A 108982-nucleotide genomic window follows, 5' to 3' on the forward strand; every position below is an offset into this window, starting at 1 on the left:
GGCGCGCCCCCGTGGCCGACGCTCGGCATCAACGTCGCGGGTTGCCTGCTCATGGGGCTGCTGCTGGGAGTGCTGTCCAGGCGGCGCACGCATCCCCTGCTACGCCCGTTCGCCGGCACCGGCGTGCTGGGCGGGTTCACCACGTTCTCCGGCTACGCCGTGGACGGGCTCGGGCTCCCCCTCGGCCCGGCCGCCGGGTACCTGGCCGGCACGCTCGCCGGCGCGCTCGTCGCGACCTCGGTCGGGTCGTGGGCGGGCCGGCGCGCCGCGGGCCCGCTGTGACCGGCCTGCTGGTGGTGCTCGGAGCGGCGCTCGGGGCGCCGCTGCGCTACCTCACCGACCGCGCGATGCGGGTGCGGTTCGGCGCGACGTCTCCGTGGGGCACGTTCGCGGTCAACGTCGTGGGTTCGGCACTGCTCGGGTTGCTCGTGGGCGCCGCGGCCCCGCCCGCGCTGCTCGCGCTGGCCGGCACCGGCTTCTGCGGTGCGCTCACCACCTACTCCACGTTCGGTGCCGAGACCATCGCGCTGGCCGAGGACCGCCGGTGGGCCGCGGCAGTGGCCAACGTCGTCGGATCGGTGCTCGCCTGCCTGGCCGCGGCCGGACTGGGTTCGGCGGCGGGAGCGGCGGTGCTGGGCTGAACCGGTGCGCGCCCCGCGCCCTCAGCCGCCGAAGGCGAGCTGGCCCACCGCGTAGATGACCAGACCGGCGAGCGAGCCCACGATCGTGCCGTTGATGCGGATGAACTGCAGGTCGCGGCCCACCTGCAGTTCCACCTTGCGGGAGGTCTCCTCGGCGTCCCAGCGCTCGACGGTGTCGGTGATCAGCGTGGTGATCTCGCCGCGGTAGTGCCGCACGACGTAACCGGCGGCGTCGGCGAGCCAGCCGTCGAGCTTCGCGCGCAGCTCCGGGTCGCCTTCCAACCGCCTGCCGAACGACACCAGCCCGTCGCGCACGCGCGTGCGCAGGGCGCTGGACGGGTCGGCCGCGGCGTCCAGGATCAGGCCCTTCACGGTGCCCCAGGCCCGGCCGATGAACCGCTGCACCTCGGGGTGGCCCACGATCTGGTGCTTGATCCGCTCTGCGCGCTCGATCGTGTCGGGATCGCGCTGCAGGTCGGCGGCGAACTCGACGAGGAACGTGTCGATGGCCTTGCGCAGCGGGTGCTCCGGATCGGTCTTCACCGCGAAGGCGAAGTTCTGCACCTCGAGGAAGACGCGGTCGGCGATCAGGTCGTCCACGAAGCGGGGCGACCACGTCGGCGCGCGGTCGTGCACGATCCGCAGCACGGTGTCGTGGTTGGCGCTGACCCAGTCGTAGGCGCGGTCGCAGACGAGGTCGACGAGCCGGTGGTGGGCGCCGTCGGCGAGCACCCCCTCCAGCACGGTGCCCAGGGGCGGCCCGACCGGGCGCTCCATCAGCTTCCGGACCAGGACCTGCTCGATGACCTCCTGCACGTCTTCGTCGCGCAGCACGGTGACGACGCCGCGGGCGGCGGTGGCGAGCTCCGCGGTGATGCGGTCGGCGTTGGCCTCCTGCCCGATCCACGAGCCGACGCGGGAGGAGACCTCCACGCGCGCGAGCTTGTCGCGGACGACGTCCTCGGACAGGAAGTTCTCGCCGACGAAATCGCCGAGGCTGTCGCCGAGCACGTCCTTCTTCGTCGGGATGATCGCCGTGTGCGGGATCGGCAGCCCGAGCGGCCGCCGGAACAGGGCGGTGACGGCGAACCAGTCGGCGAGCGCACCGACCATGCCCGCCTCGGCCATCGCGCGGACGTACGCGACCCACACCGGCCCGTCGTTCACCTCCCACCAGCGGGTCAGCAGGAAGATGACGGTGGCGACGAGGAGAAGCCCGGTGGCCAGCATCTTCATCCGGCGCAGGTCCCGCCCCCGGGCGGCGTCCATCCGGCCGAGTCCGAGACCGACCTCCACCACCGGCCGCTTCCGCGGAGCGCCGGGTGGCACGGACGGAGCAGTCGTGGGCGCCGACGCGTCCGTTCGGGGGGACTGCGAGGTCTGCACGAACCCATAGTGCCTGCCCGCTCGTAGACATGGTGTCCGGAACGCGCACCGACCGCCCGCCGGGTGGCGGCGGCCGGCCTTGCTGACGGACCGCGGCGCCCGCTGCCGGTGGACCTGCGAAGGTCCTCCCGGCCGGGAGCAGCGCCTCCCGGGGGACGTGTTGCCCCCACGGCACCCGGGAGGCGCTCGGCTTCCCGTAGCGCCGTCGAGTGGGTCTGGCCGGGGTCGATGGTTTTCCACCGACCCCGGCCACGTTCGTGGTGCGGCCGCACTGCGAGGGAGGAGTGCCCCCTCGGGCGCCGCACCACCGGCGGCTCCGGTGCCCTCCGGCGCGGCGCGACGAGCCGCGGCAACGAGGAGGGCGAGCCGGTCGCCGGCTGCGCGGCCCCTTAGGACCGCATCCCGACCGCAGCCAATGCACCGGCGGGCCGCTGGGCGCCCGGGTGCGGTGTCCGGTCGGAGTGCCACCGCACGGCGTCGGCGGCGGCGGCGAGGATCATGTCGGCCGCGGGCACGCGGTAGCCGACGAGGCCGGGCGCGACCCGCCAGTGCACCCAGCCGTCGGGCACCTCGGACGGCGGGGCGAGCACGGCGGCACCCGCGGTGTGCAGGACGACGCCGGCGAGCTCACGCAGCTCGGCGGGCAGCGCCGCGCCCGGGGTGACGGGGAACCACCAGGCGCCGGTGGGCGTGGCGGCGATCGGCACGACCGACCCGGTGTCGCGCAGGTGCGCGCAGACCTGGCGACCGATGGCCGCCGGCACCTCGACGACGTCCAGGGCACTGCCGGTGACCAGCAGGAGCGTCGTGGGCGACGCCGCGACGACCGGCCATCCGTGGTCGTCGAACTCGCGCGCTGCCGCGCGCAGCTCCGCACCGTAGACCGCGCGGTAGCTGTTCCAGCCCGACATCTGATGACCTCCGTGCCGATCGTCCCGGTGTTGCTCTGTGTGTGGCTCGCGCCGTTCCTGTGTGAGCCTCAACACCGAGCATGCCCCGTCCGGGACGGGTAATGGAGCCCATAGCGACGACCGACCCGGGTGCCGAGACGAGCGGGTGACGCCTCTGCGCTTGCGGTCCTTCACCCGCGGTGAACGGGGGTGACCGGTTGGGGATCGGGGATCGACGGCCACACCCGCCGACACCAGGTGGCGCGGTCACCGGTCGTCGTCGACCAACGGCGTCCCCGACCGGTGTGGAGGAAGGCCTCGCCCGCACCGCTGCCTGGCTGCACCGCTGAACGGAAGCACCACTGCACCACTGCACCACTGGAACGGAGCCGGAAACACCGGTGCCGGCGACCCCCGAGGGGTCGCCGGCACCGTGACGTGCTGAGTGGGGCTGGCTCAGATGGGGCGCACCGTGTCGGCCTGCGGACCCTTGGCGCCCTGGCTCGACTCGAAGTCGACGCGCTGGTTCTCCTCCAGGGTGCGGAAGCCGTCCGACTGGATGGCCGAGTAGTGGACGAAGACGTCCGGACCGTTGTCGTCGGTGGCGATGAAGCCGAAGCCCTTTTCGGCGTTGAACCACTTGACGGTGCCCTGCGGCATACCTGTTCTCCATACGTGTAGCGGGCCCTGCCGACTGTGTGCCGACCGGGGGCTGCACGGGACCACCGCGGGACGGGAAGAGGATGCCCTCGACCGCCTGCGAAGCCCACCGTCACTCTCCACGGACGCTTCACAACGATCGAGGAAGACACGACTGCAACCGCGGCCGAACCTATCACGAGAGCGCTGGTCCGAAAGTACGAATCGCCGCCTCGGAGTGCTGGCGGGACGCCCGGAGTGACCCGTCGTTGCCGTACCGTTATCCGACGCCGCGGCTCCGGTCCGGCCGTGGCGCGCCCGCCTTGCCGACGAGGAGCCACATGACCGCCGACGCCCCGCACCGGCCCGCCGCCGCACCGCTCATCGACGGCCGCAAGAGCGTCACCGAACAGGCGCTGGTCGTCGCCTTCATGATCGTCCCCCTGCTCGCGCTCGCGGCCGCGGTACCGCTGGCTTGGGGCTGGGGCCTCACGTGGCTCGACGTCGGCCTGACCCTCACCTTCTACTTCCTCACCGGGCTGGGTGTGACGGTCGGCTTCCACCGCTACTTCACCCACGGCTCCTTCAAGGCGAAGCGGCCGCTGCGCGTCGCGCTCGCGGTGCTCGGCAGCGTCGCATTCCAGGGCGGCGTGATCGGCTGGGTGGCCGACCACCGGCGACACCACGCCTTTTCCGACAAGGAGGGCGACCCGCACTCCCCCTGGCTGTTCGGCACCGGTCCGGCAGCCATGATCCGCGGATTCTGGCATTCGCACATGGGCTGGATCCTCGGGCGCGACCGCACCAACGCCCGCCGCTTCGCACCCGACCTGCTCGCCGACCGCGACATCGCGGCCGTCGACCGGCTCTTCATCCCGCTGACGCTCGCCAGCCTCGCGGTGCCCGCCCTGCTCGGCGGCCTCGTCTCGGGAACCTGGTGGGGCGCTCTCACCGCACTTTTCTGGGCCGGGCTGGTGCGCGTGGCCGTCCTCCACCACGTCACCTGGTCGATCAACTCGATCTGCCACATGGTCGGCGATCGCCCGTTCGCGGCCCGCGACCGCTCGGCCAACGTCTGGTGGCTGGCGGTGCTGTCCTTCGGGGAGTCCTGGCACAACCTGCACCACGCCGACCCGACCTGCGCACGCCATGGTGTGCGACGCGGTCAGGTGGACATCTCCGCACGCGTCATCTGGGCCTTCGAACGGCTCGGCTGGGCGCATTCCGTCCGGTGGCCGACCAGCCGTCGCCTCCAGAAGCTGACGCACTGACCCTGCGTGACGGGTCGGACGATCCGATGCACGCGGCGTGATATCTGACGAGGACCGAGAGCGCGCGCGCAACTCCCACCCCATCGTGACCGCTCGGCCCGGCGCGCCGGACCCCACCGGCGTGGCGCACGGCGCGTCCGGGTGGCCACCTCCACGGGCCCCCCGTATCGGGCGACGCCCGTTCTGATGCCATCGCCGACTGTTGATCACCAGCCGTGACGTCGACACGGCCTTTCCCGTGCCCGTCCGTGTCCTTTCCCTGGCGTCACACCAGCCCCACACGCATCATTTCGGACGTCTCGTCCATCCGATGTGGGGAGGGCTCCGATGCGGAGTCGGAACAGAGTGACCCTGTCGATCGCCGCGCTGACCGTCGGGATGCTCGCCAGCGGCCTCGGCACCTCGGCGGCGATGGCGGCGGAACCGCAGACCGCGCCGGCCACCCTCGACGCCGTCGCGCAGGTGCCACCGCTCCCACCGGCCCCGGTGCCCGTGCCGAGCGTCCCGCAGGTGCCCACGCCGGCCCTACCGGACCCCGGGGCGCTGCCGAGCGTCCCGGACCCGGGTGCGGCCCTGCCGGCTCCCGCGCTGCCTGCCACGCCGGCGCTCCCGGCGGCACCGGCGCTCCCCGCCGACGTGCCCGCGGTGCCGGCGGCCCCGCCCGCACTCCCAGCCGCCCCGGCGCTCCCCGCCGACGCCCCTGCGCTACCGGCGGCGCCCGCACTCGGCGCCGCACAGCTCCCGGGCGCACCGGCGCTTCCCGCCGGTACCGACGCGGCCGGCCAGGGCGACGACCCGGCCGACGAACCGAGCGACGAACCCGCCGACGAACCCGCGGAGGAGCCGGCCGACGAACCGAGCGACGAGCCGAGCGACGACGGCGCCGCCGCACCGGTCACGGGCGCCACGGACCCGCAGCCTGCCGACGGGTTCCCGGCCGCCACGAGCCCGTCCACCGACACGCCGATGGGCACCGACGAGCCGATCGGCACCGACCCCGCCGCGGGCACGGCTGTTCCCGGCGCGACCCTGCCCGGCACGACCCTGCCCAGCACGGCCCTGCCCGGCACGACCCTGCCCAGCACGGCCCTGCCCGGCACGGCCCTGCCCGGCACGGCCCTGCCCGCCGACCCGAACGCCCTGCCCGCGCCCGGCGCAGCGCTGCCGACGACCCCCTGATCCCTGGTCGCCCTCGCTCTGCCGCCGGAGGGTCGCCTCGAGGCCGGCGGCAGTCCTGACGTCGACCTGATCACGGAACAGGCGGAACGCGGGCGGGCTCGATCAGCGAAAGTGGTGCCACAGCGACAGATCTGTCGCCCTCACACCACTCCTGGCGATCATGACCGTGAGCCGGCGCGCCAGGCGCCCGGGGCGGCGGGGCCGGTCGTGGCTCGCGGTCAACCCGCGGACGTGCCGAACGTCCCGGCGCCGGCGTGGGCTGCGTCAGGAGTGCTCGACCGCACGCCGTGTTCGAGGGCCGCGAAGGCGGCGTCCAGGAGTTGCCTGAGCTCACCGGCGTCCTCGCGCAGCCACCGCTCGTAGGCCGCGAGCGCCACGCCGAGGCTGGCGTGGCCGATGGTCTGCGGCACCAGGTGCTCGGCCGGGTACCCGAGCCGTCGCGCCGCGTACTCGGCCACGACGCGCCGCCAGGCGGTGTAGCGGAGGGTGGAGTGCGCCTGCAGCGCGGGGGTGTCGAGGATCAGGCGCAGGCGTCGCCGGTGCCACGGCTGCTCGTCGGGGTGCACTTCGTTGAACTCCAGCACCGCCGCCCGAACGCCCGCGAGCACCGGCAGCTCCGAGGGGAGCGCGGCGAAGGTGTCGCGCATCCGGTCGAGCTCCTCGTCGAAGGCACCCCAGGGGATGTCGTTCTTCGAGGGGTAGTAGCGGAAGACCGTGCGCCGGCCGATCCCGGCTGCGGTCGCGATGTCGTCCACGGTGGTGGTGTCGAACCCGCGCTCGGTGAACAGGTCGAGCGCGATGTGCTCGATCTCCGCCCGGGACGTGACCGGGCGCCGGCCCGGTCTGCGGCCGGACGAGCCGGTCGATGTGATCGTCGTGGCGGGCATCGGTGTGTTCCTCGGCGGGCGCGGTCCGGAGGGTCCCGGGCTGCCGACGATCGTGCCACGCACCCCCCGGCGGTGTCCCGGCCGGCTGGGGTCAGGAACGGCGGTACGGGGTGGGTCGTGCCGCCGCGCCGGACACGGCGTGCAGCCCCATCCGCACCGTGTTGCGTCCGGCGCGCTTCGCGGCGTACATCGCGGTGTCGGCCACCTCGAGCAGGTGGGCCAGGTCGGTGCCCTCTGCGGGGAAGGTGGCCCCACCGATCGACACGGTGAGGGTGTCGACCACCAGGCCGCCACGCGTCTCCGCCACTTCGACGCTCAGGGCGGCCACCCGCTTGCGGATGCGCTCCGCGACCGTCGCCGCGGCGAGCCGGGCGTCCTCGTCCCCTTCGGCGCCGGGGAGCAGGACGACGAACTCCTCGCCCCCGAACCGGCCGACGATGTCGTCGTCGCGCACCTCGGCCCGCACGGCCGCGGCCACGGCGGCGAGCACGTGGTCGCCGACCAGGTGCCCGTGGCGGTCGTTGATGAGCTTGAAGTGGTCGAGGTCGAGCACCAGCAGGCCGACCCGACCGTCGACGCGCTCGGCGCGGCGCAGGGCCCGCGCTGCGCGCACGTGCCACGCAGCGGCGTTGAGCAGCCCGGTCTTGCCGTCGACGCTGGCGGCCTCCTCCAGCTGCCGGACGAGCACGGTGCGGTGGAGGACGATCAGCGGAGGGAGCACCAACACGGCGTACGCCGGCCCCAGCGCGGCCATCGCCCCCGCGGCGAGCGCGCCCATCGACAGCGTGGCGAACTCGAGGACGGCCTCGTCGCCCTGGGTGAGGACGTGCAGGAACGTGGGGAGGTCGCGGTTCGGGCCGCTCAGCACGATGACGGCGACGACCAGCACCATGTTGACGGCCGCGTAGGCCAGCAGCGCCAGCAGGACGGCGCCGAGGCCCGCCACCGTGTGGAACAGCGCATCGCGCTCCACCAGGCTGGTGACGGCCGAGGCCGCCTGCACGGCGAGCACGACGGTGGCCGTGCTGAACAGGGCTCGGTGCGGGGGGACGCCGGACCGTCGCCACACGCGTGCGTAGAGGTGGCAGTAGATGCCGACCACCACCGCGCTCGCGAGCGCGCCGGGCAGCAGGGCTGCCGCCGCGAACGCCCACACCGAGCTGAGATCGATGTGCGGGCTCTCGTCGGAGCGGTGGCGTACGCGCTCGACCCCGAGCGAGGCCTCGGTGCTCACGATCCCGGCCGCGACGAGGACGGCCAGCAGGACGCCCCAGTTCTCCGGAAGGGCCGGGAGGTCACGCGGGACCGCGGTGGCCAGGGTGCCCAGCGCCAGCAGCTCGACCACGAGGAGGACCGCGAGCACGGGGAACGGGAGCGCCCAGACGGACCATCGAGTTACCCCGATTGGCGCACGCCGTGGCACTGACATCCCCCTGAAACCTTTCAGCCTCGCCGTAGTTCTGGTTCTGCGTCGCTCATCCGGGCGGATGGTAGCCGGACGGCGACCCTACGTCATCGGTCACTGTGCCCCGCCTGTCGTGCGGAACGCCGAGCGGCTCCGACGAGGCGGGCAGCGGCCGGAGTGCTCTCGGGCGGACGGGGGCTCGACGTGCGCCCGCAGCACCCAGGCGAGCCTAACCGAGGATGGCGGAGGCGGCTGAACGGCTGTGACGGCGGTCATGTATGCACGAGAAAGCACACCCGAACAGCTGTTTCCCAGCGTCCCTGCCCCGACCGCGGCACGCACCCCGACGTTCAGCGGTCATCTCGGGATCCGGAACTCGAAGGCGCTGAGCGCAGCACGCGCCTGCCGCGGCTCGTGGCCTTCGTTCACCGCCGCTATCGCGGCACGCCATGCCGCGGCGAGCACCGTACCGAGGACAGGGGTGGCCGGGGCCGTACTCGCACTCAGCATCTCGGCCAGCCGGTCGTACTCGGCTCCGGCCGGCGGTGCCCCCAGGAGGTGGAGGAAGCCGTCCCGTACGGCGAAGTCGAATCCGACCAGCAGCGCGGTCACCACGGCAGTGGAGCGGTCCGCCTCACCCCCTGCCGCCGCGACCGCACCTTCCATCCGGTCCAGCAGCCGCTGCTCGACGTCCTCCCGCACGAAGGTGTACAGCCCGAGCTTGTTGCCGAAGTGGTGGTAGAGCGCGCCGGTGGTGACCTCGGCCGCCGCCGCCAGCTCGCCGACCGTGACCTCGTCGAACGGGCGTGCCCCGAACTCCTTGACCGCGGCGAGCGCGAGCCTCCCCTTCGGGGAGCTCGACACCGGGATCCACTCGCGCACCGCGCCATAATGCCGTTACGCTGTCCGAGAATCCAGTTACGGCTCGGAACGCACGACCTGGAAGGACCGCGGCATGAAGCTCGAGTTCCTGTTCGTCCCGACCTCCGACCTCAAGGCCTCGCTCACCCTCTACCGCGACAGCCTCGGCTTCACCGAGATGTGGCGCGAAGGCGACGCGACCGTTGCCCTGGCCGTGCCCGGCAGCGACGTGCAGCTCATGCTCGACGCCAACGACCCCACCGCCCCGGTCGGGCCACTGTTCGTGGTCGACAGCGTCGAGGCCTTCCACGCCGCCCGCGCGGACGCGCTCACCGTGGTCGAAGAGCCCGCGGAGATCCCTGGCGGTTTCCTGGCCACCTACCAGGACCCGGGCGGAGCCACCATCTACGTCATGGACCAGTCGACGGATGCTGCGACACGGTGAGCGCCGGCGGCCTTCAGCGACAGACCTACGAACGGACCTGAGGCGACCGCTGCATCCTGCAGGCTCGGGCGACGGGACCTGAAGCCGGCCACCCAGCGTTCCCGCCGGTCGAACGTGGTGGCCAGGGGCGGGGTCGAACCGCCGACCTACCGCTTTTCAGGCGGTCGCTCGTACCAACTGAGCTACCTGGCCGGGTACCCGGCACTGCATTGCTCCGGGGGTGTTGCGACCCAGACGGGACTCGAACCCGCGACCTTCGCCGTGACAGGGCGACGCGCTAACCAACTGCGCCACTGGGCCTTGCTCTTGCACTGATCCTACTGTCGTACTGTGGAACGTACCCCCAACGGGATTCGAACCCGCGCTGCCGCCTTGAAAGGGCGGAGTCCTAGGCCGCTAGACGATGGGGGCTTGGATCCTGGGATCCCCGCCCTCCAACGGCTGTCCGTTGGGAGCACGATAAGCATAGGGCAAGCCGTCCGCACCCCTCGAACCCGGGGGGTGCAAGCGTCCGCCTCACCGGTTCGGGCGCTGGTCAGAGGGGGTGCGGGAGGCCGTGATCGGCCACCCTCGGACCGCCCGCCGGGCGTGCCCCGGTGGGACCGGACGACTGCGGGTAAGAAGCGGGTATGACGACCGAGCCGCCGTTGCTGCTCGCGCTGGACCTGGCCGGCACCTTCGCGTTCGCGCTCAACGGGGCGTTGACGGCGGTGCGGGCGGTCCGCCTCGACATCATCGGCGTCCTCACCCTCGGCATGATCACGGCACTCGGCGGGGGCGTCATCCGCGACGTCCTCATCGGCGCGGTGCCGCCCGCCACCTTCCGCGACTGGCGCTACCTCGCGCTGGCACTGGGAGGTGGCCTGGTCGCGTTCGCCCTCAGCCGGTGGCTGGGCCGGCTGGAGACGCCCATCATCGTGTTCGACGCCATCGGGTTGAGCACGTTCGCGGTGATCGGAGCGAGCAAGGCGCTCGGCTTCGGGCTCGGCATCGGCCCGGCGGTCATGTTGGGCGCGGTGACCGCCGTGGGTGGCGGCACGATCCGCGACACGCTGCTGGGCCGGGTCCCGACGGTCCTGCGCAGCGAGCTCTACGCCATTCCCGCCCTGATCGGTGCCGGGCTCACGGTCGCGGCGCTCCGCTTCGAGGTCTACGGCCTGGCCGCGGCGTTGGGAGCGGCGGCGGCCTGCTTCGTCGTGCGGATGCTCGGGGTCCGGTTCAACCTCAACGCGCCGTACCCGCCGGGCACGACCGGCACCTGAGGTCGCTGCTCACGGGGCGAGCCAGGCGAGCGCGGCCACGACCAGCGCCTGGGTCCCGGTGTCGAGGGTCGGTTGGATCACCGGCGCGAAGTACGGCGAGTGGTTGACCGGTACGTCCTCGGCCACCCGTCCCGCCGCCACCGCCGCCTGGTAGGTCGCCGGGTCGATGCCGCCGATCCCCCAGTACGTGTACGGCACGCCGAGGACGTCCGGGATGTCGCTGAAGTCCTCGCTGGCCGTCTGCCGGCCCAGCGGGCCTGCGCGGTCACCGGAGAACTCGTCGAACGCGGCCGCCACACGCGCCGTGACGGTCGGATCGTTGTCGGTGAGCGGGAAGCGGTCGAGCATCTCGAACTCCGGCGCCTTCGGGCTGGCCGACGCCTCGCACTCGGCGGTGACGATCCGGCGGATCGCGGCCAGCACCGTGTCCCGCGTCCGCTCGCTATAGGTGCGGATGTTGAGCTGCAGGACAGCGCGGTCGGGGATGACGTTGCTCGTCGAACCGGCCTGGATGCTGCCGACCGTCAGCACCGTCGTCTCACCGGGCGGGGTCTCGCGCGAGACGATCCCCTGCAACCGGACCACGATCATGGCCGCGAGCACCACCGGGTCCACGGCCGACTGCGGCATCGAGCCGTGCCCGCCTCGCCCGTGGACCGTCACCCGCATGCTGTCGGCGGCCGACAGGACCGGGCCGGCCTGCGTGCCGACCCGCCCGGCCGGCGCTGCCGGCACGTGCTGGGCGAGCGCCACGTCCGGGGCAGCGCGTCCATGTCGGCCTGCAGCAACACCGGCGGGCCCCCCGTGCCCCGGGTCAGGACGCCGACGACTCCCGTGCCGCCGACACCCCGGTGCACGCGGAAACCGGCCTCGTCCAGGCGCTCGGCGACGGTGCGACGACCTCGGTGGCCTCCCGGCGCGCGGTCAGCGCGTGACGGGCGGCGGCAGGTCGGGGTTCGCCGAGATCAGCCCGAGCATGTCGAGGAGCTGGCGCAGGTCCTCGGAGTCGCCGGAGTTGCGGGCCACCACCATGCGCGCGCGCTGCAGTTGCTCCTCGGACACGCGGTAGGCATCGGCGGCTGTGCGCTGGCTGGGGATCGCACCGCTCGACGTGAGCCGTTCCCCCCCGAGTTCCTGACGTGCGCTACCGATACTCATCGACGCCTCCCCGTGCGGTCGCCACCCTGTTGTCGACCATGGAGGGGGCACGAATCCCGCGGACTGCGCCGTCCGCCGGACACCGGTCGTCTCACCCGTCCCGGGCAACCCCGACCCCGGTCCGGAACGCACCGCAGCCACCCCCGTGGCCGTGACCGGCACGTTACCTAACGGGTGGCCCCGGATACACCCCTCTTCCGGGGTGACCGTCTCGGCGGGGGATCACGCAGCGCGAGCGAGGGCCCTCGGACCGGCGTTCCCGTCGGAGCGACGCGGAGGCGACCGGGCCCGAGCCGTACCCTCGTGGCATGCCGCCGCCTCCCGAACGGCCCCGCTCCCGACACCGTGCTCCCGCGCCTCCACCACGCCGGGAGCAGCAGACCGAGGAGCCCGTGGCGGACACGGAGCTGGATTCCTACCTGGCGGCGCTCTCCGGGAGCGGTGAGGAGCACCCCACGGAGCTCACCGGACGGTTCGGGTCGGCCCAGGTCTTCCAGCTGCGCCTGCCGGCGCTGCGGATCGAGCAGCTGCGCCGGATCGCGTCGGACCGGGGCGTCTCCCCCGGCGCGCTCGCGGTGGACTGGGTGGTCGAGCGGCTGGACCGCGAGGACACGCCCACGGGCCCGCTGCCGGTGGTCGAGGAGGAAGAGGAGCAGCCCAAGCGCCGGGGCTTGCGCCGTCTCGGACGCAAGGCCTCGTCCTGGCCCTTCGGGTGACGACCGGCCCGGGCCGTCACACCCTGTTGCGCCGCGCGGCACGGGTCACCGGCCGGCCACGACCACCCGCGCCGCGGGGTCCCCGCTGAGGCAGGGGCTGCCGGTGAGCAGCGCCGGGTCGACCGCCGCGGCGAGCGCGCGGTAGCCGGCGGCCGAGAGGTGCAGCCCGTCCCCCGCGTCGTAGGCCGGGGCGAGCCGGGAGGGGTGCGCCGGGTCCGCCACGGCCGAGGCGAAGTCGAAGACGCCGTCGGCGTGCTCCCGGCCGTGGGTGCGGATCCACGCGTTGAGCTCCTCGCGGGCGGCGAGTCCCGCCGGCGTGCCGCGCGGTCCGGTGGTCGAGGGCGTCACGGTGGTGAGGAAGACGCGCTTTCCGGCCGCGCGGGCGCGCTCGGCCACGAGCCGCACGCCGGCGACGAGTTCCTCGGCCCCACGTCCGGTGGCGATGTCGTTGGTGCCGATGTGCAACACCACGTCGGTGGCGCCCGCCACGGCGAGGACGTCGCGGTCGAACCGGTCCAGCACCGGCTCACCGTGCCGCGGCCCGTCGCCGGGGAGAAGCCGGTTCCCGGAGATGCCCGCGTTGAGCACCGCCATCGTCGCCGCGCCGCCGGTATCGGTGATCCGTCCGGACAGCACGTCGGTCCATCGCTGCCCGGACGCGGCACCCACGCCGTCGGTGATCGAGTCGCCGACGGCGACGACCCCGTTCACCGCCCGCGGCACCCGCACCTCCACACCGCTGAGCACCGGCCAGGACGGCAGCACCGAGGGGAAGGCCGAGGCGTCGGCGAACGTGGCGTCCCCCCGGGCCGAGAGGTAGGTGTCGCGCAGCGCCACCGAATGCTGGGTGAGGGCCTCGGGCACGACCGGCAGGAACAGGCTCACGGCCAGCGGCCTGCCCACCTCCGCGACGAGCGGCACGGCGTCGCTCACGACGTGCCCGCCGGGCGGGATCACCACCGACTGCTGCCCGGCGAACGCCACCGGCCGGACGCTGCCCGCCACCGTGCCGGCGGTCCCGTCCGAGCGGGCCGCAGTGGCGGCACCGACGGCGAGCGGCGTGGCACCGTAGGCGTTGGACAGGCGCAGCCGCACTTCCGAGCCCGTGACCTGCGGGTCCACGACCATCCGGACCGTGGCACCGCCCAGTCCCTCGGGACGCGGGCCCATTTCCGCCGCGGCCTGCCAACCGGCGACCCAGCGCGGACCGCAGGCGTCGGCGCGCGGTGCGGCCGTCGGCGGGCGGGGTGCGCCGCCGGTGGCGACGGCGAGCCCCACGGCGCAGGCGAGCGCCACCAGGACGGCCAGCCCGGACGGGATCCACCCCGCGGCCTGCACGTGTCCGTGTCGAGACGCCCTGCCCACTGCGCACCCCTCCGGTCGGCCGGCTCACCGCAACGGCGACCAGCTGTAGGCGATTCGCTACGCACTGTGGAACGAGGCGGACACTCGACAGGTAGTCGGCCGAACGGGTGGTGACGCTACGTTGCGCTCATCTCGGTGCGGTCCGGGTTCTCGATGGAGGGACGGCGGACCACTCGGGCAGGTGGGTGACAAACCCGCCGCGCGCGGGCCTGCGCTCCGCTGTGCACACGGCTTACTGTCACGACGGGAGATCCCGGCGGACCGGGCACGCACGAGGGCGAGGAGGCCAGCGGATGGGTGGGTACGAGGACGTCTTCCGCGCCAGCACGGAGGACCCCGAGGGTTTCTGGCTCGGGGCGGCGCAGGCGATCGACTGGCACGTCGCGCCCACCCGCGCGCTCGACGCGTCGCACCCGCCGTTCTACCGGTGGTTCCCGGACGGCGAGCTGAACGTCTGCCACAACGCGGTGGACCGCCACGTGGACGCCGGCCGCGGCGACCAGGCGGCGCTGATCTACGACTCGCCGGTCACCGGCACCCAGCGCACCTACACCTACGCGCAGCTGCGCGACGAGGTGGCGCGGTTCGCGGGCGTGCTCGCCGGTCTCGGTGTGGGTCGCGGCGACCGCGTGGTGATCTACCTGCCGATGGTGCCGGAGGCCGCGATCGCGATGCTCGCGTGCGCGCGGATCGGCGCCGTGCACTCGGTGGTCTTCGGCGGGTTCGCGCCGAAGGAGCTCGCGGTCCGGATCGATGACGCCGCGCCCACGGTCGTCGTGTCCGCGTCGTGCGGCATCGAGGGCAAGCGGGTGATCGAGTACAAGCCGCTGCTGGACGCCGCGATCGCGCAGGCGGCGCACAAGCCCGCGAAGCGGGTGATCCTGCAGCGCCCGCAGGCCGAGGCCGCCATGGGGCCCGACGACGTCGACTGGGCCGAGGCGGCGGCAACGGCCGCGCCCGCCGAGTGCGTGCCGGTGCGGGCCACCGACCCGCTCTACGTCCTCTACACCTCCGGCACCACCGGGAAGCCGAAGGGCGTGGTGCGCGACAGCGGCGGCCACGCGGTGGCGCTGCGCTGGTCGATGCCGAACGTCTACGACGTCGACACCGGCGAGACGATCTTCACCGCGTCCGACGTCGGATGGGTCGTCGGGCACTCCTACATCGTCTACGCGCCGCTGCTCGCCGGGGCCACCACGGTGCTCTACGAGGGCAAGCCGGTCGGCACGCCGGACGCCGGGCAGTTCTGGCGCGTGGTCGCCGAGCACGGCGTGAAGAGCCTCTTCACCGCGCCCACCGCCTTCCGGGCGATCAAGAAGGAGGACCCGGACGGCGAGTACACCCGCAAGTACGACCTCTCCGGGCTGCGCTACCTCTTCCTCGCGGGCGAGCGGCTGGACCCGGAGACCTACCGCTGGGCCGCGGACCTGCTCGGCATCCCCGTGATCGACCACTGGTGGCAGACCGAGACGGGCTGGCCGATCGTGGCCAACCCCGCGGGCATCGAGCTGCTCCCGACCAAGCCGGGCTCCCCGACGAAGCCGCTGCCCGGCTGGGACGTGCAGGTGCTCGACACCTCGGGGAAGCCGGTCGAGCCGGGCACCGACGGCGCGATCGTCGTCAAGCTGCCGATGCCGCCCGGGGCGCTGCCCACCCTGTGGAACGACGACGAGCGGTTCGTGCAGTCCTACCTGGCCGCGTTCGACGGCTACTACCTCACCGGCGACGGCGGCCGGATCGACTCCGACGGCTACGTCTACGTGATGGGCCGCACCGACGACGTGATCAACGTGGCCGGCCACCGGCTCTCGACCGGCGGCATGGAGGAGGTCCTCGCCTCCCACCCGGACGTCGCGGAGTGCGCGGTGATCGGCGTGGCCGACGCGATGAAGGGCCAGGTCCCCCGCGGGCTCGTCGTGCTCAAGGCGGGGGTCGAGCGCGACGAGGAGCAGCTGCGCGGCGAGCTCGTGCAGCTGGTGCGCGACCAGGTCGGAGCGGTGGCGAGCCTCAAGGACGTCGCGGTCGTGCCCGCCCTGCCCAAGACCCGCTCGGGCAAGATCCTGCGCAAGACGATGCGCGGCATCGCCGACGGGGTGGACGAGCCGGTGCCCAGCACCATCGACGACGCGACGGTCCTGGACGCCCTCCGCCCGGTGCTGCGCCGCAGCTGATCGACCGGACGAACGGCACTTTCGTCGGCCAGGTGCCGACGAGAGTGCCGTTCGTCGGTTCGGGGCGCCGCCGGATGGCGCAATTCGTGACGGCTCGGTAACACCTCGTGGTCCTGCGGAGACATCTCGCGTGCAGGCCGGCGCTCCCCCACGACGGCCGCTCCCCGTTGCACCGAGAGGACCGCGCTCTCATGGCTCCCGTCCCCGCACCCGGTCGTCCGCGGGTGGCCGCGTTCGCCGCCACCCTCACCGTCGCCTTCGTCGTCGCCATGGCCGGCACCGCGCTGGCCGCCGAGGGCTTCGACTGCACCGACTTCGACCTCCAGGAGGAGGCCCAGGCCGTCCTCGACGAGGACCGGTCCGACCCGCACCGGCTCGACGTCGGCCCGGACGGCCCCGGCGACGGTGTGGCCTGCGAGTGGCTGCCCCATCGCGGCGCCGCGGACGACGCGGGTGACGAGGACGAGGGTGCGCCGGCCACCACGCCGGCCACCGCGTCGGAGGATGACGACGACCGCGAGCCGCACTCCGGAACCGAGGGCCACCGGGCCGCGGCGTTCCCACAACGTGGCGTGGCCACCGGCGGGGTGCCCCACCCGTGACCGGCTGGTGAGGGTCGCCTGAGTACCGGCCGCTGCGCGGGAGGGGCACGATGAGGGCATGAAGGTCGTCGTCGACTTCGATCTGTGTGAGTCCAACGCCGTCTGCATGGGCATCGCCCCGGAGGTGTTCGAGGTGCGGGAGGACGATTTCCTCTACATCCTCGACGAGAACCCGCCGGAGGAGCTGCGCCCGAAGATGGAGCAGGCCGTCGCCGGGTGCCCGCGGGCGGCCATCAGCCTCGTGGAGGGCTGATCGCGCCGCGCACCGGAGCCCGCCTTCGCACACCCAGCAGTCACTTCGCACAGGGCGGGCCTTGTGCCAAGTGACTGCTCGGTGTGCGGAGTGACGGTCGGGCGCGTTGCGCTTCCCACCGGCCTCGGCGAATGATCGGGCGCATGACCGCCGTTTGGGACACACCGCTCACCCCGCTGGCGTTCCTCGGTCGCTCCGCCGACGTGTTCGGCGACCGCACCGCGATCGTGTACGGCGGCCGGCGGATCACCTACACCGAGTTCGCCGCCGAGACCACGCGGGTGGCGCACGCCCTGCGCGGCTCGGGCGTGGGGCCCGGCGACCGCGTGGCGTACCTGCTGCCCAACGTGCCCGAGATGCTGGTGGCGCACTTCGCCGTGCCGCTCGCGGGCGCGGTGCTCGTGGCGATCAACACCCGGCTGGCCACCGAGGAGGTGCGCTACATCCTCGACCACTCGGGGGCGAAGCTGCTGGTCGTCGACGCGGCGCTGTACCCGACCGTGGCGCCGCTGGCCGGCGAGCTGGAGTCCGTCGAGGAGATCGTCACCGTCGTCGACCCGGCGCAGCCCGGCGACGGCACCGGCAGCGGCGTGACCTACGCCGACCTGCTCGCGCGGGGCAGCGACGAGCCGCTGGCGTGGGAGGTCGCCGACGAGACGAGCTGCGTCTCCCTCAACTACACCTCCGGCACCACCGGCAGGCCCAAGGGCGTGCAGTACTCCCACCGCGGCGCGTACCTGAACTCCTTCGGCGAGATCGTGCACTCCGGGCACACGTTCGACAGCGTCTACCTCTGGACGCTGCCGATGTTCCACTGCAACGGCTGGTGCACGCCGTGGGCGATCACCGCGATCGGTGGCACCCACGTCTGCCTGCGCGAGGTGCGCGGCGACGTCGTCTGGGGGTTGATCCGCGAGCACGGTGTCACGCACCTCAACGGCGCGCCCACCGTGGTCACGACGATCCTGCGCGCGCCCGAGGCGGCGGCGTTGGAGCAGCCGATCACGATCACCACGGCGGGCGCCCCGCCCAGCCCCACCACCATCGGGCACGCGGAGCGGATGGGCTTCCGGATCGTGCACGTCTACGGGCTCACCGAGACCTACGGCCCGTACTCGGTGAACCAGTACCAGCGCGACTGGGACGCCCTCACGCCCGAGGAGCGCGCCGCGCGGCAGGCCCGACAGGGCGTCGGGATGGTGTGCGCCGACCGCGTGCGGGTGGTGGACGAGCGGATGAACGACGTGCCGGCCGACGGCGCCACGATGGGCGAGGTCGTGATGCGCGGCAACAACGTCATGCTCGGCTACTACGACGACGAGGCCGCCACCGAGAAGGCGTTCGCCGGTGGCTGGTTCCACTCCGGTGACCTGGGCGTCCTGCACGCGGACGGCTACATCGAGCTGCGCGACCGCGCGAAGGACGTGATCGTCTCCGGCGGGGAGAACATCTCGACGATCGAGGTCGAGCAGGCCGTCGTGTCCCACCCGGCCGTGCTCGAGGCGGCCGTCATCGGCGTGCCCGACGAGCAGTGGGGCGAGCGGCCCAAGGCGTTCGTCGTGCTGGCCGACGGCCAGAGCGCCACCCCGGACGAGCTGATCGAGCACGTGAAGACCCGGATCGCCCGCTACAAGGCACCCAAGACCGTCGAGCTGGTGGAGCAGCTGCCGAAGACCTCCACCGGCAAGGTGCAGAAGTTCGAGCTGCGAGAGAAGGAGTGGTCGGGCGAGGCCTCCCGCATCCGCGGCTGACCAACCCGGCCCGACTCGCGCGACTGAGCCCCCGACTCGCGGAGGGTGGGCGCCCACCTCCCGCGAGTCGCGGCCCCACACCCGCGAGTCGCGGCCCCACACCCGCGAGTCGCGGCCTCACACCCGCGAGTCGGGGTGTGCGCGTGGACGTGTCGCGGGCCGCCAGGGTCGTGCTGCTCACACGCCTCGCCGGCGCCACGGCGCTTAGCATTGCTCACATGCCAGGTGCGCGACGGGTGGCGATCGGCGCCGTCTCGGTCACCACCGCCTCCGTGCTGCCGGTGTTCCTGACCGGTGCCCTCGCCGTGCAGATCTCCGCCGAGCTGGGGTTCGACCCGGCGGGCCTCGGCCTCGTCGTCGCCTTCTACTTCGGCATCAGCGCGCTGGCGTCGCTGCCGTGCGGCTGGCTCGTGGAACGGTTCGGCGCGGCGGTGACCAGCCGCATCGCCGTGGTCGGCGTCGCCGCGGCACTGGGCGCGATCGCCGCGATCGCCACCTCGTACACGGTGCTGGTCGCCCTGCTGCTGTGCTGCGCGTGGTGCAACGTGCTGGGCCAGCTCGCCTCCAACCTGACGCTCGCGCAGCACGTGCCGGCCACGCGGCTGGGGCTGTCGTTCGGCCTCAAGCAGGCAGCGATCCCGATCGCCACGCTGCTGTCCGGGGTGGCGGTGCCCGGGATCGCGCTCACGATCGGTTGGCGCTGGGCCTACGTCATCGCCGCCTGCCTCGCCCTCGGCGCGCTGCCGCTCACACCGCGGAGCGCGAGCAACCGGGCGCGCAGCACCGCCACCCCGGGCGAACGGGCCACGGGCGCGCTCAGCGTGATCGGGATCGCCGCCGGCCTCGGCGCCGCAGCGGCGAACGCCCTCGGGATCTTCCTCGTGGCCGCCGCCGTGGACCGGGGCATCAGCCCCGGCCTCGCGGGCCTCACCCTGACGATGGGCAGCGTGGTGGGCCTGACCCTGCGGCTGCTCAACGGCTGGCTGGCCGACCGGCGTTCGGGCGGGCACATCGCCGTGGTCGCCGGGAGCCTCGTCTGCGGCGCCGTCGGGCTGGCGCTGCTGGCGGTGCCGGGCACGCCCGCGCTCGTGATCGGCACCGTGCTCGGGTTCGGCCTCGGCTGGTCGTGGCCGGGGCTGCTGCAGTTCGCCGTGGTGCGGCTGCACCCCTCGGCTCCCGCGGCGGCCACGTCGATCGTGCAGACCGGCGTGTACGGCGGCGGCTTCGTCGGGCCGATCGCGTTCGGGTTCATCGCCGCGCACGGGTCGTTCCCGGCGGCGTGGCTGGTCGGCGCGGTCACGATGCTGGTGGCGGGCCTCCTGATGGTGCTGGGCCGGCGGATGCTGGTGGCCCACCGCACCGCGGCCGCGCGGCTCGCCACGTCCTGACCTCGCCGGTCCTGACCCCTCAGCCCCGCTCCTCCAGGCACTGCACCAGCAGGGCGAGCGTCTCGCCGGCCGCCGCCACCAGCACCTCCTGCGGGTCGCCGTGCAGGTCGAACCGCCGCACGTGCGGCCGGACGCCGTCGTCCACGGCGACGAACACGGTGCCGGGTTCCTGCCCGTCCTGGGGCTCCGGGCCGCCCGCCCCGGTCACGCCGACGGCCACGTCGGCTCGGAGCAGCCGGCGCACCCCGCGCGCCATCGCCTCGGCCGCCTCGGCGCACACGACCGGTCCCTCGGGCACATCGAGCACCCCGTGCTTGACCTCGCTGGAGTAGGCCACCAGCGAACCCCGGAACCACTCGCTCGCCGCCTGCGCCGCCGCCAGCGCGACGGCGATGTTGCCGCCGGTCAACGACTCCGCCACCGCCACGCTCCGGCCGTGCCGGCGGGCGAGCTCGGACACGCGGGCGGCGAGCTCCTCGTGGCGCTCGTCGGCCGGGCGGGCCCGTTCCTGGTCGATGGTCGTCTCGACGGCGGTCGGCTCTGGCTGCACCACGCCCTCGTACCCGATCGGCCGAGCCGTCACGCGGACAGCCGCTCGGCGAGCGCGACGGCGTCGAACGGTGCGCGCACCTTCGCGTCGTTGTCGAAGTAGACGAACACGTCACGCCCCGATGCCGCACGGGGCGCGGCGGGCGCCACCGTGAACTCCCCGGTGGGCGCCTCCCCCGCCCGCCAGGCCCGCACCTTCACCGCCCACGCGTCGAGCGCGTCGGGGGTGTAGCCGCTGGTGTAGAGCTCGGTGTCGCCGTGCAGCCGGACGTAGACGAAATCGGAGGTGACGTCCTCGAGGTGCGGCCAGGTGCCCGCCGTGTCCGCCACCACCAGCGCGACGTCCCGCGCCCGCAGCAGCTCCACGAGCTCCGGGCGGCAGAACGAGGGGTGGCGCACCTCGAGCGCGTGGCGCAGCGGGCGGTCCTCGTCGATCTCCAGGTGGGCCCGGCCGTCGAGGCGCTCGTCGTGGCCGGCGGCGAGCGCCGCGGCCGCCCGGGTGCTGCGTGGGAGCATGGCCAGGAAGGCGTCGAGGCGTGCCGGGTCGAAGCGCATCCTCGGCGGGAGCTGCCACAGCACCGGTCCGAGCGCGGGGCCCAGCGCCAGCACCCCGGACGCGAAGAAGTTGGCCAAGGGCGTCGCCACGTCGCGCAGCTGCTTGAGGTGGGTGATGAACCGCCCGCCCTTGACGGCGAACACGAACCCCTCGGGCGCCTGCTCCACCCATGCCCGGTAGCTCTCCGGCCGCTGCAAGGAGTAGAACGAGCCGTTGATCTCGATGCTGCTCACGCACCGGGACAGGTGCTCCAGCTCGCGGCGCTGGGGCAGCCCGGCCGGGTAGAACGTGCCGCGCCAGGGCGGGTAGCGCCACCCCGACGTCCCCACCCACGCCCGCGCCTCCACCGGTGCCACTGCGCGAGCATCGCACCGCTCGCGGGCCGGCGCCGTCCTGCGGAGGAGGCGCGCAGGGAGCGAGGGACGAGCGACCGAGCACCGGAGGAGCAGGACGGCGCCTGAAAGGCCCGCGAGCCGCCGAAGCGAAGCGAAGGCAATCAGACACCGCTCGCGCCTGGAAGGCCCGCGCGCCATCACATCAGGCAGGATGGCCTCGTGGACGCAGTGATCGTGACGGGCGCCGCGGGCGCTCTCGGGCACGCGGTGGTCGCGGAGTTCCGCGCCGCCGGCCGGCCGGTGGTGGCGCTGGGCCGGCCCGGGGAGCGGCTGGACGCGCTCGCCGCGCAGGAGGGGGTGCACGCCGTGGCCGTGGACCTCACCTCCCGCGCGTCGGTGCACGCGGCGTTCGCCGAGATCGACGTGCTGCCCGTGACACCGGACGCGCTGGTGGGGCTGGCCGGCGGGTTCACGCCGGGCTCGCTCGCCGAGGTCGACGAGGACCAGCTCGACACCCTCTGGCGCGCCAACTTCAGCTCCGCGCTGTGGACGGCGCAGGCCGCGGCGCCCCGGCTCGCGGCCCGCGGCGGCGGCGCGATCGTCACGGTCGGGGCGCGCACCGCCGTGGGTGGCGGCGCCCCGGTCGCCCACGCCACCAGCAAGGCTGCGGTCGTCCGGCTCACCACGCTGCTGGCCGAGGAGCTGCGCGGCGACCGCATCCGCGTCAACGCCGTGCTGCCCTCCACGATCGACACGCCCGCGAACCGCAGCTGGATGCCGCCCGGGCTGGCGGAGCGCGCCGTGGCCCCCGAGGCGATCGCGAAGGTGATCGCGTTCCTCTGCGGGCCCGATGCCGCGCCGATCAGCGGTGCCGTGATCCCGGTGTACGGCGATGCCTGAGCTCCGGACCGCCGTGGGTGCGGTGCTCGACTGGCCGGTGGGTCACGCGGCGGCCGCGGTCGTCGGGCCGGAGGGTGTGCGCGCCACCGCGGGCGAGACCGACCGCGTGTTCGCACTGGCCTCGGTGACCAAGCCGCTCGCCGCGTACGCGGTGCTCGTGGCGGTGGAGGAGGGCGCCGTCGAGTGGGACACCCCCGCCGGTCCCGAGGGCTCCACCGTCCGCCACCTCGCCGCGCACTGCTCGGGCCTGTCGTTCTCCGACGGGGCCGTGCAGGCCGCGCCGGGAACCCGGCGGATCTACTCCAACGTCGGGTTCGAGGTGCTCGGCGAGACGGTCGCCGACGCCGCCGGCATGCCCTTCGCCCACTACCTGCACGAGGCGGTGCTCGCCCCGCTCGGCATGACCGACACCACCCTGGAGGGCTCCCCCGCCGCGGACGGCGTCTCCACCGTGGCCGACCTCGCGCGGTTCGCCACCGAGCTGCAGGCGCCCACCCTCGTGCACCCCGACACGCTCACCGAGGCCACCACCGTGGCCTTCCCCGGCCTGGACGGGATCCTGCCCGGTTACGGGCGGCAGCGCCCGAACGACTGGGGCCTGGGCTTCGAGATCCGCAACGGCAAGAGCCCGCACTGGACGGGCGGAGGCAGCTCGCCGCGCACCTTCGGCCACTTCGGCCAGTCCGGGACGTTCCTCTGGGTCGATCCCGACGCCGGAGCAGCGTGCGTGGTACTCACAGACCGAGACTTCGCCCCCTGGGCGGTGGAGACCTGGCCGGGGTACACGGACGGCGTGCTGGCCGCGCTCTGACCCCCCGCCAGGTGTACGAACGGCACTTCCGTACCGCTCTATCGGACGAGGGTGCCGCTCGTACGAGCTGGTCGTGCGCGCGCGGCGCGCGGCTTCCGGAGGGTCTTGATCGCCCTGCGCGGGTGCAGAACCGCAACCGTGCGGGCGTGGGACCGCGGACGGCGATCATGCCCGCCTCGTTATTGATCGCGGGCCCGACGGATCGTTGATCGTTGCGAGATCCACGGATGCGCCCCGGCGAGGGCGTTCCGCTCGATCTCACAGATGGATCGATCGTTCCGAGATCCAGCTGTTCGCCCTGCCGAGGGCGATGCGATGGATGTCGGAAGGATCTTGCTCCTGCGGTCGGCGGTGACGCCATGATCGCTGTCTGCGGTGGCAGAACCGCACCGGTGCGGCTGTGTGACCGCAGCCGGCGATCACGCCGCGCCGGGTCAGCGGTCGCGCCGGTCCGGTCCTTCGTCGGGGGCCGCGGTGAGGTACGGCTGCGCACGCCGGTGTGCCGTGCTCTGCGGAATACCGGTCACGCGGGCGATGGCCGGCCACGACAGTTCGTGCGTGTCGTGCAGGGCGGCGAGCAGGCGACCGGACCACTGCAGGGTCTCGTCCCGGGTGGCCTCGACCCGCTGAGCAGCGGCGATCAGCTCCTCCTGGGAGAGCGCCGACAGGTCGCCGGCGAGCAGGCGCGCCAGGTCTCCCGCGCGTTCGCTGCTCATCAGGCGGACCCTAGATTGACATCCTTCCCATTAATGGGAAGATGTGACCGTGGTGACCACCAGCACTGTGGCCGGCAACGTCGTCTACTCCGTGCACTCCGCCCGACCGGGCGAGGCCGGGGCCGTCGAGATCGTGTTCACCGGCGAGGAGGAGGCCCGCGCCTACGCGCGGGACCGTTCCACCGACTGGCGCGTGACCTCCGTCAGCGTCACCCGCTTCACGGTCGGCGAGCTGGGATCGCGCCAACCCGTCGGCTGGTACGTCGACGGCGTGGGACGACGGCAGCAGTGGAACCGCCAGCTCTACCCGACCGACGGGACCGGCAGGGGGTGAGCCGGTGCCCGTCGGGCGGCATGATGCGAGTGCCCTCCCCTGGGCGTCACGGGTCCGTCCAGATCCGTTCACCCACCCGGGAATCATCCGCGGGGCTCGCCCGTTGTACCGGCTGTCCGGACCGGGCGACCTGTGTCCCCGGGTCTCAATTTGAAGAGCCTTCACGGAATACCGTTCGGCTGGAGCCGTGTTGTGCCACTCGCCGCGAGGCGACCAGCGCCTGGTCCGGACACCACCGCCCGCGTCGGGAACAGATCCCGGCTCCGGGAGGTTGCAGGAGGCGTCCGCGCCGGGCGATCCGTGTCCCCGGGTCCCACCCTTTCGCCGCCCCACGGGGCGTGCCACGCGCCGAGAGGCGACCGGCGCCCGGTGCGGACGCCTTCCTCCGACCCACCACCGACTTGCCGCGTCCGGCGTTCCCGCTGCCGACGACGCGGCTGCCGGGCGGCGCTGCCCCCGACAGCGCCGCCCCCCTACACCTGGCTTATCCCCGCTGAACTGGGAATTCTCGACGGGGGAGGCACGTTGTACCGGGGGAGCGACACCGACGAGCGAGGACGGCGAGCAGCATGAAGGGCGACCGCGTAGAGATCGTGATCGACGCCGGGAGCGGCACCACGCGCACCTACGACATCCGGGCCACGCGGGCCGGCCGCAAGGTCGGCATCACGCAGTCGCGCGGCGTCGTCGAGGTGAGTGAGACCACGCGCGGCGGCAGCACGATCCGCACGGCTCGCTTCCTCAGCAACCGGGTACTGGCGCTCGTGGAGCACCCGGCGAGCGACAATCCGGTCGCGGACGAGATCCTCCCCGCCCTACGCTCCGTCTGACACTCCGACCCCAGGCAGACTCCTCCCCCGATGTCCTCTCCCGCGGCCCGAGCCGCTGACGCGCGCCCCCCGCAGGCCGACCCGTCTCCGCACGCCGTCCCCTCCCGCGACGGCGACGCGAGCAGCGAGGTCGGCCGCGACGGCGACCGGCCGGGCCGCGGGAGCGCCGGTGAGGGGCGGCCGGGGCGCCGCAGGCCCCGTCGGCGCGGTGGCCGGCGCCGGGATGCCCCCGACGAGCCGCCCGTGCCCGCCGACGCCCCACCGGTCCTCGACGCCGAGCTCGACGCGCTCGCCGAGCGGATCCCCGCGCTCTCCCTGCTGGACGCGCACCGCCTCGGCCGCCGCCTCGACACCGCGCGCCGCACCCGCGACGCGCACGCGCGCTCCCGGGCGGCCGCAGGCATCGCCGCGGCGGTCGACACCTCGGAGCAGCGGATCGCCGCCCGGCGCGCCGCGGTGCCCAGCGTCGGATATCCGGAGGCGCTGCCGGTCAGCGCGCGGCGCGACGACATCGCCGCGGCCATCCGCGACCACCAGGTCGTGATCGTCGCCGGCGAGACCGGTTCCGGGAAGACCACGCAGATCCCGAAGATCTGCCTCGAGCTCGGGCGCGGCGTCAGCGGCCTGATCGGCCACACGCAGCCGCGCCGGCTGGCCGCGCGCACCGTGGCGTCGCGCATCGCGGAGGAGCTGGGCACCGAGCTGGGCGGCGCGGTCGGCTGGAAGGTGCGGTTCACCGACCACGTCGGCGACAACACGCTGGTCAAGCTGATGACCGACGGCATCCTGCTCGCCGAGCTGTCCGGCGACAAGATGCTGCGCCAGTACGACACCCTGATCATCGACGAGGCCCACGAGCGCAGCCTCAACATCGACTTCATCCTGGGCTACCTCACGCAGCTGCTGCCGCGCCGCCCCGACCTCAAGGTGATCATCACCTCGGCCACGATCGACGTCGAGCGCTTCGCGAAGCACTTCGACGCCCCCGTCGTCGAGGTGTCCGGGCGCAGCTACCCCGTCGAGATCCGCTACCGGCCCGTGGTCGACCTGGACGACCCCGACCACGACCCGGACCGCGACCAGCTCGACGCCATCGGTGACGCCGTGGCCGAGCTGCAGCGCGAGGGTGACGGCGACATCCTCGTGTTCCTGCCCGGCGAGCGCGAGATCCGCGACACCGCCGACGCGCTCACCACGCGCGGCCTTCGCAACACCGAGATCCTGCCGCTGTTCGCGCGGCTGTCCACGGCCGAGCAGCAGCGCGTGTTCGCGCCGCACCCGGGCCGTCGGGTCGTGCTCGCCACGAACGTCGCCGAGACCTCCCTGACCGTGCCGGGCGTGCGCTACGTCGTCGACACCGGCACCGCCCGCATCTCGCGCTACTCGCGCCGACTGAAGGTGCAGCGGCTGCCGATCGAGAAGATCTCGCAGGCCAGCGCCAACCAGCGCGCCGGACGCTGCGGCCGCGTGGCCGACGGCATCGCCATCCGCCTCTACAGCGAGGACGACTTCGACGCGCGCCCGGAGTTCACCGACCCGGAGATCCTGCGCACCAACCTCGCGTCGGTCATCCTGCAGATGATCTCCCTCGACCTCGGCGAGCTCACCGAGTTCCCGTTCGTCGAGCGGCCGGACGCCCGCGCCGTCGGCGACGGGCTCGCGCTCCTGCAGGAGCTCGGCGCGCTCGAGGGCCGCACGCTGACGGCCGTGGGCCGCGCGCTCGCCGCGCTGCCGGTGGACCCCCGCCTGGGACGCATGCTCGTGGAGGCCGACCGCAACGGCTGCCTGCGCGAGGTACTCGTCATCGCCGCGGCGCTGTCCGTGCAGGACCCGCGCGAGCGTCCGCAGGAGCAGCGCCAGGCCGCCGACGAGAAGCACGCCCGCTTCGCCGGGGAGTGGGCCGTCGGCGAATCGACGCTCGACGCCGCCGGCTCGGACTTCCTCGCGTTCCTCAACCTCTGGCGCTACGTGGCCGAGCGCCGCCAGGAGCTGTCGGGCAACCGGTTCCGCCGCATGCTGCGCGAGGAGTTCCTGCACTACCTGCGCATCCGCGAGTGGCAGGACCTGCACTCCCAGCTGCGCTCGGCCGCGCGCAACGCGGGCCTCACCCTCAACGACGCCGAGCCGGACTCCGACCGCATCCACATGGCCGTGTTGTCCGGTCTGCTCTCGCAGATCGGCCTGCGTGACGACGGCGAGGACAAGAGCAGCGGCAAGGACAAGGGCGGCGGGAAGGACAGGAAGGGCGATCGCCGCGGCGCGGGCCGGGAGTTCCTCGGCGCCCGCGGCGCCCGGTTCATGATCTTCCCTGGCTCGCCACTGGCGAAGAAGCCGCCGCGCTGGGTGATGGCCGCCGAGCTGGTGGAGACCTCCCGGCTGTTCGCCCGCACCGTCGCCCGGATCCAGCCGGAGTGGATCGAGCCGCTGGCCGGGCACCTGGTGAAGCGCACGTACTCGGAGCCGCACTGGTCGCGCAAGCGCGCGGCGAGCGTCGCCACCGAGCGCGTCACGCTGCACGGTGTCCCGATCGTCGTGGGCCGCACCGTCGACTACGGGCGGATCGACCCCGAGACCTCGCGCGAGCTGTTCATCCGCCACGCGCTGGTGGAGGGCGACTGGGACACCCGGCACCGCTTCTTCCACGCCAACCGGGAGTTGCTCGAGGACGTCGAGGAGCTCGAGCACCGGGCCCGGCGCCGCGACCTGGTCGTGGACGAGGACACGCTCGTCGCGTTCTACGAGGAGCACGTCCCCGCGCACGTCGTGTCCGGGCGGCACTTCGACTCGTGGTGGAAGAAGACCTCGCAGCGACAGCCCGAGCTGCTCGACTTCACCGAGGAGATGGTGCGCACCGCGCAGGCCGCGGGCGTGGACCGGGGCGCCTACCCCGACCACGTCGAGGCCGGCGGGTTGACGCTGCCGCTGTCGTACGCGTTCGAGCCCGGCGCGAACACCGACGGCGTCACCGTGGACGTGCCGGTGGCGGCGCTGCACCAGATCGACCCCACCCCGTTCACCTGGCAGGTGCCGGGGCTGCGCGAGGAGCTGGTCACGGCGCTCATCCGCACCCTGCCCAAGCAGCTGCGCCGGCTGTACTCCCCCGCTCCCGACCACGCCCGCGCCGTGCTCGCGCGGCTGAGCGCCGGGGACGAACCCCTGCTCGACGGCCTGGAGCGCGAGCTCGGCCGGATGCGCGGCATCGACATCCCGCGCGAGGCCTGGGAGCTCGACCGGCTCCCCGAGCACCTCACCGTCACCTTCCGGGTGGTGGACGAGCGCGGCCGGGAGATCGCGGCCGGCACCGATCTGGAGGCCCTGCGCCGCAAGCTCGCGCCGAAGGTGCGCGAGGAGCTGGCCGCCGCGGGCGTCGACATCGAGAAGACGGGGGCCACCGGCTGGGAGTTCGGCACGCTGCCGCCCCAGCGCCCGATCCGGCGCGGCACCCACACGGTCACCGGCTATCCCGGCCTCGTCGACCGTGGCGCGAGCGTGGACGTGCGGGTCTTCCCCACCGCGGTCGAGCGCGACCCGGCCCACCACCGCGGGGTCCGGCGGCTCCTGCTGCTGGCCACGCCGTCGCCGGTCCGGCAGGTGCAGCGCGACCTGGACAACGCCACGAAGCTCGCGCTGTCACGCAACCCGCACGGGTCGGTGGCCGCCCTGCTCGACGACTGCGTCACGGCCGCCGCCGACCACCTGATCACGGCCGCGGGCGGTCCGGCCTGGGACGAGCGGTCGTACGCGCGGCTGCGCAAGATCTTCGCCGAGCGGCTCGCGTCCACCACGCTGCAGGTGCTGCGCGCCGTGCGCGACGCCCTCACCGTGTGGCACCGGGTGCAGGGGCAGCTGGCCGACCTGCGCGCCCCCGCCCTGGCCGCGGGCGTCGCCGACATCACCGCTCAGGTGGGCGCGCTGGTCGGCCCCGGCTTCGCCACGGCCGCGGGTGCCGTCCGGCTGGCCGACGTCGGACGCTACCTGCAGGCGGTGGAGCGGCGGATCGAGAAGCTGCGCGTCGACCCCGCACGGGACGCCGAGTGGACCGCCCAGGTACGCGTGGTGGCCGACGAGTACACCGCCGAGCTGGCAGCGCTCCCGCCGGGCGTCGAAGCGGGCGCGGCGCTGCGGGAGATCCGCTGGATGATCGAGGAGCTGCGCGTCGGCCTCTACGCCCACCCGATGCGCACCCGCCGCCCGGTGTCGATCAAGCGGATCCAGAAGGCCATCGACGACCTGCACTGATCCGCCGAGGCGATCACGCCTACCAGCGCCCAAGGCCGCGGACTAGGGTCTGGAGATCATGAGCGACTCCGACCCCACCCGGCCGTCGCCGCCCGACGACAGCTACCTGCGGGCTCTCACCGCCGCCACCGAGCGGGCCGTGGCCACGGCGGAGCCGATCGGTTCGGAGCACGCCGGCGCCCCGGGCCCGGTGCGGGACGGCGTCACCGCGGCGGTGGGCGAGTACGCCTCGGAACTCGTCGCCCTGAGCCGGGACCTGCACGCCCATCCCGAGGAGGGGTTCGCCGAGCACCGGTCGGTGCGGGCGGTGGCCACGCTGCTGGAGCGGCACGGCCACCGCGCCGAGATCGGCGTGGGCGGGCTGGAGACGGCGTTCGTGGCCACCCGGGGCGAGGGCGGGCCGCACCTGGCGGTGCTCGCCGAGTACGACGCCCTGCCCGGCGTGGGGCACGCCTGCGGGCACAACATCATCTGCACCACGGGTGTCGGCGGGTTCCTCGCCGCAGCGCAGGCCCAGCGCCAGACCGGCGGGCGGGTGTCGCTGATCGGCACCCCGGCGGAGGAGGGTGGCGGGGGCAAGGAGACCCTCGCGCGCGCCGGCGTGTTCGACGACGTCGACGCGGTCGTGATGCTGCACCCGTTCACCCACGACATCGCGATGCACCCGTTCCTCGGGCGCCGCCAGGTGGAGATGGTGTTCCACGGCGTCGCCGCGCACGCCTCCGCGCAGCCGTTCATGGGGCGCAACGCGCTCGACGCCGCGGTGGCGGCGTACCAGGGGGTGGCGGCACTGCGCCAGCACCTCCCGGGCACCGACCGCGTGCACGGGATCTTCACCGACGGTGGCGCGCGGCCGAACGTCGTCCCGGAGCGGGCGGCGGTGCTGTTCTACGCCCGCTCGGCGGATCCGGTGACGCTGCGCGACCTCGCCGAGCGGCTGACGGCGATCGCCCGGGGCGCCGCCACCGCGGCGGGCTGCACCGTCGAGTTGCACTGGGACGCTCAGCCGCCGTACCTGCCGATCCGGTTCAACCACGCCCTGTCCGGGCGCTGGGCGGTGAACCAGGAGCCGGCAGGGCGGCAGCCGCTGCCACCGGGGATCGTGCCCGAGTTCCTCACCGGCTCCACCGACCTCGGCAACCTCAGCTACCGGATGCCGGCGATCCACCCCATGATCGCGGTGTCCGCACCCACGGTGGCCCTGCACACCGTGGGCTTCGCCGAGGCGGCGGGTTCCGAGGCAGGGGACCGCGCCGTCCGCGACGGGGCCCTCGGGCTCGCGCTCACGGCGGTCGACTACCTGTCCGACGCCGCGCTGCGCGAGGCCGTGCACGCCGAGTTCGCCGCGGCGGGCGGGCCGCTCGACGTACCGACGTTCTTCGACTGACCCGCCCTCCGAGGAGGCAGCCGTGACCACCGCGAGCCCGTCCGCCCCACCCGGCCGCCTCGACCGCGCCCTGGACTGGATCGAGCGCACCGGCAACCGGCTGCCCGAACCGTTCATCCTGTTCGCGTGGCTCACGCTCGTCGTGGCCGTGCTGTCGTCGGTGATGGCCGCGTTCGGCGTCACGGTCACGATCCCCGGCGAGGCCGAGAGCACGCCGGTGCGCGGGGCGTTCAGCGGCGACGGACTGGAGTTCTTCTTCACCGGGCTGGCGGAGAACTTCATCGGGTTCCCGCCGCTGCGCACCGTCGTGACGATCATGCTCGCGGTCGGGCTCGCCGAGCGCACAGGCATGCTCGCGGCCCTGATCCGCCTCGCCTTCTCCCGCGCGCCGCGCTGGATGCTGCCCTACGCGCTGGGGTTCATCGGCGTGAGCGGCAGCGTCATGGCCGACTCGGCGTTCATCATCATCCCGCCGCTGGCCGCCATCGTGTTCCGGGCGGCCGGACGCCACCCGGTCGCCGGCCTCATCGGCGGCTTCGCGGCCGCGGGAGCGGGCTACTCCACCTCCCTGTTCATCACCAGCCTCGACGCGCTGTTCGCCGGTATCACCAACAGCGTGGCCGCGACGCTGCCGATGGCCGCCACGACGGTCACGCCGATCTCGAACTACTTCTTCAACATCGTCTCGGCGATCGTGCTGAGCCTGCTGGCGGGCCTGATCATCGACCGCGTGGTGGAGCCGGGCCTCGTGCGCTCGCAGTTCCCCGACACCGAGGTCGACCGCGACGACGTAGTGGGCGACGACGTAGTGGGCGACGACGACGTGGTCAACGAGAAGCCGGCCGCCGGCGGGAAGGATGACGCCGACCCGATGGCCGAGCCCGTGTCGGCCACCGTCACCCCTGCGGAGCGGCGCGGCCTGCGCGTCGCCGGCATCACGCTGCTGCTGCTCACGGTCGCGGTGCTGGCGCTCGTGCTCGTGCCGGGCTCCCCGCTGCGCAACGACACCGGTGGCTACCTCCCGAAGTCCCCGCTGCTGGACTCCGTGGTCACGCTCGTCTTCCTCGCCTTCTTCGTGCCGGCGCTGGCGTACGGCATCGCCGCAGGCGTGATCCGGCGGGGCGCGGACGTGCCGCTGCTGATGGGCCGGGCCCTGAAGGACCTGTCCGGGTTCATCGTGCTCGCGTTCATCCTCGGGCAGTTCATCGCGCTGTTCGCCTGGACCAACATCGGCGCCTGGCTGGCCGTCTCCGGCGCGCAACTGCTGGAGGCGATCGGCCTCACCGGGTTCCCGGCGATCCTCGGGTTCGTGGTGCTCGCCTCGCTGCTCAACCTGTTCATCATCTCCGGGTCGAGCCTGTGGACGCTGATGGCGAGCGTGTTCGTGCCGCTGTTCCTGCTGCTGGGCTACGAACCCGGGTTCGTGCAGGGCGCGTTCCGCGTGGGCGACGCCGCCACCCAGGTCATGACCCCGCTCAACCCGTACATGATCGTGCTGCTGACCTTCGTGCGGCGCTACCAGCCGAACGCCGGGCTGGGCACGGTGATCGCGAAGATGGTGCCGTTCGTGGTGCCGTTCTGGCTGGCGTGGGTGCTGATCCTGACCGTGTTCTACGCGTTCGACCTCCCGCTCGGCCCGGGCGTCGACGTCCGCGTCGGCCCCTGACGCCGCCCGCCCGGCGGTCGCACACCGACTTCGGTGCTCACACAGCGACTGCAGTCGGTGCGTCAGCAGTTGGGCGGTGCCAGTACGCCGTGTGCCAGGCGCGTGAGGCCGGCCGCGATCCGCTCCGGGGTGAGCCCGCCGGCACGCTGGTGCCCGAACACCTCGGCCGCGAGCGGGGCCAGCAAGGTGTCCACCAGCGCGTCCGGATCCGGGACCGCGGCCTCGACGAGCAGGGCCCGGACGTGCGCACGCCAGAACCCATAGGACCCCACGGCGAACCGCGCCGACCCCGCGTCCAGCGCGATCACCAGGGGCAGATGGGCCTCCAGGTGCGCGACCATCGCCGCGTAGAACGCCGCGAGCCGCTCGGCGGGGGCGGCCCCGGGCCCCAGCGGCGGCTCGCCCCGCAGCAGCCGTTCCTGCAGGTCCCGCTCGTGGTCGCCGAGCAGCGCCTCGGCGATCGCGGGGACGTCCGGGTAACGCCGGTACAGCGTGGCCCGGCCCACGCCCGCGGCGCGGGCGACGTCGTCCATCGTGACCGCGCGCGGATCCCCACCACCGCGAAACAGGTCCGCGGCTGCGGCGAGGATCCGCGCCCGGTTCCGGGCGGCGTCGGCCCGCTCGGCGGGCGGGGCCCCCACGCGCGGCGGCTCGACGCTGGACATCGGCCCAGGCTAAGCAATCCCGTGGGCCAGCAGCACCCCGCCCACGATCAGCACCAGCGCGCCGATCCGCGCCGGCGTGATCGGGTCGTGGTGCACCGCCAGCCCGACCAGCACGGCCCCGGCCGCCCCCATCCCGGTGAAGACCACGTAGGCCGTGCTCACCGGCACGCCCTCGAGCGTGGCCCGTGCGAGCATCCAGATGATCGCCACGCACAGCGCGACGCACAGCAGACTCGGCCAGAGCCGCGTGAGCCCCTTCGTGGGCGGGATGCTCTGCGCCCACGCGATCTCCACGACGCCTGCCGCGAGCAGCCACATCCATCCATTCATGCGCGTCCTCGTCCCGGTTCCCGCATCCGCCGAGCTGCTCACGCCACGGCCGGCGAGTACGCCGCGACCAGCCGGTCGACCTGCGCCTCGGCGACCGCCACCGACGCCTCGTGCTCGGGACGGCGCCCCGCGAGCACCGGGTCGACGAGCGCGTTGGTCAGCTCCGGGGTCACGAACGCCACGTCGGTGACGCCGAAGTGGCCGTCGAGGAAGTCGCGCAGGTAGTCGGCCGCGTGCTCGACGGCCGCACGCGGCGTGCCCGGCAGGTAGGTGCCGCCGCGGGCGCAGACGACCACGAACCGGGTGCCGGTGAGCGCCATGCGCGGGAAGGTGACCTGGTCGATCCACGCCTTGAGCGCGGCCGGGACCGTGAAGTTGTACATGGGCGTCGCCACGAGCACGACGTCCGCCGCGAGCAGCTCGTCGAGCAGCGGGGCGACCACGTCCCACGCCGCCTGCTGGGCGGGGGTCCGCACGACCTCGGCGTAGCGGCGGGGGTCGGTGATCCGCCGCCGCATCACCTCGTCGCACAGCTCGGTCCACGCCTCGCCGATGAACGGGACGGGGTCGGCGGCGAGGTCGCGGTGGACGTAGCCGGCACCGGGGTGCGCGGCGCGCCAGCCGGTGGCGAAGCGGTCGCCGAAGCGGCGGGAGAACGAGCGGGAACGCGCGCTGGCGTCCAGGTGCAGCAGGCCGGGCACGGCAGCCTCCGAGGGCAGTAAGTGGACAGTATGACCACTTCTACCCTCATGCGGACACGCTGTCCACTTACTTGTGCGGCATCACCTGGATCTTGCGCCCGACACCCTGGCGGAACTGCTCCAGCGCGGCCGGGTACTCCTCCAACCCCATCCGGTGGCTGATCATCACGTCCGGGCGGATCGCGCCGCCGGCGAACAGCTCCGCGGCGCGCTCGAAGCTGTGCAGCACGGCCATCGAGCCGACGACGCGGATCTCCTTGTTGTAGATCCGGTACGGCGAGAACGATGCGGTGGCACCCTCGTTGGCCACACCGAACTGCTGGAACGTCCCGCCGGGCGCCACGCGGCCCAGGCCGTCCTCGATGGCGGCGACCACGCCGGTGCAGTCGACCACCACCTCCCAGCCCCGCGGGCGGTCCAGCTCGTCCGCGCTGGTGGCGGTGGCGGTGCAGCCCAGCTCGCGCGCCGTCTCCAGCCGGGCCGGGTTGAGGTCGACCACCTCGACGCCCGCCGCGCCCGCCCGCTTCGCCAGCTCCATCATCATCAGGCCCATCGTGCCGGCCCCGTAGATGAGGAAGTGGTCCCCGAGCTGCGGCGCGAGCACGTCGAAGCCGCGCACCGCGCACGACAGCGGCTCGATCAGCGCGGCATCAGCCGGCGTGACGCTGTCGGGCAGCCGCACGCAGTTGGCCACCGGGGCCACCGCGAACTCGGCGGCCCCGCCCCCCGTGCTGACGCCGATCGCGCCCCAGCGCTCGCACAGGTTGCCGCGCCCGCGCCTGCAGTAGTGGCACTCGTGGCAGTACAGCGACGGGTCCACGGCCACCTGGTCGCCCACCCGCAGCTCGGTGACGTCCGCGCCCAGCGCCACCACCTCGCCGGCGAACTCGTGCCCGGGCACGACCGGCAGCGTCGGGGCGAACTCCCCCTCGGCGATGTGCAGGTCGGTGCCGCAGATCCCGCACCCGGCGACCGACACCACGACCTCCCGCGGCCCCGGTGTCGGGTCGGGCACCGTCTCCACGGTCACGGAGTCGGCGCTGATGACCGCCGCTCTCATTACTTGATCGCTCCCAGCGAGAGCCCCTGCACGAGCTTGTCCTGCGCCGCGAACCCGGCGATCAGCACCGGCAGCGACACGACCACCGACGCCGCGCACACCGTGGCCAGGAACAGCCCCTGGCTGGTGACGAAGCCGGTGAGGAACACGGGTGCGGTCTGCGCCGTGGTGGCGGTGAGCACGCGGGCGAACAGCAGCTCGTTCCAGCTGAAGATGAAGCAGATCAGCGACGTGGCCGCGATCCCCGGCAGCACCATCGGCACGACGACGGTGCGCAGCGTGCGCGGCAGGCTGCAGCCGTCGATCGAGGCGGCCTCGAGCACCTCGACCGGCACCTCGGCGAGGAACGAGCGCATCATCCAGACCGCGATCGGCAGGTTCATCGAGGTGTACAGGATGATCAGCAGCCAGATGTTGTCGAGCATCCCGATGCTCTGCGCGATCAGGTAGACCGGCAGCAGGCCCGCCACGACCGGCAGCATCTTCGTGGACAGGAAGAAGAACAGCACGTCGGTCCACTTGCGCACCGGCCGGATCGACAGCGCGTACGCCGCCGGGATCGCGAGCACGAGCACGAGCGCCGTGGACACCACGCTCGCCGTCATCGAGTTGAGCAGCGGCGGCCACGGGCTGGCGCCGGTCTGCGCCCCGAAGAAGTTCGCGTAGCCGTCGAGGGTGAGCGGCGCGAACAGCGACGGCGGGTTGGTGGCGGCGTCGGCCTCGCTGTGGAAGGACGTGAGCGCCATCCACAGCACCGGCAGCACGAACAGCACACCGACGATCCATGCCACGACCGTCAGCACGGACCCGACCGGGTTGCGGGGTGGCGCGTTCACCCGCGGCGCGGCGGCGCGCGGTGCGTCCAGGGTCGCGGTCATCGGGCCCCCTCCTCACGGAACAGCGACGACACGGTGCGCAGGGCGAGGGTCGCGATGATGATCGTCCCGATCACGACGACGACGCCCGCGGCGGAGGCACGGCCGTAGTCCTGCGCGTTGTAGAAGGTCTGGTAGATCGTGTACGGCAGGTTGGCGGTGCCCAGGCCGCCCGAGGTGATCGTGAAGACGGCGTCGAAGTTCTGCACGATGTAGATCGAGCCGAGCAGCCCGCCCAGCTCCAGGTACTGGCGCAGGTGCGGGAACGTCATGTGCCGGAAGATCTGCCACGCCGTGCAGCCGTCGATCTTGGCGGCCTCGATCACGTCCAGCGGCTTGCTCTGCAGGCCCGCCAGCAGGATCAGCATCATGAACGGCGTCCACTGCCAGACCAGCGAGGCCACCACCGCCGTGAGCGGCATGGTGGACACCCAGTCCGGCTGCGGCGCGCCGTCGCCGAAGATCCACGTCAGCACGCCGTTGAACAGCCCGTACTCCGGGTTGTAGAGCGCGTGCTTCCACACCAGCGCCGCCGCCACCGGCACCACGAGGAACGGCGTGATCATCATCGTGCGGACGAACCCGCGTCCGCGGAACGCCCGGTCCAGCAGCAGTGCGATCAGCAGCCCGAGCACGAGGCTGACCAGCACCACCGACACCGTGAGCAGGATCGTCGTGACGATCGAGTCGCGGGTGTTGACGTCGGTGAGGACGCGCCGGAAGTTGTCGAACCCGGCGAACCCACGCTCGTCGGGGTAGTAGGCGTTCCAGTTCATGAACGAGATGATCAGCGTGCCGAGGAACGGCAACTGCGTCACGATGATCAGGAAGATCAGCGCGGGCAGCAGCGGGGCGCGCCGCGCCCAGTCACCGGCGCGCCGCATCGCCGTGTCCTGCCCCGGCCCGGGTCGCGCCTCCGACGGGGTGCGTGGTTCGAGTGCGGTGCTCATGACTCACCCTCCACCCGGGAGCGGTACCGCTCCGCGACGTCGTCGGCCAGCTGTTGGCCCCGGTCGAGGGCCTCGTCCACCGTGACCAGCCCGGCGATCGCCGAGCTCACCTCCTGCGACACCTGCGTCCCCATGTCGGGGAACTCCGGGATCCCGACGAACTGGATGCCCAGCGCGGGCCGCGGCTGCACGCCGGGGTTCGTCGGGTCGGCGGTCAGGATCGCATCGCGGGTCTGCTCGGCGAAGGCGCCGGCCTCGGCCAGGTACTCCGGGTTCTCGTACGTCGACGCCCGCTTGCCCGCCGGCACGTCCGCCCAGCCGACCTGCTCGCCGACCAGCTGCTCGTACTCCTTGCTCGACGCCCACGAGACGAACTCCCACGCGGCGTCCTTCTTCTCGCTGGCCGCCTGGATCCCCCACGCCCAGGCGTACAGCCAGCCGGCGCTGTCGGTCTCGACCACCGGTGCGGGGGCGTAACCGATCTTGCCGCGCACCGGCGAGTCGGCGGCCTCCAGCGAGCCCGCCGCGGACGTGGCGTCGTACCACATGGCGGCGTTGCCCTGGACCATGTTGTTGAGGCACTCGGTGAAGCCGGCCTGCGGGGCGCCTGCCTCGCCGTGCTCGCGCACCAGGTCCACGTAGAACTGCACGGCCTCGCGGAACTCCGGCGCGTTCACCTCGGCCTGCCAGTCCTCGGTGAACCAGGTGCCGCCGAACGTGTTGACCACGGTGGTCAGCGGCGCGAAGACCTGCCCCCAGCCCGGCTGGCCGCGCAGGCAGATCCCGGCCATCCCGGGCTGCACGCCGTCGAGGCTGGCGGCGATGTCGGCCACCTGCGGCCAGGTCGGCTGCTCGGGCATCGTGATGCCGGCCGACTCCAGCACGTCCTTGCGGTACATGAGGAACGACGACTCGCCGTAGAACGGCTGGCCGTAGATCTGCCCGTCCGGGCCGCTGAGCGACTTCACCATCGACGGGAGGATGTCGGCCTGGTCGAACTCGGGGTCCGCCTCGAGGTAGGGGTCCATCGGCGCGATCCAGCCGCTGCGGGCGTAGATCGGGATCTCGAAGTTGGAGAGCGACGCGACGTCGTACTGGCCGGCCTGGCTCGAGAACTCCTGGCTGATCTTGTCGCGGACGTCGTTCTCGGGCAGCACCGTGAAGTTCACGTTGATGCCGGTCTCCCGCGTGAAGTGCTCGGCCGTGAGCCGCTGCAGGTCCACCATCTGCGGGTTGTTGACCATCAGCACCGTGATGCTGTTCGCCCCGCCGCCGCCGACGCTGCCGCCCCACCCCGCGCAGGCCGTGCTCGTCAGCAGCAGGACCAGGGCGAGCAGCGCACCGCGCATGCCCCTTCGCCTCATCGCGACCCCTCCTGGGCGTCTCTCCTGGCCCGCTCACATGAGCGCAGCCTCGATCACACGATCGGAAGTGTGGCAACGGAATCCCGCCAGTTCAATGCCTTGTGCAAGAATGGGCGCGCTACCGCTCATATGAGCGCGGGAGGTTTCCGGTGGCCACGACCGACGAGAGCGCCCACGGGCCCGCACAGCTCGTGCTGACGGCGTCCGTCGCGCGCCGCTACTACCTCGACGGCCGCTCCAAGGTGGAGATCGCGCAGGAATTCGCGCTGAGCCGGTTCAAGGTCGCCCGCCTCCTCGACGACGCGCGCAGCAGCGGGCTCGTCCGGATCGAGATCGGCCACCCCGGCTCCGTCGACGTCGAACTCTCCGGGCGGCTCATGTCGGCGCTGGGCCTGACGCACTGCGTCGTCACCGACACCCCCGACGACCTGCCGGCCACGATGCGCGAGCACCTCGGAGCCGCGGCCGCCGAGCTGCTCACCGAGATCGTCACCCCCGACGACGTCCTCGGGCTGTCCTGGGCCCGCTCGGTGAGCGCGATGGCCACCGCCCTGCGCCGGCTCGCCGCCGTCCCGGTCGTCCAGCTCACCGGTGCGCTCGCGCGCTCGGGCGTCGACGACAGCTCCATCGAGGTGGTCCGCGACGTCGCCCGCGTGGCCGGCGGGCCCGCGTACTACTTCTACGCACCGATGTCCGTGCCCGACGCGGCCACCGCGCGGGCCCTGCGCCGGCAACCGGAGGTCGCGCAGGCGTTCACCCGCATCGACTCGGTCACGCGGGCGGTCGCCGGCGTCGGCGCGTGGGAACCCGAGCAGTCCACCCTCTACGACGCCACCGCCGAGGCGGAACGCCGCGAGCTCGCGCACCGCGGCGTGTGCGCCGAGATCTCCGGAGTGCTCGTCGACGCGGCCGGGGAGCCGGTACGGTCCGAACTGACCGAGCGGATGATCGGCATCAACGCCGAGCAGATGCGCGCGGTTCCCGAGGTGATCGCGATCGTGTACGGGCCGGCGAAGGTGCGGGCCGTGCTCGCTGCTGTGCGGGGTGGGATGGTGAACAGCCTGGTGACGCACTCGACCCTGGCCGAGTCGCTGATCGCGACGGCCGCGGAATGAGAGCGGGGGCCTGACGGTGGAGGTGCCGCTGCTCGGCGGCACGGCCAACCGGGGGCAGGTGCACCGGGTCGGCGACACGGTTCGGCGCCCGCTGCGCGCCACCAGCACCGCCACGCACGCGCTGCTGCGCCACCTCGAGGAAGTCGGGTTCGAGGGCGCGCCGCGCGTGCTGGGCGTCGACGACACCGGCCGGGAGGTGCTCAGCTACGTCCCCGGGCACGCGGTCACCGCCCCGGCTCCTGCCTGGGGCCTCACCGACGACGCGCTGCGCAGCGTCGGGCAGCTGCTGCGTCGCTTCCACGATGCCACGGCGGCGTTCGACCCGGCCCCGTACCACTGGTCGCACCCCGCGCCCGCCCCGTTCGACGGCCGGGGGATCGCGCACAACGACCCGAACCTCGACAACGTGGTCTTCCGGGCGGGCCGGGCCGTCGCGTTGATCGACTTCGACCTGGCGGCGCCCGGCTCCCCCGTGTGGGACGTGGCCGCGGCGGCCCGGTTGTGGGCGCCACTGCGCGACCCGGCCGACACCACCGACGTTCGGCACGGGCGGGAGCTGGAGCGCACCCGCATCCTGCTCGACGCCTACGGCCTCGACGCCCCCGGCCGCGCCGCCTTCGTCCAGGCACTGCGCGACTCGCACGCCTGGATGATGGGGATCGTGCGCGACGGCGCCGCCCACGGCGTGCCCGGCTTCGCCGCCTACTGGACACCGGAAGCCGTGGCGCGCCAGGAGCGGGCCCGGGCGTGGTTCGACCGCAACGCCGACGCCCTCCACGACGCCCTCCACGAGCCGCTCCGCGCCCCGTGACCGCGGGACTACGCGCGCACGCCCACCTGGCCGACGGCGCCGCGCAGGCCGACGCAGCCCACGCACCCGACGCAGTCCACGCAGCCGACGCATCCCACGCACGCGACGCAGCGGCGGCACCCGACGCAGCCCAGGCACGCGATGCACGCCAGGAGGCCCACGCTGAGCAGCGTCAGCAGCGAGCCGAGGATCCCGACACTGCCGCCGGTGGCCACGCTGCCGGCCACGCCGGCGCTGCCGGACGTCGCGACGCTCCCGGCCACCCCGGCACTGCCCGCCGTGGCCACACTCCCGGCCACCGCGACGCTGCCGCCCGTGGCCACGCTCCCCGCGACGGCGACGCTGTCGTTCGTCCCGATGCTCCCGGCCACCGCCGGCGCCTGTCCGCCCATGGGGGCGCAGGCTACCCGGGAATGATCCGCCGCTCGCGGAGATCGTCGAACAGGCCGAGCAGCATCGCCTCCGTGTCGACGTAGCGGTGGAAGCCGAACCGACGCGCCTTCGAGGTGTCGGCGAACATGTCGTAGTCCCACGACAGGACGAAGTCGCCGAACGCCCACGACGAGACGTCCGAGTACGGCGTCGGGGCGAGGCCGTGCCGCGCGACCATCGCGTCCCACACCGGCTCCTTGTCGGCCATCACGTCCTGCAGCGACATCGGCAGCGCGGGCGCCACCTCCAGCCCGAACGCGTCGGCGACCACCGGCCACATCCGGTTCCACCGGAACAGGTCGCCGTTGGCGATGTTGAACGCCTGCCCGGCCGCCCGCGGCTCGGTCGCCGCCCACACCGTCGCCTCGGCGAGCAGGCCGGCGTCGGTCAGCTCCAGCAGCGCGTCGTACGCCCCGGGCCTGCCGGGGAACCGCAGCGGCACGCCCAGCTCCTTGCTGATCGAGGCGTACACGGCGAGCACGACGCCGAGGTTCATCGGGTTTCCGAGGCCGAACCCGGCGACGACGGACGGGCGGATCGCCGACCAGGTCCAGCCGGCTGCGGCTGCCCGCTCCTCGACCAGGTGCTGTTGGTCGACGTTGAATTCGGGCGGCATGTGCGGCGGGTCGCTCTCCTTCGCCGGCGTCGAGAACGGGCCCAGGTGCGCGCCGTAGACCTTGTAGCCCTGCATGAGGCTGACGTGCTGCAGCTCGGGGAGCTCGGCGTCGAGGACGGTGCGCAACATCGCGATGTTCGGCTCCACCAGCTCCGACCAGGTCGGACGGTCCTGGTAGGCGGCGTAGAACACGTGCGTGATGCCCGGGTGGGCCCGCAGGGCGGCACGCACCGAGGCGGGGTCGAACAGGTCGGCGGCGACGTGGCGCACCGGTCCGTCGGCCGGCCCGCCGCGGCGCGACAGGCCGACGACGTCCCAGCCGGGCAGGCCGGCGAGGTGCTCGGCGAGCGTGCCGCCGATGACGCCCCGGGCGCCGACGACGAGTGCGGTCCTGGTCATGGGTTGCTCCTTCATGCGGTGACGAGCGTGGAACGGCGGTCGAGGACGAGCGCGACGACGGCGACGGCGAGACCGCCCACGGCCATGGCCGCCCCGACGGCGTTCGCCGCCGGGAAACCGAGGCCGGCGGCGATCACGAGGCCGCCGAGCCACGCGCCGACGGCGTTGCCGAGGTTGAAGACACCGATGTTGACCGCGGACGCGAGCGTGCCCGCGGTGCCTGCCGCGTCGAGCACCCTGGTCTGCAGGCCCGGCACGGTCGCGAACGCGGCGACGCCCAGCAGGAAGAGCGTGACCGCGGCGGGGACCGGCGACCGGACGGTCACCGTGAACGCCGCGAGGACGACGGCGAGCGCGGCGATGGACACCACGATCGTCGGCATGAGGGCGCGGTCGGCGGCGCGGGCACCGAGGAGGTTCCCGACGACGAGCCCGGCGCCGAACAGCAACACGAGCCACGTGAGCGCGCCCGCCGGGAAGCCTGCGACGTCGACCATGAGCGGTGCGACGTAGGTGAACGATGCGAACATCCCGCCGAAGCCGAGCGCGGTCATCCCCAGGGCCAGCCACACCTGGGGACGGCGGAAGGCCGACAGCTCCGCCCGCAGGTCCGCGGCCGGGTCGGCGGGGCGGTCGGGGACGAGCGCGAGGACGCCGACCGCCCCGGCCACGCCCAGCGCCGCCACGACCCAGAACGTGGCCCGCCAGCCGTACGCCTGGCCGACGAGCGTGCCGAGCGGCACGCCGAGGACGTTGGACAGGGTGAGCCCGGTGAACATCATCGCGATCGCGGCGGCGCGCCGGGTGGGCGCGACGAGCCCGGCGGCGACCACCGACCCGACGCCGAAGAACGCGCCGTGGCACAGCGACGCGACGATCCGGCTGGTCATCATCGTCGGGTAGTCGGGGGCGAGCGCCGAGCCGATGTTGCCGATCACGAACAGGCCCAGCAGCGCGAGCAGCACCGGCTTGCGGCGCAACCGGGTGGCCGCCGCGGTGAGCAGCGGCGCGCCGACGAAGACCCCCAGCGCGTAGCCGGAGATCAGCAGGCCCGCCGCGGGGATGTCGACGCCGAAGTCCGCGGCGATCTCGGGGAGCAGGCCGGTCGGGACGAACTCGGTGGTCCCGATGGCGAAGGCGCTGATGGCGAGGGCCAGCAGAGCGAGGGGCATTGCAGGTTCCTCCGAAGAATTTGGGCGCACGCCGTTAGCGCGCGTCCGCAACAGTTGCACACGCTGCCTATTGCGGCAAGCACGTATGCTCGTGCGCACAGGAGGAGGTGCCGCGATGTCCATCGCCGACGACGCCGTCGAGGTCCGAGCGCAGGGCTGGCGCACGCTCGCCGCGCTGCACGGCCGGCTGGAGGAGGCGCTCGAGAAGGCGCTGCAGGCCGGGTTCGACCTGTCGGTCGTGGAGTACACGGTGCTGGATGCGCTGGCCCGCCAGGATGGCTGGCACATGAGGATGCAGCAGCTCGCCCGCGCGGCCGCGCTCTCACACAGCGCCACCACCCGGCTGGTCAACCGCCTCGAGAACCGCGGTCTGCTTTCGCGCTACCTGTGCGACGACGACCGCCGCGGGATCTACAGCCAGATCACCGAACAGGGCCGGGAGCTGCTGGAACGTGCCCGCCCGGTGCACGACGCCACGCTGAAGGCCACGCTCGACGAGGCCTGCGACGCACCCGAGCTGGCCCCTCTCGTCGAGGCCCTGCACGCGCTCCCGCGCTCGTGAACGAGCGCAGCGAGCGAACCATGGGCACAGCGTGGTCCACTCACGGGCGGCCGAAGGCCGCCTTCCAGGCGCGGTAGCCGCCGTCGAGGTCTGTGGCGTTGCGCAGGCCCAGGTCCTGCAGGGACGCGGCCGCGAGGCTCGAGCTGTAGCCCTCGGAGCACACGACGATCCACATGACGTCGTGATCGACCGCCTCGGGGATGCGCGCGTCCGAGCTGGGGTCGAGGCGCCACTCGAGGTGGTTGCGCTCGATCACCAGCGCGTCGACCAGCACGCCCTCCTGCGCGCGCTGCCAGCCGGGGCGGGTGTCGACCAGTACCGCGCCGCGCGCCACCAGCTCCGCCGCCCGCTGCGGGTCCGGCCGGTCGAGGCGGGCGCGGGCCGCCGCGAGGAGATCGTCGACCGCGCTCACGGCGCGGAGTCCACGAGCACGCTGCGCGTACGCCGCAGCCGCGCACCCGGATCCACCGCGTAGTAGGACATGGCGGTCAGCGGCGGCGAGTAGGCGTGCACCGACACGGCCGGCTCCACGTCGGGGTTGCCGACGTCGTGCACATGGCCGAGCGGAAATCCGAGGCCGCGGCCGGGGCGCACCCGCCGCGACCGCAGCTCGTGCCCGGTCCAGCGCTGCTCGACCAGGCTGCCCGACACCACGGTCATCGCCCCGAGCGAGCCCGCGTGGTCGTGCAGCTCGGCGGCCTGCTCGGTGGCCCAGCTGATCAGCCAGACATCCACATACGCATCGTTGCGCAGGAGCCGGTACCAACGCCGGTCCGGGTCGACGTGCACGGGGTGGACGCCGGCGCGCACCTCGGCGGCGACGTCACGGGTCAGGGCGGTGAGGTCGCCGAGCGCGAGCGGTGTGGGGGTGTGCAGCAGCACGGGAGGACTCCAGTGGTGACGGGTGCGAGCGGACGCGAGGAGGTCAGCTCGGGCAACAGCACTGGTCGAACGCGTCCGCGCGGCGGGAGCCCCAGATCTCTCCGAGGACGGCGGCGGGCGGCATGGGCGTATGTGACCACATCGCGCCGCCGATCTCCAGCCGGTCCCACCGCCCGGGACCCGGGCGGAGGAATGTCCGGCCATCGCGACGCGGCCGACGGTTACTGTCCGGCGCATGGCGACGCCCCTCGACGACGGCAGCTGGGAGATCCAGGGCCGCCGGGTCGCGTTCCCGGTGCGCATCGGGCACGCGGTCGCCGCCTGCGCGACCTACCTGGTGCGCGCGGACCGCGCCGCGGAGCTGGTCGCCGGCACCGGGCTCGAGCTCGTCACGGTGGCCGGGCGCACCCCGCTCGTCCTCGCCCTCGTCGACTACCGGGAGAACGATCTCGGCGTCTACGACGAGGTCGGCGTCGCGCTGCTCGTCCGGCACCGCGGCATCACCGGCACATACGTCCACCAGCTCCCGGTGACACAGCCGTTCACCCTCGAGGCGGGCCGCGCGCTGTGGGGACTGCCGAAGTGGCTCGCCCGCGCCGAGCTGTCCATCTCCGGCCCCGACGCCACCTGCCACCTCGCCGACGAGGCGGGCCGGCACGTCCTCACCGCCGCGCTGCACACCCTGCCGTGGCGGCTGCCGCTGCGCGTCCCCGGCACGGTCACCGTCCTCGCGCCCGGGGACGGCGAGGTGCTCGCCAGCCCGGTGCGCGCCCGCATCGGCGGCATCCGGGTCGCCCCCGGCGGCGCGCGGGTGGTGCTGGGCAGCGGGCACCCGATGGCCGACGAGCTGCGCGCCCTGCACCTCCCGCGGCACCCGCTGATGACGGTGACCGCGGACCGCATCGCGTTCGAGATGGGCCCGGCGCAGCCCCGGCCCCGCTGATCGTTCTGTGATCCAGCTGAGCGCCCTCCCGAGGGCGGAAAGCTCGACCTCGGAACGATCGATCGATCCGAGATCCACCTGATCGCCCCGCGGAGGGCGATCAGCTCGACCTCGGATCGATCAGCCGGCCCTCGCGCTCCCCGGCGACGGTGCGGAGCCGGTCGCGGACCGTCGCGCCGATCCACCACGGCCGGCCGAGCACGACCGCCGCCCGGAAGCGCAGCACGATCCATCCGAGCCGGCCGAGGTAGGTGGCCCGGTGCAGGTCGCGCAGGGCCCGATCGGGATCCAGGTGCTCCCGGCCGTCGTACTCCACGGCAACCATGAGTTCCGGGTAAGCCATGTCCAGCCGGTAGGGCCCCACCGGGTGCTGCAGCACCGGCGGCAGCACCCCGGCGAAGTGCAGGGCGAGCCGGATCCGGGTCTCCATGGGCGACTCGGCGAGGGCGTTCGACAGCGCGACCACCTCGGGGAGCTGCGCGCTCCCCCGGGCGCCGAGGTGCCGCCGGGCGAGCAGCAGGATGTCGGCGGTGTCGAATCCGATGGCGAACGCCAGCGCATCGAGCGCGACGACGCCCTCGACGAGCGGGCGGCGCCGGGCGAGGTCGTAGGCCGTGCGCCGGGGCGTGGTGACCCGGCACCCCGACACCTCGGTGACCTCGTCCGGCGCGAGCTCGTCGTGGTGGACGAGCAGGCCGGGCCGCGGCGTCAGGAACCCCCGGGGCACGACGACCTCGGCCGGACAACCGAGTGGCCCGCAGGACGCCCCGAGCAGCTCGGCCGCGGAGAAACCCGCGACCGCGCCCACCTCCTCGACGAGAAGGTGGGCGGCACGGGAGCGGACCTCGAGCGTGACCTCGACGTCGGCACGGACGTAGATCCCGGTGAACAGGCGGCGGAAGCGCGGACCGCGCAGGGCCTTGGGCGTGACGAGCCCGGCGGCCACGGCGTCGACCCCGCGGAACGGGTGGCGCAGATCGATGAGCACGACCGGCACTGACGACGCCGGGGCGCCGGCGGTTCCACCGAGGCCCATGATCGTTGCGAGATCCAGCTCAACGCCCTCGCCGGGGCGGAAAGCCCGATCTCGGAACGATCGATCGATCCGAGATCCACCTGATCGCCCCGCGGAGGGCGATCAGCTCGACCTCGGAAGGATCATGCGTGGGCGGCGAGCCAGTCGCGCAGGTCGCGCAAGGGGAGTTCGCGCTCGGGCTCGTTGTAGATCTCGTGCCAGAGGCCGTCGTACCAGCGCACCGTGAGGTCCTCCGAGCCGCAGGTGGCGGCCAGGCGGCGCAAGCCCAGCGGGTCGACGATCGCGTCGTCGGTGCCGTGCTGCACCAGCACGGGCAGGCGCAGGTCGCGCGCGCGTTCCGGGAGCACCTCGAACTGCCCGACGATCGCCGTGGAGAGCCCGAGGGTGGGACGGCCGTGGTGCACGAGCGGGTCGGCCTCGTAGTCGGCGTACACCCGCGGGTCCTTGCTGATCTTCGAGGCGTCGATGCCGGCCGGACGCAACGTCGGAACGATCTTCCCGACGGCCCGCAGCACGCCGACCGCGGCCTTCGGCACCGTGTTGTTGGCGAGCGCGGGGGCGGAGAGGACGAGCCCGGCGAGGTCACCCTCGTGGTCGAGCGCGTAGGCCAGGGCGATCTGCCCGCCCATGCTGTGGCCGAGCAGGAACACCGGTAGGCCGGGGTGCCGCGCGGTGACCACGCGGCGGAACCCGTCGAAGTCGGCCAGCCAGTCGGCGTAACGACGCAGGTGCACGCGCCGGCCGCCGGAACGCCCGTGCCCGCGGTGGTCGAGCCCGTACACGGCCCAGCCGCCGGGTACCAGCGCGTCGACCACGTGGCCGTAGCGACCGGAGTGCTCGCCGAGGCCGTGGCAGAGCAGCACCACTGCGCGCGGGTCGGTCTGCGGGAGCCAGCCCTGCCAGAACAGCTCCACCCCGCCCGTGCCGGGCAGGCGGCCCTCGGCCCGCCCGTGCGCCATCACGACCTCCGTCAGCGGTACCCGCTCATCACGTCGCCGGTTGCCGGGTCCGCATCCGCGACGGGGCTCGCCGGGGTGAGGGCGACGTCGTTGCGCAGGTCCGCCTCCTCGACGATGTCGATCATCGTGGCGGTCGGCTGGCAACCCGGGGCCGCCACCGACAGCCCGTACTCCCCCGCGCCGATGTCGCCGATGCGGTAGCCGCCGTCGGCGTCGGTGTCGGTGGCGTCGATGACCTCGCCGTCCTGGACGAGGGTGACACGGGCACCGGCGACCGGGCCGTCCTCACCGTGCACCGCTCCCGAGACCGAGGCCGCGCGCGCCAGCAGGACGTCGGCCTCCACGGGCGACGTCGTGACCGTGATCGCCACGGCTCCCGGGAGGTGACCGGGCGCGGTGGACACGAGCACGTAGCCGCCCGGAGCGGGTGCGAGCACCTCGCCGCGACCGTCGGCGTCGGCGGTGCCTGCCGCGACGTCACCCCCGCGGTCGTCGAGCAACGTGACCGCGGCGCCGGCCACCGTGGTGGCGTCCCGGTGGACCGCGCGGTACCGGACGGGTTGCGCTTCCCCCGCCGCGGTGGCGCCCGCTTCCTCGTCAGGTCGTGCCATCGCCACGACGGGCGCCTGGTCCGGGCGCAGGCCCGGATCGGCGAAGCCGAAGGTGCGCAGCAGGGCGAGGTCGGCGGCGGCCTGTTCCGCGGCCCGCTCGTCGGGCGTGCGGACGCTCCGGCCGGATGCCTGCTGCGCGATCGCGGGCGGCGGGCCGTCGGTCGCTTCCGCCGGTGTGGTCTGCGGTGTGGCCTGTGCAGCGCTCGCCTCGGCGAACCGCTCCGGTACCGCCGCCGTCGGAACGACCTCTGGCGCCGGGTCCTCCCAGTCCTCGGCCGTCTCGTACTCGACCGGCTCCGGATCGGCCTGCGGCCGCGCCGTCGCCCAGGCGGCACCAGCGGCGGCGAGCCCGAGCGCGCCGGCCGCGGCGGCGGTGGGAAACCCGGGCTCGGCCTGCGCGTGCTCGTCGGGCCGTGCCGCGGCCTCGACCGGGTCGCGTGGCTCGGCGGAGGCGGGGACATCCTGGGACCGGGGTTCGACCGACGCCACCGGCTCGGCGGTGGTCGGCACAACCGGAGGGGGCGGCGTCCACTCCTGCGCGGGGGCGGCCGCGCTCGGCGGCGCGATCGGCGGCTCCGGTGTGCCCTCGTCACCTTCGACCCGGGCAGCGGCCTCGACCGCGGCAGGCTCCACCACCGCGGCAGACGCCTCCGCAGCGGCAGGCTCAGCGGTCGCGACCGGCATGACGGGCTGCACCGCGGCAGGTGGCTGCACCGACTCCTGCGCCACGACCGCGGGTTCCGACCCGGCAGCCTGCTCCGGCTCGACGACCTGCTCCGCGACGCCAGCGTGCTCCGACACGATCGGCTCCGACCCGGCAGCACGCTCCTCCGGGGCCACAGCCTCCGGGGCCACAGCCTCCGGGGCTACGACCTCCGGGGCCACGGCCGCCGCCGGAGGTGCAGTGGCGGACGCTGCCTCCACCGGCAGGACAGCTGCCACCGGCGCGACGTCCTCCGGCGGCGTGACCCCCTCGACCGGGACGGCGACCTCCGTCGGTCCGGCGAGTTCGGCGCTGCGCACGAGCCGCAGCGGCGCGGGTTCGGCGCGAGCGGGTTCGACCGGGGCGGGTTCCACCGGGGCGGCTTCCTGCCAGGGCCGGCCGTCGCCGAGACCGGCGGCGATCCGGGCCGCGCGCTGCCACGGGGCGTCGTCGTCGCCGTCGAGGTGCACGTGCCGCATCGACTGCGCGGGCTGGGCCTCGGGAGCGGAGGGCTCCTCGACGTTCGTGGCGACGGCCGGAGGGTGGGGCGTGGGCAGGCGCGGCTCCGCGGGGGCGGGCGCCGGCGGCGCCGCGGCGACCGGTGCAGGTGCACTCCGCTCCTGGGCTCCCCGGGCGAGATGCTGCGATCCGGCCGCGGCGACCGAGGCGGCCCGGGGAACCGGTGACGCCGTGCGCGCGGCCTGTGGGACCGGTGCGGCGGTGCGCGGCGAGGGAACGCTCGGCGTGGGGGTGGGAGCCGTGGTGGTGGGCGTGGCGCCCTCCGGCTCACCCGACTCGGAGCGGAGCCGGACGAGATCGGCGACGGTGCGGGGGCGGGCGGCGGGACGGGCACCGGGGTGCCGCAGCCGTTGCCGCAACCGTGGCCCCAGCACCACGCACAGCAGCACGATGCCGGACGCGATGAGCGCCAGCCCGATCAGTACCAGCGGACCCATCGCTCTCCCTCGTGTGCACCGCCCTGTCCTGCGGGAGCCCGGGCGATTCGCCCGCCGCCAGGAACCTAGCACTCCGAGGGGGTGTGATCAGTGACCGGATGTGAGCGTGTTGCCGCAGGTCACGGGCCATCATGAGTAAGAGGACCGGACCATGGGGAAGGAACGGTGTGGAGAGCGAGCTGATCGAACTGGCCGCGGCGCACGGCGTCGCCACGAGCTACCGCAACGGGGAACGACGCCCGGTGCAGGTCGATGTCGAGGTGGTGGTCCGCGTCCTGGGTCTGCTCGAGGTGGACGCCTCGAGCCCGGAGGCGCGTCGGGCGTCGCTGGCGGCCGCGCGGGAGCGGGCAGCGGCGAGCCGGTTGCCGGGCACGATCGCCGCGCGGACCGACCGCGCCCGGCCGCTGCCCGCGCCCGCCGTGCTGGTGGATCCCGACGGCGCACGGCGCGAGGTCACCGAGATCCCGGCGGGCCTCGAGCCGGGGTGGTACCGGCTGGAGCTCGGCGCGCAGGAGACCACCGTGGTCGTCGCCCCACCCGCGCTCCCGTCCCCCTCGCGCGGCTGGGGCTGGATGCTGCAGCTGTACGCGTTGCAGTCGGCGGCGTCGTGGGGCATCGGCGATCTCGGCGACCTGCGGGAGTTCACGACGTGGACGGGCGCCGAGCACGGCGCGGACGCGGTGCTGCTCAACCCGCTGCACGCGGTCACGCCGGTACCGCCGGTGCAGCCGTCGCCGTACACGCCCTCGAGCCGGCGCTTCGGCACGCCGCTCGCGCTGCGCGTCACCGACCTGGACGCGTTCGCACGCGCCGACGATCCCACCCGCGCCGAGATCGAGGCGCTGCGACCGGAGGTGGCGGCCGGGCGGATCGAGCACGACCGGGTCTGGGCCGCGAAGCGCGCGGCGCTCGAGCTGCTCTGGCGCTCCGAGGGCCGGCCCGAGCCCCGCGGGGCCGGCGCCGATCTGGAGGAGTTCGCCACGTACTGCGCGCTGGCCGAGCGCTACGGCGCCCGCTGGAGCCGCTGGCCGGAGACGCTGCGCCGCCCGGACGGGGCGGGCGTCGCCGCCGCCCGCGCCGAGCTCGCCCCGCGCGTCGCGTTCCACGCATGGGTGCAGCTGCAGGTCCGGGACCAGCTCGCCGCCGTCCGCGACGCGGCGCGCGACGCCGGGGTGCGCGTCGTGCACGACCTGGCCGTCGGCTGCGACCCGGAGGGCGCGGACGGGTGGGCGCTGCAGGACGTCCTCGCACAGGGCGTGCGGGTCGGCGCCCCTCCGGACGCGTTCAGCCAGCAGGGCCAGGACTGGGGGCTGCCGCCCTGGCGCCCGGACCGGCTCGACGCCACCGGCTACGCCGCCTACCGGGACCTGCTGCGCGCGTTGCTGGCCCAGGCCGACGGCCTGCGGATCGACCACGTCGCCGGGCTGTGGCGGCTGTGGTGGGTGCCGCCGGGCGACGGCCCGGACCGCGGCACCTACGTCCACTACGACGCGGACGTGATGCTGGCGGTGCTCACGCTCGAGGCGCACCGGACCGGCGCGATGGTGATCGGCGAGGACCTGGGCACGGTCGAGCCGGAGGTGACCGAGGGCCTCGCGCAGCGGCACGTGCTCGGGTCGTCGGTGCTGTGGTTCACCCGCGACCTCGACGCGCCGGGGCAACCGCTGTTGCCACCGCAGCGGTGGCCCGAGGAGTCGGTGGCCACGATCTCGACGCACGACCTGCCCACGGCCACCGGGTTCCTGCGCGGCGAGCACGTGCGGGTCCGCGCCGGGCTGGGGCTGCTCGACGACGTGGCGGCCGAGGAGGCGAAGGCCGCGCTCGACCGCCTGGAGCTGGTCGAGCTGCTGCGCGAGCAGGGCCTCGTGGACGGCGAGGACCCCGGAGAGGACCAGCTCGTGGTCGCGCTGCACGCGCTGCTGGCCCGCAGCCGGTCGCGGCTGGTGCTCGTCTCCCCGTACGACGTGGTGGGCGAGGTGCGCCAGCCCAACCTGCCCGGCACGGTGGACGAGTACCCGAACTGGCGGCTCCCGCTCCCGGTGACGCTGGAGGAGCTGCGCGACGACCCCCGGGTGCGGGTCGTGGTCGACCAACTGCGCCTGCGGCGCTCGTGAGCGGCTCCGGGGAGGATGGCCGCATGTCCGACGAAGCCCGTGCCGGAGCCGCCGCCGACGTCATCTGGAACGCCTGGAGCAGCGGCGAGCGGATCGCCGAGCTCCCCGCCCACCTGCGCCCGCGCGGCGACGCCGAGGGCATGGCCGCCCAACGGGCGCTCACCCGGCACGCCGGCGCGAGCTACGGCTGGAAGATCGCGGCCACGGCCGTGGCGGGGCAGGCCCACATCGGGGTGACCGGCCCGCTGCCGGGCCTGCTGTTCGAGCGGTTCCGGCACGAGCCGGGCGAGGTGTTGCCGAGCGGCGACATGCACATGCGCGTGGTGGAGGCGGAGTTCGCCTACCGCATGGGCGCCGACGTCGCCCCCGGAGCCGGACGCGACGACGTGCTCGCCGCCGTCGACGGGCTGCACCTGGCCGTCGAGGCGCCGGACTCGCGGTTCACGCACTTCGAGACCGTCGGGGCGGCACAGCTGCGGGCCGACTGCGCGTGTGCCGGCCGGTTCGTCCTGGGCCCCGACGTGCCCGGCTGGCGTGATCTCGACCTGCCCACATGGGGAACAGCCGTGTGGATCAACGGGACCGAGGCCGCCACCGGCAGCGGCGCCGCGGTGCTGGGCGACCCGCGCACCGCGCTCGTCTGGATCGCGGAGGACCTGCACCGCCACGGCCTGCGGCTGCGCGCCGGCGACATCGTCACGACCGGCACGACCACGGTGCCGGTGCCGGTCGGCCCCGGTGACGCGGTGCGGGCCGACTTCGGCGGGCTCGGCGAGGTGGCGTTCCGCTTCGCGGGGTGAGCGGCCATCATCGGGGGTGTGGAGTCGACGCGACTGGACCGCTGGCTGTGGGCGGTGCGGCTGACCAAGACCCGGCCGGATGCCGCCGCCGCCTGCCGGGGCGGGCACGTGCGCATCAACGACCGGCCCGCGAAACCGGCCACTCCGGTCCAGCCGGGCGACGAGGTGCGGGCGCGCGTGCAGGACCGCACGCGCATCGTCGAGGTGGTGCGGGTGATCCAGAAGCGGGTGGGCGCCGCCGACGCGGCGACCTGCTACATCGACCGCACACCGGCTCCGCCACCGGAGGCCGCCGTGCCGGTGGCCCGGCGCGAGCGCGGGGCGGGCCGCCCGACCAAGCGGGAGCGCCGTGTCCTCGACGCGTTCCGCGAGGGCATCACCTGAGGCTCAGGCGGGCGCATCCGCCTGCACCACGGGACGCGGGGAACGCTCGCGCAGACCCAGCGCGGTGACCGACGCGACCACGATGGCCAGGCCGAGCCACTGGCTGGGGGTCAGCCGGGTGCCGAGCAGGCCGACGCCGATCAGCGCCGCCGTCACCGGGAAGGCGAGCTCGGCCAGCGTGGCCCGGGCGGCGGCGGTGGAGCGCAGCCCGACGTAGTAGAGCGCGAGGCCGAGGAGCCCCGGCACCAGCGCGAGCAGCACGAGCGGGCCGAGCTGAGCCGTCGTCACCGTCACCGGAGCGCCCTGGGCGAGGAGCACGACCGCGCTGGCCGGGAGGCCGATCGCGAACCGGAGCACGGTGACGTCACGGCTGGCGATGCGCACGCTCACCATCCGCCCGAGCACGGTGCCGATCGCCCAGAGCACCGCCGCTCCGACCGCGAGCAGTGCCGCGGTGAGCGCCTGCGGCGCGGCCGAGAACGGGTCGGCGAACGCCATCAGCCAGGCCCCGGCCAGTGCGGGCACGGCGAACATCCAGTAGCCGCGGCGCATCCGCTCACCCAGCAGCAGCGCAGCCGCGACGACCGCGATGACCGGCTGCAGCTTCTGCAGGACGAGCGGGGTGACCGGGTCGCCGTACCGGAAGGCCTGGGTGAACAGCGCCGTCGCCACCGCGGACGCGCCGGCACCGATCAGCACCAGCGCGGTGCGCTCCCGCACCGACGCGGCGCGGAAGGCGCGCGCGGCGGACGGCAGGAACGGCAGCAGGAGCACGACGATCAGCAGGTGTTCCCAGAACACCACCGTCGCCGCCGGGAGCTGACCGGCGAGCGGTTGCCGCAGCAGTCCGTCGGTTCCCCACATCGCCGCTGCCACGGCGATCAGCCAGGTCCGGTCCGGGGCCACACCAGGTCGATCCACACCGGGCCCAACGCCCGCGGCCGCAGATCCATACCCACCCACAGGGGACGGGAAGCGCACTCCGGTTGGCGCCGTGTCCCCTCGGGTACGTCTGGGCCATCTGCCCCCGATGAGGAAGTCCTCCCCGACCGCGACCCGACCCCGACGATGCCAGCGATGGCGACCAGGAGTGTCCGATGTCGGCGCCCGCCCGCGGACCCGAACCGTTGCGACTGCGCCTGGCGGCGTCTTCGCTCCCCGAGCGGTTGGTCGACGTCCGGGCGCGGATCGCGGAGTGGGGGGCGGGCCTGGGCGTGGCAACGGACCTCGTCGACGACATCGTCCTCGCCACCCACGAGGCGCTGGCGAACGTGGCCGACCACGCCTACCCCGACGGCAGCGGCGACGCCCTGCTGGACGCGATGTGCACGGACGGGCTGGTGCGCATCGTCGTGCAGGACCACGGCGCCTGGCGTACACCGGCGGCCGACCCGGGTTGGCGGGGGCGCGGGCTCGTGATCATCAACGGCCTCGCGGACCGGGTGGATGTGGACCGGACTCCCGCAGGCACGTGCGTGGCGATGCAGTGGCGCCTCCCCTGCCCACCGGACGGCAGGCCGCGGTGACGGACAGCACGACGGGCGGGAGCCGATCGGCTCCCGCCCGTCGCGGACGTTCGGTGTTTCAGCGTGCGATGGTTCGGTGTTCAGGCGGTGGGCGTCAGCCCGTCACCGGGAGGGCCGCCTGCACGACGGACGGGGCCGGCGCGCTCTTGACGTCGCTGTCGCCGCCGGCGTTGTCGTCGGAGCCGTTGTCGTCGGAGCCGTCGTCGTCGCCACCGTTGCCGTTGTCGTCGCCGCTGTCGCCGCTGTCGCCGCTGCCGTTGTCGTTGTCGTCACCGTCGTTGTCGCTGACGTTGTCGGCACCGTCGGAGTCGGCCGCGCCGCCCTCCTGGCAGTTCGCCTTGCCGATGGTGATGCTCTGCGCGTCACCGTCGAGGCCGAGGCCCAGCTTGCCCACGACGTCGCCGACGGTGTTGGAACCCTGGTCCAGCGGCTTGCCCAGCAGGTTGCCGAGGCCGGGCAGGGCTGCCTTCTCCTCGCTCGACAGCTCCTCGTCGGCCTTGGCCTCCTTGCCCGGGAGCACCTTCAGCTCGAGGCCGGTGACGGTGAGGGAGCCGTCGGAGTGACGGACCTGGTCGTTCAGCGACAGCTTCAGCAGCGGCGAGACGTCGATGTCCTTGCCGGGCACCGCGGTCTCGGGGATCTTCTGGCCGAGGATCGTGCCGTTGATGATCTGCAGGCCGCCCTCGCCGTTGTCGCACCAGGTGCGGATGAGGTCGGCGCGCAGCAGGTTGAGGACGTTGACCTCCTTGACGGCGGTCTCGGCACGGTGCGACTCGGCCTCGGCGGTCAGCAGACCGAGGGAGATGTCGTCCTCGTACTCGCCGGCCACGTCACCGATCGAGAGGAGCTCGTCGCTGACCAGGCTGCCGTCGGTGGACTCCACCAGCGAGATCGGGTTGATGTCCAGGACGCCGCTGGCCTCGAGGGCGTAGGCGTAGTCCGTGGACGACTCCTGCGCGAGCGCGGGGGTCGCGCCGAGGAGCAGGGTCGTCACCGCGGAGACGGCCCCGACCGCCGCCACGCCGGCGAGCTTCTTGGTGTTCACAGTGGTGCTAACCCCTCAATCTTGGTCGATGATCACGAGAGTGCCGAGCGGGACCTCGGCGAGCTGGTCCAGCGCGTCCTGCGGGACCCGGATGCAGCCGTCGCTGATCGCCGCACCGAAAACGTCGTCGCTGGGCCACGTGTGGATCGCGACGGTCCCGGGACCGCCGCCGTAGGTGTCGTGAGTGGGACTGTGCGTGCCGAGCGGGAGGATCACCGGCGAGTAGTTCTGGTTCTCGTCGGCGAACGCCCCGAGCAGGAAGGTGCGCCCGGTGGGCGTGGGCGTCTCCTCCTTGCCGATGCCGATCGACCACTGCTCCGCGACGTCGCCGTCGCGCACCAGCTCGAGCGTCTTCGAACCCAGGTGGACCTGGATCACGTAAGGCGTCCGGGCCCGCTCGACGTCGTCGGCCCGGATCCAGCCGGTCGAGCTGGAGGGGCGCGACGGCAGCAGCACCTGCACCCATCCGGGCTGCTCGGCGAGCACGGGGAGCCAGGTGTCGCCGAACTGCGTGGTCTCCATGCGGGCGATCGCGCGCCCGTCGGGAGCGTCGTGCACGGGCGTCTCCCGCACGGGGTGCACGACGAGACCGTCGGTGCGACCCGCGGGGTCCGGGTCCGCCGGTGCTCCCTCCACGGTGGTGTACGTGCTGCTCACGGGCAGCTCGCCCGGTGCGTTCGCCTCGCCGGCGGCGACGGACGACGGGTCGGTGCCCGCGCCCCCACCGCTGAAGAAGGTGAAGCCCAGGACGACGGCGAAGATGACGACGGCCCCGACGACCGCTCCGTACAGGAGCCCGCGCCGGGACGGGCCGGGGGCGGACCCCCGGGACTGCGCCGCTTCCGGCGGCGCGGAGTGCTGTGTCATGACACCCAAACAGGCTGATCGGACAGGGACGGGCTCTGCCGATCGACCGGGGCCGACGGTCACAGTCCGCGTAATTGATCAAACGAACCGAATCCGTCCGAGTTACTCCAACTTGTCCGACTACCTTCTGTTGCACTGATCACAACAGAAGGTGACCGTCCGTCCCTCGAACGCGCCCGCCGTCCGGGTGGTGCGGCGTGATCGGGCCCTTGTGCGCCGCCCGATCATGAACGACGGTGGACGGGTCGCGTCCGCGGTACGAGGAGGTAGTGGGCCTGATGCCCCAGGTGAAGGCCGTGGTCCTGCGCGCTCCGCAGGAACCGCTGCGCGTCGAGGAAGTGACGCTCCAGCACCCGCACGCCGGCGAGGTACGGGTGCGGGTGGAGGCCGCCGGCATCTGCCACACCGAGCTGCACTACATGGACGGCGCGATCCCGTGCCCGTTGCCGATCGTGCTCGGCCACGAGGGCAGCGGTGTCGTCGAGGAGGTCGGCGAGGGCGTCGACGCCGTGGCCGTCGGTGACCGGGTGGCGTTCACCTGGCGCCCGCGCTGCGGCCACTGCGAGTACTGCGTCACCGGGCGCCCGGTGATGTGCGTGTACGGCAGGGTGCAGGCACGCAGCGGTGGGCTGATGGACGCCACCTCCCGGCTGCAGCTCGACGGGGGCCCGCTGCACCACTTCCTCGGCGTCTCCTGCTTCGCCGAGCAGGCGGTGGTGTCGCAGCGCGCGGTGGTGAAGGTCCCCGACGGCGTCCCGCCCGCGGTGGCCGCCGTGGCCGGCTGCGCCGTCATCACCGGGGTCGGTGCCGTGGTCCACGTGGCCGGGCAGGTGGCGGGCAAGCCGCTGGTCGTGGTCGGCGCGGGCGGGGTGGGCCTGTCCGCGCTGATGGGCGCGGTCCTCGTCGGAGCGTCCACCGTGGTGGTCGACATGGCTCCGGAGAAGCTCGAGCTCGCACGCCGGCTCGGCGCCACCGCCACCCTCGACGCCTCCGGGATGGCCCCGGACGAGGTCGTCGCCGCCGTCCAGGAGCTGACCGGCGGCGGCGCGGAGGTGGCCGTCGACGCCGTCGGCCTGCCCCAGACGCTGCGCCAGGCGTTCGCCGTGCTGCGCCCCGGCGGCACCGCGATCGCAGTCGGGCTCGGCGCGGTGGACGCCACCGCGGCGGTGCCGATCAACGAGCTGGTGCAGCAGCAGAAGCGCCTCGTCGGGAGCCTGTACGGCTCGGCGAACCCGCCGGTCGACCTGCCGCGGATCCTCGGGCTGTACCTGGCGGGGCGGCTGCCGCTCGACGTGCTGCTCGGCGAGCAGTACTCGCTGGACGGCGTCGACGACGCCTACCGGGCCCTGCGCGAGGGCGCCACCGGGCGGGCAGTAGTACTGCCCGCATGACAGACGAGACCCGTTACGCGACCTACCCCAGCCTGCGCGACACCGTCGTGCTGATCAGCGGCGGCGCGAGCGGCCTGGGCGCGGAGTTCGTGGCGCAGTTCGCCGCCCAGGACGCCCGCGTGGCGTTCGTCGACGTGGCAGCGGAGGCGAGCGAGGTGCTCGTCGCCGAGGTGGTGGAGCGGGGCCATCCCCGGCCGGTCTTCCGCGCGTGCGACGTGCGCGACCTCGACGCCTACCGCCGGGTGATCGCCGAGCTCGCCGCGGAGCTGGGCGGGGTGCAGGTCCTGGTGAACAACGCGGGCAGCGACACGCGCCACCCCGTCGCCGAGGTCGAGCCCCGCTACTGGGACGAGCGGATGCGGGTGAACCTCGACCACCAGTTCTTCGCCGCCCAGGCCGTCGCCCCCGCGATGCGGGCCGCCGGCCGCGGGTCGATCGTCAACATGGGATCGATCAGCGCGCACGTCGACCTGCTCGACCTGACCGCCTACATGACCGCGAAGGCGGGCATCGAAGGGCTCACCCGGTCGCTGTCGCGCGAGTACGGACCCGACGGAGTGCGCGTCAACTGCGTGCTCCCGGGATGGATCATGACCCAGCGGCAGCTGGAGAACTGGGTGACGCCCGAGGCCGACGCGCACCGCGCGGCGTCCCAGGCGCTGCCGCACCGCCTCGAGCCCGCCGACGTCGCCCGGCTCGTGCTCTGGCTGGCCGCCGACGACAGCCGCTCGTGCACGGGCCAGCACTGGGTGGTCGACGGCGGCTGGCTGCATTCCTGACCCGACACACGTACATCCACACCCCGACTCGCGGGGAAGGCACCCCACCCCGCGTGTCGGGGTCTCCCACCCGCGAGTCGGGGTCTCGCTGCGCGTGTGTCGCTGCTCGTCTAGCGACGCGGCTCCCCGCCCCGCGGGGACAGGGCCGCGGCCGGCACGAGCACGGCCAGGTGCTCGGCGACGACCGCGCCGTACGCGTCGCAGACGGCGAAGTTCACGCGTCCGAACCACCGCCCGTCGACGGCCCGGGCCCAGCGCTTGAGCAGGCCCGGCACGCGCACGTCGGCGACGAGCAACCCGCCGGGCACGGGGTCGTCGATCGCGCCCGGTGAGTCCGCCCGCCCGTAGAACCGGTCGAGGTGGACCCACACCGGCCGGTCCAGCGGCGGTGGCGGAGCACTCACGCTCGACGACCAGGGCTCATACACGGCTTCCCCTTCCAGCAACACGACGTGCCGGCCGGGGGAAGCGGCCGCATGCACCACCAGGATCGCATGCGCGCGCCGTGATCAGGTCACCAGACCCGCCATCCGGTCGGCACCGAAGTCCGCGGAGGAGCTCCACAGTTCACACGGACGGGTGAGTTGTGCGTCGAGCCGGCGGCCCCGCCGCGCGCAGGTGGCCCCCCGGTGCCGCGCGGTCGTCGGCACGGCAGCCGGCACCGCGCCGGGGGCGAACCGTCCCGGGACGACCGGTCGAGCGTGACCACCTGCTGGGCGAGCAGCGCGGTGCCCCGCAGCGGGGAGAGCGGCACCCCGGTCGGCGACCGGACGCGCGTGGCTGCGCCGACGAGCACCGACGGCGCGACGAGCGATTCGGGTTTGTGCCAGGTCAGGCGGTCGAGGGTGCGGAACGGCTCTGCATCACCGCGGACGGTCCCGTGCTGCAGCACGACCGGGTCGTCGACGGCAGGTCGAGACCGATCTTCATGGAGCCCCGGAGGGTGGGCGTCATCCTCAGCCGCCCTCCTCGCCCTGCCGGGCGGGTGGTCCGAACTGCGCCATCGTTCACCAGGAGCACCGGCAGAGTCGGCCGAGAGGCTAGCACCCGGTCCTCCCCGACCGGGGTAGTCCATGGGCATGTCGGCGTTTCCGCTCTTAGCATCGCCTTCGTGCGGCAGATGATGATCGTCCTGGGGAGCGTCCTGGCGCTGCTCGCGGTCGGCTGTGCCGCTCCCCCGCCGGACGGGCCGCAGATCATCGCCGGCCCCGACGGGGCGAGCATCGCCGAGCCCGTCCACATCGTCGTCGACGGTCTCGCGCCCGGTGACCCGGTACGGGTGTGGGCGCGTGCGAACGACCGCATGGGGCAGTGGTGGGAGTCCTCGGGGGAGTTCGTGGCGGACGGCACCGGCGACGTGGACCTCACGACGGCGGAGTCCACCGGCGGCACCTACCAGGGTGTGGACCCGACCGGCCTGTTCTGGTCCATGCGGCTGCCCGACGACCGGGCGGCACCCGACCCGCTGGTCGGCGCCGACGACGTGGTCGTCGAGCTCGGTGTCGACCGGGACGGCACGACGATCGCACGGTCGTCCCTGCGCCGGGTGGTCCGCGCGCCGGAGACCCGCTCGATCGCGGTCCTGGAGGCCGGCCTCGTCGGTGACCTGTACCTGCCACCGGGCTCCGGGCCGTGGCCCGGGGTGCTGCTGCTCGGCGGGGCGGAGGGCGGCCGGCCGGACCCGGCGTACGCCGCACTGCTCGCGTCCCAGGGCTTCGCGGTGCTGGGCCTGGCCTACTTCGGCGAGCCCCGGCTGCCGACGACGTTGACCCGCGTTCCCGTCGAGTACGGGCTGTCGGGCGCCCGGTGGCTCGCCGAGCGCCCGGAGGTGACCGGGCCGCAGGTCGGCGTGATCGGCACGTCGAGGGGCGCCGAGTACGCGCTCCTGCTCGCGTCGTCCGAACCGGCCCGCTTCGGCGCGGTCGTCGCGCACTCCCCGTCGGACGTGGTGTGGCCCGCGCCGCGCACCGTCCCACCGACGAGCCGGGTCTCCTCGTGGACCCGCGAGGGTGAGGACGTCCCGTTCCTGTACCGGTCGGCGACCGAGGAGCCGGCCCCGGCGCCGCCGGTGCGGACGGCCTCGTCCTACGCGGAGGCCGTCGAGGACGCCGGCCGCTGGGCGCGCACCACCGCCCGCATCCCGGTGGACGACATCACGGCCCCCGTGCTGCTCACCTCCGGCGGCGACGACGGGGTCTGGCCCTCGACCCAGCAGGCGGGGCGGGCGCTGGCCGTGATCGACGACGCCGGCAACCCGTTCGGATCCCGCCACCTCGACTTCCCCGCTGCCGGCCACTCCGTGGGCGGGGTGCCGAACCTGCCGACCACCCGCACCACGACCCCGTCCGGCCCGGTCGTGCTCGAGGGCGGAGGGGACCCCGCGGCCACCGCCGGTGCGGTGCGCACCACGTTCGCGGCGACGCTGGACGTGCTGCAGGCGCTCGCGACCGCCGAAGGCTAGGCGGCGTGGAGGAGCGCGGCGTACCTGCTGAGGTAGAGCGGCCAGCCGCCGTCGCTGTCGACGCCTGCGCGGACGGCGTCCCAGCCGGGACCGTGGCGGTCGATGTGGCGGTGCTCGAGCACGACCCTCGTACGGGAGGGGCCCTCCGCGACGAAGCGCACCTCGACCTCGCTCGTCCGGGCGGGGTCGGCCTCGATCTGCCAGGTGGGCCCGATGTCCCAGCTGAACACGACGCGGGTCGGGGGGTCGTAGGCGAGGACACGGGCCCACCGGCACTCGCTGCCGTCCTCGCCCCGGTCGTAGATGTGGCCGCCCACGCGGGGTTCGAAGGTCGTAGCGGTGATGGGCACGCCGAGCAGGTTGTGCTCACGCGGCTTGAAGTCCCCGAAGCGGTCGGTGAACACGCGGAAGGCGCGTTCGAGCGGGGCCGCTACGACGGTCTCCCTGCGGACCACCGTGTCTGAGGTCTGGGTCATGTCTCCTCCTCCGCGGAGTGGTCGATCGCGATCTCGTAGTTGGCGAGCGCGCGGTTCCAGAACGTGTCGAGCTGGTCCCGCAACGCCCGCACCACGGCCGGGTCGAGCCGGTAGATGCGCCGGGTTCCGACCGTCTCGTCGTGCACGAGGCCTGTCTCCTTGAGCACCTTGAGGTGCTGGGAGACCGCCGGCCGGCTGACCGGGAGCTGCTCGGCCAGCTCGCCCACGGCACAGGGCCGCTCGGCCAGGAGCTCGAGGATCGTCCTTCGAGTGCGGTCACCCAGCACGTCCCACACGCCGTCTGCGGGCCCGTAAGCTGTCACGAACGGTAAGCTACGACTTACCATCGGAGAAGTCAATCCCGTCGCTGCGGCGCACCCGTCGCTCGGCCTTGCGCGTGGCGTACGCGTGCGCATCGGCCAGCAGCTCCCGCACCGTCACAGCGGTGGCGGGTCCCGGGTTCACCACGCACACCCAGTACTGGGACGCGTAGTGCGGGTGGGGCACGACCCGGTCCTGCGTCACGTGGTCGAAGCCGGTGTCGAGCACCCCGTGCTCGTCACGGTCCCGGGGCGGGTCGCCGAACAGCGCCGTGTAGCCGGCCTTCGTCAGGCCCACGCTCACCCGGTAGGCACCCGCACTCGCCAACGACTCGGAGATCCCGTCGCCCCGGTCGCCCGTGACGACGGTGGCGAACGGCATCACGCGGTCGCCCCTCTCGTGGAAGAAGAACGAATCCCCCGCACTCTCCACGACGGCGACGTCGGTGAGCTCCCGGCTGATGTGACGGATCATCGAGTCGACATCCATACCTTCGATCATTTCATTGAACGACCCAGTGAAACTTTTCCGCGAATCTGCCGGCATCGAGCGGGTCAACCCTCAAACCCGGGCGAACGCCTCCAAGCGTTCGACGGCGGCGTGCAGCGTCTCGAGCCGCTTCGGGAAGGCGAAGCGCACCATGCTCCGTCCCTCGTCCGCGTGCTCCGGGCGCCAGAACGACACGGCGGGCACGCAGGACACCCCGGCCTCGGTGATGAGCCTCTTCGCGAACGCGGTGCCGTCGCGGGCCGCGTCGAGCGGGGCGCTGTCGCACAGCACGTAGTAGGACCCGTCCGGGCGGCGCAGCGCGAAACCGATGCGCTCCAGCGCCTCGCACAGCAGGTCGCGGCGCTCGCGGTAGCGCGTGGCCAGGCCGGTGTAGTAGGCGTCCGGCAAGGCCATCGCCGCCACCCCCGCGGCCTGCATCGGGGCCGGAGCGGCGATCGTGAGGAAGTCGTGGACCTTGCGGATGGCCGTCGTGAGCGGCGCGGGCGCCACCGTCCAGCCGACGCGCCAGCCGGTGACGGCGTAGGTCTTCGACAGCGCGTTCACCGTGATCGTGCGGTCCTCCAGCCCAGGGACGCGCGCGGGCGGGAGGTAGCCGCCCGGGCCCAGGTAGTGGATGTGCTCGTAGATCGAGTCGACGACGAGCACGACGTCCCAGCGCTGGCACAGCTCCGCCAGCAGCGCGAGCTCCTCGGCGTTGTAGACCTTCCCGGTTGGGTTGTTCGGGTGGCAGAGGAACACGGCCTTCGTCCGCGGGCCGAACGCCGCGCGCAGCTCCGCCTCGTCGAAGCCCCAGTCGGGGGCGCGCAAGCGCACGGTGCGCGGCACCGCGCCCGCGAGGATCGCGTTCGGCTGGTAGTTCTCGTACTGCCCCCTAGGGGAAGCCGACCAGCAGCTTCCCGGCCAATCTGGCCCGTGACCAGGCACTAACGGCTTTCGTCGACTCGCACTAGATCGCGGTGAATCGCGGCGCGAGTTGTGCCCGTTCTGTGCCCGGCATAGATCCACTACATGCGCCCCCCGGCGCGACGACGTCACCGCCGGCCGGGGGACTTGATCGCCCCATGGAGGCGACCCGTGAACGAACCTACTTCCAACCCCTACGTGACGCGGCCGGCCGATCTCGCCGGCGCGCCCCTGCGCGACCTCGTCGAGGGCTACCGGCTGCACGTGGCCGCGCTCGTGAACGCCCGGCACGGCGTCGGCCGGCCCGAGCCGGTCGGCCGGCTCCGCGCGTCCGCGCTCGACGCGCTCACCATCGCCGCGGCGATCGCCGCGCAGCTGGCCGGCGACCGCTGGTCGAACGTCGTCGACGCGCTGCGGCTCGACGCGTCGCTCGAGCACGTGGCTACCGCGATGGGCCTCGAGGTCGACGAGGTGGCCGCCGGGCTGCGGTCGTGGGCCGACGGGCAGCACCAGCACGCCGGGATGACCGCGGCCGCGCGGGACGAGGTGTACGCGCTCGCCGGCGGGTACCTCACGGCCGGGGAGGTCGCCGCGCTCGACGCGGAGGCTGACCGCCGGCTCGGTGCCGAGCACGCCGACGACGAGGACGGGGGCGAGCGATGACCAGCACGGTTCCGCTGCGCCGCCGTCGCGTCTACCGGCTGCTCACCTCCCGGTGCCTGCTCCGGGTCGTGGTCTGCCGGCTGTGCTGCTCGGTGGTGCTCGCCGACGGCATCGAGCAGCACGCCGCCGTGCACGCCGCCGCGAACGGGGACCGGTCGTGATCGGGCGCCGGCGGTGGGCGATCCGGCCGCGCGTCGAGCAGCCGGCGCCGCGGACGCTCGTCGTCGAGGTGCCCGCTGACGGCGACGGGGCGGTGCTCGTCGCGGTCGACGGTGCGTCGCTCATGCTCGACCCGGAGGACGTGAGCCGGGTACGGCGGGCGCTGCAGCTCGCGCAGGTTCGGGCGCTGCTCGACCGCGGGCGCTGGTAGTCGCCGAGCGAGGGACGGTGGCGCCGGGGACGTGGATCCCGGCGCCACCGCTCTTACCCGCCCTCGCCGGCGGCGAGGTCTAGGTGAGTAGCCGCGCCAGGCGCAGCAGGGGTGCGCCGCCGGCGGCCGCGGCCCGCAGTCCGGTCACCGTGGCGGCGGGGTAGGCGGGCATGCCGACGATGGAGACCTCGCCGAGCACGGCGCGGGTGCGCACCACGGCCGTGCGGTCGTGGTTCCAGCGGTCCCCGCCGGCGGCCGGCGCGAACCCGACGCTCAGCCCGAGCGGGACGCCGTCGGCGGCGAGCTCGAGAACCTCGTCGGCCTCGCGCGTCGCGGAGAGCGAGAACGTGCCGGCGAGCCGATCGGGCTCGTCGACCAGCTCGACGGCGCGCCCGATCGGCAGGCCGGCGTGGCGGTGGGCGACGAGCAGCGGCACGGCGGCCGGGTCGGTGCCGGTGAACGCGCCGCGGGCGAACTGCTCGCGGTAGCCACCGACGCGGATCTCCTGCCCGTACGGGACCACGGTGCCGACGAGGTGCCGGCCCTCGGCGCGCACCTCGAGGTCGCGCAGCTCGAACGCGCGACGCTGCAGCCCGGTCACGCGACCACCTCCGCGGCCTGGTCGTCCACGTCGGCCGGCGCGGCGGCGGGCCGGGGCAGCGGCGGCAGGTCCTCGAGGGCGCGCACCTCGTCGACGGTCAGCCAGCCGGCCCGCAATGCGGCCTCGTGCGCCGTGTACCGCTCCGACGTGGTGCCGCGCAGCAGAGCGTCAGGGTTGAACTTCGCGTGCTGCCCGCGGGGCAGCAGCCGGCCGAGCGCGGTCTCGACGCGCACCAGCCACGGGGAGAGGCAGTAGCGGACGAAGTCCAGTGCGCGCGCCTCGGTGTTGGAGTAGGTGAGCGAGCCGCCGGCGTCGCCGCCGATCATCTCGACCGGCACCCCGAACACCCGGGCGATCTGCGCGACGTTGAGCCGCTGCGTCTCGACGAACTGCGCCTCATCGGGCCGGAGCGAGATCGGCGTGATCTCCGTGGACGGGTTGAGCACCATCGGCGTCCGGGTGCGCTGCGACGTGATCACCGCGGCCTTGACCGCGTCGGCCTCGTGCTGGTCGAGGTCCGGGTTCATGCTCTTGATCAGCAGGGACGGCACCGCGCCGGAGCCGAAGAACGACGCCCCGAACCGCTCGGCGCCCAGCCCGAGCCCGATGCTCTGCCGCGCGTACTCCACCGGCGACATGCCCAGCAGCACCCCGGGCAGCACGTGCGCCCGGACGTGCCACACCTCGTCGGACCCGTAGGCGCGGCCGCCGATCCGGTAGGTGGGCACGCCGGTCGTCGGGTGGGCCGTCACGCCGACGAGGTCGGGATGCACGAGCTCGACCTGCGCGGGCCACAGAGCCGCACCGGAGCGGGCGGTGATCAGCCCGTAGGCGTTGCCGCGCAGCAGCAGCGACGTCACCACCGCGTAGAGCCACTCGTGCAGCGGCTGCCCGGCGGCCGGCTCGACGAGCAGCCGCGGCGTGCGCACCGACCGGGCGCCGGCGAACACATCGACCGGCAGCGTGGACACCGAGTCGGCGAGCAGCCGCACGCACGCCCACACCGCCGGCAGCCGCAGCGCGGCGTCGGTGTCGACGGCCTCCCCGTCGGGCAGCGCCCACGTCGCATGACCGGACCCGGCGGGATGGGTGAGCAACGCCCCCGGCGGCAGCGCGCGCACCTCCCGGCCGCCCACGCCGGCCAGCAGCGCCCCGAGACCCACGTGCCTACTCCTTCGCCCGGGCGCGGCGTCGCGGCGCGGCAGCGGCCGGCTCAGCGGCGAGCAGCTCGCGCAGCTGCTCGGGGATCACCTCGCCGGCCGGTACCGACACCCCGATGTGCGGCTCGCCGGGGTGGGTGGGGATCACCAGATCCCGGGTTGCGCGCCACTCGCCGTCGTAGAGCTCGCTCACGGCAGCAGCCCGGCGATGCGCACCACGGCGGCCGGGTTCGGCACGACCAGGTCCATACGGGCGATGGCCCGGATCTCCGACTCGTCGGAGTTGAACAGCCGGCTCCGGTCGATCTCCACGGCGACGTCCTCGCGGCGCACGACGACGACCTGGTCGGCGTCGTAGACGTAGACGGAGCTCGCGTTGTTCGCGGTGCCCTGCGTCTCGGCGGTCGAGAGCTGCGAGGACAGCAGCACCGGGAGGCCGTAGATCGAGCGGCGCACCGCCTCGCCGGGCGCGCCGGCCCCGTCGGTGAGCACCGGCTTCGCCGAGCCGGTGGTCTCCTTGACCTTGAGCAGGGTCCGCCACGTGCGCGGGTGCATCACGACGACCGACGGGTTGGCGTTGGCCTCCACCACGGTCGAGATGGCGTCGGCGAACAGGTCGAGGTTCGCCGGGGTGGCCCCGTTCGCGCCGGCCGACACCGCCCCGATGCCGGCCACGTTCGCGAGGCCGCGGATCTGCGGCGCGGTGCCGGTGCCCTGGTAGAACCCGACGTCGGCCTTGAGCGCGATCGAGCGGACCAGCCCGGCGGCGATGCGCTCGAACAGCGACGGGGACGAGTCGGTGAGCGTCTCGTTCGACACCCGCTGCAGCCCGGCCAGCTTGCGCGGCGTCGCGGTGATCGTGTCCGCGTTCGCGTCGGTCGAGGAGATCACTCCGGCCTCGGCGACCCAGTCCGCCGACGGGTCGGCCGTCCACCGCGGGATGGTCACCGTGTCGCGGGCCGTAGTGATCTGCGCGAACCCCGACGCCAGTCCGACGGACGCGGCGGCGAGCCGGTCGAAGAACGTTGCGGGGAACTCGGCCGGGGTGAACGCCGCGCCGGCCCCCGACGCCCCGGTGATCGCCCGGGTGAGCCACGTCCCGAGCGGGTGCGGGTCGACGTCGGCGCCGGCCGGGCGGGCCGCGGCGGCGCGCAGCTGGCGCACCTCGTCCTCGCGCAGTTGCTCGATCCGGTCGTCGACCTCGCGCAGCTCGCCTGTGCGGTCCTGGTAGGCGCGGAACTCATCCGGGGTCAGGTCGCGCGGCTCGTCGCCCTCCGCGGCCCTGGTGATGATCTCGTCCGCTGCGGTGCGCACCTCAGCGCGCCGGGTACGCAGATCGTCCAGCAACGTCATGGCTCCACCTTCGGGACTCGGGGCCGCCGTCCGGCCCGCACCGACCCGAGACGCGCAACGGGCCGGACAGCGAATGGGTTGATCAACCCCGACGAGGAGACCCTCACACCGACGGGCAACACGGCTCCGCGGGAGCACCCTCCACCGCGACGCTTCCGGCGATCATGCCACGCGCCCCGACTCGACCGCACGCTCTGTAATCGCCGCCAGAACGCGGGCCGATGATCCACACAGCAGACAGTCACCATGCGTAGTCGTGATCGATGTTACGCACCGTGACGGGAACGCTCGGAGTACATCGAGCGCCCCCCGCCGGCGCCCGGCCGCCGACTCCGGGGGTCCGCGCCGCCCCGGCTCCACCCCGAACGGCCGCCAGCGGGCACCACAGGGCGCCCTCAGATCGCCGCTGACCAGGCAGGAAGCGGCACCGCGGAACCGCCGGCCCTCCGGTCGGCGCGCCCCTCAGCGGCCCTGCGTCCCCGGGGGCGGGCGGGCCGGGGAGAGAGAGACAGAGGTACGTGGATGTCCGGCCCCCGGGCGGCCCGCAAAATCCGCGGGCCACGCCGTCGCGCTCCGTGACAGTGCTCTGACCTGCGGGAACGCGGCGGCGAGCACGCTGAGTTGCGTCACCCTGCGTGACGGGCGGGTGAGGGTCGCGTCTCGCGCTCTTGCCACTCTGCGTGACGCAACGGTGCGTCACCGGGGCAGCGCCCGTAGCTGCGCGACCAGCAGCGCCCGGTACCGGGCCACGGCCTCCGGGTCGAGGGCGGCCGCGGTGGCGGCGAGCCGGTGCGCCTCCTCGTGCGCCGCGCTGAGCTCGCGGTCTCCGCGGCCGCGGCAGCACGCCCTCGCCCCGTCCTCTGTGGACGTGAGGGCAGCGATCATCAGCGCGAGCGTGGTTCGGTCCGAGGGCTCGTACGCGGGTGGCAGGTCGGGGATCAGGCCGGTGATGTCGTCGGGCAGGTCGACGATCCCGAGCTCGCGTTGCAGGTGGCGCAGGGTGTCGAGGGTGTCGACAGGCCGGCCGTCCACAGTGCACAGCTCCCGCACCCGCCAGCAGCCCAGCTCGAACCGGTCGGCGCCGTCGCGGGACAGCACGTCGACAGCAACGACGAGGGAGCGTGCGGTTTCGCGGTCGCGCTTCCCGTCCGTCCACGCCCAGCGGTAGGCCAGGCGCGGGGACGGCCCACGGGGGTCGGCGTGCTCGGCGATGTGCTGCACGTCGTCGGCGATCTCGTCGCGCAGGGCACGCCCCGTCTCGTCGTCGGTGGCGAGGGCGTGAACGGAGCGGATGCCGTGCGCGGCGAGCTTGGCGAGCACGAGCTCGGATAGCCGGCGGCGTCGGGGTCGGTGGGTGCTCATGCAGGTCGCTCCTTCGTTTCACGCCCGCGCCAGGTGGCGGGCACCGTAGGCGTCGAGCTCCTCGCGCGTCGGCCGCCGCGGCGGCCGCTCCAGCAGCCATGGCCGGCACGTCGGGCACGGCCGCGGCTGGTCCTCGTCGCGGTCGAGCCACCCTCGCTCGCAGACGTGCACGTCGTCCTGGTCGTCGTCGACCCACTCCCCGGTCCGGTCACGCATGATCGACCGCCACCTCGTCGTCGTCGAGCCCTGCCGGATAGGCGCAGGGTCGGCAGAGGCCGAGCACCTCCGCGCGCCGGTGGCCGCAGCGCGAGCAGGATTGCTGCGGTACCTCCGGTACCGGCGGTACTTCGCTGCTCAGGCCGGTACCGGTCGCGGGTGCGGTACCGGTCGCGACCGGTACCGGCTGCTCATTCGGTACCGGGTTGACCTGCCCTGTACCGGTCGTACCGGCGGTACCGCCGGGATTCAGGTACCGGGCCCATGCATCGGCGAGTCCCGCTTGCGGTGGTCGCTCCGTGGGCCACGTGACGTAGCCACGGTGCTTGTTGCCGTTCTGCTTGTACTGGATCGGGCGCACCGCGTACCGGTCAAGCTCCTTCGCTAGCCGCCGCTGGTCGAGCTCCTTCCCGTAAAGGTCGGCCCACGGCGCTTCCTCGAGCGCCACGAGCGCGGCGACGAGCTCCGCGGAAGGCATCGACCGGATGCCGCCGCGGGTGAAGATGCCTCGGACGTCGGAGAGCAGCCGCACGCCGAGCGACAGCTCGCCGGGGTCGGATTCCAGGACGAAGTGCCGGCAGGCCGCCCGGGCCCGCGCGGGCCACTCCCCGCCCCCCTCGTCGGCGATGGCGAGCAGCGGCTCCCACACCTCCGCCGGCCGGTCCTCCACGCCGTCGGGCATGACGGGCCGCGCGGCTGCCAGCTTCGCTGACAGGTCGCCGACCCACTCGGCGAGCCGTTCGCGCAGCGGCTCGGCGAACCACTCGGCGTCGCGCTCCCGGAACGGCTCTACCCGCTCACCGGGGCCGCGGCGGCGCATGTGGATCGTCACCGCCCGCGTGGTGATCGTGGAGGGCATCCGGCCGGCGAGTCCGGCGAGCGCAACCGGGGCGAAGACGGGGAAGCGCTGCACCTTCATCGCCTTCGCGTCGCCGACGCACCGGGCGATCGTCGCGCCCTGCTTGTATCCGGCGTTGAGCAGCGCGCGCAGGTCCTCGTAGTTCCCGCCGTTCTTCGGGTTGAAGATCGCGTCGACCTCATCGAACAACAGCGTGTAGGGCTGCTCGGCGAGCATCCGGAAGATTGCGGCGACGGTGGCGGAGATCGTCATCTCGGGCCGCTGCACGAGCAGCGCGAGCAGCTCGAGTACGCGAGTCTTCCCGGACCCGGGCTCGGCGGAGTCGAGCACCAGCCGTGGCGTGACGTACCAGGTGCCGGCCACGGCGTGGGTGTGCGCGGCCCACAGCACCACGGCGACGAGCGCGTGCACCGTGGGGAAGGCGACGTAGCGGCCGATGAACGCCGCAACGTCGTCGAGCGCGGCCCCGCCGTCGAGATCCTCGTCCGGTTGAGGTGGGTAGGGCAGGCTCACGCGACGCCCCTCCTGGCTGCTCGCGGCCGTCCGTCCGGGCCGGTCTCGACGCCGCGGCGACGCTGCAGCTCGGCGAAGGACACCCGGGTTTCCGCCCACTGCCGCCACTCGGCCGCCGTGTGGGCGCTGTGGACGTCGAGCGCGACCTCACGCAACGCGCGGTGAGCGGCCCGCCGTGCATCAGCTACCTGCAGCGCGAGCCGCACGGCGACGACGAGCTCGTCGTCGGGGCTGACCTCCATGCGCTGCGCCAGGGCGAGCGCGACGTCGGCCGGGTCGAGGTTGTCGAGCGGCCCGGGCATGCCGGGCCGGCGGCAGCCGGTAGCGTGCTGCTGCTCGACACCGACGCCCTGGTGGTCGTTCCTGGCGCCCCCTGAGCCTGCCGAAGCTCGGGGGGCGCTGCTGATGGTGGTCATGCCGGACGTGCCTGCCCTGTGCCGCCTGCGGCCTGCTGCTCGATCCAGGTCTCGACGTCTTCCCACCGGTACCGCGTGTGGCGGCCGATCTTGCGATACGCGGGCCCTGTGCCGTGGTGGGCCCAGCGATCCAGCGTGGCGACGGGGACGCCGAGGTACTCGGCGACCTCAAGGCGCGTCGCGAGCGGCTTCCTCATAGTGTTTCCCTTCCGTGAACGACCGATGCAGTTCATGAACGGTCGTGCGGATTTCTAGCAGCCGTTGCGTGTCCACGCAAGCCGCGCTAGTGTCCGCGAAATGGAAACAGTCGCTGCGACGGTGGCGCGGAACGTCGCCGAGATGCGAGACCGGCGCCGGATGTCGGTGCGCGCGGTGTCCGCCCGCATGGCCGAACTCGGGCACAAGATGCTGCCGTCGGTCGTGTCGAAGATCGAGACCGGCGAGCGCAAGGTCACCGTGACGGAGCTGGTCCTCTTCGCGCTCGTGTTCGGCGTCGGCCCGCTGCGTCTACTCCTACCCGCGGACGGCGACGAGGTGGCGCTCGCACCCGGCCAGGTCGTCCCGTGGTCGTCGGCATGGTCGTGGGCGACGGGCGAGCACCCGCTCGAGAGCGCCACCTCCGACGAGATCGACGACTTCGAGCGGGAGAACCGACCGCACCATGCGAAAGCACGGTCGCGAGAGATCTTGCGCTGGGAGGAGCAGCTCGGCCCCCTGCGGGAGGCGGTCCAGCAGATGACCGCCGCAGGGGTGCCCGACGCAGTCATCCGCGGGTACGTCGACTTCCGGCTCACCTTGAAGGCGGTGCTGCCGGCCGCGATGGAGCAGTGGCACCGAGAGCAGGAGGGCACCGATGGCGGTCGATGACCTCTGGTACTCGTCCCGCCGCGAGCGCGGCCCGGACGGCAGGCTGCTCCCGCCGACGCCGACGAAGCGGCACGGCCGGGGGAAGCGGTGGCGCGTCCGCTACGTCGACGATGCCGGCGAAGGGCGCGAGCGGCTGTTCGCCAAGAAGCCGGACGCCGACCGGTTCGACGCCGGGGTCCGCACCGACGTCGACCGCGGGCTGTACATCGACCCGACCGCCGGCCGGCAGCTCGTGAAGACCTACGCCGAGACGTGGCGCAAGGCGCAGCTGCACCGCACCAGCACCAGCGAGCGCGTCGATCGCACGTTCCGCCACCACATCACGCCGGTTCTCGGGAACCTCCAGATCGGGCGCGTGCGCTCGTCGCACATCCAGGCGTGGGCCCGGAACGTCGACCTCGCGCCGAGCAGCGCACGAGTCGCGTACTCCTATCTGGTGTCGATGTTCGGCGCCGCCGTCCGGGACCGGGTCATCGCGGTGTCGCCGTGCTCAGGGATCACCCTGCCAGCGCTCGACCACGCCGAGCACGTCATCCTCACCCCTGACCAGGTGCACCAGGTCGCGGCCGCCATGCCGGCGCGGCTGCGTCCCGCGGTCTACATCGGCGCCGGGTGTGGGCTGCGACTCGGCGAAGTACTCGGCCTCGAGCTCGAGCACGTCGATTTCCTGCGCCGTGAGGTCCGGGTGACGCAACAGCTCGTCGTGACGAAGGGGCGCACCCCGTACCTGACCCCGCCGAAGACGAAGACGTCGCGGAGGACGGTGGAGCTGCCGCAGGTGACCGCGAATGCGCTTGCGCGGCACCTGCAGGAGTTCCCGCCGGCTGAGGTCGAGATCGCCGACGACACGGACCGGCGCGAGTCGAAGGTTCGGCCGGCGCGTCTGCTGTTCACGAGCCCGCGGGGCAACCCGGTGAGCCGGTCGTGGTGGGGCGACATGTGGCAGCCCGGGGCGCGGGCCGCCGGCATCCCGCCGATGTCTGGGTTCCACGCGCTACGGCACTACTTCGCGACGCTGCTGATCTTCAACGGGGCGAACGTGAAGACGGTGCAAATCGCGCTCGGGCACAGCACGCCGACGATCACGCTGAACACCTACGTCGGGTTGTGGCCCGACCAGGTCGACCGGACGCGAACGCTCGTCGACGACGCGCTCGGCACGCAGGTGCCGGATGCGGCGGTGTCGTCGTGAGGTGTGCCCGATCTGTGCCCGCCGGCCAGCGCCGGTGCCGCGGTGCAGGTCAGAGCGTCCGGGGTCCGCCGCTCGGCTTGTTGTTCTCGTACCAGGGCTCGAACATGACGACCTCGTCGCCGGGATCGAGCAGCGCGAACGTGACCGCGACGAGCGCCTCGGTGGCACCGCAGGTGACGCACAGCTCGGTGTCGGCGTCGACCGTCCAGCCCGGGTAGGTGCGGGCGTTCTTCTCCGCGATCGCGGCGCGCAGCGCCGGGGTGCCGAACGTCATCGGGTACTGGTTGTCGTCCGCGGCGATGGCCGCGCAGGCGGCGTCCTTGAGCTCCGGCGGGCAGGCGAAGTCCGGGTAGCCCTGTCCGAGGTTGATCGCTCCGTGCCGGGCGGCCAGCCGGAACGTCTCCCGGATCACGGACTCGGTGAACCGGCCCGCCTTCTCGCTCGTGCGCGTCATTCGCACTCCTCCCACCGCTCCCGCTGGTCCGACGCGCCCGGCAACGCGCGGAACCGAGCCGGAAAAGCGGTCGCGCGCCGGGCCCGGATCCCGCCAGGATCGCACCCGATGCATCGTGACGCGATCGATTCCGCCCTCGCCGCCCGGCTCGTGGCAGCCCAGTTCCCCCGGTGGGCAGGCCTGCCGGTGGTCCCGGTCGCGCTGCCCGGCTGGGACAACCGCACGTTCCGCCTCGGCGACACGATGACGGTGCGGATGCCGACCGCCGAGGGGTACGTGGCGAGCGTCGAGAAGGAGCACACCTGGCTGCCCCGGCTGGCGCCGCGGCTACCGCTCCCGATCCCCGTCCCGCTCGCCCTGGGCGCCCCGAGCGCCGACTACCCGTGGCCGTGGTCGGTCCGGCGGTGGATCGACGGGCACGTGTGCACGCGAACCCGCATCCGCGACGAGGTCGCCTTCGCACGCGACCTCGCCGATTTCCTGGTCGCGCTGCAGCACGCGGACACGGCGGACGGGCCTGCGGCGGGAGCCCACTGCTTCCACCGCGGTGCTCCGCCGGACTACTACGACGGCGAGACGCGCGAGGCGATCGCGACGCTCGGCCCCCTCATCGACGGCCCCGCCGCCACCGATGTCTGGAAGACCGCGCTCGCGGCGACCCACGAGGGACCTCCGGTCTGGTTCCACGGCGACATCGCCTCCGGCAACCTGCTGCTCGACGGCCACGGCGACCTCAGCGCCGTCATCGACTTCGGGACGTCCGGCGTCGGCGACCCGGCCTGCGACCTCGTCATCGCGTGGACGTTGTTCGAGGGCGAGAGCCGGGCCGAGTTCCGGCGCAGGGTGCCGGCCGACGAAGCGATGTGGGCCCGCGCCCGGGGCTGGGCGCTGTGGAAGGCGCTGATCACGCTCGACCATCCGGAGCACGGGCCGAAGTCCGCGCGCGTCGCCGAGGAGGTGCTGGCGGACCACCGCGCGGTCTGAGGGGGCCTCGCGACGCGTCCTCCTACCGGTGCACGCCCGCCACGTCCGGCGGATCGAGGAGCTCGCGCATCCGGCGGAGCACCGTCGGGACGTCGCGATCGTTCATGATCGTGTCCGCCTCGGTGAGGCCGGCACGCCGGATCAGGGTCTTCTCGTTGAGCACCCACTCGCCGTGCGACGCCACCACCGCGTGCGCCGTCTCCATCGCCGCCTTCGCCGCCATCCCGACCGCGCCGACGGTGTTGCCCTTCGCCAGGTGCACGTCCGCGTGGAGCAGCGAGAACGCCCCGTTCCAGCGCCAGCGCGCCTCCGCCACCTCGCGCAGCCGCGACGGGAACTCCACCTGCGGCACCTCGCCGCTGAGCACCTTCGCGACCGCCAGCTCACCGAGCGTCGTGTAGGTCGGGAGGCCCGCCAGGTGACCGGGCACGTCGTCCACGTCGAACCGGCCCTCGCGGGCGTCCTCCCACCACCGCTCGATCTGGTCGAGGTCCCGCAGCAGGACGTCCACCCGCTGCCCGAGCACCGACATCCACGCACCGCCGTTGACGATGCGGCCCCACTCACCGGGTTGGGCGACGTGGGCCGGGTGCCCGAGCCTGCCGAGGACCTCGGCGTCGAACGTCCCGCGGTAGTACACGCCGAGGTCCCAGTCGCTGTCCGGGCCCTCGGTCCCCTGCGCGCGGCTGCCGCCCAGCACCACGGCGCGGACACCGGGCAGCTCGGCCAGCTTCGGCACCAGTTCGGCCGTGACAACTCCCATGCGCCCGATCGTCGCAACGACGTAGGTTCGCCGCCATGGAGTTGCTGAGGTGACGGAGCTCGACGAACACGATCGCCCGGAACCCCCGCTCGCGGCCGACGAGACCACCACGCTCCTGGGCTTCCTCGATTTCCACCGTGCCACCCTGGAGTGGAAGTACCGCGGCCTGGACCGGGCCGGCGCCGCGGTCACCGTCGGCGTCTCGCCGATGACGCTGGGCGGGCTGCTCGCGCACCTCGCCCACGTCGAGGACACCTGGTTCTCCTACCGGCTGCACGGGCAGGACCGCCAGGCCCCCTGGCACACCGTGGACTGGTCCACCGACCCGGACCGCGACTGGCACTGCGCCGCGGGGCAGACGCCGGAACAGCTCCTGGAGCTCTGGCGCGGCGCCGTCACGCGTTCCCGTTCGCTGGTGGGGCAGGCGCTGGCCGACGGCGGCCTCGACCAGCCGACGCGGCGCAGCCTGCCCGACGGCCGCACCCCCAGCCTGCGCTGGGTCGTGCTGCACATGATCGAGGAGTACGCGCGGCACAACGGGCACGCCGATCTGCTGCGCGAGGCGGTGGACGGCGACACCGGGGAGTAACCCTGTTCCATCGGGCCGCCGTGGCAAAATCCCTCGCGTGACCGTGACCGCTGACGAGGACGTGCTCGCGGAGCCGCGTCCGTGCGCGCGTTGCTCCCAGCCCTCGCTGCTCTGGGTCGCAGGCCGGTGCGCCGACTGCATCGCACAGCTGGGGCTCCAGGACGATTCGGCCGAGTACCGGTCCTGGAAGGACGACGTGCGAACCGAGTTCGGCCGGAAGTAGTGCCGGCCCGTCCCATCGCCGATACCCGACCGCCTCCGCCACTCGCCCATGCCTCGCTGAGGGGTCAGACTGTCGGTAAGTCGTGCTGCACTAGTCACCGCATCAGCCGATCCCGAGGAGGAAGCCGTGAACGCGAGGCTGGTCCGGCATACCCGTGAGGAGCTGGAGGCACGACGCCGCGACGCCGTCGCCCGCCTGGATCCGGACGAGCGCACGGTACGTGCACGCGCGGAGCAGGGAACGCTCACGCCGGAGGAACGAGACCTACTGCTCGACCTGGAAGGCGTTGATTTCCTCCTCGGAGAGGATGCGTGACGCTCGACGTCGAGTCCGCCGCTCTGGAGTTCCCGCAGAATTGCAGGATCTGCTCGACGTGGCCTTCGTCCTCCACGAGTTCGGCGTCGACCGGCAGCCAGACGCCCCGCACGTACTGCGAGAAGGACGGGAGCGCTGGCGCCGGAGGCAGATCGCCGCGCTGGTCCGCGATGCACCGGATGAAGCAGTCCGGGTGCTCCGGGACCTCGGCTATGCGGTGGCAGACCCAACCGACGGACCTGTGCAGGCGAAGGCCGGCAAGCTCCAAGCCTGGTGACGAGGTTCCTCTCGCCGTCGACACCACCGCTCAGCCGACAGGGTATGGCCGGTCGCAGAGCACCCGGACCAACAAGCCGTGCTGGTCGACGTACCAGTCGCCGATCTCGGTCGCGGCGTCAGTCATCCGGCGCCTCCCCAAGACGTGGGCGCACAAGACCACATGATCGCCGGATGGGTGCCACAGCGGCACCATGTCGCCGCCCGTGCACCGAACTCGTGATCACCCCTGCTCCCCCGGAACGGGGGGCACGAGCACGCCGTCGCGCCGGCACGTCCTCGGGCTCTCAGCGCAGGCACAGCCTCCATCTCGGATGATCGGCCCGGCACCGACCGCGCCTGCGCCAACCGGCAGGTCGCAGCACAGCCGGCAGCCGTCGATCGTCGGCGGTGCACCCGCCGCTCCAGGGAGGCACGACCCAGCATGTCGGCACGTCGCAGGACAGCCCCATGACGGGCGACGAGCCACGACCGGCCGCGACGACCGGGCCGATCCGGAGCGCGGGGAACGACGATGCCGACCTGGACGCCTCGACCGTCCGGATCCGCGTCGACCGCGGCGGCGCGGACGGTTGGCGCGCCCCCCAGCACCGCGACGGGATGGCGCTCGTGCTCAGCTCGGCCGTCTCGTCGGCCATCGGGATGTTGTTCTGGGTGCTCGCCGCGCGGCTGTTCGACCCCGCCACGGTCGGGGTCAACTCGGCCGCACTGTCGGCGGTGTCGCTGCTCGCCTCGGCGTCCCACCTGAACCTCGGCAACGCGATCCTCAGGTTCGTCCCCGTGTCCGATCGGCGCCGTGCGCTCGTCGCGGGATGCTTCGCCGTCGGGCTCGGGTGGGGAGCGGTGGTCGGGCTCGGGTTCGGGGTCGGGGCGAACGTCTGGGCACCGGATCTCGTCGCGGCGTTCGGGCACCCCGCCCTGATCGCCTTCTACGTGATCAGCGTGCCCCTCTGGACGGTGTTCGTCCTGCAGGACTCCGCCCTCACCGCGATCAAGCGCGCGAGCCTGGTCCTCGTCGAGAACCTCGTGTTCGCCCTGCTGAAGATCGCTCTGCTCGTGGTGGCCGCCGCACTGGGCCTGGTGTTCGGGATCGCGGTCGGCACGTTGGCCGCCACGTTGGTCCTCGTGCTCGCGGTCACCACCTACCTGGCCCGGGCGCTGCGCGGGCCGACGGCACCGGCGGGGCACACAGCCCGGACGGCCACGGCGCGCGACCTGGCCGGGTTCGTCGGCGTCGACTACGCGGGCAACCTGGCCTGGCAGGCCGCCGTGTTCGGGCTCCCGCTCATCGTCATCGCCCTCACCGACCCCGGCGGCGCCGCCGTGTACGGGATGGCATGGCAGATCACCTACTCGCTCTACCTGGTCGCGTCCGGCATGGGCAAGTCGATGGTCGTGCACTCGGCGGCAGGCGACTCCGCCGCGATCGAACGCGCGCGCCGCGGGATGGACCGCAAGACGATCACGCTCGTCCTCCCCGGCGCCGTCGTCGCAGCCCTCGGCTCGTACTTGATCCTTTCCGTGTTCGGGAGCACGTACGCCGAGAACGGCGCGCTCCTACTGGCGCTGCTGGCGCTCTCCGCGATCCCCAACGTGGTGACGAACTCCGCGCTCTGGGAAGCGCGGGTGCGCCGCAACCGCGCGGTGCAGTTCGGGCTACCCGCCGCGACCAGTGCTGCGGTCATCGTCGGCACGCTCGTCCTGGTCCCGGCCATGGGCATCACGGGCGCGGGATGGGCGTGGCTGGCAGCGCAGAGCGTGGCGGCCGCCGTGATCCTCCTGCACCGCAGGAAGGCACAGCGCACCACCGAGAAGGAAGAGACACGTTGACCCCGATGCTCGCGCGCCCGTCCGGCGGCGCCGACGACCAGGACGCCAACGACCACGACGCCGACGACCAGAACATCGATCACAACTCGGGAGGCACAATGACACTCCACCGTCACCGGTCCCACCGGGTCGGACCCGTTCTGGCCCTGTTCGCGGCCGCCACCCTGCTCGGGGCGTGCGGCACGCAGGCGGCGCCGCCTCCGGCGCAGGCACCAGGATCGTTCGACGACGGGGTCGGGCGCATCGCCATGTCGGCGGACGGCAACCAGCACGACGAGGACGACTGGGCGTCGGCACCCATGGCTCTGGCCATCCTCGCGCACCGCGACCTGCAGCCCAACCTCGTGCACTACGACTACAACAACCACATCTGGGACTCGTCGCAGGACCACGTCGAGAACATGACCGAGAGCGTGCAGGAGGGCGGCGAGCGCTTCGGCTTCGACATGTCCCGGTTCTTCGACGACACCGACCCGCAGCGGTTGGAGGCGGGCACCCAGAACCTGGTGGAGGAGATCAACGCCTCCACCGAGGACGACCAGCTGTCGATCGTGCTCGCCGGCCCAATCGAGACGGTCTGGATGGCGCTGAACGCCGCGGACCCGGAAGCCAGGACGCACGTCGAGTGCGTCACCCACGGCGACGACTCCTTCAACCAGACCCACGGGGCGGAAGAGCACGACGGCCACGACTACGAGGACCTGATCGACCTCGGCTGCGAGCGCGTGGAGATCCCGGACCAGAACTCCGGGCTCGGGCCCATCGAGATGGACTTCTGGGACTTCCTCACCGACAGCGGCGACGAGAACTGGGAGTGGCTGTACTCGCGGCTGGACCTGGTGGGCAACGGTGACGTCTCGGATGCGGGCATGGTGTTCTACGTGATCACCGGCGAGGAGGAGTCCGACCGGTCCGAGCTGAAGTCCTACTTCCAGTCGGGATCGGGGGAAGCGACCAGCGAGTGAGGGTGGACCACGTGCAGCCGGGCCGCGTCACCGCACCGCATGGTCGCACGGACGCCAGAACCAGTGCCCCGGGATCACGGTGCCGTCCAGGGAGGTCGTGCTCGTCTCCTCGCGAACGGGGACCACGGCGAGGACCGCCCCGCATCGGCACGCGAACTCGACGTGCCCGCCGTGCTCGCACTCGACCGGCCTACCGGTGCTGCCTGTAGCGGTGAAGCGGTGCCCGCGGCAGCAGTCGAGGTAGGTCGGTGGGGGCGATGTGGCGAACGGATCCACGCCGTCGAGTTCGCACCGGCTCTCCAAAACGTGACGCGTAGCGGCGACACGATCGGGTGAGCCTCCAGGCCGCCGCCTCTCGAAGCGCTCACCGACCGGACGTCGCCGGCGTCATGCGGTTCGCTCGACCGCCTGGGAGACCGCGGTCGCCCTGCGCCGGAACTCGCTGGGGTTGGCGCCCCGGACCCGCTTGAACGCCGCGCTGAACCCGAACGGGTCGGAGTAGCCCACGGCCCGGGCGACGTCCGCGACGGTTGCCGCGTCCCGCTCGACCAGCAGGTCCGCCGCGAGCGTCATGCGCCAGTTGGTGAGGTAGGTCAGCGGCGGTTCGCCGACGAGGTCGGCGAACCGCTTGGCCAGCGTCGATCGCGACACGCCGGTCCGGTCCGCCAGTGCGGCGACCGTCCACGGTGCCGCCGGTTCGGCGTGCAGCAGGCGCAGCGCGTCACCGACCACCGGGTCCCGCTGGGCGGCCCACCACGCCGGCGGCGCGCCACCGGGCCGGTCGAACCACTCGCGCAGCGTGCACACCAGCATCCAGTCCAGCAGGCGGTCCAGCACCACCTGCTGCCCCGGCGCGTCGACGGCGACCTCGGCGGCGAGGTGGTCCAGCACGGCGTCCCCCGTGCCCCCGGCGTCCACCCGCAGCACGACGGGTAGCGCGTCCAGCAGCCGGCGGCTGATCTCGCCGCGCACCGGGTAGGCGCCGACGATCAGGGTCGTCGCGCCGTCGCCGGCGCCGTCGATGCCGTCGTCGCCGCAGTCGTTCCAGCCCAGGCGGTGCCGCGTGCCGCCCTGCTCGGGGGTCGCGCAGAACTCACCGCACGCGATCGGCTCCGCCCGGGTGCCGATCTCGTCGACGAAGGTGAACGTGGCGGGCCCCCGCACCACCACCGTCTCGTAGGCGCCGAGCTGCACGGGCGGGTGGTGCTCCGGCACGATCCAGCCCGCCCCGGTGAGGACGGTGCACAAGGTCAGCGGTGCGCCGTCCACGAAATGCAGCGACCACGGCGGTGACAGGGTGGAGCTGCCGAACAGCGAGCCGTTGGCCCGCACTCCCCGGATCAGGTCGTCGAACACGTCCACCCCCGCAGGTTAGACGCACACACAGGCGATCCGGCGCTTCACCTATGGATTCGTCCGAGCTGCCCCCGTTCAATCGACGTCATGCGCAACGACAGCACGCTCGTCCTCGGCGCCACCGGCAAGACCGGCCGGCGGGTCGTCGCCCGGTTGGGCCTGCACGGCACACCCGTGCGTGCAGCCTCCCGGTCCAGCCGGATCCGGTTCGACTGGTCCGACCCCGCAGGCTGGGACGCAACCCTGCAGGGCGCCGACGCCGTCTACGTGGTGGCCCCGCCCGTGCCCGGTCCGGTGCACGAGTTCGTCGCACGGGCCGAGGCCGCAGGCGTGCAGCGCCTGGTGCTGCTCTCCGGGCGCGGCGCCGACACCTGGGGCGACTCCCCGTTCGGGCTGGACATGCGCTCCGCCGAGGACGCCGTACTCGGCTCGGCGCTCGAGTGGACCATCCTGCGGTCGTCGAACTTCGACCAGAACTTCGACGAGGACGTCTTCCACGCCCCGCTCGTCGCCGGCGAGCTGGCGCTGCCGGCCGATTCGGTTCCCGAGCCGTTCATCGACGTCGAGGACGTCGCCGACGCCGCGGCCGTGGTGTTGACCGGACCCGCCCGGCACGCCGGCCGGATCTACGAGCTGACCGGCCCGCGCGCGCTCACCTTCGCCGAGGCCGTCGACGTGATCTCCCGGGCCTCCGGGCGACCCATCACCTACAAGCAGCTCTCCCCCGCCGAGTACACCGCGACGCTGGTCGAGGCGGGTGTGACCGAGGACGTCGCCCACCACGTCGCCGAGATGTTCGTACTGATGGAACGCGGGCTGTTCGCCGCCACCACGGACGACCTCGCCACGGTGCTGGGACGGGCGCCCCGGACCTTCGAGGACTACGCCCTGCGGACCGCAGCGGCCGGAGCCTGGGGCCGATGACCGCTCGCATCGCCCTGGACACCCCACCGATCCTCCTGGAAGGCCCCTGATGAGCACCGACACCAGTTCGCTGACCGCCGAGGACCTCGAGTTCCTCCGACGCCCCTTGCACGGGTTCCTGTCCGTGGCCGGCGGTCCGGTTCCGCCGCAGCCCAGGCCGGTGTGGTTCGAGGCCACCGCCGAGGGCGCCATCCAACTGTTCACGGGTCCGGACACGCTCAAGGTCCGACGCCTGCGCCGCGACCCCCGCGCCTCGATCGTGGTCGCCGCCCCGGCGGGTGAACGCGAGCGCTGGGTGTCGGTCGCCGGCCGCACCACGGTGGAACCCGACGGAGCACACGACCTGGCCACCCGCCTCGCCGCGCGCTACTGGGGGCTCGAGGACCCGACCCGGGCCGACGACCTCGCCGAGATCCTGGCCGAGGACCAGGTCCGCCTCGTCATCCACCCGGAGACCGTGAGCCGCTACACGTACTGACCTCGGCCCTCACCGAAGTCGATCTGCCCGCCTCGCCGGATCGCCGGTCGATCACCCACACCGCCAGCGCGAACGCTGCGAATCCGGCCCCGAGCAGGCTGGAGCCCACCCAGCCGTGGGCGGCGGCGACGGCGGTCGTCGCGGCCGCACCGAGGGCGGAACCGAGCGAGTAGAAGACCATGTAGCCACCGATGACACCGCTGGTGCGATCCGGGTGCGCAGCAGTGAGCACCTGCTGGTTGGACACGTGCACGGCCTGGACCGCGAAGTCGAGAACCACGATCCCGACGACGAGCAGCCACAGCGACCACGGCAACTGCGCGATCGCCGCCCACGATGCGATGAGCAGGGTGAGCGCGAGGCCGGTGACCGGGGCCGCCCGTCCGGCGTCCGCCCACCGCCCCGCCCGTGCCGCACCGAGCGCGCCGGCGAGCCCGGCGATGCCGAACAGCCCGATCTGGCTCTCGCTCAGCTGCCACGGCGCGCCCGCCAGCGGCAGGGACAGCCCGCTCCACAGGGTTCCGAACGAGGCGAACACGAAGAACGCGATGAGCCCGCGCGCCAGGTTGGTGTGCTGCCCGAACAGCGCGCCGAGCGAGATGACGGCCCGCCGGTACCCACCGGGTCGGTCGGGGCGCTCCTCCGACGGGATCGCGACGAGGACGAGCGCCGCGAGCGCCAGCGACAGCACCGCGAGCACGGCGTAGACGCTCCGCCAGCCCCACAGCTGCGCGAGCGTTCCGGCGACGACCCGCGCGCCCAGGATGCCGACCACGACGCCCGAGGTCACGACACCGATGTTGCGTCCGCGTTCGGCGGGCAGCGAGACCGACGCGGCGTAGGCCACCGTGGTCTGCACGACGACCGCGAACACCCCGGTGGCCGCGAGCCCCACGAACGCCGCCCAAGCGGCCGGCGCCGAGGCCGTCAGGGTCATGCCCACGGCGATGAGCGCCAGGTGCACGGCGATGAGCCGGCGCCTGTCGACCACGTCGCCGAGCGGCACCAGCAGCACCAGACCTGCCAGGTAGCCGACCTGGCCGGTCGCGACGATCCACCCGGCCAGCTCTGCCGGCACACCGAGATCGCGTCCCATCGGCTCCAGCACCGGCTGTGCGGCGTAGATGCTCGCCACGGCGACACCGCAGACCACCGCGAGGAACAACCGCCGCCACACGTCCATCACGCCCCACCGATCAGTTGCAATTTGCAACTGTTCGGACCGTACGGCAGGATGGTTTCAATTCGCAACTCATCGGGAGGCGTCATGCCGCGCACCACGGGCTCCCCGCCCCCCGGCTGGACCGACCCCGATTGCCCCGTCGCCCGCACGCTCGACCTCGTCGGGGACCGGTGGAGCCTCCTCGTCATCCGCGACGCGATGGACGGGGCACGGTCGTTCACGGAGTTCCAGCGCCGCACCGGCATCGCCCGCAACATCCTCACCGACCGGCTCCGCAAGCTCGCCGCCCACGGGCTGCTCACCCAGCGCACCGCACCCTCGGGTCGACGTCAGGAGTACGTGCTCACCGACGCCGGCCACGACCTCTTCCCGGTCATCCTGACCCTGAGGCAGTGGGGAGAACACCACGCCTTCGGCCCCGACGAGGCCCACTCGACGCTCGTCGACCAGCACGGCGCCCCGGTGCCCGCCATCGCTCTCACCAGTACCGACGGCACCGTCCTCGACGCCGACACCACCCACGTGCAGAAGGCCCGCTGATCACCGTGAGGGCGATGCCGCTGCTGACGTGCGACGCCATATCACCAGCGCCGATGCTGCGCCTGCGGCCATGATCGCGCCGCCGACCCAGGCCGCGACGTGCATGCCGCCGCTGGGGCGACGATCACCACCGGCGACGTGCCGGACTTCGTGGTCGTGAAGGACGACGAGTCGTGCTGACCATCGGCCTGCACTTCGCCACCGTCGCGCCGGGCTGACACTCCGACATCGCGGGCGAGGACGATGCCCACGTTCCAGTTGACGCAGAGAAGGTCCGGCAGCATCCGCCGTGCACAACCCCGTCGGCAGCAGGCCGGCTACCTCTTGCGGCAGACGAACTCGCCCTGGGTGGGCATCGGGCACGAACTCGACACCAGCTCGAAACCGGCGCGGTCGAGCAGGCCTTCCAGGATCCAGGTGTAGGTGGAGAACTCCTCACGGATGTGGGTCTCGAACTCCTCGGGGGTGAAGGTGTGTCCGCCGGCTGCGGCGTCCACCCACAGCTGCAGCTCCTGGTCCGCGGCTGCGGGGTCGAAGCTGAACATGGCGTCCCAGAGGTAGAAGGTCCCTCCCGGCTTCAGCATGCCGGCGGCGTTGCGCAGGGCGTGCTGCTTCCACATGTCGGGAAGCTGGTGCAGGGCCGACCTGGTCGTGACGACGTCGGCGGCAGGCCCTGGGTGCTGGTGGTCGAGGAACCCGGCGTGGTGCCAGTGGGCCGAGACGCCTTCGCTCTCCGCGCGTTTCGTGGCGTAGCGGAGCATCTCGGGAGAGACGTCGACGCCGTGTGCGTCGGCTCGTCGCCGCGCCGCCTCGACGACGAACGAGCCCGTGCCGCAGGCGAGGTCGACCAGGACGCTGCCGCGTCGGACCGCGAGCCTGTCGAGCAGCTCGTTGTCCCGCTCGGCGCTGGTGCCCTGGTTCCGGTCGTAGCTCGCGACGGCCTGGGGCGTACCGAGCTCCACGCCCACGGGCGCGTACTCACGGAAATACCACGCCGGCTTCTGCACGCGCTGGGTCTCCGACATCTCGCAGTTCTACGGTTGCTGCCGTCCGGGCCGCAAGAAGCGCGACCGAGACGGAGGCGTCGCGGTCGGAGCAGGCGTTGCCTGCAACATCATTCCGAGATCCATCGGATCGCCCCTCGGAGGGCGAAATGCTCGACCTCGCAATGATCGATCAATCCGAGATCGAGGTGAGCGCCCTCGGCGGACCGGCAACGTGGATCTCGCAACGATCAACGACCGCCGCGGGGGGGCGAGTGCCCTCTCGCCGATGCCGACCCTGAGGAGCCCGGTGCTCGTCAGGCCGAGGGCAAAGCATTCGTCGCAGAGGGCACCGTAGCGACCGGACATGGAGATGTCGGGGGCGCGGCTCACTGGTCGCGCTGCTCCCAGTACCGCCCCAGCTCCGATCCGAGCGGCTCGGCAGCCTGCACGGGCAAGGAGTGAGTGGTCCGAGGCCAGACGGTGACCGGCTCCATACCCAGATCGCGCGCCCGGTCCGCGGCGGCGGCACCGCCGGCCAGCGACTTGTCGCTCGCGATGTCGATCCGGACCGGCATGGACATCGAGCGCCACTCCTCGTCGGTGAAGGTCCGCGGCACCAGGGTCACCGAGGCGTAGTGCCGGGACCCCTTGTCGATCATCACTGACATCGGGGTCCGTTCCTGCACCTCGGCCACCGAGACACCACCGATCTCGGCCAGGGCGTGGTCCTTCCACGACTGCGGCACGGGCAACATCAACAGCGCCGACCACAGGTAGATCGACGCGGGCATCCCGTGCAGCACCATCACCGGCTCGAGCAGCGTCAGCGAGGCCACGCGGCCCGGATGCCGGAGTGCGTGGACGGCCGCGATGGCGCCACCGAAGGAATGCCCCACCACGTGCACGCGATCGAGGTCCAAGCCGCCCAACACCTGCTCCACCCAGTCGGCCTGGTGGTCGAAGGAAGTGAAGGGGATCGCCTGGGTCGACATCCCGGCGTCGCCGATCGCGTCCATGGCGTAGAGCGGGCGCTGCCCGATCCACCGGGTCAGGTTCTCCCCCCACATCGGAGCACCCGAACGGATCCCGGGCAGCAGCACCACGGGCAGCCGGGAAGCCGGCGTGCCGCTGCCGGCCGCCCACTCGTAGACCCGCACGGTGCCGTACGCGGTGTGGACGTCGTGAGTTCGGGTCGGCGACGGCAGCGTCGCCATCACCTCGTCGTAGGCGGCCCGATAGGACTCGAACCCCTCCTGGCTACGCCAATGACCCACCGTCGATGCCGGCTGGATCACCGATGCCGCCTTGTCGATCACCAACCAGGCGACCACCAGGACCGCGAGGACCTTCCACATCCGGCGCCGACGGCCTCGTCGACGCGGCCCGCCCCCGTGGAGGCCTCCGGAAATACGGTCGTATCGATCACACTTCCGGAGTGTACACGCGGTCAATACGTCCGTATTTATGGTTGGTACGCTGGCACCGTGAGCGGCAACGCGGACACCGTCGATCGTGGGTCGTCGATCATCAGGGCGGTGTGGCAGGTGATCGCCGAGCAGGGCATGGAGGCGGTGTCCATGCGCACGGTCGCCGCAGCCGCCGCGGTGTCGGTCGGCCGGATCCAGTACCGGTTCCGAACCAAGGACGAGCTCCTCAGGGCGAGCCTCGAGGCGATGCTGTCCGGCGCAGCACAGCTCCATGCCGACGCCACCGAGGGCGCCGACGACCGCGCCGCGTTGTTGCACCTGATCGGACACCCCATCCCGCGAGCGGAAGGGTCCGCAGCGGGGGTCTCGCTGTTCCACCAGTACGTCGCCGCCGGCATCAACCACCCGCCCTTGGCGGGCCTCCTGGCCGAGGCCAAGGACGAACAGGAACGCGAGGCGGCACGTCTCCTCCGGAAGGTCGCGCCCGACCTCCGAGACCCCCGGGGCGAGGCCCGATTGCTGGTGGCCACCGCGGACGGCCTCGCCATGCGCGTGCTGATGAACAACCTGCCGGCCGTGGAAGCGCAACGAGCCCTGCGGACCGCATTGGACCGCATCACCGGCTCCGGGCAGGAGGTCTCAGCCGGCCATGACGGTGGCGATCAGGAGGTTGCCCGCGAGCCATGTCAGCGAGATGAGGGCGTCGAATCGGAGCAGGCGCCGCCAGCAAGATCTTTCCGAGATCTACGGTTTCGCCCCTCGCAGGGCGAACAGCTCGACCTCGCAACGATCGATCAATCCGAGATCGAGGTAATCGCCCTCGGAGGGGCGAAACCGTGGATCTCGCAACGATCAACGGTCGTTGCGGACCGCGAGGGCCCCGTCGCACCGGCCAAGAAAGGAGGGCAGGCATGAGCTAGATCACGATTGAGGTTGACCTTAGGTCAGGGTGCACGCTCCTCGCATCGCCACGCCACAACGGACGTAGCAGAACCAAGGGGAGCGGACCACCATGCACATCACCCTTACCGACCAGGACAAGAGCACCCTGCGGACCGCCGCGTACGGCGCCGTGTCGCTGATGGCCGCCACCGGCGCGCCCCACAAGGCCGCCACGAACGCCTCCATCGCCCTGACGTCGGCGACCGGCCTGGTCGGGCACGCCCTCGCCGCGAAGTCCAGGGACATCAAGCTCAACGGCAAGACGGTGGCCGAACTCGCCGACCATGTACTACCGGCCCTGAGCGCAGCGATGAGCCTGCTCGAGAAGCAGGATCCGGCCGAGGCCGACAACTTCCGCCGCACCGTCATGGTCGCCGTCGACGCAGCCGCCCAGCCCCACAAGGGCGAACCCAGCCCCGCCACGGCCGCAATGGCCCGCCAGATCACCTCAGCCCTCGATGCCGGGAAGGATCGCCCGGAACTGCAGAAGGTGCTGGAAGGAATCGTCGAGTCCGGGATCACCGGGATCACGCTGCGCGTACACGATGAGCGGGGCGAATGGGTCGGCAGCGCCGGGGTGGGAAAGCCGGGCCGAGCCGCGGAGCCGCCGACCGACGGACATGTTCGGATCGGCAGCAACACCAAGACCTTCACCTCAGCCCTGGTCCTGCAACTCGTGGCCGAAGACAAGATCGGGCTGGACACCCCGGCGGCCGACTACCTGCCCGAGCTCGGGCTGGACCAGCGGATCACGGTACGGATGCTGCTGCAGCACACCAGCGGAGTTTTCAACTTCACCGGCGAGTACTACGACGACGGGACGTTCGCGGCGGGAATCCCCGCCACCACCGCGGGCAAGGAGTGGGTGGACAACCGGTTCACGACCTACCAGCCGGAGGAGCTGGTGCGGCTGGCACTGTCCAAGCCGGCACGGTTCGAGCCGGGCACGGACTGGAGCTACTCCAACACCAACTACGTGCTGGCCCGGCTGCTGATCGAGAAGGTCACCGGCCGGTCGGTTGCCCAGGAGATGCAGCGGCTGGTCCTGGGGCCGCTCGGGCTGTCGGACACCGCGGCACCGACCACCCAGACCGAGGTCCCCGAGCCGCACGCCCACGCCTACTTCCGGTACGAGGACGGTGGGCAGGAGAAGACGGTCGACGTCACCCGCCACAACCCCTCCTGGATCTCCAGCGGCGGTGACATGATCTCGACGAGCCAGGACCTGCACGTCTTCATGTCAGCGCTGATGAGCGGCAAGCTCCTCCCGGCCGACCTGCTGGCCGAGATGTGCACGCCGCGCCCGACGCCCATCCCGAACATTGGCTACGGACTGGGGGTGTTCGTGCAGGACACCGGCGGGGGCGGCACCGTCATCACCCACAACGGAGGTGCCGCGGGTCACGCGGCGCTGATGTTCAGCACGCCCGATGGCAGCAAGACCCTGACTGCCACGCTGAACTACGTGGACGACGCCGCGCTGTCCCTCGCCGTGCCGTTCCAGAACGCGATTCAGCGGCTCGTCAACGAGGTGTTCTGCGGCGGGCAGGCAGGTCCGGCTCAGACGCACTGAACACCTTGAGAATCCATACGCCTCGAGGGCCGAGCTCGAGCACGAGACAGGCTGAGCAGATGCGGAACGGGGTCACGATCGGACAGGCGGCGGCATTCGTCGGCGTCACGATCAAGACGGTGCGGCACTACCACAAGCTCGGCCTGGTCGAGGAGCCCGAACGCGACAGGTCCGGTTACCGGCGATACGGATCAGCCGAGTTGTTGCGGCTGGTGCAGGTCCGGACCCTCGCCGGGGCGGGCGTGCCGCTGGCCGAGATCGGGCCCCTGCTCGACGCCGATGCCACATCGTTCGCCACCTCGATCGCCGACGTCCAGCGGCAGCTCACCGCACAGATCGAGGAGTTGACCACGCGTCGCGACACGCTGCACCGGCTCGCCGACGGCAACCGGGCTCTGCTGCCGGACCGCGCTGTGGCACTACTGGAGCGAATGCCCGGCGTCGGCTTCACCTCGGACGAGGTGGCGGCCGCCCGGGAGGGCTGGGTGCTGGCCAGGGCGCTGGTCCCGGAAGGCTTCGACGACTACCTCACCCATGTCGAGCACGCCCTCGAGGACACCCGGTTCGTCGCCTTGAGCAAGCGCGCCGCCGAGGCCGCGGCCTGGGACCCGGACGACCCCCGCATCGCCGAACTCGCCACCGAGATGGCCGAGCAATACCTCGCCAACCCCGCACAGCTGAAGATCGTGACCGGCCTGCAGGCCCGCACCGAGGCCGCGACCCGGTACAACTTGATCGCCTACCACGGCGAAGAGCAAGCACCGGCCGCGGCCCGGCTGGCAGCGCTCGTCGAAACCGAGCTCCGCTCCGCCGGCATCCACATTCCCAGACCGGACGCCCACTAGGTACTTCACCGTCGATTCCGTGGGCGGTCAGGGCGTGGCGATCCCGACGTTGGACAGGCCGTCGCCGATGTACCCGAGCACCTGCACGGATGCCGTGTCATCTCCCTCCGCCGGTCGCCGACGAGTCTGTGTCCCCCACCACGTTCGGGTTGAGGGTGCCGCAGCGGCACATGGTCGGCTGGACACCGACCCGAACGAGGCGAAGGGATGAACGACCGTGACGGTGCCGAAGGCCGTGGCCCACGACGCAGGCCCGACGGGGTGACGCGATGCTCCGCCCCGTCCGACTTCACCAGACCCTGAGCCGCACCGTCCACACGATCACGCTGCCCCAACCCGACGGCGGATCCGCCACCTGGGCCGTCGAGACCCGGACCGCCGACGACCACGAGGCCCGGCTCTACCGGGATGGGCAGCGCATCACCACGGCCGAGATGCCCGCCGCGTTCACGGTCCCCGGGGGCCGTATCGAGGTCGACGCCGGGTTCTACGGCGTCACCCGGGTCCATCTCGTCGCCCCCGACGGGCAGGAGCGCAGACTGGCGCCGGCGCCGGGCACCCTGGAGTACCGGCGGGCAGCCCTGACCCGACGCCACCCGCGTCTGAGCCGGGGGATCGCCGCCACCGCCGTGGTGATCCTGCTGGCCAATCTGGTGCTCGCCGTACCCGAGGGGCTCGAGCTGCTCACATCGATCCCGCAGGTGGCAGGCCGGTTCGGGACGTTCACATCACCCGTCGACCTGCCCGGATGGCTGTCCATGACACTCATGGCCGCCGGCATCGCCGCCGCCGTGGAGCGGGCGGTCACCTGGCGGCACAACCGCATCGTCGACGCCGAGACCACCTGGACCTCGTTCTAGATCGCCCTGCCAGATCGGGCCCCGTCGTCGACCAGTGCGGTGCCGGCGTGGACCACGGCTGGAGCCATCCGGAGGAGCGCCGCGCACCGGCGGGTTCGCGGTCGCCGCCCATCACGCCGCCGAAGCGGGGGATCCGAGCCCCAGCCATTTCGCCGCCCGCCTTGAACGACCTGGGCTCCGTACTTGTCCGTGATCACGGAGTCGCCGCTGCCGAACCACCGGCTATCGGTCGAGCGAGTCCACCGCCCCAGTAGTCCGGGCGCCCTGCCAGTGGCGACGATCAGTCCGCCGGGCACCGGGTCGTCGGCGCCGGGGATGCCGGGACCCGACGGGCCGTAGAAGGCTTCCGGGTCGACCCGGACGGGCCGGTGGCTCGGCGCCGGCGGCTTGGCGGTCGTACTGCTCCACGGCTGGTACACGTCTTCCCCTTCCGCCTGCTGGCGGCCCGGGAAGCGGCCTGGTGAGGATGGCACGGCTCAGTCCGCGTTAGGGCGGAACTCCCGTAGCTGAGCTAGGACGTTCTCCAGGTTCCACCGGTGCTGGCCGCCCGGAGTCGTGTACTCCGGCTGGATCTTCCCGTCCTGGTGGTACCGCTGGACCGAGCGCAGGGACAGGCCGAGAGCCGCCGCGAGCTGCGGCGTCGTCAGGTAGTCGGACTTGCCTGCCATACCCGCAGGTTAGGCACGGTCTGACACGCCAGGTTGTGGTCTGACGCGGGAGTGCGCGTGACTACGCGGAATGTCATGGTTTGACGTACAGTTGCTCCGTGGCGTTCTGGATCACCCGGCTACCGGGAGGCGGTATGGCGATGGGCGAGGCGGCCGACGAGCAGGAAGCGCGACTCATGATCGAGTCGCAGCAGCGAGGATCGGTGAACTTCAACGAGCGGACCGGCCGGTACCGCTGGACCGTGGTTGCCTGCGACGGGAAGGGCTCCCACGGGTGGGCCGACACGGAGGCGGAGGCGTGGTGGCACGTCCGGGAGGCCCTGAACCGGCCGCACCGGGGGACCCACTGCCGCGGACCCCGCTGCCGCTGGGTCCGCGAGCCGTGACCTCGCTCCGCCTGCCCTGGACGTCGCAGGGCTGGAATACGCCTGGGCCCGGCTGGTCAGGTGGGCCCCCAGGGGATCGAACCCTGAACCCGCGGATTAAAAGTCCGCTGCTCTGCCGATTGAGCTAGAGGCCCGTGCCGCCGCACCAGCCGGCGCGGCCGCGGGCCCAGCCTACGGCGCAGGTGAGATCCGACGCGCATCCCTCGGATGAGTAACGCAGGGTCAGTATGCGTGACTTTGCGCTACCGCCCATCCTGAGCGCATGCGTCCTTGCCGCGTTCTCACCGGTGTCCTGGGTGTCCTGGGTGTCCTGGTCCTGGCCGGGTGCGCGAACACGACCTCGGCCCGGTCGGCCGCCCAGTTGCCCGACGACGGCAGCGTCCACGTCAGCGAGACCTTCGCCGCTCCGCCCGGCATCGCCGTCACCTACGACGAGGAGCTGGTGCCTGCGGGGGCGCGGGGGGCGGTGCAGGCGCGGTCGGCCGACGGGACGACCACCGTGATGCTCGCCGTCCGGGGTCTGGAACCGCTGCGCTGGTACGGCGCCCACGTGCACACCGAGCCGTGCGGGCAGCGGCCGGAGGACTCCGGGCCGCACTTCCAGCTCTCCGTCGACCCGATGCAGCCCAGCATCGACCCGACGTACGCGAACCCGCAGAACGAGATCTGGCTCGACTTCATGACCGACGAGGCCGGGGCGGGCAGCACGGAATCGACCGTCGCGTGGGAACTCCCCGACGACCGGCGCCCCGGCTCGGTGGTCGTGCACACGATGGGGACGGCGAGCGGGCCGGGCGAGGCGGGCACCGCGGGGGCGCGCGCGGCCTGCATCACCGTCGATTTCTGACCGTCGCCGCCGGCGAGGACAATGAGGGCCGTGAGTGCTCCGACCGCCGTCCGCCCGCTGCGCATCGGGCCGTTCGTGTCCGACACACCGGTGGTGCTCGCGCCCATGGCCGGCATCACCAACGCGGGCTTCCGGCGCCTGTGCCGTGAGCAGGGCGCCGGGTTCTACGTCTGCGAGATGATCACGTCGCGGGGGCTCGTCGAGCGCAACCCGCTGACGTTCCGGATGATCGCGATGGACCCGGACGAGCACCCGCGGTCGATGCAGCTCTACGGCGTGGACCCGGCCGCGATGGGCGAGGCCGTCCGGATCATCGTCGAGCAGGACCTCGCCGACCACGTCGACATGAACTTCGGCTGCCCCGTGCCCAAGGTGACGCGGCGGGGCGGCGGGGCGGCGCTGCCGTACAAGCGCCGGCTGTTCGAGCGGATCGTGCGGGCCGCGGTGGAGAACGCCGGGCCGATCCCCGTGACCGTCAAGATGCGCATCGGCATCGACGACGTGCACCGCACCTACCTCGACGCCGGCCGGATCGCGGCCGACGCGGGCGTCGCCGCCGTCGCCCTGCACGCGCGCACGGCCGCACAGCGGTACTCGGGCACGGCGGACTGGTCTGCCGTCGCCCGCCTGCGCGACGCACTGCCGGCCGAGCTGCCGGTGCTCGGCAACGGCGACATCTTCAGCGCCGCCGACGCGCTCGCGATGGTGGCGTCCACTGGCTGCGACGGCGTCGTCGTCGGGCGCGGATGCCTGGGCAGGCCGTGGCTGTTCGGTGATCTGGAGGCCGCCTTCGCCGGACGGGAGCTGCCGCAACCACCGTCGCTGGGCCAGGTCGCCACCACGATGCGACGGCACGCCGTGCTCCTGCAGGAGCACATGGGCACCGACAAGGGCATCCGCGACATGCGCAAGCACATCGCCTGGTACCTCAAGGGCTTCCCGGTGGGCTCCGACCTGCGCCGCAGCCTCGGCCTGGTGACGAGCCTGGACGAGCTCGACGAACTGCTCGGCCGGCTCGACCTGGAGCACCCGTTCCCGGCCGAGGCCGACGGCCCGCGCGGGCGGCAGGGATCCGCGGGCCGCGTGGTGCTGCCCGAGCACTGGCTGGACGACCCGGAGGACCCGTCGGTGCCGTTCGGCGCAGAGCTGGAGCACTCCGGCGGCTGAGCGCGCCGGGCCGGATGCCGGTCGTCCCGCACGCCGCCCGCTCGTCGACGCGAACGGGTAGGGGCCTCAAGAACCCCGCCCGCCCGGTCGACACCTCCGGCACCAGGAGGTGAGCGATGACCACGCTGCGCACACCAGCCACCACGGACACCGCCGACCCGGCGCCGCGCCACCGGCACGTGCCGGCCCGCGGTCCGTCGAACCCGGGCGCCTCGGGGGCCGCGTGGCACACCGCCGCGGCCGAGGAGCTCGCCGGCACGGGCCGGTGGGAGCAGGCCTACCAGCACCTGCGCACCGCCGTGCGCCTGCTGAACGGGCAGGGAAGCGTCGACGAGCTCGACCGCCTGCGCCGCGAGCACGCCGAGGCCCGCGAGCAGAGCAGGCGCGACAGCCTCACCGCCACCTACAACCGGCGGTACCTGGACGAGCGGCTCGTCGCCCTGCTCGCCGACGCCGCGAGCGTCGGGGTGGCGGGCATCGGCGTCGCGCTCCTGGACGTCGATCACTTCAAGCAGATCAACGACTCCTACGGGCACCCGTTCGGCGATCGCGTGCTGCAGCGCTTGGTGTCCGTGCTCGACACCGGCCTTCCCGACGGCGCGTTCTGCGCCCGCTACGGCGGCGAGGAGTTCGCGCTCGTGCTGCCCGGGCACAACCGGTTCGAGGCCGTGCGCATCAGCGAGGCCGCCCGGGCGCGGGTGGATCGCCACCCCTGGGAGGAGCTCTCCCCCGACCTGCGGGTGACCGTCAGCATCGGCGTGGCCCACTGCTCCGGCCCGGTCACCGGGATCGACGGGCTGGTCGGAACGGCGGACGGCCTGCTGTACGCGGCGAAGAACGCGGGACGCAACGCCGTCGCCTACCAGGACGCGCACACCGGTCTGGTGCGCCTCGCCGGACCTGCGGGCGGCCGCCGGTCGATCTCCCAGCCGCCGGTCGTCGCACCCCACTGGGTTCCGGGTGCCTCGGCTCCGTAGGCTCGGATCGAGACGTTGAGGGGGCGGGCTCGGGCGATCGCCCGTGCCCGCCTTCTGTTCTGTTCGTGCCGAGGAGGTGGGCGTGGAGGACGGTTCGTACCGTGCTCAGCGCTCCACCGGCGCACGCAGGCGCGCGGCGGAGGAGCCCGAGGACGTCCTCGCCCGCTTCGGGCTCCTCGAAGCGGAGGCGCCCGCGCCCCCTCCGTCCGGTGGGCGCGCGGCCAGGCGTCGGGCGGCGGAGGCACGAGAGGCCGCGGGCGACGCGATCAGCAGCAGTGGGCGTCACGCCGGCGAGCCGGCGCCGCCCCCGCGGAACCCCGCGGGCCGGCACGACGCCCCTCCGGCCGCGACACCCCCCGCCACCCGGCGCGGGACGCCGCCGGACGAGGAGCCCATGCGCAGGGGGCGACGGCGGCTGCTGGAAGACCCGGAGCCCGCACGTCCCGCAGGAGCACCCGCGCAGGTGAACGGCCGCGACACCGGGCACGGTGCGAACGGCCACGACCTCAACGGTCACAGCGCGAGCCGACGCGCCGCGAGCGGACACCACCCCGACGGTCGTAGCGCGAACGGACACGGCGCGAACGGACACGGCTCCAACGGCCACGGCTCCAACGGACAGGCGCGCCCACACCGGACACCGCCCGAGATGGCGCCAGAACCGGCCGAACCGCGCTCCGGCCGGCGCCGCCTGCCCGATCCGCCGATCTCATCGCCGCAGGTAGGGGCACCGGAAGCCCCGACAGCCCGCCGCCCGGGGACGCCGCCGCCGTCCGAGGGCGGGCGCCGTCGGCGCTCCGATGCTCCCGAGGCGCCCGTCCCCCGCGGCGGCCGCCGGCACCGCGACGACGTCCCCACCGCGGCGCCGACGACCGCCCTGCCTCCTGCTGCCGCGCCCCCGCGGCGGCGTGCCGTCCCCGAGCCGATCGGCGGCGTGCCTCCCCGCGCGCAGCCGCCGCGGCGCCCCAACGGGCCGCCTCCCGAGGCCACCACGGCCCTGCCCGCACCCGTGCGCCCACCGCGCCGTTCGGCTCCTGTCGAGCCGACCACCGCTGCCGCGCCACCCGCCGCCGGGGCGCCGCCCGCCGCGGCCCGCCGCCGTGCCGCTCCCAGCCAGGCACCCGCCGACCCGGCCACCACCGCGCTCCCCGCCGCACGCCGGCCCGGTCCGCGCGGGCAGGGCACGCCGGAGGCCACCGCGGTCGTCGCCCCGGTCGGTCGGGGGGCCGGCGTTCCGAAGACCGGCGCCCCGAAGACCGGCCCCCGTGTGCGCGGCGTCGGCGAGAACGGTGTCGGAGAGGCTGCCGCCGACCTCGAGCGGAGCCGCAAGTCCGATCAGGAAGGGCTGGACTCGCGCACCCGTGCGCTGCGCATCGACGAGACGCTCACCCGGCTCACCGCCGCGCACGCCGGACTCACGCTGGCCGTCACCGACCGCGAGGAACCCCCGCCCCCGGTCCGCCGATCGCCGTGGTCCACCGCGGGCCGGTTCCTCGCGGCCGCCCTTGCCGTGGCGGTGGTCGTCACCACGGCCTTCGGCTGGGGCACGAAGTCCTGGTTGGGGGCGTCCGTCGGCGACGCCGCGGCGCTCGATCCGGAGTCGGGGGCGATCGTCGAGCCCGTGGCCCAGGTCGGCGACGAGAACGTACTGGTCGTGGCCACCGAACCGAACGCGGAGGGTGCGGCTCCCCGCGCCGACACGGTGGCCGTCGCCCACGTCCCGGAGGGCGGCGGCCCGGTCACCGTGCTCGCCTTCCCGCACGACCTGGAGATCAACCGCCCCCCGTGCGAGCGCTGGGACGCCGAAGCCGGTGCCTACCAGGACGAGACCGTGCCGGCGGAGGCGCGCACCCAGTTGGTCAGCGCGCTCGACGTCGGTGGCCCTCGATGCCTCACCCGCGTGGTGCAGCAGCTCACGGGCATCGCCGTCACCCAGTACGTCGGCACGAACCTGTCGGCCGTGCCGGCGATGACCGAGGCGGTCGGCGGCGCGCAGGTCTGCGTCCCGCGACCGGTGCTGGACGGGGTGCTGGGGCCGGTCGTGCCCGAACCCGGTAGGCAGGAGCTCTCCGGCGTCCGAGCCGCCGACTTCGTGCAGGCGGGCGAGGTGGAGGGGGACCCGTCCCCGGAGTACGGGCGGATCGAGCGCCAGCAGCAGATCCTCGCCGCCGTGCTGGACCAGGCCGTCTCCGGCACCGCGTTGCTGGACGTCGGCCGCATCGCGACGCTGCGGCCCACTCTCGCGGACGCCGTGGTCGTCGACGGGGCCGGGCTCGACCAGGTGCTCGCGGTCGCGATGACGTTGCGACAGCTCGACGCCGAGGGCCTGCGGTATGCGGCCGTGCCGACGAGTGACCGGAACAACCGCGGGAACCTGGTCCTGCGCGACGCCGACGCCGCCGACCTGTTCGCCGCGGTGCGCAGCGACGCACCGCTGCCGGCCGAGGCCACCGACCCGGGCGCGGGCGACGCCGGTCCGGCCCCGAGCGAGGTCACGGTCGAGGTCGTCAACGCCTCCGACCGCTCGGGCCTCGCCGGCGACGTCGGGGAGACGCTGCGCTCGCTCGGGTTCGACGTCGGAGAGGCCTCCAGCGCCGAGCAGCCCACCTCGGAGACCGTGATCCGCTTCTCCCCCGACCAGGCCGCTGCGGCCGAGCTCCTGGCGGCCACCGTCCCCTCCGCCACCTCGGTGCCCGACCCCGGCGCCACCGGGGTGCTGCACCTGGTCCTCGGACGCTCCTTCGACGACGTCGTCCGGGCGCCGTCCGCGCCGATCACCCTCGCCGCCCCCTCCACGCCCACTCCGGAGGAGCCCGCGGTCAGCTGCGCATGAGCGCAGCACCGACGTTCATCACGGGTTCACCGGCCCATGCACCCGATCGGCGCATTCACGACTAGGCTTGTGACATGCGTGACGTCTACCAGGAGCAGCTCGACGAACTGGCCGAGGCCCTGGCCGACATGTGCACGAGGGTCGCCGAAGCGATGGAGAAGGCCACCCGCGCGCTCCTGGAGGCCGACCTCCAGCTCGCCGAAGAGGTGATCACGGAGGACGCCCGCGTCGACGAGCTCCGCGCGCTCGCCGAGGAGCGGGCTTTCGCGCTGCTCGCGCTGCAGGCGCCGGTGGCCACCGACCTGCGGATCGTCGTGTCGGCGATCCACGGTGCCGGCGACATCGAGCGCATGGGCGACCTCGCCCTGCACGTCGCCCAGGCGGCACGCCGGCGGCACCCGCAGGCGGTGCTCCCGGAGGAGGTCGCCCCGTACTTCGCCGAGATGGGGCAGGTCGGGGTGGCGCTGGCCCGGAAGGCGGGCGACGTCATCCGCACCCGCGATCTCGCGCGTGCCGCGGAGCTCGAGTCCGACGACGACGCCATGGACGACCTGCACCGGCACATGTTCACGGTGCTGATGGACCGCGACTGGCAGCACGGTGTCGGTCCCGCCGTCGACATCACCCTGCTGGCGCGCTTCTACGAGCGCTACGCCGACCACGCGGTGGCCGTCGCTCGCCGGATCGTCTACGTCGTGACCGGGCGCATGCCGGGCTCACTCACCGTCTGACCGGATCCTAGGCTTCTCCCATGCCTCCCGCCCCGCTGCCCGAACAGCTGGACGAGCTGTCCGAGCTGCTCGGCCGGATGTGCACGGCCGCAGCAGGTGCGCTCCACCGCGCCACCGCGGCGCTGCTGGAGTCGCGGGAGCGGCTCGCCGCCCAGGTCGTCGCCGGCGACACCGCGATCGACTCGCTGCGCGCACAGGTCGAGGAGCTCGCCGGCGACGCGCTGCTGTTCCACAGCCCCGTGGCGGGAGACCTGCGTGCGGTCGTGGCGGCCATCCGCACCGCCAGCGACATCGAGCGCATGGGCGACCTCGCGCTGCACGTCGCCCAGGTCGTGCGGCTGCGTCACCCTGCCCCGGCCCTGCCCCCCGAGGTGCAGCCCGCCTTCGAGGAGATGGGCCGGGTGGCCGTGCAGCTCGCGGTCAAGGCCGCCGAGGTCGTACGGAGCCGCAACGTCCTGCTCGCCGCCGAGCTCGACCGCGACGACGACGAGATGGACGTGCTGCACCGCAGCATGTTCGAGGTGATGATGGACCCGGCGTGGCCGCACGGGATCCCCGCGGCCGTGAACATCACGCTGCTGGCGCGCTACTACGAGCGGTTCGCCGACCATGCAGTGGTCGTGGCGCGTGAGACGGTGTACGCGGTGACCGGGCAGGAGCCGGACGCCCTGCCGATCTGAGGAGCGGTCGTGAGTGGATACGAGTGCTGGAGCACCCGTATCCACTCACGGCAGGTTCAGCCGAAGCGGCCGGACACGTAGTCCTCGGTCGCCTTCTCCTTGGGCTGGGAGAAGATCGTCTTCGTCTCGTCCATCTCCACGAGCTTGCCGGGCTTGCCGGTGCCCTCGATGTTGAAGAAGCCGGTGTAGTCGCTCACACGCGCGGCCTGCTGCATGTTGTGCGTGACGATGACGATCGTGAAGTCCATCTTCAGCTCGTTGATCAGGTCCTCGATCGCGAGCGTGGAGATCGGGTCGAGGGCCGAGCACGGCTCGTCCATGAGCAGGACGTCGGGCTGCACGGCGATCGCCCGCGCGATGCACAGCCGTTGCTGCTGGCCGCCGGAGAGGCCGGAGCCGGGCTTCTCGAGCCGGTCCTTGACCTCGTTCCAGAGGTTCGCGCCCCGCAGCGACTTCTCCACGAGGTCGTCGGTGGCGTCCTTGCGCAGCTTCTTGCTGTTGAGCCGCTGGCCCGCGATCACGTTGTCGTAGATCGACATCGTGGGGAACGGGTTGGGACGCTGGAACACCATGCCGATCTGCCGACGGACACCCACGGGGTCGATGCCCGGCCCGTAGAGGTCCTTGCCGTCCAGCTCCAGCTTGCCCTCGACGCGCGCGCCGGGGATGACCTCGTGCATGCGGTTGATCGCACGCAGGTAGGTGGACTTGCCGCAACCGGACGGGCCGATCAGCGCGGTGACCGTCTTCGGCCGGATCGTCATGTTGACGCCCTCGACCGCGCGGAACGCGCTGTAGTAGATGTTCAGGTCCTTGGCTTCGATCGCCTTGCCCATCGCCGGGCTCCTATCGGGTCTTCGGCGCGAACACGCGGGCGATGAGTCGCGCCAGCAGGTTCAGCACCATGACGATGATGATCAGTACGAGCGCCGCGGTCCACGCCCGCTCCAGGTAGGGCTCGCGGGGCACCCCGGGTGTGGCGTACGAGAGGTACGAGAAGACCGGGAGCGTGGCCATGCGGCCGTCGAAGGCGTTGAAGTTCAGCGCCGTGGAGAGGCCGACCGCGACCAGCAGCGGCGCCGTCTCGCCGATCACGCGGGCGATGGCCAGCGTGATGCCGGAGGCGATGCCCGCGATCGACGTCGGGATCACGACCTTCATGATCGTGCGCCACTTGGGCACCCCGAGCGCGAAGGCGGCCTCGCGCAGCTCGTTCGGCACGATCTTGAGCATCTCCTCGGTGGCGCGCACGACCACCGGGATCATCAGGACCGACAGCGCGACCGAGCCCGCGAACCCGAGCCGGGCTCCGGGCCCGGCCACGTAGGTGAACAGCGAGACGGCGAACAGACCGGCGACGATCGACGGGATGCCGGTCATCACGTCCACGAAGAAGGTGATCGCCTGCGCGAGCCTTCCCTTGCCGTACTCGACCAGGTAGACGGCGGTGAGCAGCCCGACCGGGATGGACATCAGGGCCGCGAACCCGGTGATGATCAACGTTCCGGTGATCGCGTGGTACGCGCCACCGCCCTCGCCCACGACGCCGCGCATCGAGGAGCTGAAGAACTCCGTGTCGAAGCGGGCGACGCCCTCGGTGACGATCGTGATGATGACCGAGACAAGCGGGATGACGGCGAGCAGGAAGGCGCAGGTGACGATCACCGTGACCAACCGGTCGACGGCCTTGCGCCTGCCTTCGACGGCGTACGAGGCGGCGTAGAGCCCCACGGCGAAGACGACGGCGGTGCCGACGACGAACAACCCGAAGCTGAACCCGACGAGGGCCAGCAGACCGCCGACGACGACCGCGGTGGCGGCCAGACCGCCCGGCACGGCCCACGTCGGCAGGTGCCGCTGCTCGCGCAGGCCGCTCGGCGGTGACGGGAGCGCGTTCCCCGACTCCTGGCGTTTGCTGGTGTCGACGGTCATCAGTTGGCCCCCGAGAACTCTCGGCGTCGGTTGATGATGAAGCGCGCGATGGAGTTCACCGCGAGGGTGATGAGGAACAGCACCAGGCCGGAGGCGATCAGCACGTTGACGCCGAGGCCGCTGGCCTCCGGGAACTGCAGCGCGATGTTCGCCGCGATCGTGGAGGGGTTGCCGTTGCTGATCAGGTTGAAGGTGATGCCGCCGGACACGGAGAGCACGATCGCGACCGCCATCGTCTCGCCGAGCGCGCGGCCCAGGCCCAGCATCGCGCCGCTGATGATGCCGGAGCGGCCGAACGGCAGCACCGACATGCGGATCATCTCCCAGCGGGTGGCCCCGAGGGCGAGCGCCGCCTCCTCGTGGAGCTTCGGCGTCTGGAGGAAGACCTCCCGCGCCACGGCCGTGATGATCGGAAGGATCATGACGGCGAGTACGACGCCCGTCACCAGCATCGTGCGGCCGGTGGCCGACACCGGGCCGGCGAACAGCGGGATGAAGCCGAGGTTGCCCTCCAGCCACTGCATCAGGGCGATGGAGGCCGGTGCGAGCGTCCAGGCACCCCAGAGGCCGTAGACGATGCTCGGCACCGCGGCGAGCAGGTCGACGACGTAGCCCAGTGCCTGGGCGATCCGGCGCGGTGCGTAGTGGGTGATGAAGAGAGCGACCGCCACGGCGAGCGGGGTCGCCATCACCAGGGCGATGACCGCGGCGAGCAGGGTGCCGAAGATCAGGGGGGCGACGTAGGCGAAGAAGCCCTCGCCGCCCGGGATGTCGGCGGCGGGAGCGGTCAGTGCCGGGATCGCCTCGACGAGCAGGAACGCGGCGACACCGGCCAGCACGACCAGGATCAGGATGCCTGCGCCCTTGGCCAGGCCGGAGAAGATGCGGTCACCGGGCTGGACGATCGGCTTCGCCGGGGCGGCCTGCAGCGGCGTGCCCGCAGGAGCGGGCCCGGGGGTGGTGTCGGTACTCACGTGATCCCTTCCCGCGGATCGGCGCGGAAGATCGAACGTGCAGAGTGGAGACGTACGAGGTCGAGACGGGCCGAAGGCCCGGACGGGTCCATGATGACGACCGTCCGGGCCTCGCGGCTACGTGATACCGGGCTCAATCAGCCCGCCGCGGCGATGGCGTCGATCGCCGGCTGGAACGTGCTGCGCTGGCTGGCCGAGATCGGCGCGTTGCCGGCGTTCGCGCTGGCCGCCGACTGGCCCTCCTCGCTCGCCATGTAGCTCAGGAAGGCGCGCACCGCGTCCGCCTGGGCCGGGTCCGAGTACTGGGTGCAGGCGATCGTGTACGAGACCAGCACGACCGGGTAGGTGCCGGCCGTGGTGCTGTCGCGCGCGAGCTCGACACCGAAGTTGTACTGGCCCTGGCCCTCGACCCGCGGCGAGGACTCGACGACGGCGGCGGCTGCCTCCGGCGTCGGGTCGACGTAGCCGTCGCCGACCTGGACGTCGACGGTGCCGAGCTCGCCGGCCTGGCTCAGGTCGGCGTAGCCGATCGCGCCCTGGCCGGCCTGGACCGCTCCGACGACGCCGGAGGTGCCCTGCGCCGCCTCGCCACCCTGGACCGGCCAGTTGCCGTCGGGCTCGTGCGGCCAGTCGGCGGCCGCGGTAGCGGCCAGGTACTCGGTGAAGTTCTCGGTGGTGCCGGACTCGTCGGCGCGGTTCACCGGCGTGATCGCCGTGGCCGGGAGCTGGACGCCCGGGTTCTCCGCGGCGATGGCCGGGTCGTTCCACGTGGTGATCTGCCGGTTGAACACCTTGGCGATCGTGGCCGGCGACATCTGGATGTTGTCGACGCCCTCCAGGTTGAACACCACCGCGATCGGCGAGATGTAGAGCGGCATCTGCACGACGTTGTCCGGGCCGCCGCAGATCTGCTGGGCCGCGGGCAGCTCCTCCTCGTCCAGGAGGGAGTCGCTGCCGGCGAACTGGACGGCGCCCGCGGTGAACTGCGTCCGGCCGGCGCCCGAGCCGGTCGGGTCGTAGTTCACGGTGGCGTCGGGAGCGATGCTGGTGAAGCCTGCGATCCAGGCCTCCATCGCAGCCTGCTGTGAGGTGGCGCCGGCGCCGGCGATCGTTCCGGCGACGTCACTCGTGGGAGCGCTGTCGCCACCGCCGGCAGGCGGGGCGGTCTCGTTGGCTGCGCCGCAGCCGGCGAGCAGGAGCGCGCCGCTGGCGGCCACGCCGACCGCAGCGAGTCGGGCACGGGAACCGTGCCGCAGGGTGTTCACCTGTGTTCCTCCGTCGTGAGTTCCCGTGAACGGGCAGGCGGCTCAAGAAAGCCACCGGTCGCGAACGGTAGGTAAGCCCGGTGGACGCCCCCCGCCGTCGAGGTGAACGCAGGATGAACACGTCCCCCGGGTGAGGCAGCACACTCACCGACGGTGCAGCGTGATCTCCCCGTGACCTGCGTCGACGTGATCAGCTGCATCGTCGCGCGGGTTGCCGGGGGGTGAACAGGGGTCAGCGGCGGTACGAAACATCGGCCTGCCAACGCGTGAATCCGAGGCTGCCGTAGAGCCGCACGGCCGCTGAGTTGTCCGCCTCGACGTAGAGCAGGACGCGGGTCTGCCCGCGGTCGTCGCGCAGGTGCTGCAGGCCCGCGAGGGTGAGCGCCGTGCCGAGCCGCAGACCGCGCGCCGCCGGGTCCACCCCGAGCACGTAGACCTCGCCGATCGGCTCGGGTTCGGTGTGCACCTTCGTCCAGTGGAAGCCGAGCAGCCGGCCGTGGCCGTCGACGGCCAGCAGGAACCCCGCGGGGTCGAACCAGGGCTGGGCCTCGCCGTCGCGGATCCGGTCGAGGTCCCAGCCGCCTTGCTCGGGATGCCAGTCGAACGCGGAGTTGTTGACGCGCAGGAACTCCTCCTCGTCCACGCCCACGACGAACGGCCGCAGCACCACCCCGTCGGGCAGTTCCGGGACAGGCACCGGTTCGGCCAGGTCGCGCCGCATCTGCCACAGCTCCCGCGCCGCGGTGAACCCGAGGCGGGCGGCAAGGGCAACGGCGCCGGGGTGCTGCCCGTGCGCCCAGACGTTCAGCGGGGTGCTGCCGCGCTCCAGCAGCGCGTCGACCAGGCGCGTGCCCAGCCCCGCGCGGCGGCGGTCGGGATGCACGACGAGCTCGGCCACCCCGTCGGCGACGTCGAGCTGGGCGATCCCGCACAGCACGCCCGCCTCGTCGCGCGCGAGCAGGTGGGCGGCGTCATCGCGGTGCAGGTGCAGCAGCACGTGCTCGCCGAGCGGCGCGGTGCCGTCCACCGCCGTGGCCGCCGCGGCGAGCGCCTCGACCTCGGCCACCGCCGCCTCGTCCAACCCCGCGTGCCACGCCAGCTCGATCATGCGACGACGCTACCCCGGACGGCGCGCAGCCCGTCCCGCCGTCACACCCGTCCTGCGAAGCCGGACAGCCGGCCACGCGCTCGATCGCCCCCGTCCTCGTCGCCGTCCTCGTCCTCGGTGAGGACCGCAGGCGGCGCAGCGAGGGAGCCGCGCGAGGGCCGGACGAACTTGTAGCCGACGTTGCGGACGGTGCCGATCATCTGCTCGTGCTCGGGGCCGAGCTTCGCGCGCAACCGCCGCACGTGGACGTCGACCGTGCGGGTGCCACCGAAGAAGTCGTAGCCCCACACCTCCTGCAGCAGCTGCGCCCGCGTGAACACCCGGCCCGCGTGCTGGGCGAGGTACTTGAGCAGCTCGAACTCCTTGTAGGTGAGCTCGAGGAGCCGGCCGCGCAACCGCGCCGCGTAGGTGGCCTCGTCGATGACGAGCTCGCCGAGCACGAGCGCGGTGCCGTCGCGGCCCGCGTCGGCGCCGGGACGGGACTTGAGCAGCCGCAGCCGCGCGTCGACCTCGGCGGGGCCCGTGCCGGGCAGCAGGATCTCGTCGATGGCCCACTCCCCCGAGACCGCCACCAGGCCCCCCTCGGTGAGCACGGCGATGACGGGCACCTCGGTGCCGGTGCTGCCGAGCAACCGGCACAGGCTGCGGGCCGCCACGAGGTCGGTGCGCGCATCGACGAGCACGGCGTCGTGCGGTCCGGCGTCGAGCAGGGCCGCCACCTCGGGCGCGGCCGTTCGGACGCCGTGCGGCAGCAGGGTGAGGGCCGGCAGCACGGACCCGGGATCGGGGTCGGCCGTCAACAGAAGGAGTTCCACGCGGTGCGTCTCCTCTCCACCGGGAGCCGGAGCGCCGGCTGCGCCCCTCGTCCGATCACGGCGGGCGACCTCGACGCACCGTTCACACCCGCGTGACCCGGCGGGTACACCACCACGCGGATCGATGCAGGATAGCCGGGTGGAGGTCGATGGCACGAGCCGCGCGGCGCAGGTCACGCCCGTTCCGATCGAGGCGACGACCTCCGACGGCGTCGTGCTCACCGGTGTTCACCTCGCACGGACGGGTCCTCCGCGCGGCGCCGCGCTCGTCGTCGCGCACGGGTTCACCCACCACATCCGGTACCGGACCACCCGCGCGCTCCTCACCTCGTTGAGCGCTCACGCGCCGGTGGTGGCCCTCGACATGCGTGGCCACGGCCGCTCCGGCGGGCGCAGCACGGTGGGCGACCGCGAGCCGCTCGACCTCGACGCTGCCGTCGCCGTCGCGCGCCGCCTCGGCTACGAGCGGGTGGCCACGGTCGGGTTCTCCCTCGGCGCCGCCGTGGCCCTGCGCCAGGCCGCCGACGGCGCGCACGCGCCGGACGCCGTGGTGGCCGTGAGCTCGCCTGCCCGCTGGTACTCACGGGAGACCTTCCCCATGCGACAGGTGCACTGGCTGCTCGAACAACCCCACGGCCGCCTCGCCGCCCGCGCTCTCGGCGTGCGCCTCGACGGCCGGTGGGAGGTGGTGCCGCCGTCACCCGTCGAGGTGGTCTCCGCCATCACGGCGCCGCTGCTGCTCGTGCACATCGCCGGCGACCGCTACTTCTCCGCCACCCACGCCCGGGCGCTCGCCGCGGCGGCCGGCGGGCGCGCGGAGCTGTGGGAGGAACCCGGCGACGGGCACGGCGAGAGCGGCACGCATGCGGCGCTCGCCCACCGGATCGCACGGTGGTCGCTCGCGGCCTGCGCCAACCCCGGTGACGCGCGGAGACACGCTCGCTCTACGGTCGAAGGCCGCACCCCGGCAGAGCGCCGGGCAGCAGGGTCGGAGGTCGGATGAGGCGCCTGGTCATCGCGCTGCTCGTCCTGGTCGGACTGTTCGTGGCGGTCGACTTCGGGACAGCCGCGCTCGCCGAGTCGGCGGTGTCGCGCCAGATGCGCGAGCAGATCGGGCTCGTCGACGACCCGGACGTGCGGATCAACGGCTTCCCGTTCCTCACCCAAGCCATCTCGGGCGAGTACCCCGAGGTCGACGTCTCGGCCCTCCGGATCAAGGTGGGCGAGCTGCGGGACCTGAGCGTCCACGCACGGCTGCGCGACGTCAGCGCGCCCCTGCCGATGCTGCTCGGGTCCGGCCCGAAGTCGTTGGCGGTGCGGTCGGTCGAGGGCACGGTCCGGATCCCCGCGTCCGACGTGGAGCGCCTCGTTCCCGGCATCGAGGACCTGCGCATCGAGAACGTCGACGACTTCGTGCTGCAGCAGGCCGTCGAGGAGGGCGCCGACAGGTCGCTGCGGACGCTCGACCCGAGCGACGCGGTCCGCCTCGTCGGCACGGCCACGCTGCTCGGGCAGGAGACCGAGGTGTCGACGATCGCCGTGCTCACGCTCGTGGACGGGCAGGCGCAGATCGTGCCCCGCGACATCCGGGTCGGCGACAGCGACGCACCGCCGCTCCCCGCGGCCCTCCAGCGCACGCTCGAACAGCAGTTCACGCTGCGGATCGACCCCGGTTCGCTCCCGCTCGCAGCCACGCCTACACGGCTGCGCGCGGCCGGTGGCGCCCTCGAGATCAGCGGCTTCGCCGACGACCTCACCCTCGGTGCCGGTGCGGTGGCGGCCACCGGTTGAGGTGCCGCGGGGCGTGACCTGGTCCTCATCCGGACCGATGGCGGCCTGCGCGCACTGCCGCGCGGCCCGATCCTCGGCTACTCTCGCCTGCGTGTTCTGGCCGCTGACCCGTCGCCGCGCAGTTGATCTGTGCCGCGTCGGCAGCTGCCTGTGTCGCGTCTCCTGAGCCCTTCCGCGTCTTCCGCGCACCCTCAGGAGCATCCGCATGTCTGCACCACCACACCCGTCTGCCGTGCCTCGGGCCGGCAGCGCGCCCGCGCACGTCTCGTTCCGTTCCGCCACCGCCGACAGCAGCGCACGACCAACAGACAGGGGAGCAACCGCATGAGCCGCCAGGACGTCCTGGTCACCGCAGACTGGGCCGAGAAGAACCTCGGTACCGACGGCATCGTCTTCCTCGAGGTCGACGAGGACACCACCGCCTACGACGGGGGCCACCTCCCCGGTGCCGTCAAAATCAACTGGACGACCGAGCTGCAGGATCCGGTGCGCCGCGACATCGTCGACTCCGACCAGTTCGCGAAGCTCCTGTCGGCGAAGGGTGTGGGCAACGACGACACCGTCGTGCTCTACGGCGGCAACAACAACTGGTTCGCCGCCTACGCCTACTGGCAGTTCAAGCTCTACGGGCACGCCGACGTGAAGCTGCTCGACGGCGGCCGCAAGAAGTGGGAGCTCGACGGCCGCACGCTCACCACGGAGGCCGCGCAGCGCCCGGCCACCACCTACACCGCGAAGGACCCGGACAACTCGATCCGCGCCTTCCGCGACGAGGTGGTCGACGCGATCGGCACGAAGAACCTCGTCGACGTCCGCTCGCCCGACGAGTTCTCCGGCAAGATCCTCGCCCCCGCGCACCTGCCGCAGGAGCAGTCGCAGCGGCCCGGGCACGTCCCCTCCGCGATCAACATCCCGTGGAGCAAGGCGGCCAACGAGGACGGCACCTTCAAGTCGGACGAGGACCTCGCGGCCCTCTACGCCAACGAGGGCTACGAGGCCGGCAAGGCCACCATCGCCTACTGCCGGATCGGGGAGCGCAGCTCGCACACCTGGGTGGTGCTGCACGAGCTGCTCGGGCACAGCGACGTCAAGAACTACGACGGCAGCTGGACCGAATACGGCTCGCTGATCGGCGTGCCGATCGAGCTGGGCGCACCCGAGAAGAAGGCGTCCTGATGTGCGGCGCACCCGACCAGGCGGTCGCGCTGCCCGCGGGCACCGACCTGGACAAGGAGACCGTGCTCACGGGGCGGGTCGTCGCAGGCGGTGAGCCGGTGGGCGGCGCCTTCGTGCGGCTGCTGGACGGCACCGGGGAGTTCACGGCCGAGGTCGTGGCGTCGGCCGCCGGGCAGTTCCGCTTCTTCGCCGCGCCGGGCACCTGGACCGTCCGCGCGCTCTCCCGCGCCGGCAACGGCCAGGCCGAGCTGACGGCCGACGGCCCCGGGGTGCACCGGGCCGAGGTCGCCGTCGCCTGACCCGCGCCGAACGGCGCTCCCGGGCCGCCGGGGGCGCCGTTCGTCCGTGGGCGGGCCGGGCACCGCTCCCACGCACCGACTAGGCTCCGCCCGGTGCAGTGGTTGTTCACCGGCCTGTTGATCGCCGCGAGCGCCGGTATCGCGACGTTCACCGGCTACCTCCTCCGGCGCCTGTTCACGACGGCCCCCGGCACGCCGGACGCGCCCGCGGAGCCGGTGCTGTGACCGGGGCCGACGGCGAGCTGCCGGGCACCATCACCGGTCCGGCCAACGCCGCTCCCGACTCCCCGCGGCGCAACCGGCCGCGGTTCGACGACCTGCCGATCCCGGACGACACCGCGAACCTCCGCGAGGGCCCCGACCTGCACGACCAGTGCATCGGGCTGCTGCCGCTGGTCGGGGTCTGGCGCGGCGCGGGCGAGGTCGTGTACCCGACGATCGACGGGCCCTACGCCTACGGCCAGCAGATCGTCTTCGCCCACGACGGCCGCCCGTTCCTCACCTACGAGGCGAAGGCCTGGCTGCTCGGCCCGGACGGTGAGATCCTGCGCCCCGCGGCCCGCGAGACCGGGTTCTGGCGCCCGCAGGCCGGCGGCGAGCTCGAAGTGCTGATCACCCACGCCACCGGCATCTCCGAGATCTTCTACGGACGCGCGCGCAACCTCACGTCCTGGGAGATCGAGACCGACGCGGTGGTGCGCACGGCGTCCGCCAAGGAGGTCGTGGGCTCCCACCGCCTGTACGGCCTCGTCGAGGGCGGCGACCTCGCCTACGTCGACGAGCGTGCGATGGTCGGCCAGCCCCTGCAGCCCCACCTCTCCGCCCGGCTGAGCCGGATCGTGGGCTAGCGATCCCTGCCGGAAGTCCGGTGCACAAGTCGGCGGATCGCTGCGAGAAGTACCTCACCGTTGCCGCGACAGCACCCACGCGCTGCTC

At 73.0% G+C, this 108982-nt stretch carries 120 protein-coding genes and 4 tRNA genes (1 of these 124 cut by a window edge); 62 read left to right on the plus strand and 62 right to left on the minus strand.

What is annotated here, in order from left to right:
- Nucleotides 1-282, plus strand: partial view of a CrcB family protein gene (locus CFP66_RS06350; RefSeq protein ID WP_233159173.1) — the 3' portion only. Its footprint begins 117 nt before the window's first position; 282 of the gene's 399 nt are visible here — the last part of the coding sequence; the start codon falls outside the window, past its left edge; its stop codon occupies nt 280-282.
- Entirely contained in the window at nt 279-641 is a 363-nt protein-coding gene (gene crcB, locus CFP66_RS06355; RefSeq protein ID WP_094921640.1) for a fluoride efflux transporter CrcB, read from the plus strand. Before CFP66_RS06350 ends, crcB begins: the two co-directional genes overlap by 4 nt.
- A 21-nt stretch (nt 642-662) precedes the next feature.
- Here the strand turns inward: crcB and CFP66_RS06360 are convergent, their stop codons facing one another.
- The 3 genes from CFP66_RS06360 to CFP66_RS06370 all read right to left on the minus strand — a co-directional run bounded on the left by CFP66_RS06360 (nt 663) and on the right by CFP66_RS06370 (nt 3577).
- Nucleotides 663-1910 carry a DUF445 domain-containing protein gene (locus CFP66_RS06360; RefSeq protein ID WP_198961296.1) on the minus strand — a complete coding sequence of 416 codons (1248 nt, stop codon included), beginning with the start codon at nt 1908-1910 and terminating at the stop codon, nt 663-665.
- Between the two features lie 506 nt (nt 1911-2416).
- Nucleotides 2417-3172 (minus strand): bifunctional DNA primase/polymerase, encoded by a 756-nt coding sequence (locus tag CFP66_RS06365; protein WP_369804964.1) that lies wholly within the window; start codon nt 3170-3172, stop codon nt 2417-2419.
- A gap of 201 nt (nt 3173-3373) precedes the next feature.
- Nucleotides 3374-3577, minus strand: a complete 204-nt coding sequence (locus CFP66_RS06370) for a cold-shock protein (protein WP_094921020.1) — start codon at nt 3575-3577, stop codon at nt 3374-3376.
- A gap of 320 nt (nt 3578-3897) precedes the next feature.
- Between CFP66_RS06370 and CFP66_RS06375 the strand changes: the two genes are divergently transcribed.
- Complete coding sequence (locus CFP66_RS06375; protein ID WP_094921022.1) at nt 3898-4827, plus strand: acyl-CoA desaturase; 930 nt, start codon at nt 3898-3900, stop codon at nt 4825-4827.
- A 345-nt stretch (nt 4828-5172) separates the two neighbouring features.
- Entirely contained in the window at nt 5173-6006 is an 834-nt protein-coding gene (locus CFP66_RS06380; protein WP_094921024.1) for a hypothetical protein, read from the plus strand.
- A 218-nt stretch (nt 6007-6224) separates the two neighbouring features.
- Here the strand turns inward: CFP66_RS06380 and mftR are convergent, their stop codons facing one another.
- From mftR to CFP66_RS06395, 3 genes are all read right to left on the minus strand, one after another.
- Complete coding sequence (gene mftR / locus CFP66_RS06385; RefSeq protein ID WP_094921026.1) at nt 6225-6893, minus strand: mycofactocin system transcriptional regulator; 669 nt, start codon at nt 6891-6893, stop codon at nt 6225-6227.
- Nucleotides 6894-6984: 91 nt separating this feature from the next.
- The gene (locus CFP66_RS06390; protein ID WP_094921027.1) at nt 6985-8256 is read right to left on the minus strand and encodes a GGDEF domain-containing protein; all 1272 of its coding nucleotides are present in this window, start codon (nt 8254-8256) and stop codon (nt 6985-6987) included.
- 399 nt (nt 8257-8655) lie between these two features.
- Nucleotides 8656-9180, minus strand: a complete 525-nt coding sequence (locus CFP66_RS06395; protein WP_094921029.1) for a helix-turn-helix domain-containing protein — start codon at nt 9178-9180, stop codon at nt 8656-8658.
- 73 nt (nt 9181-9253) lie between these two features.
- On the opposite strand from CFP66_RS06395, the gene CFP66_RS06400 reads away from it, so the two are divergent.
- Complete coding sequence (locus tag CFP66_RS06400; RefSeq protein WP_094921030.1) at nt 9254-9604, plus strand: VOC family protein; 351 nt, start codon at nt 9254-9256, stop codon at nt 9602-9604.
- Between the two features lie 115 nt (nt 9605-9719).
- Here CFP66_RS06400 and CFP66_RS06405 read toward each other — a convergent pair.
- The 3 genes from CFP66_RS06405 to CFP66_RS06415 all read right to left on the minus strand — a co-directional run bounded on the left by CFP66_RS06405 (nt 9720) and on the right by CFP66_RS06415 (nt 10015).
- Nucleotides 9720-9796, minus strand: a tRNA-Phe gene (locus CFP66_RS06405).
- Nucleotides 9797-9830: 34 nt separating this feature from the next.
- Nucleotides 9831-9904, minus strand: a tRNA-Asp gene (locus CFP66_RS06410).
- A 38-nt stretch (nt 9905-9942) separates the two neighbouring features.
- Nucleotides 9943-10015 (minus strand) — tRNA-Glu (locus tag CFP66_RS06415).
- A gap of 218 nt (nt 10016-10233) precedes the next feature.
- Between CFP66_RS06415 and CFP66_RS06420 the strand changes: the two genes are divergently transcribed.
- The gene (locus CFP66_RS06420) at nt 10234-10866 is read left to right on the plus strand and encodes a trimeric intracellular cation channel family protein (RefSeq protein WP_094921032.1); all 633 of its coding nucleotides are present in this window, start codon (nt 10234-10236) and stop codon (nt 10864-10866) included.
- 9 nt (nt 10867-10875) lie between these two features.
- Here CFP66_RS06420 and CFP66_RS06425 read toward each other — a convergent pair whose 3' ends face one another.
- Nucleotides 10876-11619, minus strand: a complete 744-nt coding sequence (locus tag CFP66_RS06425) for a peptidase dimerization domain-containing protein (RefSeq protein ID WP_233159174.1) — start codon at nt 11617-11619, stop codon at nt 10876-10878.
- Between the two features lie 171 nt (nt 11620-11790).
- Nucleotides 11791-12024 (minus strand): hypothetical protein, encoded by a 234-nt coding sequence (locus tag CFP66_RS06430; protein WP_094921033.1) that lies wholly within the window; start codon nt 12022-12024, stop codon nt 11791-11793.
- A 392-nt stretch (nt 12025-12416) separates the two neighbouring features.
- Between CFP66_RS06430 and CFP66_RS06435 the strand changes: the two genes are divergently transcribed.
- Nucleotides 12417-12740, plus strand: coding sequence for a hypothetical protein (locus CFP66_RS06435; RefSeq protein ID WP_094921035.1), 324 nt, complete (start codon nt 12417-12419; stop codon nt 12738-12740).
- Between the two features lie 45 nt (nt 12741-12785).
- On the opposite strand, the gene CFP66_RS06440 is transcribed toward CFP66_RS06435, so the two are convergent.
- Nucleotides 12786-14078, minus strand: coding sequence for a GDSL-type esterase/lipase family protein (locus CFP66_RS06440; protein WP_094921037.1), 1293 nt, complete (start codon nt 14076-14078; stop codon nt 12786-12788).
- A gap of 320 nt (nt 14079-14398) precedes the next feature.
- Between CFP66_RS06440 and CFP66_RS06445 the strand changes: the two genes are divergently transcribed.
- The 5 genes from CFP66_RS06445 (at nt 14399) to CFP66_RS06465 (ending at nt 20270) form a co-directional block, all read left to right on the plus strand.
- Nucleotides 14399-16276: a propionyl-CoA synthetase gene (locus tag CFP66_RS06445; RefSeq protein ID WP_094921038.1), complete on the plus strand. Its 1878-nt coding sequence runs from the start codon at nt 14399-14401 to the stop codon at nt 16274-16276.
- Between the two features lie 191 nt (nt 16277-16467).
- Nucleotides 16468-16878, plus strand: coding sequence for a hypothetical protein (locus CFP66_RS48460; protein WP_198961252.1), 411 nt, complete (start codon nt 16468-16470; stop codon nt 16876-16878).
- 58 nt (nt 16879-16936) lie between these two features.
- The gene (locus tag CFP66_RS06455; RefSeq protein ID WP_094921040.1) at nt 16937-17131 is read left to right on the plus strand and encodes a ferredoxin; all 195 of its coding nucleotides are present in this window, start codon (nt 16937-16939) and stop codon (nt 17129-17131) included.
- Between the two features lie 143 nt (nt 17132-17274).
- Nucleotides 17275-18882, plus strand: coding sequence for an acyl--CoA ligase family protein (locus tag CFP66_RS06460; protein ID WP_094921041.1), 1608 nt, complete (start codon nt 17275-17277; stop codon nt 18880-18882).
- Between the two features lie 218 nt (nt 18883-19100).
- Nucleotides 19101-20270, plus strand: coding sequence for an MFS transporter (locus tag CFP66_RS06465; protein WP_094921643.1), 1170 nt, complete (start codon nt 19101-19103; stop codon nt 20268-20270).
- Nucleotides 20271-20289: 19 nt separating this feature from the next.
- Here CFP66_RS06465 and CFP66_RS06470 read toward each other — a convergent pair whose 3' ends face one another.
- The gene (locus tag CFP66_RS06470) at nt 20290-20853 is read right to left on the minus strand and encodes a CinA family protein (RefSeq protein WP_198961253.1); all 564 of its coding nucleotides are present in this window, start codon (nt 20851-20853) and stop codon (nt 20290-20292) included.
- Nucleotides 20850-21731 (minus strand): DUF72 domain-containing protein, encoded by an 882-nt coding sequence (locus CFP66_RS06475; protein WP_233159175.1) that lies wholly within the window; start codon nt 21729-21731, stop codon nt 20850-20852. Before CFP66_RS06475 ends, CFP66_RS06470 begins: the two co-directional genes overlap by 4 nt.
- 198 nt (nt 21732-21929) lie before the next feature.
- Between CFP66_RS06475 and CFP66_RS06480 the strand changes: the two genes are divergently transcribed.
- Both CFP66_RS06480 and CFP66_RS06485 read left to right on the plus strand, forming a co-directional pair.
- The gene (locus tag CFP66_RS06480; protein ID WP_233159176.1) at nt 21930-22610 is read left to right on the plus strand and encodes an SDR family NAD(P)-dependent oxidoreductase; all 681 of its coding nucleotides are present in this window, start codon (nt 21930-21932) and stop codon (nt 22608-22610) included.
- The gene (locus CFP66_RS06485) at nt 22603-23421 is read left to right on the plus strand and encodes a serine hydrolase (protein WP_094921045.1); all 819 of its coding nucleotides are present in this window, start codon (nt 22603-22605) and stop codon (nt 23419-23421) included. The genes CFP66_RS06480 and CFP66_RS06485 overlap by 8 nt, the downstream gene beginning before the upstream one ends.
- 434 nt (nt 23422-23855) lie before the next feature.
- Here the strand turns inward: CFP66_RS06485 and CFP66_RS06490 are convergent, their stop codons facing one another.
- Complete coding sequence (locus tag CFP66_RS06490) at nt 23856-24137, minus strand: hypothetical protein (protein WP_094921046.1); 282 nt, start codon at nt 24135-24137, stop codon at nt 23856-23858.
- Nucleotides 24138-24189: 52 nt separating this feature from the next.
- Between CFP66_RS06490 and CFP66_RS06495 the strand changes: the two genes are divergently transcribed.
- The 5 genes from CFP66_RS06495 (at nt 24190) to CFP66_RS06515 (ending at nt 32593) form a co-directional block, all read left to right on the plus strand.
- The gene (locus CFP66_RS06495; RefSeq protein ID WP_143517133.1) at nt 24190-24471 is read left to right on the plus strand and encodes a hypothetical protein; all 282 of its coding nucleotides are present in this window, start codon (nt 24190-24192) and stop codon (nt 24469-24471) included.
- Nucleotides 24472-25040: 569 nt separating this feature from the next.
- Entirely contained in the window at nt 25041-25301 is a 261-nt protein-coding gene (locus CFP66_RS06500) for a hypothetical protein (RefSeq protein ID WP_094921049.1), read from the plus strand.
- A gap of 30 nt (nt 25302-25331) precedes the next feature.
- Nucleotides 25332-29540, plus strand: a complete 4209-nt coding sequence (gene hrpA, locus CFP66_RS06505) for an ATP-dependent RNA helicase HrpA (RefSeq protein ID WP_094921051.1) — start codon at nt 25332-25334, stop codon at nt 29538-29540.
- A 58-nt stretch (nt 29541-29598) separates the two neighbouring features.
- Entirely contained in the window at nt 29599-30927 is a 1329-nt protein-coding gene (locus CFP66_RS06510; protein WP_094921052.1) for a M20 family metallopeptidase, read from the plus strand.
- A gap of 22 nt (nt 30928-30949) precedes the next feature.
- Nucleotides 30950-32593, plus strand: coding sequence for an AbgT family transporter (locus CFP66_RS06515; RefSeq protein WP_094921054.1), 1644 nt, complete (start codon nt 30950-30952; stop codon nt 32591-32593).
- A 62-nt stretch (nt 32594-32655) separates the two neighbouring features.
- Here the strand turns inward: CFP66_RS06515 and CFP66_RS06520 are convergent, their stop codons facing one another.
- From CFP66_RS06520 to CFP66_RS06550, 7 genes are all read right to left on the minus strand, one after another.
- Nucleotides 32656-33258, minus strand: coding sequence for a TetR/AcrR family transcriptional regulator (locus CFP66_RS06520; RefSeq protein WP_094921056.1), 603 nt, complete (start codon nt 33256-33258; stop codon nt 32656-32658).
- Between the two features lie 9 nt (nt 33259-33267).
- Nucleotides 33268-33588 carry a multidrug efflux SMR transporter gene (locus CFP66_RS06525; RefSeq protein WP_094921057.1) on the minus strand — a complete coding sequence of 107 codons (321 nt, stop codon included), beginning with the start codon at nt 33586-33588 and terminating at the stop codon, nt 33268-33270.
- A 38-nt stretch (nt 33589-33626) separates the two neighbouring features.
- Complete coding sequence (locus CFP66_RS06530) at nt 33627-34289, minus strand: FMN-dependent NADH-azoreductase (protein WP_094921059.1); 663 nt, start codon at nt 34287-34289, stop codon at nt 33627-33629.
- A gap of 67 nt (nt 34290-34356) precedes the next feature.
- On the minus strand, nt 34357-35349 hold the full coding sequence (locus CFP66_RS06535) for a zinc-dependent alcohol dehydrogenase family protein (protein ID WP_094921060.1): 993 nt from the start codon (nt 35347-35349) through the stop codon (nt 34357-34359).
- Nucleotides 35349-36227, minus strand: a complete 879-nt coding sequence (locus CFP66_RS06540; RefSeq protein ID WP_094921062.1) for a carbohydrate ABC transporter permease — start codon at nt 36225-36227, stop codon at nt 35349-35351. The genes CFP66_RS06535 and CFP66_RS06540 overlap by 1 nt, the downstream gene beginning before the upstream one ends.
- Nucleotides 36224-37174, minus strand: a complete 951-nt coding sequence (locus tag CFP66_RS06545) for a carbohydrate ABC transporter permease (RefSeq protein ID WP_094921063.1) — start codon at nt 37172-37174, stop codon at nt 36224-36226. Before CFP66_RS06545 ends, CFP66_RS06540 begins: the two co-directional genes overlap by 4 nt.
- Nucleotides 37171-38538 (minus strand): sugar ABC transporter substrate-binding protein, encoded by a 1368-nt coding sequence (locus CFP66_RS06550; RefSeq protein WP_094921065.1) that lies wholly within the window; start codon nt 38536-38538, stop codon nt 37171-37173. Before CFP66_RS06550 ends, CFP66_RS06545 begins: the two co-directional genes overlap by 4 nt.
- A gap of 149 nt (nt 38539-38687) precedes the next feature.
- Here CFP66_RS06550 and CFP66_RS06555 point away from each other — a divergent pair, with 149 nt between their 5' ends.
- Both CFP66_RS06555 and CFP66_RS06560 read left to right on the plus strand, forming a co-directional pair.
- Nucleotides 38688-39653, plus strand: coding sequence for a sugar-binding transcriptional regulator (locus CFP66_RS06555; protein ID WP_094921066.1), 966 nt, complete (start codon nt 38688-38690; stop codon nt 39651-39653).
- Nucleotides 39654-39669: 16 nt separating this feature from the next.
- The gene (locus CFP66_RS06560; RefSeq protein WP_198961254.1) at nt 39670-40464 is read left to right on the plus strand and encodes a phosphotransferase; all 795 of its coding nucleotides are present in this window, start codon (nt 39670-39672) and stop codon (nt 40462-40464) included.
- Between the two features lie 8 nt (nt 40465-40472).
- Here CFP66_RS06560 and CFP66_RS06565 read toward each other — a convergent pair whose 3' ends face one another.
- The 3 genes from CFP66_RS06565 to CFP66_RS06575 are packed head-to-tail and all read right to left on the minus strand — an operon-like array spanning nt 40473 to nt 43083.
- Nucleotides 40473-40856 (minus strand): hypothetical protein, encoded by a 384-nt coding sequence (locus CFP66_RS06565; RefSeq protein ID WP_094921069.1) that lies wholly within the window; start codon nt 40854-40856, stop codon nt 40473-40475.
- A gap of 11 nt (nt 40857-40867) precedes the next feature.
- A complete protein-coding gene (locus CFP66_RS06570) occupies nt 40868-41911 on the minus strand; it encodes an SDR family oxidoreductase (RefSeq protein WP_094921071.1) in 1044 nt (347 codons plus the stop codon).
- 11 nt (nt 41912-41922) lie between these two features.
- On the minus strand, nt 41923-43083 hold the full coding sequence (locus CFP66_RS06575) for an MFS transporter (protein WP_094921073.1): 1161 nt from the start codon (nt 43081-43083) through the stop codon (nt 41923-41925).
- A gap of 115 nt (nt 43084-43198) precedes the next feature.
- Between CFP66_RS06575 and CFP66_RS06580 the strand changes: the two genes are divergently transcribed.
- Entirely contained in the window at nt 43199-43645 is a 447-nt protein-coding gene (locus CFP66_RS06580) for a MarR family winged helix-turn-helix transcriptional regulator (RefSeq protein ID WP_094921074.1), read from the plus strand.
- A gap of 40 nt (nt 43646-43685) precedes the next feature.
- Here CFP66_RS06580 and CFP66_RS06585 read toward each other — a convergent pair whose 3' ends face one another.
- Both CFP66_RS06585 and CFP66_RS06590 read right to left on the minus strand, forming a co-directional pair.
- Entirely contained in the window at nt 43686-44057 is a 372-nt protein-coding gene (locus tag CFP66_RS06585; RefSeq protein ID WP_094921076.1) for a rhodanese-like domain-containing protein, read from the minus strand.
- Nucleotides 44054-44527 (minus strand): cysteine dioxygenase family protein, encoded by a 474-nt coding sequence (locus CFP66_RS06590; protein WP_233159177.1) that lies wholly within the window; start codon nt 44525-44527, stop codon nt 44054-44056. Before CFP66_RS06590 ends, CFP66_RS06585 begins: the two co-directional genes overlap by 4 nt.
- A 295-nt stretch (nt 44528-44822) precedes the next feature.
- On the opposite strand from CFP66_RS06590, the gene CFP66_RS06595 reads away from it, so the two are divergent.
- Complete coding sequence (locus CFP66_RS06595; RefSeq protein ID WP_369804975.1) at nt 44823-45470, plus strand: acetoacetate decarboxylase family protein; 648 nt, start codon at nt 44823-44825, stop codon at nt 45468-45470.
- A gap of 100 nt (nt 45471-45570) precedes the next feature.
- Here CFP66_RS06595 and CFP66_RS06600 read toward each other — a convergent pair whose 3' ends face one another.
- The 3 genes from CFP66_RS06600 to CFP66_RS06610 all read right to left on the minus strand — a co-directional run bounded on the left by CFP66_RS06600 (nt 45571) and on the right by CFP66_RS06610 (nt 49735).
- A complete protein-coding gene (locus CFP66_RS06600) occupies nt 45571-46458 on the minus strand; it encodes a DUF559 domain-containing protein (protein WP_143517134.1) in 888 nt (295 codons plus the stop codon).
- A gap of 170 nt (nt 46459-46628) precedes the next feature.
- Nucleotides 46629-47465, minus strand: a complete 837-nt coding sequence (locus tag CFP66_RS06605; RefSeq protein ID WP_094921082.1) for an alpha/beta hydrolase — start codon at nt 47463-47465, stop codon at nt 46629-46631.
- Between the two features lie 11 nt (nt 47466-47476).
- Nucleotides 47477-49735, minus strand: a complete 2259-nt coding sequence (locus tag CFP66_RS06610) for a carboxypeptidase-like regulatory domain-containing protein (protein WP_094921084.1) — start codon at nt 49733-49735, stop codon at nt 47477-47479.
- Nucleotides 49736-49866: 131 nt separating this feature from the next.
- Between CFP66_RS06610 and malQ the strand changes: the two genes are divergently transcribed.
- The 3 genes from malQ to CFP66_RS06625 are packed head-to-tail and all read left to right on the plus strand — an operon-like array spanning nt 49867 to nt 53033.
- Nucleotides 49867-51849: a 4-alpha-glucanotransferase gene (gene malQ, locus CFP66_RS06615; protein WP_094921085.1), complete on the plus strand. Its 1983-nt coding sequence runs from the start codon at nt 49867-49869 to the stop codon at nt 51847-51849.
- 23 nt (nt 51850-51872) lie between these two features.
- Nucleotides 51873-52649: a 2-keto-4-pentenoate hydratase gene (locus tag CFP66_RS06620; RefSeq protein ID WP_094921087.1), complete on the plus strand. Its 777-nt coding sequence runs from the start codon at nt 51873-51875 to the stop codon at nt 52647-52649.
- 18 nt (nt 52650-52667) lie between these two features.
- Complete coding sequence (locus CFP66_RS06625; protein WP_094921088.1) at nt 52668-53033, plus strand: RNA-binding S4 domain-containing protein; 366 nt, start codon at nt 52668-52670, stop codon at nt 53031-53033.
- A gap of 3 nt (nt 53034-53036) precedes the next feature.
- On the opposite strand, the gene CFP66_RS06630 is transcribed toward CFP66_RS06625, so the two are convergent.
- On the minus strand, nt 53037-53939 hold the full coding sequence (locus CFP66_RS06630) for a DMT family transporter (RefSeq protein WP_255413815.1): 903 nt from the start codon (nt 53937-53939) through the stop codon (nt 53037-53039).
- A gap of 191 nt (nt 53940-54130) precedes the next feature.
- On the opposite strand from CFP66_RS06630, the gene CFP66_RS06635 reads away from it, so the two are divergent.
- Complete coding sequence (locus CFP66_RS06635) at nt 54131-54559, plus strand: ATP-binding protein (protein WP_094921090.1); 429 nt, start codon at nt 54131-54133, stop codon at nt 54557-54559.
- A gap of 94 nt (nt 54560-54653) precedes the next feature.
- Here CFP66_RS06635 and CFP66_RS06640 read toward each other — a convergent pair whose 3' ends face one another.
- Complete coding sequence (locus CFP66_RS06640) at nt 54654-55604, minus strand: choice-of-anchor P family protein (protein ID WP_094921091.1); 951 nt, start codon at nt 55602-55604, stop codon at nt 54654-54656.
- A 15-nt stretch (nt 55605-55619) separates the two neighbouring features.
- Complete coding sequence (locus tag CFP66_RS06645) at nt 55620-56471, minus strand: L,D-transpeptidase (protein WP_094921093.1); 852 nt, start codon at nt 56469-56471, stop codon at nt 55620-55622.
- Nucleotides 56472-56749: 278 nt separating this feature from the next.
- Between CFP66_RS06645 and CFP66_RS06650 the strand changes: the two genes are divergently transcribed.
- On the plus strand, nt 56750-57862 hold the full coding sequence (locus CFP66_RS06650; protein ID WP_198961255.1) for a zinc-binding dehydrogenase: 1113 nt from the start codon (nt 56750-56752) through the stop codon (nt 57860-57862).
- Nucleotides 57859-58641, plus strand: a complete 783-nt coding sequence (locus CFP66_RS06655; RefSeq protein ID WP_094921095.1) for an SDR family NAD(P)-dependent oxidoreductase — start codon at nt 57859-57861, stop codon at nt 58639-58641. The genes CFP66_RS06650 and CFP66_RS06655 overlap by 4 nt, the downstream gene beginning before the upstream one ends.
- 110 nt (nt 58642-58751) lie before the next feature.
- Here CFP66_RS06655 and CFP66_RS06660 read toward each other — a convergent pair whose 3' ends face one another.
- Nucleotides 58752-59045, minus strand: coding sequence for a hypothetical protein (locus CFP66_RS06660; RefSeq protein WP_233159179.1), 294 nt, complete (start codon nt 59043-59045; stop codon nt 58752-58754).
- 716 nt (nt 59046-59761) lie between these two features.
- Here CFP66_RS06660 and CFP66_RS06665 point away from each other — a divergent pair.
- Nucleotides 59762-61102, plus strand: a complete 1341-nt coding sequence (locus tag CFP66_RS06665) for an acyl-CoA thioesterase/BAAT N-terminal domain-containing protein (protein WP_233159218.1) — start codon at nt 59762-59764, stop codon at nt 61100-61102.
- Here CFP66_RS06665 and CFP66_RS06670 read toward each other — a convergent pair.
- The 4 genes from CFP66_RS06670 to CFP66_RS06685 form a co-directional block, all read right to left on the minus strand.
- A complete protein-coding gene (locus CFP66_RS06670) occupies nt 61099-61578 on the minus strand; it encodes an SRPBCC family protein (protein ID WP_094921099.1) in 480 nt (159 codons plus the stop codon). The genes CFP66_RS06665 and CFP66_RS06670 overlap by 4 nt on opposite strands.
- Complete coding sequence (locus tag CFP66_RS06675) at nt 61575-61901, minus strand: helix-turn-helix transcriptional regulator (protein ID WP_233159180.1); 327 nt, start codon at nt 61899-61901, stop codon at nt 61575-61577. Before CFP66_RS06675 ends, CFP66_RS06670 begins: the two co-directional genes overlap by 4 nt.
- Nucleotides 61902-61911: 10 nt before the next feature.
- The gene (locus CFP66_RS06680; protein WP_094921102.1) at nt 61912-62388 is read right to left on the minus strand and encodes a DUF6194 family protein; all 477 of its coding nucleotides are present in this window, start codon (nt 62386-62388) and stop codon (nt 61912-61914) included.
- A 72-nt stretch (nt 62389-62460) separates the two neighbouring features.
- A complete protein-coding gene (locus tag CFP66_RS06685) occupies nt 62461-63603 on the minus strand; it encodes a pyridoxal phosphate-dependent aminotransferase (RefSeq protein WP_094921104.1) in 1143 nt (380 codons plus the stop codon).
- On the opposite strand from CFP66_RS06685, the gene CFP66_RS06690 reads away from it, so the two are divergent.
- From CFP66_RS06690 to CFP66_RS06695, 3 genes are read left to right on the plus strand one after another with little or no spacing between them, the layout of a single operon-like run.
- Nucleotides 63484-63975 carry a hypothetical protein gene (locus CFP66_RS06690; protein ID WP_198961257.1) on the plus strand — a complete coding sequence of 164 codons (492 nt, stop codon included), beginning with the start codon at nt 63484-63486 and terminating at the stop codon, nt 63973-63975. The two genes, CFP66_RS06685 and CFP66_RS06690, sit on opposite strands and share 120 nt — an antisense overlap.
- Entirely contained in the window at nt 63972-64136 is a 165-nt protein-coding gene (locus CFP66_RS47830) for a hypothetical protein (protein ID WP_158228036.1), read from the plus strand. The genes CFP66_RS06690 and CFP66_RS47830 overlap by 4 nt, the downstream gene beginning before the upstream one ends.
- Nucleotides 64133-64345, plus strand: a complete 213-nt coding sequence (locus CFP66_RS06695) for a hypothetical protein (RefSeq protein ID WP_094921107.1) — start codon at nt 64133-64135, stop codon at nt 64343-64345. Before CFP66_RS47830 ends, CFP66_RS06695 begins: the two co-directional genes overlap by 4 nt.
- Nucleotides 64346-64424: 79 nt before the next feature.
- Here CFP66_RS06695 and CFP66_RS06700 read toward each other — a convergent pair whose 3' ends face one another.
- From CFP66_RS06700 to CFP66_RS06740, 9 genes are all read right to left on the minus strand, one after another.
- Nucleotides 64425-64946 carry an HK97 family phage prohead protease gene (locus tag CFP66_RS06700; RefSeq protein ID WP_158228037.1) on the minus strand — a complete coding sequence of 174 codons (522 nt, stop codon included), beginning with the start codon at nt 64944-64946 and terminating at the stop codon, nt 64425-64427.
- The gene (locus CFP66_RS06705) at nt 64943-66109 is read right to left on the minus strand and encodes a phage portal protein (protein ID WP_158228038.1); all 1167 of its coding nucleotides are present in this window, start codon (nt 66107-66109) and stop codon (nt 64943-64945) included. The genes CFP66_RS06700 and CFP66_RS06705 overlap by 4 nt, the downstream gene beginning before the upstream one ends.
- 4 nt (nt 66110-66113) lie before the next feature.
- Nucleotides 66114-66299 carry a hypothetical protein gene (locus CFP66_RS06710; protein WP_094921111.1) on the minus strand — a complete coding sequence of 62 codons (186 nt, stop codon included), beginning with the start codon at nt 66297-66299 and terminating at the stop codon, nt 66114-66116.
- Nucleotides 66296-67459 carry a phage major capsid protein gene (locus CFP66_RS06715; RefSeq protein WP_094921113.1) on the minus strand — a complete coding sequence of 388 codons (1164 nt, stop codon included), beginning with the start codon at nt 67457-67459 and terminating at the stop codon, nt 66296-66298. The genes CFP66_RS06710 and CFP66_RS06715 overlap by 4 nt, the downstream gene beginning before the upstream one ends.
- Before the next feature lie 696 nt (nt 67460-68155).
- On the minus strand, nt 68156-68821 hold the full coding sequence (locus tag CFP66_RS06720; RefSeq protein WP_094921115.1) for a hypothetical protein: 666 nt from the start codon (nt 68819-68821) through the stop codon (nt 68156-68158).
- A gap of 18 nt (nt 68822-68839) precedes the next feature.
- Nucleotides 68840-69037 (minus strand): hypothetical protein, encoded by a 198-nt coding sequence (locus CFP66_RS06725; RefSeq protein ID WP_094921116.1) that lies wholly within the window; start codon nt 69035-69037, stop codon nt 68840-68842.
- On the minus strand, nt 69030-70409 hold the full coding sequence (locus CFP66_RS06730) for a DUF3631 domain-containing protein (RefSeq protein WP_233159183.1): 1380 nt from the start codon (nt 70407-70409) through the stop codon (nt 69030-69032). The genes CFP66_RS06725 and CFP66_RS06730 overlap by 8 nt, the downstream gene beginning before the upstream one ends.
- On the minus strand, nt 70406-70825 hold the full coding sequence (locus CFP66_RS47835) for a hypothetical protein (RefSeq protein WP_158228039.1): 420 nt from the start codon (nt 70823-70825) through the stop codon (nt 70406-70408). Before CFP66_RS47835 ends, CFP66_RS06730 begins: the two co-directional genes overlap by 4 nt.
- Entirely contained in the window at nt 70822-71022 is a 201-nt protein-coding gene (locus tag CFP66_RS06740; RefSeq protein WP_198961258.1) for an AlpA family transcriptional regulator, read from the minus strand. The genes CFP66_RS47835 and CFP66_RS06740 overlap by 4 nt, the downstream gene beginning before the upstream one ends.
- Before the next feature lie 100 nt (nt 71023-71122).
- On the opposite strand from CFP66_RS06740, the gene CFP66_RS06745 reads away from it, so the two are divergent.
- Nucleotides 71123-71692 (plus strand): helix-turn-helix domain-containing protein, encoded by a 570-nt coding sequence (locus tag CFP66_RS06745; protein WP_143517139.1) that lies wholly within the window; start codon nt 71123-71125, stop codon nt 71690-71692.
- Entirely contained in the window at nt 71679-72884 is a 1206-nt protein-coding gene (locus CFP66_RS06750; protein WP_094921124.1) for a site-specific integrase, read from the plus strand. The genes CFP66_RS06745 and CFP66_RS06750 overlap by 14 nt, the downstream gene beginning before the upstream one ends.
- Nucleotides 72885-72933: 49 nt before the next feature.
- Here CFP66_RS06750 and CFP66_RS06755 read toward each other — a convergent pair whose 3' ends face one another.
- Nucleotides 72934-73338, minus strand: a complete 405-nt coding sequence (locus CFP66_RS06755; protein ID WP_094921125.1) for an aminotransferase class I/II-fold pyridoxal phosphate-dependent enzyme — start codon at nt 73336-73338, stop codon at nt 72934-72936.
- A gap of 108 nt (nt 73339-73446) precedes the next feature.
- Between CFP66_RS06755 and CFP66_RS06760 the strand changes: the two genes are divergently transcribed.
- Nucleotides 73447-74322, plus strand: a complete 876-nt coding sequence (locus CFP66_RS06760) for an aminoglycoside phosphotransferase family protein (protein ID WP_094921127.1) — start codon at nt 73447-73449, stop codon at nt 74320-74322.
- Between the two features lie 22 nt (nt 74323-74344).
- Here CFP66_RS06760 and CFP66_RS06765 read toward each other — a convergent pair whose 3' ends face one another.
- Entirely contained in the window at nt 74345-75085 is a 741-nt protein-coding gene (locus CFP66_RS06765) for a nucleotidyltransferase domain-containing protein (protein WP_094921128.1), read from the minus strand.
- Between the two features lie 49 nt (nt 75086-75134).
- Between CFP66_RS06765 and CFP66_RS06770 the strand changes: the two genes are divergently transcribed.
- The 6 genes from CFP66_RS06770 to CFP66_RS06795 all read left to right on the plus strand — a co-directional run bounded on the left by CFP66_RS06770 (nt 75135) and on the right by CFP66_RS06795 (nt 79283).
- Entirely contained in the window at nt 75135-75674 is a 540-nt protein-coding gene (locus CFP66_RS06770) for a DinB family protein (RefSeq protein WP_094921130.1), read from the plus strand.
- Between the two features lie 37 nt (nt 75675-75711).
- Nucleotides 75712-75897, plus strand: coding sequence for a hypothetical protein (locus CFP66_RS06775; protein WP_094921131.1), 186 nt, complete (start codon nt 75712-75714; stop codon nt 75895-75897).
- Between the two features lie 126 nt (nt 75898-76023).
- Nucleotides 76024-76212: a hypothetical protein gene (locus CFP66_RS06780; RefSeq protein WP_094921133.1), complete on the plus strand. Its 189-nt coding sequence runs from the start codon at nt 76024-76026 to the stop codon at nt 76210-76212.
- A 58-nt stretch (nt 76213-76270) separates the two neighbouring features.
- Nucleotides 76271-76489 (plus strand): hypothetical protein, encoded by a 219-nt coding sequence (locus tag CFP66_RS06785; RefSeq protein WP_143517140.1) that lies wholly within the window; start codon nt 76271-76273, stop codon nt 76487-76489.
- A 449-nt stretch (nt 76490-76938) separates the two neighbouring features.
- Nucleotides 76939-78318, plus strand: coding sequence for a lipopolysaccharide biosynthesis protein (locus tag CFP66_RS06790; protein ID WP_094921136.1), 1380 nt, complete (start codon nt 76939-76941; stop codon nt 78316-78318).
- A complete protein-coding gene (locus CFP66_RS06795) occupies nt 78315-79283 on the plus strand; it encodes a hypothetical protein (RefSeq protein ID WP_143517141.1) in 969 nt (322 codons plus the stop codon). The genes CFP66_RS06790 and CFP66_RS06795 overlap by 4 nt, the downstream gene beginning before the upstream one ends.
- A 387-nt stretch (nt 79284-79670) precedes the next feature.
- On the opposite strand, the gene CFP66_RS06805 is transcribed toward CFP66_RS06795, so the two are convergent.
- The gene (locus tag CFP66_RS06805; protein WP_094921140.1) at nt 79671-80645 is read right to left on the minus strand and encodes an AraC family transcriptional regulator; all 975 of its coding nucleotides are present in this window, start codon (nt 80643-80645) and stop codon (nt 79671-79673) included.
- 81 nt (nt 80646-80726) lie between these two features.
- On the opposite strand from CFP66_RS06805, the gene CFP66_RS06810 reads away from it, so the two are divergent.
- On the plus strand, nt 80727-81563 hold the full coding sequence (locus CFP66_RS06810; RefSeq protein WP_094921142.1) for an NAD(P)H-binding protein: 837 nt from the start codon (nt 80727-80729) through the stop codon (nt 81561-81563).
- 49 nt (nt 81564-81612) lie between these two features.
- On the plus strand, nt 81613-82041 hold the full coding sequence (locus CFP66_RS06815; RefSeq protein WP_094921143.1) for a pyridoxamine 5'-phosphate oxidase family protein: 429 nt from the start codon (nt 81613-81615) through the stop codon (nt 82039-82041).
- On the opposite strand, the gene CFP66_RS06820 is transcribed toward CFP66_RS06815, so the two are convergent.
- Nucleotides 82004-83224 carry an MFS transporter gene (locus CFP66_RS06820; protein WP_143517142.1) on the minus strand — a complete coding sequence of 407 codons (1221 nt, stop codon included), beginning with the start codon at nt 83222-83224 and terminating at the stop codon, nt 82004-82006. The genes CFP66_RS06815 and CFP66_RS06820 overlap by 38 nt on opposite strands.
- A gap of 84 nt (nt 83225-83308) precedes the next feature.
- Between CFP66_RS06820 and CFP66_RS06825 the strand changes: the two genes are divergently transcribed.
- The gene (locus CFP66_RS06825) at nt 83309-83764 is read left to right on the plus strand and encodes a helix-turn-helix domain-containing protein (RefSeq protein ID WP_094921145.1); all 456 of its coding nucleotides are present in this window, start codon (nt 83309-83311) and stop codon (nt 83762-83764) included.
- Between the two features lie 41 nt (nt 83765-83805).
- Here the strand turns inward: CFP66_RS06825 and CFP66_RS47025 are convergent, their stop codons facing one another.
- The 3 genes from CFP66_RS47025 to CFP66_RS06835 all read right to left on the minus strand — a co-directional run bounded on the left by CFP66_RS47025 (nt 83806) and on the right by CFP66_RS06835 (nt 86105).
- Nucleotides 83806-84048, minus strand: a complete 243-nt coding sequence (locus CFP66_RS47025; protein ID WP_143517143.1) for a hypothetical protein — start codon at nt 84046-84048, stop codon at nt 83806-83808.
- A 33-nt stretch (nt 84049-84081) separates the two neighbouring features.
- Complete coding sequence (locus CFP66_RS06830; protein WP_094921146.1) at nt 84082-84789, minus strand: class I SAM-dependent methyltransferase; 708 nt, start codon at nt 84787-84789, stop codon at nt 84082-84084.
- Nucleotides 84790-85136: 347 nt separating this feature from the next.
- Nucleotides 85137-86105: an alpha/beta hydrolase gene (locus tag CFP66_RS06835; RefSeq protein ID WP_094921148.1), complete on the minus strand. Its 969-nt coding sequence runs from the start codon at nt 86103-86105 to the stop codon at nt 85137-85139.
- Nucleotides 86106-86234: 129 nt separating this feature from the next.
- On the opposite strand from CFP66_RS06835, the gene CFP66_RS06840 reads away from it, so the two are divergent.
- The 4 genes from CFP66_RS06840 (at nt 86235) to CFP66_RS06855 (ending at nt 90397) form a co-directional block, all read left to right on the plus strand.
- Nucleotides 86235-87092 (plus strand): TetR/AcrR family transcriptional regulator, encoded by an 858-nt coding sequence (locus tag CFP66_RS06840; RefSeq protein WP_198961259.1) that lies wholly within the window; start codon nt 86235-86237, stop codon nt 87090-87092.
- A gap of 97 nt (nt 87093-87189) precedes the next feature.
- Nucleotides 87190-88692, plus strand: a complete 1503-nt coding sequence (locus CFP66_RS06845; protein ID WP_369804966.1) for a serine hydrolase domain-containing protein — start codon at nt 87190-87192, stop codon at nt 88690-88692.
- A 59-nt stretch (nt 88693-88751) separates the two neighbouring features.
- A complete protein-coding gene (locus CFP66_RS06850) occupies nt 88752-89537 on the plus strand; it encodes a MerR family transcriptional regulator (RefSeq protein ID WP_094921149.1) in 786 nt (261 codons plus the stop codon).
- Between the two features lie 269 nt (nt 89538-89806).
- Entirely contained in the window at nt 89807-90397 is a 591-nt protein-coding gene (locus tag CFP66_RS06855; protein ID WP_094921151.1) for a hypothetical protein, read from the plus strand.
- 476 nt (nt 90398-90873) lie between these two features.
- Here the strand turns inward: CFP66_RS06855 and CFP66_RS06860 are convergent, their stop codons facing one another.
- Complete coding sequence (locus CFP66_RS06860; RefSeq protein WP_094921152.1) at nt 90874-91065, minus strand: hypothetical protein; 192 nt, start codon at nt 91063-91065, stop codon at nt 90874-90876.
- Between the two features lie 98 nt (nt 91066-91163).
- On the opposite strand from CFP66_RS06860, the gene CFP66_RS06865 reads away from it, so the two are divergent.
- Nucleotides 91164-91451 carry a hypothetical protein gene (locus tag CFP66_RS06865; RefSeq protein ID WP_143517145.1) on the plus strand — a complete coding sequence of 96 codons (288 nt, stop codon included), beginning with the start codon at nt 91164-91166 and terminating at the stop codon, nt 91449-91451.
- A 61-nt stretch (nt 91452-91512) separates the two neighbouring features.
- Here the strand turns inward: CFP66_RS06865 and CFP66_RS06870 are convergent.
- Nucleotides 91513-91585: transfer RNA gene (locus CFP66_RS06870), tRNA-Lys, on the minus strand.
- 128 nt (nt 91586-91713) lie between these two features.
- Here CFP66_RS06870 and CFP66_RS06875 point away from each other — a divergent pair.
- The 6 genes from CFP66_RS06875 (at nt 91714) to phoU (CFP66_RS06900) (ending at nt 98686) form a co-directional block, all read left to right on the plus strand.
- Nucleotides 91714-92298 (plus strand): hypothetical protein, encoded by a 585-nt coding sequence (locus tag CFP66_RS06875; RefSeq protein WP_094921156.1) that lies wholly within the window; start codon nt 91714-91716, stop codon nt 92296-92298.
- A 21-nt stretch (nt 92299-92319) separates the two neighbouring features.
- Nucleotides 92320-93465: a tRNA dihydrouridine synthase DusB gene (dusB, locus tag CFP66_RS06880; RefSeq protein WP_094921157.1), complete on the plus strand. Its 1146-nt coding sequence runs from the start codon at nt 92320-92322 to the stop codon at nt 93463-93465.
- A 116-nt stretch (nt 93466-93581) separates the two neighbouring features.
- Nucleotides 93582-94442, plus strand: a complete 861-nt coding sequence (locus tag CFP66_RS06885; RefSeq protein WP_094921159.1) for a GGDEF domain-containing protein — start codon at nt 93582-93584, stop codon at nt 94440-94442.
- 82 nt (nt 94443-94524) lie between these two features.
- Nucleotides 94525-97275: an LCP family protein gene (locus CFP66_RS06890; protein WP_143517146.1), complete on the plus strand. Its 2751-nt coding sequence runs from the start codon at nt 94525-94527 to the stop codon at nt 97273-97275.
- A 74-nt stretch (nt 97276-97349) separates the two neighbouring features.
- Nucleotides 97350-98006 (plus strand): phosphate signaling complex protein PhoU, encoded by a 657-nt coding sequence (gene phoU / locus CFP66_RS06895; RefSeq protein ID WP_094921162.1) that lies wholly within the window; start codon nt 97350-97352, stop codon nt 98004-98006.
- Nucleotides 98007-98026: 20 nt separating this feature from the next.
- The gene (gene phoU / locus CFP66_RS06900) at nt 98027-98686 is read left to right on the plus strand and encodes a phosphate signaling complex protein PhoU (protein ID WP_094921163.1); all 660 of its coding nucleotides are present in this window, start codon (nt 98027-98029) and stop codon (nt 98684-98686) included.
- Nucleotides 98687-98742: 56 nt separating this feature from the next.
- Here phoU (CFP66_RS06900) and pstB read toward each other — a convergent pair whose 3' ends face one another.
- The 6 genes from pstB to CFP66_RS06930 all read right to left on the minus strand — a co-directional run bounded on the left by pstB (nt 98743) and on the right by CFP66_RS06930 (nt 104780).
- Nucleotides 98743-99522: a phosphate ABC transporter ATP-binding protein PstB gene (gene pstB / locus CFP66_RS06905; protein ID WP_094921165.1), complete on the minus strand. Its 780-nt coding sequence runs from the start codon at nt 99520-99522 to the stop codon at nt 98743-98745.
- 10 nt (nt 99523-99532) lie between these two features.
- Nucleotides 99533-100618 carry a phosphate ABC transporter permease PstA gene (pstA, locus tag CFP66_RS06910; protein ID WP_094921166.1) on the minus strand — a complete coding sequence of 362 codons (1086 nt, stop codon included), beginning with the start codon at nt 100616-100618 and terminating at the stop codon, nt 99533-99535.
- Complete coding sequence (pstC, locus tag CFP66_RS06915) at nt 100618-101547, minus strand: phosphate ABC transporter permease subunit PstC (RefSeq protein ID WP_094921653.1); 930 nt, start codon at nt 101545-101547, stop codon at nt 100618-100620. Before pstC ends, pstA begins: the two co-directional genes overlap by 1 nt.
- 182 nt (nt 101548-101729) lie before the next feature.
- Nucleotides 101730-102848 carry a phosphate ABC transporter substrate-binding protein PstS gene (pstS, locus tag CFP66_RS06920; protein ID WP_094921655.1) on the minus strand — a complete coding sequence of 373 codons (1119 nt, stop codon included), beginning with the start codon at nt 102846-102848 and terminating at the stop codon, nt 101730-101732.
- 241 nt (nt 102849-103089) lie between these two features.
- Nucleotides 103090-103965, minus strand: a complete 876-nt coding sequence (gene mshD, locus CFP66_RS06925; protein ID WP_094921168.1) for a mycothiol synthase — start codon at nt 103963-103965, stop codon at nt 103090-103092.
- Between the two features lie 41 nt (nt 103966-104006).
- Nucleotides 104007-104780, minus strand: a complete 774-nt coding sequence (locus CFP66_RS06930) for a response regulator transcription factor (RefSeq protein WP_094921169.1) — start codon at nt 104778-104780, stop codon at nt 104007-104009.
- A gap of 139 nt (nt 104781-104919) precedes the next feature.
- On the opposite strand from CFP66_RS06930, the gene CFP66_RS06935 reads away from it, so the two are divergent.
- From CFP66_RS06935 to CFP66_RS06955, 6 genes are all read left to right on the plus strand, one after another.
- Nucleotides 104920-105783 carry an alpha/beta hydrolase gene (locus CFP66_RS06935; protein ID WP_233159187.1) on the plus strand — a complete coding sequence of 288 codons (864 nt, stop codon included), beginning with the start codon at nt 104920-104922 and terminating at the stop codon, nt 105781-105783.
- Complete coding sequence (locus tag CFP66_RS06940) at nt 105780-106571, plus strand: DUF2993 domain-containing protein (protein WP_094921172.1); 792 nt, start codon at nt 105780-105782, stop codon at nt 106569-106571. Before CFP66_RS06935 ends, CFP66_RS06940 begins: the two co-directional genes overlap by 4 nt.
- A gap of 324 nt (nt 106572-106895) precedes the next feature.
- Complete coding sequence (locus CFP66_RS06945) at nt 106896-107747, plus strand: sulfurtransferase (RefSeq protein ID WP_094921174.1); 852 nt, start codon at nt 106896-106898, stop codon at nt 107745-107747.
- On the plus strand, nt 107747-108046 hold the full coding sequence (locus CFP66_RS06950; protein ID WP_094921175.1) for a DUF1416 domain-containing protein: 300 nt from the start codon (nt 107747-107749) through the stop codon (nt 108044-108046). The genes CFP66_RS06945 and CFP66_RS06950 overlap by 1 nt, the downstream gene beginning before the upstream one ends.
- 93 nt (nt 108047-108139) lie before the next feature.
- The gene (locus CFP66_RS49870) at nt 108140-108271 is read left to right on the plus strand and encodes a hypothetical protein (RefSeq protein WP_255413817.1); all 132 of its coding nucleotides are present in this window, start codon (nt 108140-108142) and stop codon (nt 108269-108271) included.
- Nucleotides 108272-108288: 17 nt separating this feature from the next.
- On the plus strand, nt 108289-108894 hold the full coding sequence (locus CFP66_RS06955) for an FABP family protein (RefSeq protein ID WP_094921657.1): 606 nt from the start codon (nt 108289-108291) through the stop codon (nt 108892-108894).
- The last annotated feature ends 88 nt before the right edge of the window (nt 108895-108982 follow it).

Origin of the sequence: Pseudonocardia sp. MH-G8, assembly GCF_002262885.1 — a bacterium.
Taxonomy (GTDB): Bacteria; Actinomycetota; Actinomycetes; order Mycobacteriales; family Pseudonocardiaceae; genus Pseudonocardia.

What these genes read in the sequence shown, in the direction of transcription:
- CFP66_RS06360 (WP_198961296.1), bottom strand. Translation starts at nt 1,910, where the DNA reads ATGGACGCCGCCCGGGGGCGGGACCTGCGCCGGATGAAGATGCTGGCC.
- CFP66_RS06370 (WP_094921020.1), bottom strand. Translation starts at nt 3,577, where the DNA reads ATGCCGCAGGGCACCGTCAAGTGGTTCAACGCCGAAAAGGGCTTCGGC.
- CFP66_RS06375 (WP_094921022.1), top strand. Translation starts at nt 3,898, where the DNA reads ATGACCGCCGACGCCCCGCACCGGCCCGCCGCCGCACCGCTCATCGAC.
- mftR (WP_094921026.1), bottom strand. Translation starts at nt 6,893, where the DNA reads ATGCCCGCCACGACGATCACATCGACCGGCTCGTCCGGCCGCAGACCG.
- CFP66_RS06400 (WP_094921030.1), top strand. Translation starts at nt 9,254, where the DNA reads ATGAAGCTCGAGTTCCTGTTCGTCCCGACCTCCGACCTCAAGGCCTCG.
- CFP66_RS06420 (WP_094921032.1), top strand. Translation starts at nt 10,234, where the DNA reads ATGACGACCGAGCCGCCGTTGCTGCTCGCGCTGGACCTGGCCGGCACC.
- CFP66_RS06430 (WP_094921033.1), bottom strand. Translation starts at nt 12,024, where the DNA reads ATGAGTATCGGTAGCGCACGTCAGGAACTCGGGGGGGAACGGCTCACG.
- CFP66_RS06445 (WP_094921038.1), top strand. Translation starts at nt 14,399, where the DNA reads ATGGGTGGGTACGAGGACGTCTTCCGCGCCAGCACGGAGGACCCCGAG.
- CFP66_RS48460 (WP_198961252.1), top strand. Translation starts at nt 16,468, where the DNA reads ATGGCTCCCGTCCCCGCACCCGGTCGTCCGCGGGTGGCCGCGTTCGCC.
- CFP66_RS06455 (WP_094921040.1), top strand. Translation starts at nt 16,937, where the DNA reads ATGAAGGTCGTCGTCGACTTCGATCTGTGTGAGTCCAACGCCGTCTGC.
- CFP66_RS06460 (WP_094921041.1), top strand. Translation starts at nt 17,275, where the DNA reads ATGACCGCCGTTTGGGACACACCGCTCACCCCGCTGGCGTTCCTCGGT.
- CFP66_RS06465 (WP_094921643.1), top strand. Translation starts at nt 19,101, where the DNA reads ATGCCAGGTGCGCGACGGGTGGCGATCGGCGCCGTCTCGGTCACCACC.
- CFP66_RS06485 (WP_094921045.1), top strand. Translation starts at nt 22,603, where the DNA reads ATGCCTGAGCTCCGGACCGCCGTGGGTGCGGTGCTCGACTGGCCGGTG.
- CFP66_RS06490 (WP_094921046.1), bottom strand. Translation starts at nt 24,137, where the DNA reads ATGAGCAGCGAACGCGCGGGAGACCTGGCGCGCCTGCTCGCCGGCGAC.
- CFP66_RS06500 (WP_094921049.1), top strand. Translation starts at nt 25,041, where the DNA reads ATGAAGGGCGACCGCGTAGAGATCGTGATCGACGCCGGGAGCGGCACC.
- hrpA (WP_094921051.1), top strand. Translation starts at nt 25,332, where the DNA reads ATGTCCTCTCCCGCGGCCCGAGCCGCTGACGCGCGCCCCCCGCAGGCC.
- CFP66_RS06510 (WP_094921052.1), top strand. Translation starts at nt 29,599, where the DNA reads ATGAGCGACTCCGACCCCACCCGGCCGTCGCCGCCCGACGACAGCTAC.
- CFP66_RS06520 (WP_094921056.1), bottom strand. Translation starts at nt 33,258, where the DNA reads ATGTCCAGCGTCGAGCCGCCGCGCGTGGGGGCCCCGCCCGCCGAGCGG.
- CFP66_RS06525 (WP_094921057.1), bottom strand. Translation starts at nt 33,588, where the DNA reads ATGAATGGATGGATGTGGCTGCTCGCGGCAGGCGTCGTGGAGATCGCG.
- CFP66_RS06535 (WP_094921060.1), bottom strand. Translation starts at nt 35,349, where the DNA reads ATGAGAGCGGCGGTCATCAGCGCCGACTCCGTGACCGTGGAGACGGTG.
- CFP66_RS06540 (WP_094921062.1), bottom strand. Translation starts at nt 36,227, where the DNA reads ATGACCGCGACCCTGGACGCACCGCGCGCCGCCGCGCCGCGGGTGAAC.
- CFP66_RS06545 (WP_094921063.1), bottom strand. Translation starts at nt 37,174, where the DNA reads ATGAGCACCGCACTCGAACCACGCACCCCGTCGGAGGCGCGACCCGGG.
- CFP66_RS06550 (WP_094921065.1), bottom strand. Translation starts at nt 38,538, where the DNA reads ATGAGGCGAAGGGGCATGCGCGGTGCGCTGCTCGCCCTGGTCCTGCTG.
- CFP66_RS06565 (WP_094921069.1), bottom strand. Translation starts at nt 40,856, where the DNA reads ATGGGCGGACAGGCGCCGGCGGTGGCCGGGAGCATCGGGACGAACGAC.
- CFP66_RS06570 (WP_094921071.1), bottom strand. Translation starts at nt 41,911, where the DNA reads ATGACCAGGACCGCACTCGTCGTCGGCGCCCGGGGCGTCATCGGCGGC.
- CFP66_RS06575 (WP_094921073.1), bottom strand. Translation starts at nt 43,083, where the DNA reads ATGCCCCTCGCTCTGCTGGCCCTCGCCATCAGCGCCTTCGCCATCGGG.
- CFP66_RS06580 (WP_094921074.1), top strand. Translation starts at nt 43,199, where the DNA reads ATGTCCATCGCCGACGACGCCGTCGAGGTCCGAGCGCAGGGCTGGCGC.
- CFP66_RS06605 (WP_094921082.1), bottom strand. Translation starts at nt 47,465, where the DNA reads ATGGCGCACGGGCGGGCCGAGGGCCGCCTGCCCGGCACGGGCGGGGTG.
- CFP66_RS06610 (WP_094921084.1), bottom strand. Translation starts at nt 49,735, where the DNA reads ATGGGTCCGCTGGTACTGATCGGGCTGGCGCTCATCGCGTCCGGCATC.
- malQ (WP_094921085.1), top strand. Translation starts at nt 49,867, where the DNA reads ATGAGTAAGAGGACCGGACCATGGGGAAGGAACGGTGTGGAGAGCGAG.
- CFP66_RS06620 (WP_094921087.1), top strand. Translation starts at nt 51,873, where the DNA reads ATGTCCGACGAAGCCCGTGCCGGAGCCGCCGCCGACGTCATCTGGAAC.
- CFP66_RS06635 (WP_094921090.1), top strand. Translation starts at nt 54,131, where the DNA reads ATGTCGGCGCCCGCCCGCGGACCCGAACCGTTGCGACTGCGCCTGGCG.
- CFP66_RS06645 (WP_094921093.1), bottom strand. Translation starts at nt 56,471, where the DNA reads ATGACACAGCACTCCGCGCCGCCGGAAGCGGCGCAGTCCCGGGGGTCC.
- CFP66_RS06650 (WP_198961255.1), top strand. Translation starts at nt 56,750, where the DNA reads ATGCCCCAGGTGAAGGCCGTGGTCCTGCGCGCTCCGCAGGAACCGCTG.
- CFP66_RS06655 (WP_094921095.1), top strand. Translation starts at nt 57,859, where the DNA reads ATGACAGACGAGACCCGTTACGCGACCTACCCCAGCCTGCGCGACACC.
- CFP66_RS06665 (WP_233159218.1), top strand. Translation starts at nt 59,762, where the DNA reads ATGATGATCGTCCTGGGGAGCGTCCTGGCGCTGCTCGCGGTCGGCTGT.
- CFP66_RS06670 (WP_094921099.1), bottom strand. Translation starts at nt 61,578, where the DNA reads ATGACCCAGACCTCAGACACGGTGGTCCGCAGGGAGACCGTCGTAGCG.
- CFP66_RS06680 (WP_094921102.1), bottom strand. Translation starts at nt 62,388, where the DNA reads ATGGATGTCGACTCGATGATCCGTCACATCAGCCGGGAGCTCACCGAC.
- CFP66_RS47830 (WP_158228036.1), top strand. Translation starts at nt 63,972, where the DNA reads ATGACCAGCACGGTTCCGCTGCGCCGCCGTCGCGTCTACCGGCTGCTC.
- CFP66_RS06715 (WP_094921113.1), bottom strand. Translation starts at nt 67,459, where the DNA reads ATGACGTTGCTGGACGATCTGCGTACCCGGCGCGCTGAGGTGCGCACC.
- CFP66_RS06720 (WP_094921115.1), bottom strand. Translation starts at nt 68,821, where the DNA reads ATGAGCACCCACCGACCCCGACGCCGCCGGCTATCCGAGCTCGTGCTC.
- CFP66_RS06725 (WP_094921116.1), bottom strand. Translation starts at nt 69,037, where the DNA reads ATGCGTGACCGGACCGGGGAGTGGGTCGACGACGACCAGGACGACGTG.
- CFP66_RS47835 (WP_158228039.1), bottom strand. Translation starts at nt 70,825, where the DNA reads ATGACCACCATCAGCAGCGCCCCCCGAGCTTCGGCAGGCTCAGGGGGC.
- CFP66_RS06740 (WP_198961258.1), bottom strand. Translation starts at nt 71,022, where the DNA reads ATGAGGAAGCCGCTCGCGACGCGCCTTGAGGTCGCCGAGTACCTCGGC.
- CFP66_RS06745 (WP_143517139.1), top strand. Translation starts at nt 71,123, where the DNA reads ATGGAAACAGTCGCTGCGACGGTGGCGCGGAACGTCGCCGAGATGCGA.
- CFP66_RS06750 (WP_094921124.1), top strand. Translation starts at nt 71,679, where the DNA reads ATGGCGGTCGATGACCTCTGGTACTCGTCCCGCCGCGAGCGCGGCCCG.
- CFP66_RS06755 (WP_094921125.1), bottom strand. Translation starts at nt 73,338, where the DNA reads ATGACGCGCACGAGCGAGAAGGCGGGCCGGTTCACCGAGTCCGTGATC.
- CFP66_RS06760 (WP_094921127.1), top strand. Translation starts at nt 73,447, where the DNA reads ATGCATCGTGACGCGATCGATTCCGCCCTCGCCGCCCGGCTCGTGGCA.
- CFP66_RS06765 (WP_094921128.1), bottom strand. Translation starts at nt 75,085, where the DNA reads ATGGGAGTTGTCACGGCCGAACTGGTGCCGAAGCTGGCCGAGCTGCCC.
- CFP66_RS06790 (WP_094921136.1), top strand. Translation starts at nt 76,939, where the DNA reads ATGACGGGCGACGAGCCACGACCGGCCGCGACGACCGGGCCGATCCGG.
- CFP66_RS06810 (WP_094921142.1), top strand. Translation starts at nt 80,727, where the DNA reads ATGCGCAACGACAGCACGCTCGTCCTCGGCGCCACCGGCAAGACCGGC.
- CFP66_RS06815 (WP_094921143.1), top strand. Translation starts at nt 81,613, where the DNA reads ATGAGCACCGACACCAGTTCGCTGACCGCCGAGGACCTCGAGTTCCTC.
- CFP66_RS06820 (WP_143517142.1), bottom strand. Translation starts at nt 83,224, where the DNA reads ATGGACGTGTGGCGGCGGTTGTTCCTCGCGGTGGTCTGCGGTGTCGCC.
- CFP66_RS06825 (WP_094921145.1), top strand. Translation starts at nt 83,309, where the DNA reads ATGCCGCGCACCACGGGCTCCCCGCCCCCCGGCTGGACCGACCCCGAT.
- CFP66_RS47025 (WP_143517143.1), bottom strand. Translation starts at nt 84,048, where the DNA reads ATGCTGCCGGACCTTCTCTGCGTCAACTGGAACGTGGGCATCGTCCTC.
- CFP66_RS06830 (WP_094921146.1), bottom strand. Translation starts at nt 84,789, where the DNA reads ATGTCGGAGACCCAGCGCGTGCAGAAGCCGGCGTGGTATTTCCGTGAG.
- CFP66_RS06835 (WP_094921148.1), bottom strand. Translation starts at nt 86,105, where the DNA reads ATGTGGAAGGTCCTCGCGGTCCTGGTGGTCGCCTGGTTGGTGATCGAC.
- CFP66_RS06845 (WP_369804966.1), top strand. Translation starts at nt 87,190, where the DNA reads ATGCACATCACCCTTACCGACCAGGACAAGAGCACCCTGCGGACCGCC.
- CFP66_RS06850 (WP_094921149.1), top strand. Translation starts at nt 88,752, where the DNA reads ATGCGGAACGGGGTCACGATCGGACAGGCGGCGGCATTCGTCGGCGTC.
- CFP66_RS06855 (WP_094921151.1), top strand. Translation starts at nt 89,807, where the DNA reads ATGCTCCGCCCCGTCCGACTTCACCAGACCCTGAGCCGCACCGTCCAC.
- CFP66_RS06860 (WP_094921152.1), bottom strand. Translation starts at nt 91,065, where the DNA reads ATGGCAGGCAAGTCCGACTACCTGACGACGCCGCAGCTCGCGGCGGCT.
- CFP66_RS06875 (WP_094921156.1), top strand. Translation starts at nt 91,714, where the DNA reads ATGCGTCCTTGCCGCGTTCTCACCGGTGTCCTGGGTGTCCTGGGTGTC.
- dusB (WP_094921157.1), top strand. Translation starts at nt 92,320, where the DNA reads ATGAGGGCCGTGAGTGCTCCGACCGCCGTCCGCCCGCTGCGCATCGGG.
- CFP66_RS06885 (WP_094921159.1), top strand. Translation starts at nt 93,582, where the DNA reads ATGACCACGCTGCGCACACCAGCCACCACGGACACCGCCGACCCGGCG.
- phoU (WP_094921162.1), top strand. Translation starts at nt 97,350, where the DNA reads ATGCGTGACGTCTACCAGGAGCAGCTCGACGAACTGGCCGAGGCCCTG.
- phoU (WP_094921163.1), top strand. Translation starts at nt 98,027, where the DNA reads ATGCCTCCCGCCCCGCTGCCCGAACAGCTGGACGAGCTGTCCGAGCTG.
- pstB (WP_094921165.1), bottom strand. Translation starts at nt 99,522, where the DNA reads ATGGGCAAGGCGATCGAAGCCAAGGACCTGAACATCTACTACAGCGCG.
- pstA (WP_094921166.1), bottom strand. Translation starts at nt 100,618, where the DNA reads ATGACCGTCGACACCAGCAAACGCCAGGAGTCGGGGAACGCGCTCCCG.
- mshD (WP_094921168.1), bottom strand. Translation starts at nt 103,965, where the DNA reads ATGATCGAGCTGGCGTGGCACGCGGGGTTGGACGAGGCGGCGGTGGCC.
- CFP66_RS06940 (WP_094921172.1), top strand. Translation starts at nt 105,780, where the DNA reads ATGAGGCGCCTGGTCATCGCGCTGCTCGTCCTGGTCGGACTGTTCGTG.
- CFP66_RS06945 (WP_094921174.1), top strand. Translation starts at nt 106,896, where the DNA reads ATGAGCCGCCAGGACGTCCTGGTCACCGCAGACTGGGCCGAGAAGAAC.
- CFP66_RS06950 (WP_094921175.1), top strand. Translation starts at nt 107,747, where the DNA reads ATGTGCGGCGCACCCGACCAGGCGGTCGCGCTGCCCGCGGGCACCGAC.